This is a genomic window from Serinicoccus hydrothermalis, assembly GCF_001685415.1.
Classification (GTDB): Bacteria; Actinomycetota; Actinomycetes; order Actinomycetales; family Dermatophilaceae; genus Ornithinicoccus; species Ornithinicoccus hydrothermalis.
Genome location: NZ_CP014989.1, coordinates 1021055 through 1136397 on the forward strand (window position 1 = coordinate 1021055; position 115343 = coordinate 1136397).

Consider the following 115343-nt stretch of genomic DNA (forward strand, 5'->3'; position numbering starts at 1 on the left):
CGACCCTTGCCGAGCAGGGCCGGCAGGTCGGCATCGACACCGCGCTTGCCCGCTTCCAGGTCATCGGTGAGTTCACCGCGGAGCAGGCCGGCGAGCACCGGATCGACTGCGAGGGGCTGGGCGTCGTGGTGGCTCCCGAGGTCGGCCCTGCGAACGCGCTGCTGCGCCTCGGGGCGCTGGGACTGGGAAGCCTGGGCACCTTCGTCGGGCTCTCCATGCTCCTCATCGGCGGGGTGCTGCTGCTCCTCGTCCGGCCGGGCGAGGACGGTGGCGAGGAGGTCGTCGACGACGCCCCGCCGGAGGAGGGCGCCGACGAGTGGTGGGAGGACGAGGCCGACACGCGCGGGGACGCCGGCGAGGACGGTGCCGTCGACGAGGGTGCGTCGGGCAGCGAGGGTGCCGGGGGCGCCGACGAGGACGCGGCCTCGCCCGAGCAGGACGACGACTACGTCGACCTCACCGACGAGGAGCTCGCCGCGCTCTCCGAGGAGGAGATCGCCGAGCTGGTCGCCTCCGGCCAGCTGGTCTTCGTCGAGGACGAGGACGGCGGCGAGGACCAGCCTGGCCGGTAGCTCGGCCACCGACAGCGGCACCCCGGCTAGGGTGCTCCCATGACGTATGCGAGTGCGCCGGCACGGCGCAGCGGCCTGACCAAGGCCGGCAAGTGGATGTTCATCATCGGCCTGGTGCTGTCGCTCATCGCGGGGGCAGTCGTGGCGTGGGGGGCGATCGTGGGCGCCCGCACCTTCGGGGAGATGAGCCAGGAGGACGGCCTGTCGATGGAGGGCGGCCAGGCGACGGTGGCCATGGAGGAAGGGGACTTCCGGCTGGTGCTCACCGAGACCTCGGGCGGCTCCGCGTCATGCACCGTCACCCTCCCTGACGGCTCCGAGCAGCCGCTGTCCTCGGGGCAGGACCTCGGCGCGCAGGACCCGGAGATGCAGGCCGAGGTCGTGGGGAGCTATACCGCCACCACCTCCGGGGACCACACCTTCACCTGCGACGGTGACTCGACACTGCTCACCCCCAACATCGACACCGGCGCCTTCGTCGCCATCGCGCTCGCCGCGCTGGCCGTGCTGGCCCTCATCCCCCTGGTCCTGCTCACCGTCGTCGGGCTCATCATGTGGCTCGTCGGCCGCAGCCGGGACAAGCGCCCGCCGCAGCAGCCGCAGGACGGGTATGGCTACGGCTACCAGCAGGGCTACGGCCAGCAGGGTTATGGCCAGCAGCCCCAGAATTACGGGCAGCAGCCGAAGCAGGGCTACGGCCAGCCGTCACAGGGCCAGGGGCAGTCCGGCAGCTACCCGCCCCCGCCGCCTCCCCCGGCCAACGAGGACCCGCGAGACCCGTACCGACGCGACTGAGGGTCCGCCGGGACTGACGGCATACCTGTGCAGAAGCGGTGCGTCACATCCGTCGCCGGAGCAACGGATGTGACGCACCGTTCTTGCACCAGGGTGCGTGGCCTCGCGGTCAGCCCTTGAGGTCGTCCTCGCCCTCGCCGGGCTGGACGGTCCACTCCGGCGGGGTGTCCTTGCCGGAGTCCTCGTCCGCCTCGGCCGCGTCGGCCGTGTCCTGGACGATGCCCTGGGCGTGGTGCGAGGGGGCATACACGGCATAGAGCCGCATCGGCTCCTCGCCGGTGTTGATGACGTCGTGCCACGTGCCCGCCGGCACCTGGATCGCCCACCCGTCGCTGACGTCCTGGGTGAAGCTGAGGTCGTCCTCGGCCGGGCCCATGACGCAGCGGCCCTGGCCGGAGTCGAGCCGCAGGAACTGGTCGGTCTCCGGGTGCGCCTCGAGGCCGATGGACTGCCCCGGCGGGATCGACATGAGGGTGACCTGGAGGTACTTCCCGGTCCAGGCGACGGTGCGGTAGGTGTCGTTGGCGCGGGTCTCGGTCTCGATGTCGAGGGCGTTGGGCTGAGGGCCGTTGTCGGTCACCATGGGGCACTCCTTCGGTCGGGGTTGCGGTCGATGGTCACACCGTACGGGGCGCTGCCCCGTTTTCGACCACTCGTTGCGTCGCCATGGCGAACATTCGAGAGGTCGAATTCCGGCTAGCGGGCGTCGGCGGACACCCGCCCATCAGGATCAGCGGCCGCGTCGGGGTCACCGGCCGCGGCAGGGTCAGCGGAGGTGGCGGGGTCCTGCTCCGGCGGGCGGCCGGCATACCCCACGAGCGCGCCGCTTCGGGCGTCGACCGCGTGCAGCACGAGATAGGTGACCACGCTCACCGGGAACCCCAGGAACACCGGGTGTATGCCCGTGGACCCGCCGAGGACCGCCCACGCGACCGCGACCCCCAGCCCGGCCCACATCGAGACCACGCCGGCGCGACCGGAGACGCGCGGCAGGTAGAGCGCCATGAGCGTCGGGAAGAGCAGCCCGGAGACGAGCATCGCGGTCCCGGTCACCCAGAGCTCGACGAGCCGCGGCACGGCGAGCGCCAGCACCAGGGCGATGATCGAGGTGATGATCACCGCCGCCCTGCTCCACCACAGCAGCGAGCGCTGGGAGACGTCCCGCGCCAGCCGCGGCCGGATGATGTCGTTGACGATCGAGGACGCGCCGCACATGAAGAACGAGTCGGCGCAGGAGATCACCGTCGCCATGAGCGCCACGATGAGCACGACGACCAGCGGGAAGGGCAGCAGCTCGCCGATCACCTCGTAGTAGATGAGCGCCGGGTCCGCCGACTCGATCTGCAGCCCGAAGCGCGCCCACACCCCGATCCACACGACCATGACGATGGTGACGGTCATGAGCACGACCGAGATCCAGTAGCCGGTCATGACGGTCTTGAGGTCGCGCCCGGCCCAGGCCCGCTGCCACAGGTCCTGCCGCACGATCTGGTATGCCCCGACCGTCAGGGCATACACCGCCACCTCGGCCGCGCCGATGCCGAACAGGCTCACCATCTGCCCCTCGCCGGCGGCCCGCGCGTTGTCGGTCACCGTCGAGACGTCGCCGACGACGACCAGCACGAGCACGAACAGCCCGAAGATCGCCACCGTCTGCAGCGTCCCGTGCACGGCGTCCTGCCAGATGACCGCCTTGAGCCCGCCGAAGACCGTCTTGAGGGTGAGCATGAGCCAGGAGATGACGATGCCCTGGGTGAGGGGTATGCCCGCGACCAGGTCGAGCACGAGCGCGATCGAGACGAACTGCATACCGGTCACGGCGCAGTAGGCGGTGAGCACCGACAACGTGGTCGGCAGCCGCGCGGCGGTCCCGAAGCGGTGCGCCGAGAAGTCACCGATCGTGACGTAGTGGTGCCGCTCCCCCATCTGCCGGACCCGCTTCATGACGAAGACCGCCATGAGCACGCTCACCACGAGGATCGCGATGTTGAACCACTGCTGCCCCATCCCGGAGACGTAGCCGTTCGTCATGATCCCGAGCAGCAGCGAGCCGCCGATGGCGGTGCCGACGTAGGTGAGGATCAGCGGGAAGAGCGAGACGTTGCGGGAGGCGACGTTGTAGTCGTCGTACGTCCGGATCTGCCGGGTGCCGATCCACACCGACACCCCCAGCAGGAGGAGGAAGTAGACCACCGTGGTGACGGCGAGGACGCTCTGCTGGCCTTCGGTGAACATGCGCCCACCCTTGCGCACCGGGCGCCGGACGTTACGTCAAGCACCGTGGCGGCGTGGCGTGGCGTATGCCCGGCGCCGCCGGGTCGACATGTCGTAGGTTCGGCCCATGGCCGAGGACAGCAGCACAGGATTCGTCCGGCAGCTCGGGCGCTGGGACGCCCTGGCGATCGGGGTCGGCGCGATGATCGGCTTCGGCTGGGTCGTGCTCACCGGGGAGTGGCTCGTCGGCGCCGGCACCCTGGGTGCGGTCCTGGCCTTCGTCGTCGGCGGCGTCATCATGGCCCTCATCGGGCTGACGTATGCCGAGCTCGTCGCCGCGATGCCGCACGCCGGGGGCGAGCACAACTACGTCATGCGGGCGATGGGGTCGCGCTGGGCGTTCGTCGCGTCCTGGGCCCTCGTCGGCGGCTACGTCACCATCGCCGCCTTCGAGGCGGTCGCGCTGCCGCGCACCGCGGCATACCTCTTCCCGTCGCTGGAGTCGGTGCAGCTGTGGTCGGTGGCGGGCTCCCCGGTCTACCTCGGGTGGGGCCTGGTCGGGACGCTGGCGGCCGTGGTGCTCACCGCGATCAACATCATCGGCATCCGGCCGGCGTCGATGATCCAGACCTTCATCGTGCTCTTCCTCGTCATCATCGCCGGGCTCATGGTCGTCGGCGCCGGGGTGGGCGGCTCATTGGAGTTCGCGCAGCCGCTGTTCACCGGGGGTTTCGGCGGCTTCGCGACGGTGCTGGTCGTCGTGCCCTTCCTCTTCGTCGGCTTCGACGTCATCCCGCAGTCCGCGGAGGAGATCGACCTGCCCTTCCCCATGATCGGCAAGATGATCGTGCTGTCGGTCTCGCTGGCCGCGCTGTTCTACATCATCATCGTCGGGGCCTCCGGGCTGGCGATGGACCGCGAGACGCTCGTCGACTCCGACCTCGCGACGGCCGACGCGATGGCGGCGCTGTGGGGCTCGGACGCGTTCGGGACGGTGCTCGTCGCCGGGGGCATCGCCGGCATCCTCACCTCGTGGAACGCCTTCCTCATCGGCGGCTCGCGGCTCCTGTACGCCCTCGGCCGCTCGGGGATGCTGCCGGCGGTCTTCGGCAAGCTCCACCCGCGGTTCCGTACCCCCACCGCGGCGCTGCTCTTCATCGGGGTGCTGTCGGCGGCGGCGCCCTGGCTGGGGGCGGACGCGCTCGGCTGGCTGGTCGACTCCGGCTCGCCCTCGATCGTGCTCGGCTACCTCCTGGTCACCGTGGCCTTCCTCGTGCTGCGCCGCCGCGAGCCGGACATGGACCGGCCGCTGCGCATCGGTGGCGCGGGGGGCGCCGGGGTCGGCATCGGGGTCGTCGCGCTCGTGCTCACCGCCGGGCTGGCGACGCTCTACCTGCCCGGTATGCCCTCCTCCCTGCCGATCGAGCCGTGGGTGCTCTTCGGGCTGTGGTGGCTGCTGGGGGTCGTCCTGCTCCTTCGGGTACCGTCGGTGGCCGGTGGACCGGACGCCGAGGAGCGGGTGCTCTCGCGGCTCCCCGGCTCCTGACCGCGACGCGAGGAGGGGAACATTGCGCAACGCCTATCGTGCGCTCGTCGGTGGTGCCGCCCTGCTGGGGGTGATCGGGGTCGGCGTGGGGTCGTATGCCGCCACGGCACCGGAGCAGGAGGCGACCGGCGTCGTCGTCGACGACGAGGCGCAGGTCCTCGACGTCGAGCAGGTGGACGACGCCGTGGCTGACCTGTCGTTCTACGCCCCCACGCAGGTCGCCGTGCTCACCCACCCGGGTGACCCGGGCGACACGAACGACCAGGCCCTCAACGACGCGGTCCTCGCGCACGCGCGGGAGTCGCGGCCCGAGTGGCTGAGCGAGGACGGGCAGACCTGGGCCGACGGGCTCTACATCGTGGCGGTCGACCCAGAGGGACGGCTCGTCGGCACCTACTTCGGCGACGACCGCGCGGTGGGCGAGGACGCGCAGGCGGACATCCAGGAGGCGACCAAGGACGACTTCCGGGCCGGCCGCTGGACCGAGGGGGTGATCGTCGGCATCGAGGAGGGCGCCGAGCGGATCGACGCCCCGCTCGCGCGCAACGGCGCGGGCCTCGCGCTCGGCATCGCCGGCAGCGCGGGCATCCTCGCCGCGGGCGGGACCTGGCTCGGGGTGGGCCTGTCCCGGTCCTCCTCCAGCCGGCGGCTCAAGGAGGACGCGGACCGACGACTCGCGGACGTGCGCGAGGACGCCGCCGCGACCGAGCGGCACGCCAAGCGGATCCCCGAGGAGTCGCGCTACGGCTTCGAGGTGCTGCGCCGCTTCGACGACTACCGGCGCGGGGTCCGCGAGCTGGAGCTGCTGGCCGAGGAGGCGGCCCAGGTGCCGGCCGCGGCCTACAACCAGAAGTCGACGGTGAGCCGGCTGACGGCATACCAGGAGAAGGCGGTCGAGCTGGACCACCTCGACGACGCCATCGCCGACACCGCGATCTTCCTCAACCAGGACCCGGACTGGCGCCAGGCGTGGGGGCGGCAGGTTGAGCCGTTGCGCGGCGACCTGACGCGGGTCGCGCCGCTGCTGAGCGAGGAGCTGCCGGAGGAGGCCCGCGAGCTGCCCGAGGGCGCGGCGCTGCGGGACTTCGCCCTGCTGGCGCTCGGCAGGCTGGACGAGGTCCAGACCGGTCTCGTGCGTGGCGAGGTCTCCCCCGACGACGCGCTCGACGTCGTGCGCGAGGTCCGGGACGAGCTCACCAGGCACCTCGAGGGGCTCTCCGACGAGGTCGTGCAGGTGGTCGGCAAGGACGACTCGCAGCGCAAGACGCTGCGCTCGGCGCTCGCCGAGCAGCGCTCCGGCGCCCGCCCCGACCCCTCGATCATCGGGACCGCCTATCCCGGGTGGACCTTCTTCCCGGTCGCGGCGATGAGCACCGGCGTGTCCGACGGCACCCAGCAGATCGCCTCCGCCTCGGGCGGCGGCGCGACCTCGGGCTACTCCGCGGGCGGCTTCAGCGGCGCCGGCAGCTCCTCCAGCTTCTGAGCGGGCGGTCCCGGTTGACGCCGCGGCCTGCGGGGGCGAGGGTGAACGGGTCGCCGAGCGAAGGAGCCCCACCGTGCACCGCAGAGGTATGCGTCGGATCGTCCCGTCCGCCATGGTCCTGGGGGCGCTGGTCGCCACCCCGTTGGCCGCCGACGCGGCACCCGGCCGCCCGGGTGAGCCTCGGTACACCGAGGGTGCGGCGGGAGCCGGCGACCCCTACCTGCCGCTGGCCGGCAACGGTGGGATCGACGTCGAGCACTACGACCTGGACCTCACCTACACCAACCCTGCGGCGGACGGGCCGCTGGAGGGCGAGCTCGAGGGTGTCGCCACCCTGACGCTCACCGCGACGAAGGACCTCGACTCCTTTAACCTCGACCTGCGCGGTCTCGAGGCCTCGTCGGTCACCGTGGCGGGCAAGCGGGCCCGCTTCCAGACCGAGGGCGACAACGAGCTGGTCATCTCCCCGCGGCCCAAGCTCAAGAAGGGCAGGACGGTCGACGTCGTCGTGACCTACGGCGGCACGACCGGGCGCCCGACCGACCTAGAGGGGGCGCTCTACGGCTGGGTCACCACCCGCGACGGTGCCATGGTCGTGAGCCAGCCGGACGGGTCGGCGACGTGGTTCCCGGTGAGCGACCACCCCACCGACAAGGCGAGCTACAGCTTCGAGATCACCGTGCCGGAGGGCCTGGTGGCGGTGGCGAACGGGACCCTGGAGGGGTCCGAGACGCGCCGGGGACGGACCACCTGGACGTGGGACGCGCCCGACCCGATGGCGGCATACCTGGCGACGGCGTCGGTGGGCGACTTCGAGCTGAGCACCTCCACGACGCCCAGCGGCGTCCCGATCATCGACGCCGTCGACGCCGACCTCCCGCCGTCGGCGTCGGCGGACCTGGCCCTCACCGGCGAGATGATGACGTTCTACGAGGGTCTCTTCGGCGACTACCCCTTCGTGGCCTACGGCGCCATCGTCGACGACGACTCGGTGGGGTATGCCCTGGAGACGCAGACCCGCTCGTTCTTCTCCCGCGCGGCGCGGGAGAGCACGGTCGCCCATGAGCTCGTGCACCAGTGGATCGGCGACGACGTCTCCGTCTACCGGTGGGCCGACATCTGGCACAACGAGGGCTGGGCGACCTACGGCAGCTGGCTGTGGACCGAGGAGCAGGGCGGACGCACGGCGCAGGAGCGTTTCGAGTCGGTCATGGCGATCCCCGCCGACGACAGCTTCTGGGCGCTGGAGATCGGTGACCCGGGGCCGCTCAACCTCTTCCACCCGGCGATCTACAGCCGCTCCGCCGCCATGCTCCACGCGCTGCGCGCCGAGATCGGGGAGGACGCCTTCTGGGCGCTGACCCGCACGGTCGTCGACGACTACGCCGGGAGCAGCATCTCGACGGCGGAGTACGAGGCGTTGGCCGCGCAGGTGTCGGGCCAGGACCTGGACACCTTCTTCGAGGTGTGGCTGCACACCCCGGAGAAGCCGACCGACTGGTAGGCCCCTCGGTCGCTGCCGGAGGTCAGGGGCTGTCGGCACCGCCGTTGACGTTGAGCGTCTCACCCACGACGTAGCTGCTCTCCGGCGAGGCCAGGAAGACGTAGGCGGGAGCCAGCTCGACCGGCTGGCCCGCGCGACCCAGGGGCTGTCCGAGGCCGAACTCGGGGATCGCCTCCTTGGGCTGGCCCTGCACCACCTGCAGCGGGGTCCAGACCGGGCCCGGGGCCACGACGTTGACCCGCACACCCCTCGGGGCGAGCTGCTTGGCCAGCCCCTTGCCGAAGGTGTTCATCGCGCTCTTGGTCATGGCGTAGTCGAGCAGGTGCTCGCTGGGGCTGTAGGCCTGGACCGAGCTGGACAGGACGATCGTCGAGCCCGCCCCCAGGTGCTTGACCGCGGCCCGGCAGATCCAGAACATCGCGTAGACGTTGGTCTTCACGGTGAGGTCGAACTGCTCGTCGCTGATCTCCTCGATCGACGGGCTGGTCACCTGCTTGCCGGCGTTGACGACGAGGGCGTCGAGCCCGCCGAGCCGCTCGACGGCCTGCTCCACGAGGCGCTCGCAGGTCTCCTTGTTGGTCACGTCACCGGGCAGCTGCACGCAGGTGCGTCCCTCCGCCTCGACGAGCTCGCGGATCCGATCGGCGTCCTCCTGCTCGTCCGGCAGGTAGTTGATGGCGACGTCGGCTCCCTCGCGGGCGTAGGCGATCGCCACGGCGCCGCCGATGCCGGAGTCGCCGCCGGTGATGAGCGCGCGGCGCCCCTGCAGCCGGCCGGTGCCGCGGTAGGACGTCTCGCCCCGGTCGGCCGGGGGGTCCAGCTCGGCGTCGAGCCCGGGCATGGGCTGGTCCTGCTCGGGTGGGGAGACGCGCGGGTGGCGGGTCGTCGGGTCGTCGAAGGTGAGGTGGTCGGTCTTCTGGGCCATGCCTGAATTCTGCCCCGCCCCTCCGACAGACGCAGCGAGCGCCCGCACCGTTCGGTGCGGGCGCCCGGGGTATGCCGTGGGCCGGGTCAGCCGGTCAGCGTCTCGGTGTCGATGACGGCGCGGTAGCGCACGTCACCGGAGACGACCTTGTCGTAGTAGTCGTCGACCTGGCCGGCGTCGATGACCTCGACCGTCGCGGTGATGCCGTGCTCGCCGCAGAAGTCGAGCATCTCCTGAGTCTCCGGGAGGCCGCCGATCATGTTGCCCTTGATCGACCGGCGGTTGGTGAGCATCGAGAAGGCGCTGACCTCCAGCGAGTCCTCCGGGGCGCCGACGTTGGCCAGGACCCCGCCGCGGTCGAGCAGACCCATGTAGGAGTCCAGCGGGATGCCCGAGCCCACGGTGTTGACCAGCAGGTCGAAGCTGCCGGCGAGCTCCTCGAAGGCGGTGCCGTCCTCGGTGGGACGGAAGTCCTTGGCGCCGAACGACATACCGTCCTGCTTCTTGCTGTCCGTGCGGCTCAGGACGGTCACGTCGGCGCCCATGGCGGAGGCGATCTTCACCGCGACGTGGCCGAGGCCGCCCATGCCGATGACGCCGACGCGGGAGCCCGGGCCCACACCGTTCTCCTTGAGCGGGTGGTAGGTCGTGATGCCGGCGCACAGCAGCGGCGTCACCCCGGCGTAGTCGGACTCGTCGTAGGAGTCGGGGACCTTGACGACGAAGTCGTCGCGGACGACGACCTCACCGCTGTAGCCGCCCTTGGTGGTCTCGCCGTGGTAGTCCTCCGCGCCGTAGGTCTGGACGGCGCCCTTGGCGCAGTACTGCTCCTCGCCGTCCTTGCAGGCGGCGCACTCGCCGCACGAGTCGACGAGGCAGCCGACGCCGACGACGTCTCCGACCTTGTGGTCGATCACGTCGGAGCCGACCTCGAGGACGGTGCCGAGGATCTCGTGACCGGGGGTGAGCGGGTAGAGCGCCTCGCCCCACTCGCCACGCTTCATGTGGATGTCGCTGTGGCAGATGCCCGCCCAGCGGATGTCGATGCGCACGTCGTCAGCGCGCAGGTCGCGGCGGTCGATCTGGACACGCTCGAAGCCGGCGTCGGCCGATGCGGCGGCGAGTGCTGGAGTGGTGGTCGTCACTGATGCTCCTCGGTGGGGTTCGGTGAACAGCGAAGCCGCGACGGACGTCGCGGCTCTCAGTCTGTCCAACCGCCCGCCGGGCGCACAGATTCCCGCCTCACCGCCGGAATTCGACTACTGGTCTGCTCGCCATGGCAGACAAACCAGTAGTCGAATTCGTGCAGGAGGGCGGGCGGGAGCGGGTCAGCCCTGGCTGAAGGCGGCGTCGAAGGACGCCGTGGAGGGCGGGTAGTCCAAGGCCCGGAGGAAGTCCAGCGCCTCCTTCGCACCGTGCAGCCGGTCCATGCCGGCGTCCTCCCACTCCACCGAGATGGGACCGGTATACCCGGCGCCGGCGAGCGCGCGGAAGCAGTCCTCCCAGGGGACGTCGCCGCGGCCGGTGGAGACGAAGTCCCAGCCGCGCCGCTGGTCGCCCCAGGGCAGGTGGCTGCCCAGCCGCCCGTTGCGCCCGTTGCCGATCCGCATCCGGGTGTCCTTGCAGTCCACGTGGTAGATCCGGTCCGCGAAGTCGGTGATGAAGCCCACCGGGTCGATGTCCTGCCACATCATGTGGCTGGGGTCCCAGTTGAGCCCGAAGGCCTCGCGGTGCCCGATCGCCTCGAGGGTGCGCACGGTGGTCCAGTAGTCGTAGGCGATCTCGCTGGGGTGCACCTCGTGGGCGAAGCGCACGCCGCACTCGTCGAAGACGTCGAGGATCGGGTTCCACCGGTCCGCGAAGTCCTGGTAGCCGGCCTCGATCCGCTCGGCCGGGACCGGCGGGAACATCGCGACGTACTGCCAGACCGAGGAGCCGGTGAAGCCGACGACGGTGTCCACGCCCATCCGCTGCGCCAGCCGCGCGGTGAGCTTCAGCTCCTCGGCGGCCCGCTGCCGGACCCCCTCGGGGTCCCCGTCGCCCCACACCTTCTGCCCGACGATCGCCTGGTGCCGCTCGTCGATGGGGTCGTCGCAGACCGCCTGCCCCTTGAGGTGGTTGGAGATCGCCCAGCACTCCAGGCCGTGGCGGCGCAGGATCTCCAGCCGACCCTCGACATACTCCTCGTCGTCCCAGCGCCAGGCGTCCAGGTGCTCGCCGGAGACCGCGATCTCGAGCCCGTCGTAGCCCCACCCGGCGGCGAGCTCGGCCACCTCCTCCAGGGTGAGGTCGGCCCACTGCCCGGTGAAGAGGGTGAACGTGCGTGCCATGTCGTGCTCCTTGTCGCTCTCGTCGGTCACGGTGCCACGTCGAGCGGTATACCGCCGCGCGCGCTGCTCGTCTCGATCGCCTCGAGGACCCGCTGCACGGCGAGCCCGTCGGCGAAGCTGGGGTGGATCTGCTCGCCGGTGCCGATGGCGCGCAGGAGGTCGGCGGCCTGGGAGGTGAAGGTCGAGTCCCAGCCGAGGACGTGGCCGGGCGGCCACCAGGCGCCGGCGTAGGGCTGGTCCGCCTCGGTGACCAGGACGCGCGTGGGTCCCTGCACCGGGCCCTCGCCGACCTCGCAGACCTCGAGCTCGTTGAGCCGCTCCAGGTCGAAGCGGATCGAGCCGGTGGTGCCGTAGACCTCGATCATCAGCGAGTTCTTGCGGCCGGTGGCCATCCGGCTCACCTCGAGGCTGGCGACCACGCCGGAGGGGGTGTGCAGGGTGGCCCAGGCCGCGTCGTCGACGGTCACCTGCTCGAGCTCGCCGCTCGCGTCACCGTCCTCCCCCGGGCGCTCGGTGACGAAGGTGCGCAGCTCGCCGCGCACCGCGCTCACCGGCTCGCCAAGCAGGAAGTGCAGCTGGTCGACGGCGTGCGAGCCGAGGTCGCCGAGCACCCCGGAGCCGGCGGTCTCCTTGCGCAGCCGCCAGGTCATCGGCGCGTCCGCGTCGGCGAGCCAGTCCTGCAGGTAGGCGAGGCGGACCTGCCGCACGTCGCCGATCCGTCCCCGCGCGATGAGGTCGCGGGCGAGCGCCAGCGCGGGGACCCTGCGGTAGTTGTGCCCGAGCATCGAGCGCCCGGCGCCGGGCGCGGACGCGGCGGCCACGAGCCGTTCGCAGTCGGCGACCGTGTTGGCCAGCGGCTTCTCCACGAGCACGTGCTTGCCCGCGGCGAGCGCGGCGAGCGCCACCTCGGCGTGCAGGTGGCCGGGGGTGCAGACGTCGACGACGTCGATGTCGTTGCGCTCCACCACCTCGCGCCAGTCGGTCGCGGTCCGGGCCCAGCCGAGCTCGGCGGCGGCCGCCTCGAGGGCCGCCTCGTCCCGGCCCACGAGCGTGTCCATCCGCACCGCGGGCACGTCGGGGTAGAACGCCCCGACGTTGCGCCAGGCGTTGGAGTGCGCGCGGCCCATGAAGGAGTAGCCGATGACGGCCACCCCGAGGGCCTGTCCGGTGGCCGGACGCAAAGCCTGTCCGGTCGCGGCGTGGGGGCTACCCCAGGACTGCTCGGTCATAGATCGTCCCCTCCGGTCAGGGACCGCAAGAAGGCCAGGCCGTCGGCGGCCAGGGCGTCCTGGGTCGGGGCCAGCGGCCGCCAGATGGAGGCGGCGGTGGCGATGGTGTCGTTGTCGGCGGTGAAGCTCTCGATGTCGAGCGGGCCGGCATACCCGACCTCGTCCAGCGCCCGGAGCAGCGCGACCCAGTCGGTCTGGTCGCCACCGGGGGCGCCGCGGTCGTTGCCGCAGACCTGCACGTGCACGAGGTGCTCGCCCGCCCGGCGGATCGCGTCGGCGGAGTCCCGCTCCTCGATGCCCAGGTGGTAGGTGTCCAGCGCCAGCCCGAGGTGCGTGCCCAGGAGGCCGCTCAGTCCCTCGAGCGCCTGGTCGACCGTGTTGACCAGCGAGGTCTCGTAGCGGTTGAGCGGCTCAATGCCGATCCGCACGTCCGCCGCAGCGGCGTGCTCGACCACGGGCGCGAGGTTGTCGCGCCACTGGGCGTAGGCGCTCTCCCGCTGGGCCGGCGACATCCGCCACACCCGGCCGGTGGCGGCGTAGAACGGGCCGCAGACCGCGGGCGCCCCGATGCCGTGCGCGAGGTCGATGCAGGCGCGCAGGTAGTCCTGGGTGGCGGCGACGGTCGAGGCGTCGGCCTCGACCAGGTCGCGACCCGGAGCCATCGCGCCCACGACGTATGCCCGGAGCCCGGTCTCCTCCAGCGCCGCCCGGGTGGCGGCGACGGTGAGGTCGCCGGGCTGCTCCAGCGGGAGCTCGACCGCGTCGAAGCCGAGGGCCGCGACGCGGTCGAGCACCTCCCGGGCCTGGGCGTCGCGCAGCGGCGACGTCCAGACCCAGGTGTTGACGCCGATCGGCCTCACGGGATGACGCGGTCCTGCCAGACCTGCGGGTAGCCGGGCAGGTCCTCGCCGCCGAACTTGGCGTAGTGCCCGTCGGGCATGCCCTCGTTGGCGGCCAGGAAGTCGCCGCGCTCCTCCTCGGTGATCGGCACCTGCGGGAGCACCCACTCGGTGGGCACCTCCTCGCCGGCGAAGATCATCTCCGTGGCCAGCAGCGGGGTGCGCCACTGGAAGTTGGAGTAGACCGGGGCAAGGCCGGTGAGGCCGGTGTCCTCCCACTTGCGCAGGAAGCTCATCTCGTCCTCGCCGGTCATGACCGGGTAGTCCTGGCCGGCGTCCTCGAAGGCCTCGATCGCGGCGACGGCGCCGTCCCCGGCGTCCATCCACACGCCCTGGACCTCGCCGGTGGCGAGCTCGTCGGAGAGGATGCTCTTGATCTCGGCCGGGTCGGCGCCGGTGAAGAAGTCGACCGCCTCGATGCCGTTCTCCTCGAAGATCCGCTCGGCGGCGGCCCAGCGGTTCTCCAGCACGTCGACGCCGGGCAGGATGCGCAGCGCGACGACCTTGTCGCCCTCGGAGAGGTTCTCCGAGAGGAACTCGGCGGTGTCGATGCCCCAGGCATACCCGCCGATGGGGTGGATGAAGGTGGTCGGGCAGTCGGTCTCGACGCCGCGGTCGAAGACGACGACCGGCTTGCCGGTGTCGCAGGCCCGCTCGACCGCCGGGGTGATGGCGGCCGTCGAGTTCGGCGAGATGACGAAGGCGTCGCAGTTGCCCTCGGCGATGAAGTAGTCGATGTCCGCGATCTGGGTGTTGTCGTCGTCCTGGGCGTCGCGGGTCTCCATCTCGGAGATGACGCCGGACTCCTGGAGCACGCCGAGCTGCTCGTTCATGGTGATCCAGCCGGTCTGGCGCCAGGGGTTGGAGATCGAGGCGTTGGCGAAGCAGACCTTCTTGGCTCCCTCGGAGGCGAACTCGGAGGTGTCGGTCATCTCGCCGTCGATGTACTGCAGGTAGGGCTGCTCGGGGTCGCCCTCGAAGGTCGCGGAGCGCTGCTCGTCCTGGGTGTCGTAGTCGGCCTGGACGAACCACTCGTCGCTGCTCTCCTCCTCTCCCCCGGCGTCGCCCTCGTCGCCGCCCTCCTCGGCGGCGGCGTCGTCCTCGGCGGACTCGGTCACGGCCGGGTCGTCGAGGGAGGAGTCGGTGGAGCACGCCGCCAGCAGGGCCAGCGCGCTGAGGGCGGCGACGGTGCCGCCCGCTCGGGTGGTGCGCATCATGCATCTCCTTGGGTGGGGTTGTCGGCTTTCGGGGTCTGCGGGGTGGGGCGGGTGCGCTGCCGCTGGCCGGCGGCCCAGGCGCGGGCCCCGGCGGCGACGGCGACGATGATGATCACGCCCTGGACGGTGTCCCTCCAGGTGGAGGCGACGCCGACGAAGTTGAGGAGGGTGAAGAGCAGCTCGAGGGCGAAGGCCCCGGCGGCGGCCGAGAGCACCCAGCCGCGCCCGCCGCCGAGGACCACGCCGCCGACGACGACGGCGGTGATGGCGGTGAACTCGTAGCCCTGCCCTACGGAGGGGTGGACGCCGGCATACCCGACGAGGATGATCCCCGAGATGGTCGCGGCGAGCGAGGACAGGATGAAGGCGCGGGTCTTGAGCCACCACGTGGCCGAGCCGGACAGGCGCACCGCCTCGGGGTTGTCGCCGACGGCGACGAGGGTGCGGCCGAAGGGGCGGCGCATGAGCCACAGCGCGGCGAGCGCCAGGACGAGCAGGATGATCGCGGGATAGGGGATGACCTCGAGCACCGGGACGCCCTCGATGCCGCCGCGGCCGATCTGCCGGAAGGTGTCGACCGGGTTGCCGGTGGCGGCGCCGCCGGTGAGGTAGAAGACCAGCCCGGACAGGGCGAGCATCGTGCCGAGGGTGACGATGAAGCTGGGGACCCGCAGGATCGTCGTGGCCAGCCCGTTGACGACGCCGACGAGAGCGCCGAGCGCGAGCATGAGCAGCAGGCCGGGCAGGATCCGCGCCTCGTCCTGCCCGATGAAGTTGCCAGCGATGACGACCTGCATGGAGACGACGGCGGCCATCGAGAGGTCGAACTCACCGGAGACGATGACGAAGTACTGCCCCATCGCGGCGATCGCGACCGGTGCGGTGCGGCCGATGAAGCGGATGAGCGAGCCGGGCTCGCCGAAGCTGGGGTTGGCGGCGATGACCGCGATGAGCAGGACCGCGACGAGGACGAAGACGGCGCCGCCGGGGGTGCGCAGGGAGCGCAGCGCACGCCCGGCGGTGCCGCCCTGGTGCCACGGGAGCTCGGGGCGGGCGGTGCCGCGGGTGGTGGAGGTGGCGGCGGTCATCGGGTCGCTCCCGCGGTCGTGGGGGCGAGGGTATGCCGTCCGCCGCCGTCGTCGGGCGGGTGCGCGAAGCGGGGTGGCCGGGTGTCGGTGGAGCGGCGGGCATACACGGCGACGGCGACGACGATGACCAGGCCGCGGACGATGTCGCGCAGGAAGGCGTTGAGCTCCATGACGCCCATGACGTTGTCGAGGACGGCGAAGATCGCGACGCCGCCGAGGGTGCCGAGGATGTTGCCCTTGCCGCCGGCGAGGACGGTGCCGCCGAGGACGACCGCCGCGATGGACATGAGGTCGTAGCCGCCCTGGGAGCCGATGGTGGGGCTGCCGACGGAGAGACGGGCGAGCAGCAGCAGCCCGGCCATGCCGGCGAGCACCGAGCAGAGCACGTGCGCGAGGATGAGCGGCGGCTGGGTGCGGACGCCGGAGAGGCGCGCGACCTCGCGCTGCCCGCCGACGGCATACAGGTGGTGGCCGATGCGGGTGCGGCGCAGGAGCAGGATCACGAGGACGGCGCAGCCGAGCATGATGAGCGTGGAGAGCGGGACCGGGCCGATGTTGAGGGCGCCGATGAGGCGGAAGTCGCGCGGCGCGGAGCCGGCCGAGCCGCGGTAGTTGGTGCCGAGGTAGCCCGCGAGGATGAGGCCCATGCCGAGCGTGGCGATGAAGCCATGGACGTGCAGGTAGGTCACGACCAGGCCGTTGACCAGGCCGATGAGCGCGGAGACGCCGAGGGCGGCGGCGACGGCGAGCGGGACGTTGGAGGTCTGGCCGGCCATGATGACGCCGCCGACGAGGCTGGCGAGGCTGGTGACGTAGGGCACCGAGAGGTCGAGGCTGCCGCCGAGGATGACCAGGGTCTGGCCGATGGCGATGAAGCCGAGGATCGAGGTGCCGGTGAGGATGGCCGAGATGTTGCCGCCGGAGAAGAAGTTGCGGCCCTCGACGCCGGTGATGACCGCGCCGAGGACGACGACGAGCACGAGGACGAGGTAGACGATCCCGGTGCTGGTGAGGCGGGTGGGAAGGAACCTCATGCGGCGCCCTCCTCGGCCTCGTGGGCGCCGGTGGCCAGGGCCAGGACGTCCTCCTCGGAGGCGCCGGCGGGCAGCTTGCCCGCCAGTCGGCCGTCGCGCATGACGAGGATGCGGTCGGACATGCCGATGACCTCGGGCAGCTCGCTGGAGACCATGAGGATGCCGACGCCGTCGGCGGCCAGGCCGCGCATGAGCTCGTAGATGCCGTGCTTGGCGCCGACGTCGATGCCGCGGGTGGGCTCGTCCATGAGCATGACCTGCGGGTCGGTCGACAGCCAGCGCGCGAGGACGACCTTCTGCTGGTTGCCGCCGGAGAGGAACTGCACCTCCTGGTCCATCGCGCGGGCCGAGACCTCGAGGGAGGAGAAGACGCCGGGCATACCGGCGCGGGCCTGGGGGGTGCGGCCGGGGAAGACCGAGCGGACGACGCCGAGGGCGTTGTCGAGGATCGACTGGCCGAGGGCCAGACCCTTTGCCTTGCGGTCCTCGGTGATGAGCGCGAGGCCGCGGCGGATCGCCTGGCGGGGCGAGGTGGTGCGCGTCGTCGTGCCGGCGAGCGTCATGGTGCCGCGGGTGAGCGGGGTGACGCCGAAGACGGACTCGACGAGCTCGGTACGGCCCGAGCCCTGGAGCCCGGCGAGACCGACGATCTCCCCGGCGCGCAGCTCGAGGTCGATGCCGTCGACATACCCGTTGCCGGAGCCGGAGAGGGTGAGCACCGGTTCGCCCACCTCGGCGCCCTCCGATCTCGCGGGGAAGTAGCCGGACATCTCGCGGCCGACCATGAGGCGGACGAGGGCGGACTCGTCGAGCTCGGACGCGGGCTGGGTGGTGACCTGCTGGCCGTCCTTGAGGACGGTGATGGTGTCGCAGAGGTCGAAGATCTCCTTGAGCCGGTGCGAGACGTAGAGGATCGCGACGTCGCGCTCGAGGAGGCGGCGGATGATGGCGTAGAGCAGCTCGACCTCGTGGTCGGCGAGGGCGGCGGTCGGCTCGTCCATGGAGATGATGCGTGCGTCGTAGCTCACCGCCTTGGCGATCTCGACGATCTGCTGCTCGGCGACCGAGAGGGAGCGGACGGTGCGGGCGGGGTCGAGGCCGGTGACGCCGAGCCCGTCGAGCAGCTCGGCGGTATGCCGGGTCATGGCCGCGGTGTCGACCAACGGGCCTCGGCGCGGCTCACGACCGAGGTAGATGTTCTCCGCCACGGTGCGGTCGGGCAGGAGGTTGAACTCCTGGAAGACCGTCGAGAGGCCTGCCTGCTGTGCCTGGACCGGGTGGGTGAAGTGCTGGGCCTGGCCGTCGATCTCGACGGTGCCCTCGTCGGGCTGGTGCACGCCGGCGAGGACCTTCATGAGGGTGGACTTGCCGGCGCCGTTCTCCCCCACGAGGCCGTGGACCTGGCCGGGGTGCAGCTCGAGGGTCACGTCCTCGAGGACGGCGTTGCCGAAGAAGCGCTTGGTCAGCCCGCTGGCGCGCAGCACGGGTTGGCGCGGCGGTGTGCTGTCCGTCGGTGCGACGGCGTCGTTGGACGTCACGGGAGCGACTATGGCACGGGTTCGACGCTTTTGTCGAGAGTTCGGCAAAAGTTGTCTCTTGCTCATGCAGAAGGGCCCGTGGTCTACTTCCAGTCGTGCGGACCAGCGACGTCTTCGAGCTCCTGCGGGACGGCCGACCCCGGACCCGGGCGCAGCTCGCGGAGGAGACCGGGATGGCCCGGTCGACCGTCGCGGCGCGCGTCGACACGCTGCTGCGCATGGGGCTCGTGGCACCGGTCGGAGGTGCGCGGTCGACCGGCGGTCGGCCGCCATCGCTCATCGCGCTCAACCCCGCGGCGCGCGTCGTCGCCGGGGTCGACGTGGGTGCGACGCACGCCGTGGCGGCCCTGACGGACCTCGGCGGGACGGTGCTCGGCGAGCGCCGGGCGGAGCTGGACGTGGCCGACGGGCCGGAGGTCGTGCTCGGCTGGGTGACCGCCGTGGTCGGCGAGCTGCTGGTCGAGGCGCGGCGGCCCGTCGCTGACCTGGCGGCGATCGGGCTCGGGCTGCCCGGGCCGGTCGAGCACTCGACCGGGCGGCCGATCAACCCGCCGATCATGCCGGGGTGGGACCGGTATGACGTGCCTGCCCACCTGCAGCGCACGTATGCCGTGCCCGTCCTCGTCGACAACGACGTCAACATCATGGCGCTCGGCGAGCGGGGCGCCTTCCTGCCCGACGTGGACGACCTGATCTTCGTCAAGGTGGCGACCGGCATCGGCGCTGGCATCATCTCGGGGTCACGGCTGCAGCGGGGGGCCCAGGGGACGGCGGGTGACCTGGGGCACGTGCGGGTCAGCAGCGGCAAGAGCGTCATGTGCCGGTGTGGCAACGAGGGGTGCCTCGAGGCGATCGCGGCCGGGCCCGCGCTGGCGGGGGCGCTGGCTGGCGGCGGCGTGGCGGTCGACTCGACTGCGGGGGTGGTGAAGCTGGTGCGCGCCGGAAACGGCTCAGCCGTGCAGGAGGTGCGCCGCGCGGGCCGCGACATCGGCGAGGTGCTGGCGACGATGGTCAACCTCATGAACCCGTCGGTGGTGGTGATCGGCGGCCGCCTCGCCGATGCCGGCGAGCACCTGCTGGCGGGAATCCGGGAAGTGGTCTACCAGCGATCGCTGCCGCTGGCCACCGAGCATCTGCGGATCGTGGCCTCGAAAGCTGGGGCTCAGGCTGGCGTGCTCGGGGCGGCCACGATGGCCGCAGAGCATGTTCTGTCGCCGGAAGCGATCGAGGCGGCCAGCCTCAACCTTGCCTAGGCCGCGCATGGGGAGACCGCCCGGTTCTGGTCATTCGTCCAGCGCTTCCCTAGTGGCACTGACCTCCGAGAATGCCCGGTCTACCTTTCGAGCCCAGAGTTTCCTCTCGCAAACTTGCCACACCAACACCGCGAATGCCAATGGCGCAGCCATTAATACCAACAACGCATGTGGAAGAGGCATCAGATTAACCAAGTCGGAACCCAGCAAAAACATACTGCCGATGATTGCACCAAGAGAACCGGCCACGACACCCCAATGAAAGCGCGTGGAAACAACCATTCCTCGATTCACAACCAACGCCAAACGACGTCTAAAGAGCCATTTCTCGATACACATGTGTAGGCACACCCCAACGCCACACACCAACGCCAGCACCAAGAGCAACGTGGTTCGCATTTGACCCGAAGGAGGCAGGATCGGGCTAGGCGCAAGAACTACTACCATCGCGAGCAGCAACCACGCCGCACCAACGACCATGAGCCCAGCGTCGTTGCGCTCCTTGAGCGAGCGCCGCCCGTCGAAAACCGTTCGAATCTGCACAAACAAGCCCACCGAGAGAAAGGCAGCAAACACAATAAATCCAACTGCCGCCGAGCCCCAGGAGGGCCAAGCCACTTGCCCAAGAATCCTCTGAACCCCCGACTGCATGGGAGGCGCCCAGAAATGCATGGAGTAGATCGCGACGAGAATTGAAGCAAGGGAGATGCAATAGACAACAACCATCCCACGCGAAGGAAACTTGAAACCCACCAATGGCAACAACCCTCGGATTTCCTTGACGACTGCGCTCACGAACGACGCGAATGTGCCTAGCGCCGCCCAAAAGCCTATCCACCAGGGCAGCCCAGCATCGGGAATAAATGCGGTTCCGACCGTTGCGTTCGAGAAGAACGCCATCAAGGCGGCAGGCATCGCAACTATCTTGCCAAAGCGGGCGAACTCGAGCGCCAGGCGACGCCAGAATGGGGCAGTAATTCTCCTCCACCCGGTCAGAGCCAGCGCGCAGCGCTCACCGAGGACCTTGAGCCACCACCCCAGCAGGAGAATTTCCACGCCACGCTGGGGTATGGAGACCCAAGCTTCCAGGCGGTCAACTGAACGCCGTGTGATCGCCTGGCTCCGCACTAGCTCGCGTTGCGTTACCTCCCCCAGCCCCCAGGCCATGAGCGCCAGTCTCTCGCCGTCGCTCAGAGGACTGGTTCCGGAGTTGGGCTTCGGGTACAGGTCTGCAACCTCGTCTGCCCAGAACGGAAGGCTACGCTCACGCCACTTGCGCTGCTCCAGCGCTTTCCACAACAGGTCAGGTACGCGCTCCCACTCCGTCGCTACGTACGCGCGAGACGTCGCCCAAAGCAACAGGAGGAAGAGAGCTAGCAGGAGAATAGAAGCCAACTTTCCGGCGTGAATCCAGAGTTCGACCAGCATCAACATGCCCTTCCTTGTCCACGGCGTCCAGTGACAAGGCGATGACATCATCGAGCACTGACACACCTGGCAGAACTCGAGACGAGGCAAGGTGATGGCAGCCTTTCCGGGCGCGCTCCTACCCCGCTGCTACTGTCGCGGACGCGAATAGGTCCGCAGGCATGGGCTGGGCTAGTTTCCACGTGACCGCGATGGGGCGCTCGCCTCGGTGGGATATGTAGGTCGCTGGGCCGAGGTACAGGTAGGGGCTCGTTCCGAACTCGTCCTTCTGCTCCTCCCGCACGAAGAGCAACACAGTGCTCGTGCCGTTGATGTAACGCTGCCCAGTCTTGGACCGCTCGGTCGTCGTCGACTGACTCTCCCAGTGAAAGAGCTCTCGGCTGATGGGGTAGTCCTGATACATGGTCGTCGGCGAGAACCGCTCTTCCGTCTTACGCAGGGTGATGAAGAACGCGTCGACGTTGAGCTCCGGCACATGAAGGACGCCCTCGCGAAACGAGTTGGGCTTGCGGTTGAACGACGCGTAGCCCAGCGCCGCCAGGACCTCCTCGCGCTGGTAACGCGCGTGCACCTGAAGTGGCAAGTCGGCAAGGGGCCAAGGGGTAGGTCCCACAGGGCGCTCCGCCTCATCGAAGGCGAGCTCGATGACGGCCCTCATCTCGTCCACCATGTCGGGTGTCTGCTGCAGCTCTGACAGCCCAGCCTCGACAGACTCGTGCCCTCCCCCATCGGGCCAGAGCGTGAAGAAGAGCATCTGCGCAAGCTTCTCCTCGGCCACCGACAGTCCCGCGCGTCCAGGCTCAGCCAGCAGTGCGGCATACCCCTCGCGACGCACAGGATCGTCAACGTGGGCGAGCGCACGCACCCGCTTCGCCAAGACACGCTCGATCTCGCTCGGCTCATCATCCAGGTGACCCGCATCGCGGCGCAGCTCGGTCCACGACTTCGTGCCCTTGCGCAGGATGTCACAGAGGTTGTAGCCCGACTCGTCGACGAAGGCGCCCAGCGTCGTGTCCTTGCCACTCGCTCGCAGCTGGTTAACCAGATGCGCCCATCTCGCGCTGAGCTGTGTCTTGAGGCTGCGGAGCACAGTCTCCTGCGCGCGGCGGTCCAGCACGATCTGGCAGCCCGAAGGCAGGTAGGGGAAGCCGTCCTCCAGGTCGCGGGTTAGTCGGCGACGAGGTCGACCGGTCAGGGCGGCGAGCTTCGCGTCGAACCGGAACTCTGTGCGCTGGTTGCCGACGAAGTCGAGCACGGTGAGAACCGGCTTGTCGGGACGCTGCCGCAGGCCTCGACCCAACTGCTGCAGAAAGACTGTGGCGCTGTCCGTTGGCCGCAGGAAGAGGAGCGTGTCGACGTCAGGGATGTCCACACCCTCGTTGAAGAGGTCGGCGGTGAAGAGAATGCTGAGTCGGCCAGCTCGCAGGTCACTGAGGGCGGCCTCACGCTCTGCTCCTGGCGTCGTGCCACTCACTGACCGAGCTGGGATTCCTGCCTCGGTGAAGACCTTGGCCATGTAGGCGGCGTGCTGAACACCCACGCAGAAGCCGAGCGCCCGCATACCGTGCACATCGAGGACCTTGTCGCCCAGCTCTCGCAAGATGATGCGGGCCCGCGCCTCATTACCGGTGTAGAGCTGACCGAGCTGTTCTTCGTCGTAGCGGCCCCTCACCCAGCTGACGTCACTGAGGTCGGTGCCATCCGACGCCATGAAGTAGTGGAACGGGCAGAGGATGCCGGCCTGAAGCGCCTCCCAGAGGCGCAGCTCGGCGGCAGTGCGGCCGTCGAAGTAGGCACGGACGTCGAAGCCGTCGGTCCGCTCGGGAGTGGCGGTCAGCGCCAGGAGCTCACGTGGCTGCAGCTGGCTGAGGATGTCCTGGTAGCTCTTCGCTGCGGCGTGGTGGAACTCATCGATGACGACGACCTCGAAGTGGCGCGGATCGAGGTTTCCCACGCCGTAGGAGTTGAGCGACTGCACGCTCGCGAAGACGTGCTGCCAGCGCTCAGGACGCGCGCCGTCGACATAGAGCTCACCGAAGGAAGCATCCGCGAGCACCTCTTGGTAGGCGCGTCGCGACTGCTCCAGGATCTCCTTGCGGTGAGCCACGAAGAGAAGCGCGGGGTAGCGCTTGATGGATGGGTCGGCGAGTCGGCGGTAGTCCAACGCCGCGATGATCGTCTTCCCTGTACCTGTCGCCGCAACAACGAGGTTGCGGTGTCTCCCGTGCAGTTGTCGCTCGGCCTCGAGCGCATCAAGGATGTGTTGTTGATAGGCGTAGGGCCGCACGTCGAGGCCGGACAGCGTCCACCCTGTGTCGGGGCGGACCTTGCCACCGGCAACTGCCAGCGCATCATCGAGGCGGTCTCGGTCTGCGACGTCGTTCGGGTCGTAGGGCACGAAGCTCGGGTCATTCCAGTAGGTCTCGAACGTGCCCGAGAACTTCTCGAGGAGGTGAGGTGTCGCGACCCGGGACAGTCGCACGTTCCACTCCAGCCCATCCAGGAGAGCACTACGCGAGAGGTTCGACGAGCCGACGTATGCCGTGTCGTAGCCGGTCTTGCGGTGGAACATCCATGCCTTGGCGTGCAGCCGTGTCTTGGCTTCGTCGAAGTGGATGCGAACTTCTGCACCGAAGTCCTGGACGAGGCGGTCCACGGCACGACGTTCGGTCGCCCCCATGTATGTCGTGGTGATGACTCGCAGCTGAGCGCCGCGATCTCTGAGCGCTCGTAGGTCGTCCTCAATCACCCGGAGTCCGTGCCACTTCACGAAGGCGCACAACAGATCCACCTGGTCGGCAGATGCAAGCTCGGCCCGGATTTCGGCACCGAGGCTTGGCTCCCCCTTGACATTGGTCAGGAGGGCGGCGTTGCTGAGAGGTGTTGCGGGGCGGGGAAGCTCCGGCCCGTCGCTAGTAGCCTGCACGCTCACGAGGTTGCGAACCGGTGGATGCACCGTCCGCTCGCTCGCTAGCTGATCGACAACACGATTGACCAGATCGACCCGCGCGTCCTCACGTACACCACGCAGCACATCGCGTATGACGTCGGCCACGTGGCGAGCAAGAACGTCCGCCTGCTCCGCGTCCTCAACTGGCTGCATCCGGGCCGCAACCAAAGCCTCGTCATGAAGCTCGCCTGCAAGGAGACGCGTCACCAGACGCTCATAGATCCCCTCATGCATGGCTTTAGCTTGTCAGACCGCGCTGCGGGGCGAGCCCATGAAAACGTCGAGTGTGTCGACAGAATGCACGGCGCCCAGATCGCCCTGAGGCGCGAGTCGTCTACCTGCGATTTTCGGAGTGAGCCCATGCAACAACCGCCTACGACCCCCCGTGCCGCTGGCGGCGCTGTCTCGCCTGAGAGCGCGAGACAGCGCCAACCATTACTCGTCGCGCACTCCCTTGTGAGGCTTATCGCTCACGTTGAGGATCCGCCCCGTGTTGCTGTCTCTCTTCACCCAAGTTCCGTTGGGGTGGCGGAACTCGCTTCGGGAGCGCACGGGGCCGCGACGGTAACCGCGTCCAGTGTTCTTGGCCATGATCATCACCTCCTTGGCCGCTCGATCACTTGGCGATCGAGCAGGGGTGCGCCATGATGGAGGCTCCTGTTCGACAGGGAGCCAGTGGACACCCACTGCTCGTCGGGCCCGGCGGTGCAACGCCGGGCCCGACTCTCTTGAGTTCTCAGCTGCAGCCGCTGGTGCTGCCGCAACCCTCGCAGACGTAGCAGGAGCCAGCCGGACGCATCTTCGTCCCGCAGGTCATGCAGATCGGCGCGTCGGCGACCTTGCCCTGGAACTGCTCGAGCAGCTCGGCAGAGGAGTGGATCTCCGCGTCAGCCTTGCGGGCGTCAGCGGCGCCGGCACCGGACTGGTCGGCGATCTCCTCCTTCTTCTCCGCCTTCTTGGCCGGAGTGGTGGCCGCGCTCTGGCTGTAGTTCTCCAACTCGTCCTCGTAGTCCTCGTCGTCGCTGGAGGACTCGAGCGGGGCATACGACCCGGTCTCCAGCTGGCGGGCCCGCTCCTCGGCGGTGTGAATGCCCATGAACGAGCGGGTCTCGAAGTCCAGGTAGTCCAGCGCCAGGCGGCGGAAGACGTAATCCATGATCGACTGCGCCATGCGCACGTCCGGGTCGTCAGTCATACCGGCCGGCTCGAAGCGCAGGTTGGTGAACTTCTCGACGAAGGTCTCCAGCGGCACGCCGTACTGCAGGCCGATCGACACGGCGATCGAGAAGGCGTCCATGACGCCGGCCAGGGTCGAGCCCTGCTTGCCGAACTTGAGGAACAGCTCGCCCAGGTCACCGCTCTCGTAGGTGCCGGCGGTGAGGTAGCCCTCCGCGCCGCCCACTGCGAAGCTCGTGGTCTGGCTGGCCCGGCGCTTCGGGAGCCGCTTGCGGACGGGGCGGTACTCCACGACCTTCTCGACCGGAGCCTCTACCTCGTCGGCCTTCTTCTCCTTGTCCGCCTTGCCGTCGGACAGCGGCTGGCCGACCTTGCAGTTGTCGCGGTAGACCGCGAGCGCCTTGAGGCCGAGCTTCCAGCCCTGCAGGTAGACCTCGGCGATGTCCTCCACCGTGGCCGACTCCGGCAGGTTGACGGTCTTGGAGATCGCGCCGGAGAGGAACGGCTGCACCGCGGCCATCATCCGCACGTGGCCCATCGGGCGGATCGCCCGCGCACCCATGGCGCAGTCGAAGACCTCGTAGTGCTCCGGCTTGAGGCCCGGGGCGTCGATGACGTGGCCGTTCTCGGCGATGAACTCGACGATCGCCTCGATGGTCTCGTCGGCATACCCCAGGCGGTTGAGCGCCCGCGGGATGGTCTGGTTGACGATCTGCATCGAGCCGCCACCGACGAGCTTCTTGAACTTCACCAGCGAGAAGTCAGGCTCGATGCCGGTGGTGTCGCAGTCCATCATGAAGCCGATGGTGCCGGTGGGGGCCAGCACCGACGCCTGCGCGTTGCGGTAGCCGTTCTTCTCCCCCGTCTTGACGACGGCGTCCCAGGCCTTGGTCGCGGCCTTGTGGACAGAGGAGTCCATGGTGTGCAGCGTGCGGATCTCGTCGTTCGCCGCCTGGTGCTTGCGCATGACGCGCTTGTGCGCGTCGGCGTTGCGGGCATACCCGTTGTAGGGACCGACGACCCCGGCGAGCTCGGCGGAGCGCTTGTAGGCGGCGCCGGTGAGCAGCGAGGTGAGCGACGCGGCGAGCGCGCGGCCGCCCTCGGAGTCGTAGCCGTGCCCGGTCGCCATGAGCAGCGCGCCGAGGTTGGCGTAGCCGATGCCGAGCTGGCGGTAGTTGCGGGTGGTCTCGCCGATCGGGTCGGTCGGGAAGTCCGCGAAGCAGATCGAGATGTCCATCGCGGTGATGACCAGCTCGGCGACCTTCTGGTAGGTCTCCACGTCGAAGGTGTCGTCCTCGCGCAGGAACTTGAGCAGGTTGAGCGAGGCGAGGTTGCAGCTGGAGTTGTCCAGCGACATGTACTCCGAGCAGGGGTTGGACGCGGTGATCCGGCCGGTCTCGGGGTTGGTGTGCCAGTCGTTGATGGTGCCGTCGTACTGGATGCCGGGGTCAGCGCACTCCCACGCAGCCTGCGCCATCTTGGTGAAGAGGTGCTTGGCGTCGACGGTGGTGACGACCGAGCCGTCCTTGCGGGAGGTAAGGCCGAACTCGGCCTCCTCCTCCACCGCGCGCATGAACTCGTCGGAGACGCGGACGGAGTTGTTGGCGTTCTGGTACTGCACCGAGACGATGTCGTTGCCGCCGAGGTCCATGTCGAAGCCGGCGTCGCGCAGGGCGCGGATCTTGTCCTCCTCGCGCGCCTTGGTGTCGATGAACTCCTCGATGTCGGGGTGGTCGACGTCGAGGACGACCATCTTGGCCGCGCGGCGGGTGGCGCCACCGGACTTGATGGTGCCCGCGGAGGCGTCGGCGCCGCGCATGAAGGAGACCGGGCCGGAGGCGGTGCCGCCGGAGGAGAGCAGCTCCTTGGAGGAGCGGATGCGGGAGAGGTTGAGGCCGGCGCCCGAGCCGCCCTTGAAGATGAAGCCCTCCTCCTTGTACCAGTTGAGGATCGAGTCCATCGAGTCGTCCACCGAGAGGATGAAGCACGCGCTGACCTGCTGCGGGCTCTGGGTGCCGACGTTGAACCACACCGGGGAGTTGAAGGAGAAGATCTGGTGCACGAGGGCATACGTCAGCTCGTGCTCGAAGATCTCCGCGTCCTCGTCGGTCGCGAAGTAGCCGTGCTCCTTGCCCGCCTTCACGTAGGTGAGGACGACGCGGTCGACCAGCTGCTTGAGGCCGGTCTCGCGGGCGTCGGTGCCGACGGCGCCACGGAAGTACTTCGTCGTGACGATGGTGGAGGCGTTGGCCGACCAGAAGTCCGGGAACTCCACGCCGCGCTGCTCGAAGATCGTGTCGCCGGTCTTCCAGTTGGTCTGGACGACGTCCCGGCTCTCCCAGGTGACCTGGTCGTAGGGGTGCACGCCCGGCGTGGTGAAGATGCGCTCGATGGTCAGGCCCTTGCCGTTGCGGCGCGTGCGCGTCTTCGACCCGGTCGTCTCGGTCATGACTAGCTCTCCTTGGTTGGGACTTGCGTGCGTTTCGTCCGTGTATGCCAGTGCACCAGAGGGCACCGACATACCCGGGTCGTTCAGGTGGTGGGGGTGGGTTCGGTGGTCTCGGAGGTGGCGTCGCGCTCGGTGCGCAGCAGCACGATCGCCGACTCGAAGTCGTCGAGGTTGTCGAAGGCCTGGTAGACCGACGCGAAGCGGAGGTAGGCCACCTCGTCCAGCGCCTTGAGCGGCTCGAGGATGGCCAGGCCGACCTCGTGCGCGTCGACCTCGGCCTGCCCGAGCGAGCGGATCGACTCCTCGACCTGCTGCGCGAGCAGCTGGAGCTGTGCGTCCGTGACGGGGCGACCCTGGCAGGCCTTGCGGGCGCCGGTGATCACCTTGTCCCGGCTGAACGGCTCGGTCGCGCCGCTGCGCTTGATGACCGAGAGCGTGGCGGACTCCACCGTGCCGAAGCGGCGCCCGCACTCGGGGCACTGGCGGCGGCGGCGGATGACCGTCCCATCCTCCTGGACGCGGCTGTCGACGACCTTGGAGTCGGTGTGACGGCAGAACGGGCAGTGCATGTCACTCTCCTTCGTCGGTCGTGGCAGCGCGGCGCGAGCACCTGCCGGGCAGATGCTCTGTGGGTGGATCTGGGGACGGTCTGTGGACGGGTTGTGGGTAACAGCCGGTCCGGTTGTGAACAAGATGTGGACGAACCACACCCCTGTAACTACTAGATATGGGGATCTTAGGCGACCCCGCTACTAGATGCAAGGGGTCCGTCGCGTGTTGCGTGTCGGGGGCTCGAGAGGCCCGGAACGACGCGGATCTGGGCCTGTCGGGGTGTGTCGTCCACATCGTGGGGGTGGTCAGATCGGGGCGGAATCAATACTGTGGACGAGCGTTCAGCAGCCCCGCGCTGGGGCAGACTGGGGGTGGACGGAACGGCCGCGGGTGGATCCGCGGCCGGGAGATCGAGGAGGGGTATGCCGTGAGCCGCACCACCGTCGTCGCCGCCGTGGCCGGGCTCGTGCTGCTGGCCGGCTGCGACAGCTCGACCGAGCCCTCCGCTCCCCCGACCTCGCAGGACGCGCTCACCACGCCGACCGAGGAGCCGTCGGAGGACACCGCGGCCACCTCGGAGCCGGCCGAGACGTCCGAGGAGGCGACCACCGAGGAGCCGGACGCCGACGGGGCACCCGAGATGCCGGACGAGGCGACCGAGCAGACGGAGGCGGGGGCAGAGGCATTCGCGGAGCACTACATATCTACGCTCAATTGGGCGTACATGACGGGCGAAACTGAGGCCGCACAGGAGTTGAGCGACCCAGAATGCCAGTCTTGTGCCGGACTCATTGCGGAGGCCGAGGAGTACCAGACCGAAGGCGATTACGTCGAAACCGAGCAAACGGCAGCAACGCTATCGAGTGATGGGGCTCGGGTCGAGGTCACTATCAACCAGTTGACTGGGCCGGGCGCGGGGGAAGCGGACATTGTCGTGCGACTGACGCCCAGCCAGGACGCTTGGATCGTCGACGAGATAACCATTGTGGAGTGACAAATGAGTCTCCACAGGAAAGTCGCCTCTGGGTGGGTGCTGGGGCTGGCAGCCACCCTCTGTGTCTCGGGGGCCAGCTTTAGTCAAGACTCGCCTGGCACCGATCCCCCTCCCGGTGGCTTCAAGAAGAAGATCAGAGAGGGCGGAGGAGCTGAGGTGGGGCTCACTGTTAATGAGACGAGGGCCAAGGCGAATGCTTGGCCACCAGGAAGCAGCCCGAGTTCGCCAACGTCCTGGTACGAGTACCGCGCTGTCATTGACTGCATGCCGCCCAACACTGTGGACGAGCCACGGCTAGACATCTGCCAGAGCGCATTGGACGCCTGCGCGGGACAACCAGAGCCATCGTTTGCACTTACCGTGATTTTCCGTCGCGTTGTATCTGCGGATGGTTCGGAAGGCGCGTGGGAACGCGACGGAACAACCTGCTTCAGCAACTCTGTTCCCAGCCGGTCCGGCGAGGCCGCGGAGGAGCTCACAGAAGCCATGATTGTCGAGCAGTTCCACCAGACCGACTTTGCGCTCCCAGGGGCCGTCATCCAGCCCCCCAGACGGGCGGACGCTGGTCAACCTGCCGGTGTACTTCCAGCTCGCCTGGCCCGAAGCGGGCTTCGAGCCGCAGGAGATCGACACCACGACGATCATCGGGTACGAGGTGCGGATCCGGCCGACCTTGGTCGGCATCACCTATCTCACCGGCGACGGCGGCAGCATCGGACCGACCGAGAGCACGGGCGGCCCCTACCCCGACGGCGACATCACCCACGAATACACCGACGCGGCCGAGGTCGCGCCCTACATCTCGGTCGAGTACGGCGGCGAGGTCAGCGTGGACGGCGGCGACTGGAGCGAGATCCCGAGCACCGTGGTCATCGACGGCCCGACGAACCCGCTCGAGGTCCTGACGTCCAAGAACCGCCTCTACTCGAACTGAAAGACTCTCAGCCCTTGACGGAACCGGCCATCAACCCGCCGACGAAGTAGCGGCCGAGCAGGATATACACGAGCAGCGTCGGCAGGCTGGCGATGAGCGCACCGGCCATCGACACCCCGTAGTTCGACAGCATGGCGCCGTTGGCCAGGTTGTTGAGCGCCATCGTCACCGGCCCGTTGTTGGCCGTGGAGAAGAAGACCGCGAAGAGGAAGTCGTTCCACGCCGATGTGAACTGCCACAGCAGCACGACCACGAAGCTCGGGATCGAGATCGGCAGCACGACCGAGAAGTACGTCCGCAGCATCCCCGCACCGTCCACGCGAGCCGACTCGATGAGCTCCATCGGCACGGTCTCGTAGTAGTTGCGGAAGATCAGCGTGCAGATCGGGATGCCGTAGACGACGTGCAGCAGGATCAGCGACGGGATGCCGTTGGGCACGTTGATGTCGATCATCAGCTGCACCAGCGGGATCATCACCGCCTGGTAGGGGATGAACATCCCGAAGAGGATCAGCGTGAAGACAAGGTTGGCGTGCGGGAACCTCCAGCGCGAGAGCACGAAACCGTTCATCGAGCCCAGCAGCGAGGACAGCACCGCGGCCGGGATGACCATGGCGAAGGTCCGCATGAGCGCCGGCGACAGCGCCTCCCAGGCATCAGCCCAGTTCTGCCCCGTCCACGTCTGCGGGAAGAACCACGTGCGCGACGGGCTCGCGTCGCCGATGCCCTTGAAGCTCGTGACGAAGAGCACGTAGACCGGGATGAGCACGAGCAACAGGGAGGCGAGGAGGACGGCATACCGGAAGATCCGCCAGCCCGGGCTCCCGGTGCGCCGCGACGGTTTGCCCGAGCTCGGCCTCGTGCCCGTGACCTGTTGCGTCTCCGGTGCGGGGGTGGTAACAGTGGCCATGGCTCAGCCCCGCTTCCTGGCCCGCGCGTCGTACCAGAGGTACGGCACGACGGCGAGCGCCACGATGACCAGCAGGATGACCCCGACCGCCGCCGAGTTGGCGTAGTCGTAGACGGTCGCGAAGTTGTACATGTCGATCGCCGGGACCTTGGTCGAGTACGCCGACTGGTTCGCGATCGACATGATGAGGTCGAACGACTTCAGCGACATGTGGCCGATGATGATGAGCGCCGACAGCGCCACCGGCGACAGCTGCGGGAAGACGACGTGCCGGTAGAGCTGCATCTCGCTCGCCCCGTCGACCCGCGCCGCCTCCCGCAGCTCGTCCGGTATGCCGCGGAAGCCGGCCAGGAAGAGCGCCATGACGTAGCCCGACAGCTGCCAGATTGCCGGCAGCGCGATCGCGAGGATGCCGTAGCGCGGGTTGGTCCACCACTCGTTCTGCAGGAAGCCGAGCCCGGTCATCTGGAAGAGCCGGTTGAGCCCGGAGGCCTGCTCGCCCACGTTGGAGTTGAGCAGCCACTTCCAGACGACACCCGAGGCGACGAAGCTCACCGCCATCGGGAAGAGGTAGACCGAGCGGAAGATCCCCTCGCCCTTGATCGGCCGCTCGAGCACCCAGGCCCAGCAGAAGCCGATGACCAGGGTGCCGAGCAGGAAGACCACCGTGAAGATCACCAGGTTGCGCAGCGAGTGCTGGAAGGCGGGGCTCGCGAGCAGCTCGGTGTAGTTGCTGAACCCCACGAAGCCGACCGGGTCCCGGCCCGTCGCCTGCGCCGCCGTGTGCTTGTCCGTCAGCGACTCCCGGAAGCTCAGCCCGATGAAGCCGTAGACGAAGACACCCAGCAGCAGCAGGGACGGGCTGATGAGGAGCAGCCCCGGCAGCCAGGACCTGACCCTGGTCACTGCGACAGTGACTCCGTGGCGGCGACCAGCTCCTGCTGCAGCGTGTCGACGTCGGACGCACCCTGGCTGAACTTCACGACGGCCTGGTTGACCGCGGTCGAGACCGCGACCGGGGCGGCCGCGCCGTGCGCCAGCGAGCTGACGATCGTGTCGTTCTCGAAGTCCTCCATCGCCGACTGCTGGTACTCCGGGAACTCGGCCGCGTCGATGTCGGTGCGCGCCGGGATCGAGCCCTTGACGGTGTTGAAGGCCAGCTGGCCCTCGCTCGAGGAGATCGTCTCCAGCCACGCCTTGGTGCCGCCGGCGTGCGCGGCGCCCACGGGCATCGTGAACGAGTCGGCGAGGTAGTTGAAGACCCCGTCGGTCCCGGGCACCGGCCAGTAGGTGTAGTCCTCGGGGGCGGTCATGTCCTGGGCGTCGTAGGCCGCGACGGCCCAGTCACCCATGACGTTGTAGGCCGCGTCGCCCGCCATGACCGGCTGCAGCGCCGGCTCCCAGTCGAGCCCGTCGCGGTCGGTGTTGGACCACTCGACGATCTGCGCCCACTTCGTCAGCGCGGTGTTGACGTCGTCGCCGGCCCAGTCGGTGCTGCCGTCCCACAGCCCGTTGTATGCCTCGGGCCCGAGCTCGGAGAGCAGGACGTTCTCCAGGAGCTGGGTCTGGGTCCAGTCCATGCCGAGGGTGACCGGGGTCTTGCCGATGGCCTCGACCTTCTCCATGTCGGCCATCCACGCGTCCAGGTCCTCCGGGGGCGTCTCCGGGTCGATGCCGGCCTCCTCCAGGACGGCCGGGTTGACCCAGACCATGTTGGAGCGGTGCACGTTGGAGGGGATGGAGTAGATCTGGTCATCGACCGTGAGCTGCTCGATGAGGCTCTCCGGGAAGACGTCGGTGAGGCCGAACTCGTCGTACAGACCCGAGACGTCCTCGATCTGGCCGGCGTCGATGTAGTCCTGCAGCTCGGCACCGGTGTGCGCCTGGAAGGTGTCCGGCGGGTTGCCTGCCTGCAGGTCGGCCTGCAGCTTCTGCTTGGCCTGCGAGCCCGCACCACCGGCGAGCGCGGCGTTGATGAACTCGGTGTCCGGGTGCTGCTCGCCGAAGACCTCGACCAGCGCGTCCAGGCCGGCCTTCTCCGAGCCCTGCGCCCACCAGGTCATGACCTGGACCTCGCTGGCGTCGCCGCCCTCGGCCGAGCCACCGTCGCCCGAGCCGCCGGAGCCACCGGAGTCTCCCCCACCGCAGGCCGACAGGACCAGCGCCCCGGAGAGCACCACTGCCAGGGCCGAGAGACGGCCCACCTTCTTGTTCTGACTCATCGCTCGTCCCTTCGCACGTCGTCGTCACGGACCGGAGATCGCACCAGTCACGGGTGATCGAGAGGCTAATCACGAGGGTTAAGTCTTGTCAACGATAGTTATCACTGTGTTATTTTCCGGGACATGGATCAAAGGAGGGTGGTCTCGGGCGGTCGCGGTCCACGTCACCGCGGCAACGCGGCGGCCGTGCTCCGGGTGGTCAGCGACCGGGACGAGGTCACGCGCCAGGAGATCGCGCGGCATACCGGTCTGTCGCGCAGCACCGTCGCCGACCTGGTCACGCGCCTCCTCGAGAGCGGTGACCTGACCGAGGCCACGCAGCAGCCGGGTGGCCGGGGGCGCCCGGCTCAGCTGGTACGCCGCGCCGACCCGCAAGGGCTGCTGCTCGGGCTGGACCTCGGGCACAACCACGTCACCGTGGCGCTCGGCGACGCCTCCGCCGCGGTGCTGCAGGAGGTCACCGTCGACGCCGACCTCGACCGGGATCCGGACGCCACCATCGACCTCACCCGCGACCTGGCGCTGGAGGTCCTGGCGCGGGAGGGCTCGAGCCTGTCCGACGTGGCGGCCGCGGTCGCCGGGCTGCCGGGGCCGATGAGCCACGCCGGGGTGCTCTCGGTCCCCTCGATGCTGGGTCAGGGCCAGATGCGCGACCCCGGACGCCGGCTCTCCCGCGTCCTCGGTATGCCCGTGCCCGTCACCACGGACACCGTGCTGGGTGCGGTCGGCGAGCTGCGCAGCGGGGCGGCGATGGGCGTCGACGACGTCATCTTCGTCAAGGCCTCGCACGGGGTCGGGTGCGCGCTCGTGCTCGGCGGGCAGATCTACCGCGGCAGCGGCGGGCTGGCCGGCGAGTTCGGGCATACCCGGGTCGGCGACGGGGCGATCCGCTGCCGGTGCGGCAACCTCGGGTGCCTCGAGACCGTGGCCGGGCTGGAGCGCGTGCTGGCCGAGCTCCCCCACCCCTACACCGAGGCCGCGCTCACCGCGGAGGGGGTCGGCGACCCCGTGGTGTCCCGGGTCGTCACCGATGCGGGGCGGGCCGTCGGGTCCACGCTCGCGCCGATCTGCAACGCTCTCAACCCAGCCCTCGTCGTGACCGGGGGCGGGCTCGGGGCGGTGCACGCCGAGGCCTTCGGCAAGGGGGTGCGGGAGGCGATCGACCGCGACGCCCAGCCGGCCATCGCCAGCGCGCTGCAGGTCGTGCCGGCGCAGCACGGGGTCCGGGCCGAGCGGATCGGGGCGCTGCTGCTGGCCCGGCGGGAGGCCATGAGGTGAGCGGCCGCTAGAGCCAGCCGCGCTCCTCGGCATACCGTGCCGCCTCCACGCGGGTGGCGGTGCCGGTCTTGCCGATCGCGGAGGACAGGTAGTTGCGCACCGTCCCCGGCGAGAGGAAGAGCTGACCGGCGATCGACTGCACCGGCGAGCCGTCCAGCGCCTGGCGCAGAACCTCGCGCTCGCGGTCGGTGAGCGGGTTGGGGCCGCCGATGAGCGATTCCGTGGCGAGCGCCGGATCGACGACCCGCAGCCCGGCATCGACCCGGCGCACCGCCTCGGCGAGCTCGGGGGCCGGGGTGTCCTTGACGACGAAGCCGCACGCTCCGGCGTCCATCGCGCGGCGCAGGTAGCCGGGCCGACCGAAGGTGGTCACCATGAGGCAGCGTGTGCGCGCCCCCTGCTCGCGCAGCTGCTCCAGCACCTCGATGCCGTCGAGGCCGGGCATCTCGATGTCGAGCAGGCATACCTGCGGCTGGGCGCGCTGCACCGCGTCGAGGACCGCGTCGCCCCGCCCGACCTGGGCGACCACCTCGATGTCGCGCTCGAGGTCGAGCAGCGCGGCGAGCGCGCCGCGGACCAGCGCCTGGTCGTCGGCCAGCAGCACCTTGATCACAGCTTCACCTCCACGGTGGTGCCGGCCCCGTCCGGTCCGGGGCCCAGCGTCAGGGAGCCGCCGGCCTGTTCGACGCGCTCGCGCAGGCCGCGTATGCCGTTGCCCTCGCGGGTGCCGTCCACTCCCCTGCCGTCGTCGCTGACCCGCAGCCAGTGGTCGCCCAGCTCGACGACGCAGGTGTCGGCATGGCTGTGGCGGACGACGTTGGTCACCGCCTCGCGCAGCACCCACGCGAGCGTGATGCGGTGGCGGGGGTCGACGAGGAGGACGTCGTCGGGGAGCCGGGCGTCGATGCCCGCGCCGCGCAGCGCCACGTCCGCCGCCTCGACCTCGTCGGCCAGCCGGGCCACGCGCAGGCCACCGACGGTGGCGCGGATCTCGGCGAGCGCCTGGCGGGCGATGTCCTGCACCTCCCCCATCTCCTGCTTCGCGCGCTCGGGGTCGGCGTCCACGAGACGCCGGGCAAGCTCGGTCTTGACGGTGACGACGGTGAGCGAGTGCCCGAGCACGTCGTGGACGTCCCGGGCGACGCGCTCGCGCTCCTCGGTGAGCGCCAGCTGGCTCTCGGTCTCCAGGGCCGACTCCTGCTGCTCCTCGAGGTAGCGGCTGAGCACGCTGATCGTCAGCACCAGGGCCGAGATGCCCCAGAACATGATCGTCGGCCACACCCCCCAGATGAGGGCGCTGGTGAGCATCCCGAGGCCGAGGAGGCCGAGCGAGATCGTCCAGACCCCGCGCCAGGGCAGGAAGAAGACCGGCACGCCCACGATGAACGGCATGGCGGTCAGCGCGTTCGGGCCGATCATCGTGGCCAGGACGATGGCGACGGCGACCATCGCGCCGAGCCCCAGCAGGCCGCCACGGGCGGCCGAGGCATACTGCCCGCCACCGACGCGACGCACGGCGCGGCGCACGGTCAGGACGTAGGCAACCATGAAGGCCGCGACGAGCGCGGTGGCGACCAGCCGGTGAGCGGGGGTGTAAGGCGTGGTCCAGATGTGGATCAGCGGGAAGATGAAGAAGACCAGCCAGATGCCGCCGAAGAGCCAGCCCCACCGCGACCAGGCGTCTGCGGGCCTCTGCGTGGGACTCATGCGGACCACTCTGCCAGCACGGGGGCCGTGGGGGCAGTGACGTCTGTCACCGGATCCTCGCAGTTCACCGGGTCTGTCGGAGGCGGGTGCTTGGGTGAGGTATGGCGTCGGCAGCGGAGGTGCATGCGGACCGGGCGGAGGAGTGGTCCCCGCCCGATCCGGAGAGCCCGCTGGCCGAGATCGACGCCCTGAGCGCAGAGGACTACCGGGCGTTCATGGACGAGCTCTCCGCAGCGCTGGGCGAGGCTGCCGATGCGGAGCTGGCCGCGCGGCCGGCTTCCGAGCGGGTGGCCGACGGGCTGGAGACGGCGCGACGGGGTATGCGCTGCGCCACGGTGAGCGCCGAGGAGGCTGCCACGGTGCTCGACGCCGACCTGGCGGGCGCGCTGGAGTCGGTGGGTGAGCTGCAGACCCAGCTGGGCGCGGTCGGCTTCACCTTGGCGCGCGAGGCGGCGGTGCGCGGGCTGCACCAGGACGTGGCGATGTCGCTGGTCGACTGGCTGCGGGTGCGCTGCCCCTGGCTCAGCATCCAGGACGCCGCCCAGATCAGCGCGGTCGTGACCGTCTCGCAGACACCCACGACGGCGATGATCGGTGAGGCGGTCGCCGACGGCAGCGTCCCCGTGCACCGGGCGGCCACGGTCGCGCGCACGATGACCCGGCTGAAGTCCTCGCTGACCCCGGAGCAGCAGGAGGACTACGCGCGGATCGCCACCGCGGCGGCCGCGCGGACCGACCTGTCCGACCGCGACCTGGGGCGCGTGTGTCACCGGCTGCTCGAGGACCTGCTGGAGGAGACCGAGCCGGAGGGGCGGGAGCGGACGGCCATCGAGCTGCGCACCGTCACGCGGCGCAGGGTGGCGTCGGGGCTGACCCGGTTCACCATCGACGCGCCGGACGGGGACGCCGCGATCATCTCCGGGGTGCTCACCTCGGCCCTGGCGGCGCCTGCCCCGGAGAGCAAGGCCCAGGGCGACGAGGGCGAGGGCGACGGTGAGGGGTCGGGTGGGGCGGGCGGGTCGGGTGGCGGCAGCATCGAGCCGGACACGCGGCTGCCGGGACAGCGGCGCTACGACGCGCTCATGACCGTCATCCGGCGCGGCGTCGGCAACCCGGGCGCCCCGCCGTCCACCGCCAGGGCCACGGTCCTGCTGACCATCCCCTTCGACCCCGAGCGCGGCACGCCCGCCGGGGCCGCGAGCACGATGGAGGGCGACTACGTGCCGCCCCGGCAGGCCGCGGAGCTGGCGTGCAGCGGCGACGTCACCCCGGTGTGGCTCACGGCCGACGGCGAGCCGCTCGCGCTGGGCCAGGACGCGCGCTTCGCCTCTCCTGCGCAGTGGAAGGCCCTGGCCGTGCGTGACGGCGGCTGCTCCTTCCCCGGCTGCTCGGCGCTGCCGCAGTGGTGCGACAGCCACCACCTCGACCACTGGGCCCGTGGCGGCAGCACCGACGTCGACCGGATGGCCCTGCTCTGCGGCCGCCACCACACCCACGTCCACCAGCGCGACCTGACCGCCACGGTGAGCGGCGGCACCGTCACCTGGCACGTCTGAGGACCGCGCCCCGCGGTCGGCCCCGAGGGGACCGGCCGCTGAGGCATGCCCGACGCCGGCTCCCAGGTGCGGAGACCGCCCCGTGACGAGGCATGTCCGGCGGCAGGCATACACGATGGTGCGGCGGCGTTGGCCCTGGCATGGCATCCACGCGCGTCCCGCTGTCCGTCCTCGACCTGGTCCCCCGCTCGCAGGGGATGACGCCGGCCACGGCGATCGAGGAGTCCGTGGCCCTCGCCCGCGAGGTCGACGAGCTCGGCTACCACCGCTTCTGGATGGCCGAGCACCACGGCTCGGAGGCGTTCATGTCCTCCGCGACCTCGCTGCTGCTCGGTCACGTGGCGCACGCGACGGACCGGATCCGGCTCGGGTCGGGCGGAGTCATGCTGCCCAACCACTCCCCGCTCATGGTGGCGGAGTACTACGGGACCCTCGCGACGATCCACGGCGACCGCTTCGACCTCGGCCTCGGGCGTGCGCCGGGGACCGACCCCATGACCGCGGCGGCGCTGTCCCGCTCCAGCGGTCACCTCCCCGACTTCGCCGCCGAGGTCGCCGACCTCCAGCGCTACCTGGGCGAGCCGCAGGCCGGCCGCCGGGTGCGGGCGCTGCCCGGCGAGGGCACGAAGGTGCCGCTGTGGATGCTCGGCTCGTCCACCGGCGGCGCCCAGGTCGCCGCGGCGCTGGGGCTGCCCTTCTCCTTCGCCTCCCACTTCGCCCCGGACCAGCTGGACGAGGCGCTGAGTCTCTACCGCGACCGTTTTCGGGCCGACGCCGAGACCGCCCAGGTGGACCGGCCGACGACGATGGCCGGGGTCAACGTGCTCGTGGCCCCCACCCAGGAGGAGGCCGACCACCTCTTCACGACGGCACAGCTCATGGCGATCCGGATCCGCTCCGGACAGCCGGCACCGCTGGACCCGCCGGTCGAGAGCCTCGCCGCCGTCGTGCCGACCGAGCTGCTGCCGCTGGCCGACGCGCACCAGTCGGTGAAGATGGTCGGCACCCCCGACACCGTCGTCGACAAGCTCGAGGCGTTCGTCGACGCCCACGACCTGGACGAGCTCATCGTCACCACCTACACCTTCGACCCCGAGATGCGCCGACGCAGCTACCGCATGCTCGCCGAGGCCTGGGGCACGGGTATGCCTGCCGACGAGCGGGTCGCGGTCAGCGCCTGACCTCGATCCCACCAGACCGGGCCGCCAGACCGGGCGCCCGCAGGTCCTGCGCTGCCAGGATGCCGGGCATGGACGCACGAGCAGGCCGGCTGACCACACAGGAGTTCCAGGCCGCGGAGGGGACCGAGGACTGGCGCGGGTTGGGTCGTGGCGCGCACGCCTGGTTCGCCACCGGGTCCCACGCCGACGGGGCAGCGCTCGTGCGCAGCGTCGTGTCGACGTGCGGCGACCTCGGCACCGGGCTTCCCGACCTCGACCTGCGCGCGACCGGGCTCCGGATGCGCCTGGCCGCGTCGGGCGAGGGGTTCACGACGCAGACGGTCGAGCTCGCCCGCGCGATCTCCGCCTCGGCCCGCGATCTCGGTCTCACCGCGCAGCCGGAGGTCGTGCAGGAGGTCCAGCTGGCGGTGGACACCCAGGACCCCGGGGCGGTCATGGACTTCTGGGAGACCGCCCTGGGCTACGAGCGCCAGGGCGAGGAGGACGTCGTCGACGCCGGCCGCCGCCACCCGCCGCTGTGGTTCCAGGACATGGACGCGGCCCGTCCGCTGCGCAGCCGCCTCCACCTCGACTCGGTCACCTCCCAGCCCGTCGCCGCAGCCACCGTGGACCGGCTCGAGGCCGCGGGGGCAGGGGTCGCCCGCCACGGCTACTACGCCACCGTGGCCGACCCGGAGGGCAACGAGGTCGACGTCCTGCCGCTGCCCGAGGGCGCCTGCCTCTGGGAGGAGGGCACCGAGGACTGGCGCCTGGTCTTCGCGGCCGTCGCCGCCTACCCGGTGCGCTCCGTCGACGACCTGCTCGCGCTGGTGACCGGGGCCGCCGACCTCGCGGACGGGGCCGGGCTCCCGCTCGGCATCGACGTGCGGCCCCTGCCCGCGCCCGGCACGACAGCCCCGGACGCAGACGCAGGGACACACCGCCTCGCGCTGGTGACCGTGCATACCGCGAAGGACCGTTGGGAGATGGACGAGGGCTACCTCGACCTGGCCCGCCAGGTGCAGCAGCTCGCCCGGTCGCTGGACCTCACCGCCGACCCCGGTCGTGCCCGCTTCGTGCAGATCGGCCTGGACGCGGCCGACATCCCGGCGGTCAGCACCTTCTGGCAGGCCGCTCTCGGCTACGAGCCCGACCCGCGCGACAACGTCACCGACATCGTCGACCCGCGAGGTCTGGGCCCAGTCCTCTTCTTCCAGCCGATCGATGAGCAGGACGAGCAGCGACGGGCGCAGCGCAACCGCCTGCACGTCGACGTCTACCTGCCCCACGACGTGGCCGCGACCCGGGTCGAGACCGCCGTCGCCGCGGGCGGCACCGTGGTGCGCGACGCCGCGCCGTTCTGGTGGACGGTCGCCGACCCCGAGGGCAACGAGGTGGACCTCGCCGTGACGGTCGGCCGCGAGGAGGAGTGGGGCTGAGCGGGCGACCCCGCACAATGGTGTCGTGCCCTCCCCCGACACCGAGCCGACGACGAGCCTGCGCACACTGCTCCCCGCCGCGGGGGTGTCGGTCTCGGCGCTGCTGCTCTTCGGGGTGCACCTGCCGTGGGCCGGGTATGCCCTCCTCCTCGCCAGCCTCGTGGCCGCCTTCGTCCTGCACCGCGAGCTCTTCCTCGACCTGCTGCTCATCGCCCTGGGCATCGGCATCGTGTCGACCACCTCGGTCGAGGCCGACATCAGCTGGGACATGTTCTTCCTGCTCGGCGCTGTCCTCACCGCCGCCGTGCTGGCCCCGGTGCTCGTCGACCGCTTCGTCTACCGGCGCGGCGCGATCACCTTCCCGTGGATCACCGGACGCCGCTGGACCAGGCTCCAGTGGGCCTACGTCGTGGCCGTGCCCGTGCTGGGCTACCTCATCCTCCCCGCCTACTTCATCCACTCCGGCAGCTACCAGAACTGGCCACCCATCCAGACCGCCAGCGAGTTCGGGCGCTTCTTCGTCGGCGTCAACGCCGTGGGTCTGTGGGACGAGCTGTTCTTCATCTGCATCTGCTTCGCCCTGCTGCGCCGCCACTTCCCGCTGTGGACCGCCAACGTGCTGCAGGCGACGATCTTCGTCTCGTTCCTGTGGGAGCTCGGCTACCGGTCCTGGGGGCCGCTGCTGACCATCCCGTTCGCGCTGCTGCAGGGCTACATCTTCACCCGCACCAAGTCGCTCACCTACGTCGTGATCATCCACCTGCTCTTCGACGCGGTCGTCTTCCTCGCGATCGTCCACGCGCACGACCGCAGCATCTTCCCGTTCTTCCTCTACTGAGCTCGCCCGTCCCGACCCCCGCGCGGCCCGGCGCGGGGCTCAGCCCTCGATCGCCAGCGCGAGCGGAAGCACCGCCTCCACCCCGGCCCGCCGCAGCGCCCGGGCCGCGACCGTCATCGTCCAGCGGGAGTCCACGACGTCGTCGACGAGCAGCACCGGCCCGCGCACCCCGGACAACGCCTCCCGCAGCTCCGGACCGACGACGACGCGGTCCCAGACGTTGGCCAGCCGGAAGGCGCTGTTGCCGCCGGGCTCGCCCACTGGTCCACCGTGCGCCAGGTCGAGCGTGCCGAGCAGCGGCAGCCGGCCGATCTGGCTGATCTGCTCGGCGAGCGACCCCACCACCGCCGGCCGGCGCCGCGACGGCATCGCGACCACCCCCTCGGGGCGCTGCGCCCAGCCCCAGCCGGACAGCACCTGCACCACCGCGCGGGTGACCTCCTCCGGCACCGGCGATCCCACCGTCGTCTCCCCGTCCGGGTCGTCCGAGACTCGCGACGTCCCTGCCTCGAGCACCGCGCGCAACCGTTGCCCCCACCCGAGGTCGGAGAGCCGCGTGAGCGCCCGCCCCTCGGCCGCCTGCTCCTCGGTTGGGATCTTGCCCTTCACCTCGACCCCGAGGCGGGGCATACCGGTCGGCCACTGCGCACGCGGGTCGATCGGCACCCCGACCGCGCCGAGCCGCTCGCGCGCCGACCCGACCGCCTCCTGCGGGATCTCCTCGGGGAACCACGCGCCCGCGCACCGGTCGCAGCGGCCGCACGGCTGCGCCGTCGCGTCGTCCAGGCACTCCTGCAGGAACGCCATGCGGCAGCCCTCGGTCTGCTGGTAGGCCACCATGAGCTCGGCCTCGCGCACGCGCGCCTCCGCGACCCGGGTGTAGCGCTCCTTGTCGTAGACCCACGGACGTCCCGTCGCCGTCCAGCCGCCGGGGACCTTCCCCACGGCCCCGTCGACGTCGAGCACCTTGAGCAGCAGCTCCAGCCGGGTGCGTCGCACGTCGACGATCGTCTCCAGCGCTGGCGTGGACAGCGGCCGGTCGCTCTCGGCGAGCGCGGTCAGCACCGCGTCCGCCTGGTCCTGCCGCGGCATCGACACCGTGGCGAAGTAGTTCCAGATGTCCCGGTCCTCCGAGCCGGGCAGCAGCAGCACGTCGGCCCGCTCGGTCGCGCGGCCCGCGCGTCCCACCTGCTGGTAGTAGGCCACCGGCGAGCTCGGCGCACCCAGGTGGACGACGAACCCGAGGTCGGGCTTGTCGAAGCCCATCCCGAGCGCGCTGGTCGCCACGAGCGCCTTGACCTGGTTGTCCCGCAGCGCCGCCTCGAGCCTCTCGCGGTCCTCGGTGTCGGTCCGCCCCGTGTATGCCGCGACCTCGTGCCCGGCGGCGCGCAGCGCCTCCGCGACGTCCTGCGCCGCCGACACCGTGAGGCAGTAGATGATGCCGCTGCCCGGGAGCGTTCCCAGGTGGGCCAGCAGCCAGCCCAGCCGCTGGTCGGGGGCCAGCCGCGGCAGCACGCCGAGCCGCAGCGAGGCGCGCGCCAACGGCCCCCGGATGGTCCGGACCGTGGCACCGCCGACCCCCAGCTGCTCGACGACGTCGTCGACCACCCGCTCGTTGGCGGTCGCCGTGGTCGCCAGCACGGGCGTGCCCTCGGGCAGCGCGTCGAGCAGGTTGCGGATGCGCCGGTAGTCCGGCCGGAAGTCGTGACCCCAGTCGCTGATGCAGTGCGCCTCGTCCACGACGAGCAGCCCGCAGCGTGCGGCCAGGTCGGGCAGCTGCTCCTCCCGGAAGCGCGGGTTGTTGAGCCGCTCCGGGCTCACGAGCAGCACGTCCACCTCGTCGGCGGCGAGCGCGGACCGAACGTCGTCCCACTCGGTGGCGTTGGCCGAGTTCATCGTCACGGCGCGCACGCCGGCTCGCCCGGCCGCCGCGATCTGGTCGCGCATCAGAGCCAGCAGCGGCGACACGATGACCGTCGGCCCGGCGCCCTGCTGCCGCCGCAGCGCGGTGGCCACGAAGTAGACCGCCGACTTGCCCCACCCGGTCCGCTGCACCACCAGCACCCGGGCGCGGTCCTCGACGAGGGCGCGCACCGCCTCGAGCTGCCCGTCCCGGAAGTCCGCGTCCTCCCGCCCCACGAGCCGCCGCAGCGCGGCGCGGGCACCCTCGGCCAGCGAGGTCGTCTCCTGCATCACATCCGGCATACCTCGACCGTAGTGCTCACCTCCGACACCCCACGCCACTAGGGTGTCTGCCGTGAACTGGGATCCCGTGACCGCAGTCCTCTTCGACCTGGACGGCGTGCTGACGCCGACCGCCGAGGTGCACATGCGCGCGTGGGAGGTGATGTTCACCCGGGTCCTGGAGCAGCAGCCCACCACCCAGGAGCCCTACACCGACCAGGACTACTTCGCCTACATCGACGGCAAGCCGCGCTACGAGGGGGTCCAGGACTTCCTCGACGCGCGCGGCATCGACCTGCCGACGGGCGAGCCGACCGACCCGCCGGAGCTCATGACCGTGTGCGGGCTGGGCAACCGCAAGAACGAGATCTTCAACGAGGTGCTCGCCGAGGAGGGCATCGCCCCCTACCCGGGCTCGCTCCGGCTGCTCGACGCGCTGGAGCAGCGGGGCATCGCGATGGCCGTCGTCTCCTCCTCCAAGAACGCCCCGTCGGTCCTCGCCACGGCGGGGATCGCCGACCGCTTCCCGGTCGTCGTCGACGGGTCGGTCGCCGCCCGCGAGCAGCTGCCGGGCAAGCCGGCCCCCGACACCTTCCTGTATGCCGCCCGCCGGCTGGACCGGGACCCGTCCGGCTGCGTGGTGGTCGAGGACGCCGTCTCGGGCGTGCGGGCCGGCGCGGCCGGGGGCTTCGCCCGGGTCGTGGGCGTGGACCGGGGCGCCGGGCACGGCACCCTGCTCGAGGCCGGCGCCGACGAGGTCGTCTCCGACCTCGCCGACCTCATCTGACCCTCCGTCCCCTGCCGAGAGGAACGTCACCGATGGCTGCCATGTCGCACCACCGCCCGCCCGCACCGGTCGACCCGTTGGACCGGACCCGCTTCCCCGCCCGCCCCTGGGAGCTGGCGGAGACCGCCTACGAGGACTCCGACCTCGGCGTGACCGAGACCCTCTTCGCCGTGTCCAACGGCTACCTCGGGCTGCGCGGCAACGTCGAGGAGGGCCGGGACACCTTCGCCCACGGCACCTTCGTCAACGGCTTCCACGAGACCTGGCCGATCCGGCACGCCGAGGAGGCCTTCGGGCTGGCCCGCGTGGGCCAGACCATCGTCAACGTCCCCGACCCCAAGACGATCAAGCTCTACGTCGACGACGAGCCGCTGCTGCTGTCGACCGCTGACCTGGAGCACTACGAGCGGACGCTGGACTTCCGCGCCGGGCTGCTGCGCCGCTCGGTGGTCTGGCGCACCAGCTCGGGCAAGCGGGTCAAGATCACCTCCTCGCGGATGGCCAGCGTCGTCGAGCGCCACCTGGCGGTCATGACCTTCGAGGTCGAGATGCTCGACGGGCACGCGGCGCTCGACATCTCCAGCCAGATCCTCAACCGGCAGGACGGCTCGGACGAGTACCACGTGACCAGCGCCGCGATGGGCGAGGGCGTCGACCCGCGCAAGGCCGAGTCCTTCGAGCACCGCGTGCTCGACCCGGTGCTCGCCGAGCCGCGCGACGGGCGCCTGCTCCTGGGCTACCGCTGCCACAACTCCGGTATGACGCTGGCCACGATGGTCCACCACGCCGTCGAGACGGACAACCCGTGGACCGCGCAGACGTCGGTGAGCGACGACCTCGCCAAGCACGTCATCCGGGTCGAGGCGCAGGAGGGCCGCCCGGTGCGGCTGGAGAAGCTCGTCGCCGTGCACACCTCCCGGGGCGTGCCGCCGCGCGAGCTCGCCGACCGCTGCTCGCGGACCCTGGACCGGGCTCTGCATCGCGGCGTGAGCGCCCTGCAGGAGGAGCAGGCGGTCATCTGGGCGCGCTTCTGGGAGGAGTCCGACGTCGAGCTGCCGGGCCAGCCCGAGCTGCGGCAGGCCGTGCGGTGGAACCTCTTCCAGCTCGGTCAGGCCTCGCTGCGGTCCGGCTCGCACGGGATCGCGGCCAAGGGCCTGACCGGCTCCGGCTACGGCGGGCACTACTTCTGGGACACCGAGTGCTACGTCCTGCCCTTCCTCGTCTACACCCACCCGCAGGCCGCCCGCAACGCGCTCCGCTTCCGGCACGGGATGCTCGAGGCGGCCCGGCGACGCGCGGCCGAGATGGCGCAGTACGGCGCGCTCTTCCCCTGGCGCACGATCAACGGCGAGGAGGCCTCGGCATACTTCGCGGCGGGGACGGCGCAGTACCACATCAACGCCGACGTGGCCTACGCGCTGATGAAGTATGCCCGGGCCACCGGCGACGACCAGTTCCTCCTCGACCAGGGCGTCGACATCCTTGTCGAGACCGCGCGCCTGTGGGCAGACCTCGGCTTCTGGCAGACCAACGGCAACCGCGAGTTCCACATCCACGCCGTCACCGGACCGGACGAGTACACGACGATCGTCAACGACAACCTCTTCACCAACGTCATGGCGCAGATCAACCTGCGGGCGGCGGTCGAGGCGGTCCGCGAGCTGCGGGCCTCGGACCCCACCCAGTTCGCCCGCGCCGTGACGCGCCTCGACCTCGCCGACCACGAGGTGGAGGCCTGGTCCCGGGCGGCCGACGGGATGCACATCCCGTTCGACGATGAGGTGGGGGTCCACCCGCAGGACAGCCACTTCCTGGAGCGCGAGGTGTGGGACCTGGACGCCACGCCCCCGGACAAGCGGCCGCTGCTGCTCAACTACCACCCGCTGGTCATCTACCGCTACCAGGTGCTCAAGCAGGCCGACGTCGTCCTGGCCCTCTATCTCGCGGGCAACGCCTTCTCCGCCGAGGAGAAGCTCGCGGACTTCGCCTACTACGACCCCATCACCACCGGGGACTCGACGCTGTCGGCCGTGGTGCAGTCGATCGTGGCGGCGGAGGTCGGCTACCACGAGCTCGCCCTGCGCTACTTCTACGCCGGTCTGTTCGTCGACCTCGCCGACCGTCACGGCAACGCCAGCGACGGGGTGCACGTCGCCTCGACCGGTGGCGTGTGGAGCGCACTGGTGGCCGGTTTCGGGGGGATGCGGGACCACGGCGGCATCCTCACCCTGGACCCTCGGCTGCCCCAGGGCTGGCCGGGGCTCACCTGGAGGATGCGCTGGCACGGCTCCCGGGTGCGGATCACGGTGGAGCCGGAACAGGTGCGGCTGGCGGTCGAGGTCGGGGAGCCGGTCAGCCTCCAGGTCCGCGGCGAGCAGGTCCACGTCGACGGGGACGAGGTCACCGTCCCGCTCGCGGACCAGGGCCCACGACTGGCAGGCTCGCCGAGCGCGCACGCCGGCACCGCCAGCATCCCCACCGACCGGTCCCCGGACGGTCCCGCACGCCCCGCGGCGGTGGTCCCGCACAGCTGGCCGGAGGAGGAGTGGGAGTCCACCGCCTCCCCTCCCCGCGAGGCGTTGTGATTGGCCCTGCGTGGCGTGCTGTGGTCGACTGTCGGGATGACTGACCCGACCGACATGCCCTTCCAGGGCGAGGATCGACCCTCGGAGTCGATCTACCAGGGTGAACGACCGGCCGCCGCCGTGGACGGGGCCCCGGTGACGACCCGGCTCGGTCAGCTGGCCGAGCCGGAGGAGACCGAGACCGACGTGCTGGCCGCCCGCGTCGCCGGGCCGGAGGACCACGAGGGCATGGCCGACCTGTGGCGGGCCACCATGGACCTGCCCTACTGGTGGTTCATCGCGGTGGGCGACCCGGGGATGGAGTCACCCGCCGCGGCCAAGATCGACGGGCAGCTCATGCTCCTCACCTACACCAGCGCCGAGCGTGCCCGGCACTTCGCGGTGCAGAACGAGATGGTCGCCCCCGAGGAGGACCTCCGGGCGATCGCCCTGTCCCCCCAGGAGCTCGTGGACACTGCCGAGGCCTACCAGGAGGCCGAGATCGCGGGCCTGATGTTCGACCCGCACCTGTCCGGCTACTTCATCCCCACCGACCAGCTCGGCGTCGTCTGGGACGCCGTCCACCAGGCCTGACGCTCAGCGTCCGGGGATGACGAGCTCCTGACCGGCCGCCACCGAGGTGGTGCTGAGGCTGTTGGCCCGCTGGATGCTCGTGACGGCCTGACTCAGCGGGACGTCGGGCAGCTCCTGCGCCGCGATCTGCGACAGCGTGGTGCCCCGCTCCACCACGACGGAGGACGTGGCGTCCGCCGGACCGAGCAGGCCGAGCATGGACCACGCCACCAGTGCGACGACGATGCTCGTCGTGGTGGTCAGCGCCAGCCGCCCACGACGCGTCAGCCGCAGGGCCCGCGCCGGGGTGGCCCGGGCGACAGGCATACCCGGCGTCGGCGTCGGCACCAGCCGCAGGTGCCGGCGGGTGACCTCGCGGGGGGCGGTGACCGGGAGGGGACTCAGGATGTCGTGCGCGATGGCGGTGCTCATGCTCTTCACCTTCCTCGTGGCGGTGCGGGACGGACATACGTCCGATCGCACGTCTGTCCTATTGATAGCACACACGTCGGACTCTGTCGACACGCGGACCGAACAGGTGTTTGCCTTCGTCCTGGGCCCGGCGTAGTCTGTGTTCATGTCAGAAACTCAAGCACCCACCACTGACATACCCTCTGACCAGGCATGATGCCCACAAGTCCGCAGCGCGGAGGCCGCGGACGGGACGAGGGTTGGGACCCGCACGAGGGGATGGAGACCATGGCCACGATTCACGAGATGCCGGATCGCGACGGCGGCGCCGGGCTGACCAACCGGCAGCGGCGCGTCCTCGACGTCATCCGCGACTCGGTCGACCACCGCGGCTACCCGCCGAGCCTGCGCGAGATCGGCGACGCGGTCGGTCTCACCTCACCGAGCTCGGTCGCCCACCAGCTCAAGATGCTCGAGCGCAAGGGCTACCTGCGCCGCGACCCGCACCGCCCGCGGGCGATCGAGGTCGTGCACCCCGGCAGCGAGGGCTCCGGCTACCGGCGCGGCGACGCCGAGGCCGGCGGCGCCCCCGACCAGGTGCACGACGAGACGGGCATCGGCGACTCCCGGCCGCAGCCCTCCTACGTCCCCATGGTGGGCCGGATCGCGGCCGGTGGCCCGATCCTGGCCGAGGAGGCCGTGGAGGACGTCTTCCCCCTCCCCCGCCAGATCGTCGGTGACGGCGAGCTGTTCCTGCTCAAGGTCGTCGGCGACTCGATGATCGACGCCGCCATCTGCGACGGCGACTGGGTCGTCGTCCGGCGCCAGCCCACGGCCGTCAACGGCGAGATCGTCGCCGCCATGCTCGACAACGAGGCCACGGTCAAGACCTACCGCCACCGCGACGGCAAGACCTGGCTCATCCCCCACAACCCCGCCTACGAGCCGATCGACGGCGACCACGCGGTCATCCTGGGCAAGGTCACGGCGGTCCTGCGCCGGGTCTGACCCCGGTCCGTCCCCATGCCGGGCGCGGCACGCGCCCCCACCGACCGCGGCGTCGGTCCCCGGCCCCTCCATCCTCTCCGGGGGCCGGCGCCGCGACTCCCGCTCAGGCCGAGGGCGCAGGCCCCTGGTCCACGGAGTAGTAGTCGTAGAGCTGCTCCTCCTCGTCCTCGGTCAGGTGACCGTCGCACGGGATGTCCGGTGCGTCCTTGATCATGGCGAGGGGGTAGGGCACCTGGATCCGGCCCCCCTGGATCGTGGCGTTCGACACCGGGCACAGGATCTTCCGGCCCCCGAACCAGCCGGCCCGGATCGACACCCACGCGGGGTTGCCCGTCCCGTTGTCGAGATAGACCTGGTCCATCCCGCCGACCTTGTGCCCGTCCTGGTCGACGACCTCGGCGTCGTACATCTCACCCAGCTGCTCGTAGGTGACCACAGCGACCTCCTCGCACGCGGCCCGGGCGGGCCGTCCTCCCCCACTTAACCACGCAGGTCCGCGACCAGCGCGGGAAGCACGTCCCCCACGAGCGCGTCGACACCCACGGTCGTCTCGGCGTCCCCGCGTGTGCCACCCCGGGTGACGACGGCGACGGGTATGCCCTCGCGCGCCGCCCGCCGCACGAACCGGTAGCCGCTCATCACCTGCAGCGAGGAGCCGAGCACCAGCAGGACCCGGGCCTGCTCCACGAAGGTGTAGGCCCGCTCGACGACGCCCTTGTCCACCGACCCCCCGAAGAAGACGACGTCCGGCTTGAGCCGGTCGCGTCCGCAGACGAGGCACAGCGGGGGCCGGAAGGCCTGCACCTGGGCCTCGGGCAGCGCGACGTCGCCGTCCGGCCGGACCGGCGAGGTGGCGTCCACCGCGACCAGGAAGCCGGGGTTGGCGTCGGCGAGCCACTCCTGCACCTGGTCCCGCGTCGTCACCTCCCCGCAGTCCAGGCAGACCACGCGGTCCAGCGTGCCGTGCAACTCGAGCACCCGGTGGCTCCCCGCCTGCTGGTGCAGCCCGTCGACGTTCTGCGTGATGACGTGGCGGACCAGGCCCAGCCGCTCCAGGTCGGCGACGGCACGGTGGGCGGGGTTGGGCCGGGCGGAGGCGAAGCGCGTCCAGCCGACGTAGGCCCGCGCCCAGTAGCGCTGCCGGGCGGCGGCGGAGCCGACGAACTCGCCGTGCTGCATCGGCTGGACCCGCCGGGTGCCGTCCGGCCCCCGGTAGTCCGGGATGCCGCTGGCCGTCGACATCCCCGCCCCGGTGAGCGCCACCGCACCCCCACCCGCCACGAGCTCCCGGAGCCGGGCATACGCCCCCGGCTCCACCACCGCCGGGGCGGGCACGGTCAGCGCTGCGTCGAGCGGGCCGACCGCGCTCATGGCGATCCCTTCCGAGGCAGCGTCAGCACGAAACGGGTGCGGCCAGGCCGGGAGTCGACCTCGACCCGGCCGCCGTGGGCCCGTGCCACGGCGGCGACGATGGAGAGGCCGAGCCCGGTGCTGCCCGCGGCGCGCGACCGCGAGGTCTCGCCCCGGGCGAAGCGCTCGAAGACGGTCTCCTGCAGCTGCTCCGGTATGCCCGGCCCGTCGTCCGCGACGACCACCTCCACCTCCTCGCCCACGGTCCGCAGCCCGGTGGTGACGGTCGTCCCGGGCGGGGTGTGGGTCCGGGCGTTGGCGAGCAGGTTGACCAGCACCTGCCGCAGCCGGGCCTCGTCGCCGACCAGCTCCACCGGCTCCTCCGGCAGGTCGAGCACCCAGGTGTGGTCCTGCCCGGCGGCGCGGGCGTCGCTCACCGTGTCCAGGCAGACCAGGGTCAGGTCCACCCGCGCCCGCTCCAGCGGGCGCCCGGCGTCCAGGCGGGCGAGCAGCAGCAGGTCCTCGACGAGCCCCTGCATCCGCAGCGACTCGGCCTCCACCCGGTCCAGGGCGTGCCGGACGCCGGCGGGGACCGGCTCGCTCTCGCGCCGGGAGAGCTCGGCATACCCCCGGATCGAGGCGAGCGGGGTCCGCAGCTCGTGCGAGGCGTCGGCGACGAACTGCCGGACACGCTGCTCGCTGGCGTGGCGCACCGACAGGGCCGACTCCATCGTCTCCAGCAGCTCGTTGAGCGCCTGCCCGACCTGGCCCACCTCGGTCCCGGGATCGGTGTCCGCCGCCGCCACCCGGTCCGCGACCGCCACCTCGCCGCGCTCCAGCCGCTGCTGGGAGACCCGGCGCGCGGTGGCCGCCACCCGGTCCAGGGGCGCGAGGTCGCGCCGCACCAGCCACGCCGACCCCGCGCCCGCCGCGAGCAGGGAGAGCAGCGCCGCCGGCACGAGGATGGCCACGGCCTGCCGGGTCGTGTCCGTGACCCCGGCCAGGGGCAGACCGGTGATCAGGGTCGTGCTGCCGTCCGGGCTCTGGTCCACCACCACCCGATAGTCCCCCACCCCGGCGCCCAGGTCCACGGAGAACGGCTCGGCCCCCGCCGCGGCGGCCTCGGCCTCCTGCGCCGCCTCGGTGAGCACGGTCAGCTGCGCCTCGTCCAGCGACCCGAACTCGTTGTCCGTCGTGACCACGGAGTTGACGACCACCTGGTCGCCCTCCCGGACCACGGTGAGCGAGCGGTCGCCCCCGCCCGGGGGACGGCCGGGGCCGCGCAGGTCCTCGCCCGGTCCGCCCAGGGGCGGCTGCTCGAAGCCGCCCTCGACCTGGCCGCCGACCCGCTCGCTGGACAGGCGCAGGTCCTCGTCGAGCTGGCCGATGAGGGTATGCCGCAGCGCCAGGACCGTGGCGACGCCGGAGAGCAGCAGCACGCAGGCGAAGATCGCCACCACGGAGGTGACGATCTTCGCGCGCAGGGACCTGCTGCGACCCGCCACCGTCAGGAGCCCGCGGCCGGCTTGAGGACGTAGCCGGCGCCCCGCATGGTGTGGATCATCGGCTCGCGGTCGTGGTCGATCTTCTTGCGCAGGTAGGAGATGTAGAGCTCGACGATGTTGGCCTGCCCGCCGAAGTCGTAGTTCCACACCCGGTCCAGGATCTGCGCCTTGGACAGCACCCGGCGCGGGTTGCGCATGAGGAAGCGCAGCAGCTCGAACTCGGTGGCCGTCAGCGAGATCTCGGTCCCGGCCCGGACGACCTCGTGGCTGTCCTCGTCGAGGGTGAGATCCCCGACGGCGAGCACCGAGCTGGGCTCCTGGGCGACGACGGCGGTGCGCCGGATGAGCGCGCGCACCCGCGCGACCACCTCCTCGAGGCTGAACGGCTTCGTGACGTAGTCGTCGCCCCCGGCCGTCAGACCGGCCACCCGGTCCTCCACGGCGTCCTTGGCCGTGAGGAAGAGCACGGGGACGTCGGGCTCGACCGCCCGCATCCGCCGCAGCACCTCCAGGCCGTCGAAGTCGGGCAGCATCATGTCGAGCACCACGGCGTCGGGGGCCAGCTCGCGGGCGACGCGCACCGCGTCCATCCCGGTGCCGGCGGTCCGCACCTCCCAGCCCTCGTAGCGCAGGGCCATCGACAGCAGCTCGGTCAGGTGCTCCTCGTCGTCGACGACGAGGACCCGCACGGGTGTCCCGTCGAGGCGGGCGAGGGTCGGGGCGGGCTTCATGGTGCCATCACACCCTGCCACCCCGTGCGTCGTCTAGGTGCCGGCTGTGCGTCCGCTGTGCGACCTCGTCCTCACCGTCGCCCGAGGGCGGTGATGCGGCCGGAGTCCCGCAGCGCGGTCATGACGTCCGAGGCAGCGGCGACCTGCGGGTGCGGCGGTCGCAGCGGGGCGTCGAGGCGGATCGCCTGGGGGCTGTGCCGACGGATCGAGGCGTCGGCCACGAGGTAGCCGTACCGGCACAGCACCATCTGCTCCTGCGCGCTGAAGGCGTCCAGGTCCGTGCGCACCCGGTGGATCGCCCCGAGCACCTCCGGGGCATACCCGTCGAGCACCGGGCCGGACGGGGCACCGGTGCCGCGACGCAGGTCGGCGGGCGACTCCAGCGACCACGTCGCGCCGGCCACCGTGCCTGCCGCGAAGCTCGCGCGCAGCCAGCGCAGCCGCGCCGTCTGGCCGCCGCTCGAGGCGATGGACAGCAGCCGCCACAGCCGGGCGAGCACCGACCCGGCGGCCTGCCCGCGGAAGACCGCTCCCCCGTCGCTGACCAGCACCGTCGCGTGGTCGGTCCAGACCGGTTCCAGGGCCAGGTTGTCGTAGACCCCGCCGTCCACGAGCTGGATCCGGCGCCGGATCGCGGCGCGGACCTCCTCCGGCTCGTCCGGCTCGGCGGAACCACCGGTGAGACCGAGGTCGGCACCGTCGAGCTCGAGCGGGCCCAAGAAGGGCGGGTATGCGCAGGAGGCGGCCACCGCGTCCACCAGCCGCAGCCCCGGGGGCGGGGCGGCGTGCCCGAGCCGGTGGTCTCCGACCCGTCCCCGCGGCCCGACCGAGTGCGGGTCGGCGAAGAGCCAGGAGACGCCGTAGCCGATCTCGGTGGCCCCGGTGAGCACCACCGGGCCGCCCGTGCGGCGGTGCTCGCGCAGGTCGGTGCCCCACCAGGGGATCGCCCGTTCGAGCTCGTCGGCGAGCACGTGCACGCTCGCGTCGGGGCGGCCCCAGCCGCTCGGCCGGACCTTGGACAGCAGCGCGGGGGTGCGCAGGTTGCGGCGGGTCAGCGCGAGCAGCGGCTGGGCGACGAGCTCCTCCAGCCCACCGACGCGCCCGCCGCCGGCGTCGGCGTCGGGCCACTCCAGCTCGGGGTGGAGCAGCAGGTTGGCGAGCACCGCGCCGCCGGAGACCGCGCTGATGGTGCGCAGCGACCCGAGGACCCCCAGCTCGTCGAGCCGCCGGACGGCGCCGAGGTGGAACAGCGAGGCCCGGAAGCCCCCGCCGGACAGGCACAGGGCAGCGCCCCGCCTCGGGCGCCGCGCCGACGGCCCGTGGTGGGCCGTGGCCCGGGCCGCCTCCAGCTGGGCCAGCGCCGGGTCGCCGGGCGGTGGCCCGGGGTGCGGGTGCAGGTGCGCGGGGAGCACGGGACCAGCAGACCTGCGCCGGGTGACGCGGGCGTGAACGACGCCGCCGGTGTCGGCGTCCGGCAGATGACGAACGGCGAGCCAACTATGATCGGGGCCATGTTCGACGCCGCAGGGCTGCGCGTGATGCGGGCCATCGCCGACGAGGGGTCCTTCACGGCCGCCGCGGCCTCCCTGGGCTACACCCAGCCGGCGGTCTCCCAGATGGTCCGCCGCCTCGAGCAGCGCGCGGGCACGGCGCTGGTGGAGCGCATCGGCCGCACCGTGCGGCTCACCGAGGCCGGCCAGCTGCTCGCGACCCGGGCCGCGGAGATCCTGGACCGCATCGACGAGGCCGAGGCCGAGGTCATCGCCATCGCCGGGCTCAAGGCGGGCCGGGTGCGGCTCATGGCCTTCCCCTCCTCGTCCGCGACCCTCGTGCCGCGCGCCCTGGCCGAGCTGCGGCGCAGCCACCCCGCGGTGACGGTGCAGTTCAGCGAGGCGGAGCCGCCGGAGTCGCTGACCGCCGTGCGGGCCGGTGCCGTGGACCTCGCGGTGGCCTTCGCCTACGAGGGCACCGACGCCGGGCGGGGCGAGGACGACCTTGACGGTCTGGTGGTCATGGACGTGCTCGACGACCCGGTGATGCTCGTCCTGCCGGCTGACCACCCGCTCGCGGGACAGGACGAGGTGCACCTGGCCGACCTGTCGGCCGACCGCTGGATCGCGGGCTGCCCCCGGTGCCGGGGCCACCTGCTGACGCTCGCCGACCACGCCGGCTTCAGCCCGGACGTCACCTTCGAGACCGAGGACTACGTCGCGGTGCTCGGCCTCGTGGCCGCCGGGCTCGGTGTGGCCCTGGTCCCGCAGCTCATCCTCTCGACGGTCTCGCACCCGGAGGTCGTCATCCGGCCGGTGTCCCCGCCCTCCCGGCGCACCGTGCAGGTCGTCACGACACCGGACCTGCAGCGTGTCCCCGCGGTGGCCGCGACCCTCGATGCGCTGTGCCACAGCGCCCGCGAGCTGGGTGGCTCGCCGTGCGCGCACATCGTCGCCCGCGCCTGAGCAGGCCCTCTCCTCAGCCCAGCCTGCTGCCGCCCTGGCTCCCTCCGCCCTGGCGACCGATCTTGGTGACCTCACGCAGGAAGTTCAGCGGCGAGGGCGGCGTGCCGCGGCTGACGACGTCGACCGTGGCCCGGGGGTGCTCGTCGCCCGTGGCCTCGGTCACCAGGGTCCGGGCGAGGTCGGCACGCGAGGTGAATCGCCCCTGCAGCCGCGGAGGCCCGACCTCGAACTCGCCCGGCCCGTCGGCGTCGTAGAGACCCGCGGGACGGACGATCGTCCACCGCACCGGGCTGTCGCGGACGAGTCGCTCCATCCGCTCCATGTCGTCGTAGAGCGTGCGCCCGAGCACCCGCCGCAGCAGGAGCGGCTCGACCACCCTGCGCCAGGCCCACGTCTCGCCGGGCACCGGGCGGTCCGCGACGGTGGTGCTGCTGACGCACACAAGTCGGTCGACGCCGTGCCGGGACATCGCGGCGAGGATGTGGCGTGCCCCGGTGGAGTAGACCGTGACCCGCCGGCGCGAGTACGGCACCCCGTAGGTCGAGATCACCGCATCACCACCCTCGACCGCGTCAGTCACTGCTTCGGCGTCGGCCACGTCGGCGCCGACCACCCGCACGGCCTCGCCGTCGTGGTCACCGACCGGGAAGTGCTCCGGTCGCCGCGTGACAGCGGTGACCTGGTGGCCGGCGTCGAGGGCCTGCTGGTCCACGTGGCGGCCCGTGGGGCCGCTGCTGCCGAAGACCACCAGGCGCATGCTGGCCAGCCTCTCATCCATCCCTCCACCATGCGCAGGTCGTCCTCACTCCCGGGCGTGCGGCACCAGCCGGCTGCGGGTGTCGCGGACCACCGCGACGTCGCCGTGCAGGTCGGTGCGCAGCACCACCGCCCCGGCCTGCGACAGGAGGCTGAGCGCGCTCGGGCTCGGGTGCCCGAAGTCGTTGTCCGCCCCGACACCGATGAGGGCGACCTCGGGATCCGCACCCAGGACCAGCCGCTCGTCCTGGGCCGCCGACCCGTGGTGCGCGACCTTGAGCACGTCGTAGTCCCGCCCCTGCGTGGACTCGCGCACCTGCCGGGCGCTCTCCGGCTCCAGGTCGCCGGTGAGCAGCAGCGCGGTGCCCCCGACGTCGACGTCCAGGACGATGCTGGCGTTGTTGGCGGCCGACCCGGCGACCGGTGGCGTCGCCGAGGGCCAGAGCACCGTCGCCCGGGCGGCGCCGACGTCCCACCGGTCCCCCACCCGGGCCTGGTGCACGGGTATGCCCTCCGCCGCCAGCAGCCCCAGGGTCGCCGCGGCCACCTCGGGTGGGTCCCGCACCGGCGTGACCAGGACCTGCTCGACCTGGGTCCCGCCGAGCACCCCGGGGAGCCCCGCGACGTGGTCGGTGTGGAAGTGGGTGAGGACCAGCAGGTCGACCGTCCCGACCTCGAGGTCGTGCAGGCAGGTCCTCACCGCCGTGGGGTCCGGACCGGTGTCCACCAGCAGGGCGTGCCCGGGTGCGGTGCGGACGACGAAGGCGTCCCCCTGGCCGACGTCGCACCCGGCCACCACCCATCCCGGTGGGGGCCAGCCGCGCAGACCGGGCACGGGAAGCGCCGAGGCGAGTACGACGGCAGCCAGGGCCACCGCTGCCCACGGGCGGCGCCTGCCGAGACGGAGCCAGCGCCGGCCGGTGACCAGGAGCAGGACGGTGAGGACGGCGAGGGCCCACGCCCCCAGCGCGCCGTCCCACCACTCGAGGCTGCCCAGGGGCGCACGGGCGCAGACCCGGGCGATCCGGCCGATGGCCCAGGCGGGCACCGCCGCTGCCCAGGCGACGGCGCTGCCCAGCACGGTCGAGACGGGCGCCAGCACCGCCGCGAGCAGCCCGAGGATGGTCGTGGGCGGGACCAGCGGGGCCGCCAGCAGGTTGGCGAGGACGGCGACGGTCGTGATGTCTCCCTGCAGCAGCACGATGACCGGGGCGCAGATCACCTGCGCCGCCAGCGGCACCGCCGCGGCCCGCGCCGCCAGCCCCGCCCACCCCGGGAGGACGGCCGCCATGGCCAGGCCCCAGGGACGCGCCCAGAGCACCAGCCCGAGCGTGGCCAGGGTCGAGAGTGCGAAGCCGTAGGACCGGGCCAGCCAGGGGTCGAGGCACAGCAGCACGAGCACGGCTCCCCCGAGCAGCGGCAGGCTCGTCCGGCGGCGTCCACCGGCGAGCGCCACCAGGGCGATCGCTCCCATCACCCCGGCCCGCAGGACCGACGGCTCGGGCCGGCACAGCAGGACGAAGCAGACGAGCCCGGCCAGGACGACCGGAAGCCGCCACCGGCGCGGCAACCCGGCGCGCACGACGAGCAGGGCCACGCCGCCCACGACGATCGCCACATTGCTGCCGCTCACGGCGGAGAGGTGCGTCATGCCGGTGTCGCGCATGGCCTGGGTCAGGTCGGGTGGCGTGAGCGAGCTGTCGCCGATGACGAGCCCGGGCACGAGGCCCCGGGCATCGGTCGGCAGCGGGTCGACGGCCTCGCGGAAGCTCGCCCGCACGTGGTCCACCCCTCGCAGCAGCGCCGGGGGCGGGCTGACGACGGTGGGCGGACCGCGCTGCACGAGCACGGCGACCGCGCGCTCGCCCGGTCGTCCGGGCCCCCACCGGCCCGAGACCTCCACCACGCTGCGCCAGGCCACCGCCCCGTCGGTCCACCCCTGCCCGGCGGTGGCCATGACGACCACCGGCGTGGCCGGTCGGGTGGTCTCGCCGCGGGCGGAGGCCTGCACCACGCGTCCCTCCAGCACGACGAGGGGATCGCGCTCGTCGGCCCGCGCGATCAGCCGGGGCTCGGTGGTGACCAGCACCCGGGCGGTGGTGACCGCTCTGTCCTGCGCCCAGCCGGCGACCGGGCCCGCCCGCGCCACCGCCGTGTGCAGGCTTGTCGCACCGACGACCAGCGCGATCGCGGCGGCCGACAGGGCGAGCTGTTGGCGCCACCCGGACGGTCGCCGGCCCGTCCGGCCGGACGGGCGGCCCGCGAGGAGACCGAGGAGCAGCGCGGCGACCAGCGACACCACGGCGACGAGCGGCGGCACCCACCGTGGGCCGACGAGGACGGCCACCAGCACGGCCCAGGCGGCCAGCGCGGGCAGCAACAGCCGCAGGTCGTGCGGCGGCTCGGGGTCCAGCTCCGAGTCCGGCTCCGGCTCGGTCTCCGGCTCCGGCCCCGACTCCGGCCCCGGCTCCGAGTCAGGCTCGGGCTCGGTCTCCGGCCCCGAGGCGGGCTCCGTCTCCGCCGCCCTCTCTGGGGCACCGTCCGTACGGCCACCCCTCATCCGACGGTGACGTGCGGCTCGAGGTCCTCCAGCGTGCGGTCGCCGATGCCGCTCACCTCCAGCAGCTCGGCGACCGCGGTGAAACGACCGTGCTCCTCGCGCCACTCCAGGATGCGCCCGGCGGTGACCGGGCCGATCCCGGGCAGTTCTTCGAGCTCGGCCTGGGTCGCGGCGTTGAGGTCGACGACCGGTGTCGACGACTGCTCCTGGCCCGTCCCCGACCCCGGTGCGCCGCCCGTCCCGCTCGACCCGAGGGCGCCGGTCCCGGTGACGGGAACGCCCGCCACCCAGCCCGGCGGAGGTTCCTCCCCCGGCGCCCCGATCCACACCTGCTCCCCGTCGACGACGGCGCGAGCCAGGTTGACCGAGCCCGGGTCGGCCTCGCTCGTGAGCCCGCCGGCGGCGTCCACCGCGTCCACCACCCGCGAGCCGGCCTCCACCTCCACCACCCCGGGGGCGGCGACCTCGCCGATGACGTGCACGAGCAGCGGCCCCTCCGTCGCGGGTGCGCCGGTCTCACCGACCTGCGCGGCCTTCGCCTCGCCGGGCTGCCCCTCGCCCGGCTGCCCGTCGCCCGGCTGCGGCACCTCTCCCGTCGCGCCGAGCGATGCCGCACCTGCCGTCGGCGCGACGGTCGCGGACGCCACCTCCGCGGCCCCCGTGGCCATGGGCACGGCCGTCGCGCGCTGCTCGACCCACCACCAGCGCCCGCCGAGCACGGCCAGCACCAGCGCCGCGACGAGCACCATGCCGCCGACCGCCCGGGCCCCGACACCGATCTGGGCCATCCGGCCCGCCCCGGGAACGGCGACGAGCCGGCCCAGCAGGAGGTCAGCCTGCTCCGCCTGCCCGGCGGGCTCCTCGGCCGTCGGCAGACGGCCCGTCCGGTGGCGCCCTGCGTGCGCGTCCTCGTCCCCCATGACCCGCACGCTAGGCAGGTCCGCCCCATCGCGGGAGGGCCTGTCTCAGATCTGTGGACGACCCGGCCGTCCGGCGCGGGATGTGGACGACAGCTCAGCCGCCGGCGGCCACCACGACGCCCAGCGTGCCCGGACCGGTGTGCACGCCGATCCCCGGGTCGAGCGGCGCCACCTGCACCTCGACCCCGACCCGCTCGCCCAGCCCGGCCGCGAGCTCCGCGGCGGCCTCCTCTGCGCCCAGCTCATGCACCCCGACCCGGGGCCCACCGCCGGCCGCACGCACCTGCTCGGCCGCCTCCACCGCGAGGTCGGCCAACCGGGCCAGCGCACGGCCGCGGGTGCGCACCCGCTCGGCGAGCACCACCTCGCCGTCGTCCACACCCAGCAGCGGCTTGATCGCGAGCGCGGAGCCGAGGACGGCCTGCGCCCGGCCCAGCCGACCGCCCCGCCGCAGGTGCTCCAGGCTGTCGACGTAGAACCACGCGCGCGCCCCACCCGCCCGTTCCCGGACAAGACGCTCCACCTCCTCCACGGTCGCCCCGGCCCGCGCCAGCGCGGCGGCGTCGAGCGCCGCCCACCCGAGCGGCAGCCCGACGGTGCGGGAGTCGACCACCCGCACCTCGACCTCGTCGGCCACCTCCTGGGCGGCGAGCCCGGCCGCCTCCACGGTCCCGCTGAGCCGGCCCGACAGGTGCACCGAGACGATCCGGCGGCACCCCGTCTCCGCGACCAGCTCGCGGTAGCCCGCGACGAACTCGCCCGGGGAGACCCGGCTCGTCGAGATGCGCTCGCGCCCGGCGCGGAGCACGTCGACCACCTCGGCCTGCGTCACCTCGCGGGAGTCGCCGCGACGCCCCTCCACCATGACGTGCAGCGGCAGCACCCGCAGCGGCGCACCGGCCTGCTGCCCGGGCGGCAGGCAGCTCGCGCTGTCGGTGAGGAGGGCGACGTCCATGAGGGCCGGGTATGCCTGGGCGGGCTCAGACGACGATGTTGACCAGGCTCGGGGCCCGGACGATCACCTTGCGCACGGGCGCCCCGTCGAGGAAGCGCTGCACCTTCTCGCTGCCCAGCGCCAGCGCCTCCAGGTCGGCCTCGCTGATGTCGGCCGCGACCTCGAGCCGGTCCCGGACCTTGCCCTTGACCTGGACCACCGCGGTCACCGCGTCGTCCACGAGCAGGGCCGGGTCCGCCTCCGGGAAGGGGGCGTACGTGAGGTCCTCGTGCCCGAGCCGTTCCCACAGCTCGGCGCCCAGGTGCGGCGCGACCGGCGCGACCATCTGCACCAGCGGCTCCACCGCCGCCCGCGGCACCCGGTCCAGCTTGGTGAGCAGGTTGTTGAGCTCGATCATCCGGGCGATGGCGGTGTTGGTCCGCAGCGCGGCGTAGTCCGAGCCCACGGCGTCGATGGTCCGGTGCAGCGCGGTCGCCAGCTCCGGGCTGAGCTCCTCCTCCACGACGGTGACCTCACCGGTGTCCTCGTCGACGACGTTGCGCCACAGCCGCTGCAGGAAGCGCTGGCTGCCGACGACGGCCCGGGTCTCCCAGGGGCGGTACTGCTCGAGCGGGCCCATGCTCATCTCGTAGACCCGGAAGGTGTCGGCGCCGAACTGCTCGACCATCTCGTCCGGGGTCACGACGTTCTTCAGCGACTTGCCCATCTTGCCGTACTCCTGGGTGACCGGCTGTCCGTTCCAGGTGTAGGTCGAGGGCCCGCCGTCGGAGGAGGTGTGCTCCTCCACCTCGGCCGCGGGCACGGGGAAGCCGCGCGCGTCGCGGTAGACGTAGGCCTCGATCATGCCCTGGTTGATGAGCCGCCGGAACGGCTCCTCGCTGCTCACGTGGCCCAGGTCGAACAGCACCTTGTGCCAGAATCGGGCATACAGCAGGTGCAGCACGGCGTGCTCGACCCCGCCGACGTACAGGTCCACCCCGCCAGGGTCGACGGCGCCCTGCCTCGCGCCGGGGACGGTCTGCTCCCGCGGCCCGATCCAGTACTCCTCGACCTGCGGGTCGACCGGGGCGTCCTCGTTGGCCGGGTCCAGGTAGCGCAGGTAGTACCAGCACGACCCGGCCCAGTTGGGCATCGTGTTGGTCTCCCGCCGGACCGGCACCGGGCCGCGCCCGTCGCCCAGGTCCATCGTCGTCTCGACCCACTCCTGCGCGCGCGCCAGCGGCGCCTCGGGCTCGGAGTCCGCGTCGTCGGCCTCGAAGGTCCGGGGCGCGTAGTCGGGCACGTCCGGCAGGGTCACCGGCAGCTCGTCGTCGGGCACCGCGTGGGCGACACCGTCCTCGTCCCAGACGATCGGGAAGGGCTCGCCCCAGTAGCGCTGCCGGCTGAACAGCCAGTCGCGCAGCCGGTAGGTCACCGTCGCGCGCCCGCGACCGGTCTGCTCCAGCCAGGCGATGATGCGCTCCTTGGCCTCGGCGACCCCGAGCCCGTCCAGGCTGATCTCGTCGTTGGCGGAGTTGATCGCCGGCCCCTCGCCGGTGAAGGCCTCGTCCTGCGGGTGGTCCGGGGTCGGCTCCACCGTCCGGACGATGGGCAGGTCGAAGGCGGTGGCGAAGGCCCAGTCGCGCTCGTCCTGGCCCGGCACCGCCATGATCGCGCCGGTGCCGTAGCCCATGAGCACGTAGTCGGCGACGAAGACGGGGACCTGTGCCCCGGTCACCGGGTTGGTGGCGAAGGCACCGGTGAAGACACCGGTCTTGTCCTTGCCCTCGGTCTGGCGCTCCACGTCGCTCTTGGTCGAGGCCGCCCGCTGGTATGCCGTCACCGCCTCGCGCGGGGTCGTGGCACTCCCGGTCCACGCGTCCTTCGTCCCCTCCGGCCAGGCGTCGGGGACGATCTGCTCGACCAGCGGGTGCTCGGGCGCGACGACCATGAAGGTCGCACCGAAGAGGGTGTCGGGCCGGGTCGTGAAGACCTCCAGCTGTCCCTCCTCGCCGGCGGCGGTGGCCACCGGGAAGGCGACCTGCGCACCGGTGGAGCGCCCGATCCAGTTGCGCTGCATCAGCCGGACACGTTCGGGCCAGTCCAGGCGGTCCAGGTCGTCGGTGAGGCGGTCGGCATACGCCGTGATCCGCATCATCCACTGCGACAGGTTGCGCTTGAAGACCGGGAAGTCACCCCGCTCGGACCGGCCGTCGGCGGTGACCTCCTCGTTGGCCAGGACGGTGCCCAGGCCCGGGCACCAGTTGACCGGTGCGGCGGAGACGTAGGCCAGGCGGTAGCCGTCCAGGACCTCGGCCTGCTCGGCCGCCGACAACTCTGCCCAGTCCCGGCCGTCCGGGGTGGCCCGCTCACCGTTCGCGAGCTGCTCGACCAGCTCGGCGATCGGCCGGGCCCGGCCGGTGCCGGCCTGGCCCGAGCCCTCGCGCGGCGCGGCGTCCGGGTCGTACCAGGAGTCGTGGATGCGCTGGAAGATCCACTGCGTCCAGCGCACGTAGTCGGGGTCGATGGTGGCGAAGGTGCGGCGCGGCTCGTGCGACAGACCGATCATCCGCATCTGCCGCCGGTAGGTCGCCATGGCCTCCTCTGTGGTCACCCGAGGGTGCTGGCCGGTCTGCACGGCGTAGTGCTCGGCGGGCAGGCCGAAGGCGTCGAAGCCCATGGCATACATGACGTTGGCGCCGGTCGTGCGCAGGTAGCGGGTGTGGACGTCGGTGGCGACGTAGCCCAGCGGGTGCCCGACGTGCATCCCCGCGCCGGAGGGGTAGGGGAACATGTCCATGATCACCCGGTGCCCGCGCCCCTCACCGAGGCGGGGGTCGTCCGGCGCGGCCCAGGGTCCGGCCGGGTTGGCCGAGGCGAAGGTGTCCTCGCTCTCCCACCGGTCCTGCCAGCGGCGCTCGATCCGGCCGGCCAGCTCGGCGGTGTAGCGGTGCTGCGGGATGCGCTCGCTCATGCCTGTCTCTCGTCTCGTTCTCGCTGCGGGTGTGCTCGTGCTCCGTGCATACGAAAGCCCCTCACGCAGGAGGGGCCGGCCGCGCTCGCAGGTTATGCGTCCTGCCTAGCGCGGCCCGACAAGGAGGAGCTCGCAGCGGGTCGCCATGGTGCCGCCCATGGTAGCGCAGCGGGCGCCCACCCCGCCCGGGGGTGGACGCCCGCTGCGTCAGGCTCGCCGGTCGCTCAGGCGCCGAGCGAGTTGAAGCGCTTGGCCATGGCCGACTTCTTGTTGGCGGCCTGGTTCTTGTGGATGACGCCCTTGGAGACGGCCTTGTCCAGCTTGCGCGACGCGGCGTGCAGGGCCTGCTCGGCCTTGCCCGTGTCCCCGCTGTCCACGGCCTCGCGGAAGCGGCGGATGAAGGTGCGCAGCTCCGACTTGTGGGCGCGGTTGCGCTCGGTGCGCGCGGCGTTGGTCTTGACGCGCTTGATCTGGCTCTTGATGTTTGCCACTGAGAACTTCCTGGTCAGTCGTTGGTCTGGTGTCGTGAGGGCGACGCCCGCGCTCCGGCGAACTGGCGTGGGGATGCCTGGCGATGTCCGGTGCACGGGGGTGGTGCGAATGATCTCCGCTGGAGATCCACGAGCGCGCACGACCGAGCGCGCACGCAAAGGTCCACGTTAGCAGCGCCTGCGCGCCTCGCCCAAGTCGCGGCCGGGAACGCAGGCGTGACCGGCCCCCGGTCATACCTGGACGCGACGCAGCCCCATCCCGGAGCGTCCGCCCGCGTCGGTGCGGACGGCGAGCACCTGGTGCAGCTCCATCCCCCGCCGCTCGAAGTTCATCCGCGACCCGGCCAGGTAGAGGCCCCAGACCCGCGCGCGGCCCAGACCCGCCTCGGCGACGCACTCCTCCCAGTGCTCGGTGAGGTTGGCGCACCAGGCACCGCAGGTCCGGGCGTAGTGCTCGCGCAAGTTCTCGTGGTGGCGGACCTCGAGCCCGGCGTCCTCGATCCGGGAGACGATCGTGCCCGACCCGGCGAGCTCGCCGTCGGGGAAGACGTAGCGCTCGACGAAGGCCTGCTTCGCCATCGGCGCCCGCTGGTTGTCGGCCCAGGTGATGCAGTGGTTGAGCAGCCGGCCCTCGTCGCGCAGCCGGTCGCGCAGGAAGGCAAAGTAGGCCGGGTAGCGGCGCACCCCGATGTGCTCGGTCAGCCCGATCGAGGAGACGGCGTCGAAGCCCCGCTCGGTGACGTCGCGGTAGTCGCCGTAGCGGATCTCGGCGCGGTCGGCGAGCCCCTGCCGCTCCAGCATCTGCTGGCCCCAGGATGCCTGCTGGCGCGAGAGCGTCACGCCGAGGGCGGTCACGCCGTAGTGCTCCACCGCGTGCCGGACCATCTGGCCCCAGCCGCAGCCCACGTCGAGCAGGCGCATCCCCGGCTCCAGCCCCAGCTTGCGGCAGACCAGGTCGTGCTTGTGCGCCTGCGCCTCCTCCAGGGTCGCGTCGTCCTGCGGGTATGCCGCGCACGTGTAGGTCATCGACGGGCCGAGCACGAGCTCGTAGAACCGGTTGGAGACGTCGTAGTGGTGGGCGATGGCGGCGGCGTCGCGGCGGCGGCCGTGCCGGAGCCCGTCGGCGAGGCGGCGGACGCGGGTGGGCGTCTCCTCCGGCGGGAGCGCTGGCGGCCGGGGACGCAGCTGGGCGAGAGCGGAGGCCAGGTGCGGCAGCTCGGCCGGCGAGCGCCGCTTGGTCGTGACCAGGTCCCGCAGCAGCACCATCTCGGGGTAGGGGTCGCCCTCGACCATCCCCTCGATGCGCAGGTCGCCGGAGAGGTAGGCCCGGGCCAGGCCGAGCTCGCTGCTGGGCGAGGTGACCAGGTGCTCCAGCGCCCGCCGGGAGTCGAGGTGGAGCACCCTGCCCTGCGGGTCGCCGCCGTGGGAGCCGTCCCAGGCGGCCACCGCCAGGCCGGGCACCGGCCCGACGAGGGCCTCGAACATCTGGGCACCGGAGAGAGGGCTCATCGTGATCCCACCGCCTTGTCGTAGAGAGAGGGGAGTCGGCCGTCCGGGTCGTAGCGCGCCTTGACCCGCGCGTAGGTGTCCCCGCCGTAGAGCTCGTCGAAGGTCTGCCGGTCGTAGGTCGCGGTGGAGTAGAGGCCCTTGTGACCGCCGAGCTCGGTGACCTTGTCCTCGATGGCCCGGTTGACGTCGCCGTCCCGGCCGCCGGGGGCGATGTCGACGGCCGACCAGAAGCCGACGTTGACGTAGTCACGACCGGCCTCCATGGGGTAGAGCGGCCACGGGCGGGGCTCGGAGGTGTCGCGCAGCCGGACCGGGCAGAGCCAGAGCGGCTCGACGGGCACGGTGCGCAGGAACCAGCGCAGGAACTCGGCGGTCCGCTCCAGCGGGATCTCGACGTCCTGCACGACCCGCTCCTGGTCGGGCAGGCCGCGCAGCCGTCGCAGCCGGGCCTGCGGGGCGTACCTCTCCTCGAGGCCGATGATGCGCCGGTAGACGTCGCTGCGCCGCCAGCGGGCCGGCCACACCCGCCGGACGGCGGGGTGCTGCACGCCGAGGGCCCGGGAGCACCAGAACCAGTCGGTGTCCCAGCGCCACAGGTAGTCCTCGGCGCGCAGCAGGTCGCGGCGCCGGTGCTGCACGGAGCGGTAGTAGATCTGCTGGCCGGTGTAGTCGCTCGGTCCCCCGGGGACGCTGCCGAGGGCCTCCTCGGCGCTCACCCAGCGGCCGAGGGTGAGGTAGCTCTCCGTGCCGGAGAAGACGACCCCGTCGAGGAAGTCGACCCCCTCCCCGGCATACGCGCCGGCGGCCATGACCTCGCCGACCGCGTCCAGGGCGGCGTCGAGGTCGGTGAACCGCTCGTGGCGCAGGGCGACGAAGGGCTGCGCGGCCTCCAGCTCGACCACGAGGCCGAGGCAGTAGCCGAGGGTGCCGTAGGAGTTGGCCAGCGCGTGGAAGAGGTCGGCGTGCTCGCCCTCGGGGCGGGCGGTGACGACCTCGCCGGACCCGGTGAGGACGTCGGCCTCGAGCACCGACTCGTGCGGCAGGCCGGAGCGGAAGGAGGAGGACTCGATGCCGAGCCCGACGACGGCCCCGCCCAGGGTGATGGTGCGCAGCTGCGGCACGACCAGCGGGATCGCCGGGCCCTCCCCGGGACCGCCGTGGAGCAGCTCCCCGGTCAGCTGCTCGTAGGTGGTGAGGCCACCCACCAGCGCCGTGCCGGGCTCCTGCGACGACGCGGGCCGACGGGCGAGGACCCCGGTGAAGGGGCTGAGGTCGAGGTGGGCGACCTCCCCGGTCCGGGGGCGGAAGAGGTTGCTGGTGCGCTTGGCCAGGCGCACCGGCCGGTCGGCGGGCAGCGCGGCATACCGTGACCGCGCCTGCTCGACCGCGGCGAGGTAGCCCGGTGGCCGCTCCATGCCACCATCCTGCCCCCAGACCTCAGCCGCGGGCCAGGCGACAGACCTCGAGCACCGCCCGCTCGACGGCGTGCTCCGGGCTGCGGACGGCCGCCTCGGTGCGGATGCCGCCCTTGACGTCGACGTCGGCCTGGGCGACCGCCTGGATCGCCGCCCCCAGCCGCGCGCCGTCCCAGGACTGGCTGGAGCGACGGGCGGCGTCGACCTGCCACGGCGCCATGCCGAGGTCGCGGGCCAGCTGCGCGGACGACCCGCGTCCGGCGGTCGCCACCTTGCCCACCTGGCGCAGCTGCATGGCCAGCACCGCGACGATCGGCACCGGGTCCAGGCCGCCCAGCATGGCGTGCCGCAGCAGCGCCATCGCGGTCGCCTCGTCGCCGGAGAGCGCCGCGTCGGCAACGCGGAACCCGGTCGTCTCGACCTTCTCGCCGTAGTAGGTCGTGACGTCCTCGGTCTCGACCATCCCCTCCACGTCGCGGATGAGCTGCTCGCAGGCGGAGGCGAGCTCGCGCAGGTCCTTGCCCACCGCCAGCACGAGGGCACCGGCCGCGTCGGCGGTGATCTTGCGCCGGGCCTGCTTGAACTCGCCCATGACGAACTCGTGCTTGTCGCGCTCGGTCTTGACCGCCTTGGCCTCGACCACCCGCGCGCCGCCCTTGCGGAGCGCGTCGAGGACCCGCTTGCCGCGGTTGCCGGACTTGTGCAGCACCACGAGGGTGACCCCGTCGGCCGGCTGCTCGAGGTAGGTCCCCAGGTCCTGCACGAGGGCGTCGTCCGCCTCGTCCAGGTCGTGCACGACGATCACCGTCCACCCGCCGAAGAGGCTGGGGCTCGCGTGCACCATGAGCTCGCCGGCCTGGTAGGTCGCGGGGTGGACCCGCACGACCTCCGCGTCGGCCTCGCTCGCGCGCACCGCCTCGACCACGGAGTCGACCGCGCGCTCGGCGCGCAGCTCCTCCGGGCCGGTGACCAGCGCCAGTGTCGGGGGTGCCGTGCTCACGAGGTCGGCCCCGTCGCGACCGGCTCCCAGGGGCCGAGCTCCAGCCAGCCCCGGTCCACGCGGGCCGGGCGCACGCGGGCGACGGCTGCCACCGGGACGGCGCCGTAGAGGTGCGGGAAGTGCTCGGAGCCGGGGTCGGAGGGATCGCCCGGCTCGACCTTCACCTCGACGCCGTGCTCGGCGAGGACCGCCGGGTCGATCTCGAGCACGACGAGCTCCTCGTCCACCCCGGAGTAGAGGGCGCGGGCCACGCCGGGCAGCTGCTCGGGCCGGCTGGCGTGGACGAAGCCGACGTCGGCCAGGGAGGCGCCCCGGGTGGACCGGTCGTAGCGGCCGGCGGCCAGCGCCGCCTCCCAGTGCTCCCGCTCGGCGAGGTGCCACAGGGCGGGACTGTCGGCGGCCTCGGTCTCGCGCTCGGCTGCCTGCTCGCTGCTCATGCCCCCCAGCCTGCCACGCGGCACCGACACCGCCGGTGCCTCACGCGGGCAGCTCCAGCCCGAGCTGGTTGACCCGGGCGGTGACGAGGTCGAGCGCCAGGTCGAGGTGCTCGGCCAGCTCGGGGAGCTCGACCCCGGCCTCGATCCCGTCGCGCAGCTCCTCGTCCTGCTCCTCGGACCAGGCATGGCCGCCGGTCACGGCCGTGCGCGGGGAGCGTGCCACCGGCACGGCCCCGGCGGTGACCAGCGGCGCGCCGCCGAGCCCGCGGGCGCCGGGCTCGGCGACCGGGACCGGGTCGGGAGCCGTCTCGTCGAGCCGCTGCAGGGCGCCCAGCACGAGCTCGGTGTCGGTGGTCGGCCAGAAGGGCGGGAGGGATCGCTGGAGGAATCCGGCATACCGCGCCGTCATCATCCGCGAGTCGAGGAAGGCGACGACGCCGCGGTCGTCGCCGCGGCGGATGAGCCGCCCGGCGCCCTGGGCCAGGCGGAGCGCCGCGTGCGTGGCGGAGACCGCCATGAAGCCGTTGCCGCCCATGCGGCCGATGGCCTCGGTGCGCGCCGAGGTGAGCGGGTCGTCGGGGCGGGGGAAGGGGATCCGGTCGACGATGACGAGCTGGCAGGCGGAGCCGGGCACGTCCACGCCCTGCCACAGCGACAGCGTGCCGAAGAGGCAGGTGCGGGCCTCCCCCGCGAACTCGCGCACCAGCGTGGGCAGCTGGTCCTCGCCCTGGCAGCGGACGGTGATGTCGGTGTCGGACAGGCGGGCGCGCAGCTCCTCGGTGGCCGCCTCCGCGGCGCGCCGCGAGCTGAAGAGCCCCAGCGTGCGCCCGCCGGCCGCCCGCACCAGCGCCTCGATCTCGTCGAAGACGACCGAGCCCGCGCCGTCGCGACCGGGCGGCGGCAGGTGCTGCGCGACATACGCGATCGCCTGCTGCGGGTAGTCGAACGGGGAGCCGACGTCGAGGCCCTCCCACGCCGGAGACCCGGCACCGCGCAGGCCGATCGTGCCGGCGACGGCGTCGAAGGTCCCGCCCAGCTCGAGGGTGGCGGAGGTGAGGACGACGGTGCGCTCGTCGAAGATCTTGTCGCGCACCATCATCGCCACGCTCATCGGCGCCACCCGCAGCACGCTCCCCCGGCGCTGGTCGTGGCTGATCCACACGACGTCGAGCTCGGCCTCCCCGAGCACCCGCTCGCTGGTGTCGAAGACGTCCTGGACCGCCGCGAGCGCGACCTGGGTGCCGCCGTCCGGCTCGGCGCCCTTCTCCGGCTTGAGCTCGGACAGCGTCGCGCGGGCGGCGTCGCGGACCAGCTGCAGCGCGGTGACCAGCCGCTCGGGCAGCCGGCCCAGCTTGCCCTCGGGCAGGTCGGCGAGCGCGTCGTCCAGCAGCTCGGTGGTCTCGGCCAGCCGCTCGGCGGCGTCGCCCTTGCCGGCCCGGCGCGCGGCCGCCGACACGGTGGAGGAGGTGAGCTCGTCGGTGATCGTCGAGGTGACCCGGTCGGTGAGCTCGTGCGCCTCGTCGATGACGAGCAGGTCGTGCTCGGGCAGCATGAAGCGGCCCTCGACGGCGTCGATCGCCATGAAGCTGTGGTTGGTGACGATGATGTCGACCTCGGCCGCGGCCGCCCGCGAGCGCTCCACGAAGCAGTCGGCGAAGACCGGGCAGCGGCTCCCGAGGCACTCGTGCGCCGTCACCGACACCTGCCGCCACGCCCGGTTGGTCACGCCGGGCACCAGCTCGTCCCGGTCGCCCGACTCGGTGACCTCGGCCCACTCGCGCAGCCGGGTCACCTCGTCCCCGAGCCGCGAGCGTTCCCGGTCGACCTGGCCCATCGCGAGCAGCGCGTCCTCGTCGTCGTCGGGGAAGCCGCCGACGAGCTTGTGCTGGCACAGGTAGTTGGAGCGGCCTTTGACCAGCCCGAACGTCGGGCGACGGCCGAGCAGCGGCTCCAGGGCCTCGGCGATCCGGGGCAGGTCGCGGTCGACGATCTGCGCCTGGAGCGCGAGGGTGGCGGTGGCGACGACGGCCGGCTTGCCGGTGCGCACGGCGTGCGCGATCGCGGGCACGAGGTAGGCGAGGGACTTGCCGGTGCCCGTGCCGGCCTGGACCAGCAGGTGCTCCTCGCGCTCGACCGCCCGCTCGACGGCCTTCGCCATCTGCAGCTGGCCCGGCCGGTCGCTCCCGCCGACACCTCCGACGGCCGCCCGGACGAGGTCCTCGAGGTCGGCGGTCGCAGGCATGGGGCCCAGGGTATGCCGTGCCGCCCGGGCCTGCCGCGGCCGTCCACAGCCCGGCGCCTCGGCCCGACTGCGGTCACCAAGCTGCAACCTCCATCGCCCTACAGGGTGATGGAGGTTGCTGGAAGGTGACCGCACTCCCGGGGTGGGGCGGGCGGCGGGACCGTCAGGTGGGGATGCGCTCCGCGCCGGTGTAGACGTTGAGGCTCTCCCCACGGTTGAAGCCGACGAGGGTCATCCCCGTCTCCTCGGCGAGCTCGACCGCCAGCGAGGAGGGGGCGGAGACCGCGGACAGCAGCGGTATGCCCGCGAGCGCCGCCTTCTGCACCAGCTCGAACGAGGCTCGCCCGGACACCTGGAGGACCGAGCCGAGCAGCGGCATACCCCGCTCGCGCAGGGCCCAGCCGACGACCTTGTCCACGGCGTTGTGCCGCCCGACGTCCTCCCGCAGGCAGGCCAGGCGCAGACCGGGACCGTCCTCGTCGGGCACGAACAGACCGGCCGCGTGCACCCCGCCCGTCCGGTCGAAGACGGCCTGCGCCTCCCGCAGCCGGTCCGGCAGGGCGAGCAGCTCGGCGAGCGGGAAGGTCGCGGGATCCGCTCCGAGGTCATGGGTCCCGGTGCGCCGCACCGACTCGATCGACGCCGTGCCGCAGACGCCGCACGAGGAGGAGGTGTAGACGTGCCGCTCCAGCGACGGGTCCGGCGGAGCGACCCCCTCGGCCAGCTGCACGTCGACGACGTTGTAGTCGCGCAGCCCGTCCATGCCGATGCCGGAGCGGTAGTCGATCTGCGCCACGTCGGCCCAGGACGTCACGACGCCCTCGCCGTGCAGGAACCCCACGGCGAGGTCGAAGTCGTCACCCGGGGTCCGCATCGTCACCGAGAACGACCGGCCGTCGACCCGGACCTCGAGCGGCTCCTCCCCCGCCACCACGTCGGCCCGGTCCCGGGCACCGCCGTCCGCCCGGAGCCGCCGCACGCGACGTCGCTGGGTGACCCTCGCCATACCCCCACGGTATCCCGACCCTCGGGCAGCCTCTCCCACCTGCCCACCACCGGATTTCGACCTCTCGAATCGTCGCCATGGCGACGTTTCCAGATGTCGAAATCGTGCAGGGCCCGGTCCAGGAGGCCCCGGACCGCTTCCGGCGACCCCTACCGGTTCGGTATGCCGTCCGGCGCGCAGACGAAGTGCGCCACCAGCGCGGTCCAGCCGGTCTGGTGCGAGGCGCCGAGGCCACGCCCGTCGTCGCCGTGGAAGTACTCGCTGAAGGTCGGGTGCGCGTCCCAGAGCGGTCCGGACGGGTGGTGCCGCGGCGTGCTCGGCCGGCGCCCGTCCGGCCCGGGCCGGAAGAGCGAGACGATCCGCTCCTCGACCTCGTGCGCGACCTGCTCCATCCCCATCGTCCGGCCCGAGCCGGTGGGGTACTCCACCTCCACGCCCGCCCCGGCGCCGCGGCCGTAGATCCGCAGCGCGTCCAGCAGCAGCGCGTTGACCGGCAGCCACACCGGCCCGCGCCAGTTGGAGTTGCCGCCGAACATCCCCGAGTCGGACTCGCCCGGCACGTAGCGCAGCGACAGGTGGGCACCCTCGACCTCGACCCCCACCCCGTCCCGGTGCGCCGCCGACAGCGACCGGATCCCGTGCGGGGACAGGAACTCGCCCTCGTCGAGCAGCGGCGTCAGCAGCGCCCGCCACTGGTCGCGGGAGATGAGCGAGAGGGTGCGCAGGGCATACCCCCGGTGGTTGGTGTGGATGAGCGCGTCCGCGAGCTCGGGGCGACGTTCGGTCCACCCCTGGAAGAAGTCGGTGAGGTCGGGCAGCTCGCTCGCCACCCAGTTCGGCACGATCGAGATGCCGGTGAGCGGCAGCAGGCCGACCATCGAGCGCACCGGCATCCGGTATGCCGTGCCGTCCTCGCCGACGAGCACGTCGTGGAAGAACTCGTCCTCGTCGTCCCACAGCGAGGTGTGGGAGGTGCCGAAGTCGTCCAGCGCCTCCGCGATCGAGAGGAAGTGCACGAGGAACTTCGTCGACACCTCGTCCCAGGCGTGGTCCTCGCGCGCCAGCTCGGCCGACATCCGCAGCATCTTGAGGCAGAACATCCCCATCCACGCCGTCGCGTCGGCCTGCTCCAGCCGCTGCCCGCCGGGCAGTGCCTCGCTGCGGTCGAAGAGCCCGACGTTGTCCATCCCGAGGAAGCCGCCCTCGAAGACGTTGGACCCCTCGGAGTCCTTGCGGTTCACCCACCAGGGGAAGTTGAGCAGCATCTTGAGCACGATCCGCTGCAGGAAGTCGCGGTCCCGCCCGCCGTCGATCGAGTAGACCTGCCAGGCGGCCCACGGGTGGACCGGCGGGTTGACGTCGGAGAAGTTCCACTCGTAGGCGGCGAGCTGACCGTTGGGGTTCATCACCCACTCGCGGCACATGAGCAGCAGCTGCCACTTGGCGAAGAACGGGTCGACGTGCGCGATCGCGACGCAGTGGAAGGCCAGGTCCCAGGTGGCGAACCACGGGTACTCCCACTCGTCCGGCATCGAGATGACCTCGGCCAGGTTGACGTGCCGCCAGCGCGTGTTGCGCCCGCTGGTCCGCGTATGCCGCTGCGGCGGCGGGGGCGGACCGGCCGGGTCGCCCTCGATCCAGCGCGGGATGTCGTAGAGGTAGAGCTGCTTGCCCCACTGCAGCCCGGCGAAGGCGCGGCGCGCGATGAGCGCGTCCTCCTCGGTGGTCCCGGCGGGGATCACCGCGGCGTAGAACTCCTCGCACTCCTGGGCGCGGGCGGCGAGCACCTCGTCGAAGCCCGCCGCGGCGGCCGGGTCGCCGTCGGCGTCGGTGAGCCGCAGGCGCACGGTCACGCTCGCGCCGGGGGCGATCTCGCCGAGGTCCCACCACAGCCCGACCTTGGTGCCGGTCCGCTCCGGGTTGGTGGCGTCCGCCTGCCCGTGCACGACCGCGCGGTCGACCGCGCCCTTGGGGTATGCGCTCGCCCCGTCGCGCACCGCGTCGTCACCGTAGAGCGCGGCGGCGTCGGTCTCGTTGTCGCAGAAGAGCAGGGTCGGCGCGATCCCCTCGGCCGACGATCCTCTGCCGCCCTCCGCGGTGAGCCGCATCCGGCCGAGCACCCGGTGCTGCGCCAGCACCTCGGCATACCCCTGCCCCTGCTCGCCGGCCCACAGCCGCGGGCGCCGGTCGTCCAGCCCCCAGCTCCATGTGTTGCGGAACCACAGCTGCGGCACGAGGTGCAGCGGCGCCGCGTCCGGGCCGTGGTTGGTGGCGGTGATCTCGACGCAGATGTCGCTGGGGCTGGCCTTGGCGTGCGTGACCTGGACGTCGAAGAAGCGGTCGCCGTCGAGCACCCCGGTGTCGGCGAGCTCGTACTCCTCGTCCTCCACACCGCGCTGCCCGTTGACAGCCACCAGCTCCTCGTAGGGAAAAGCGGCCTGCGGGTAGCGGTAGAGCCACGAGGCGTAGCTGTGGGTCGGTGTCCCCTCCAGCGCCCACCAGTACTCCTTGACGTCCTCGCCGTGGTTGCCCTGCGGGTTGGTCAGCCCGAAGAGCCGTTCCTTGAGCCGGTCGTCCCGTCCGTTCCACAGCGCCAGCCCCAGGTTGAGGAAGCCGTCGACGTCGCACAGCCCGGCCAGCCCGTCCTCGCCCCAGCGGTAGGCGCGCAGGTGGGCGTGGTCGAAGGGCAGGTGCGCCCAGGCGTCGCCGTCGGCGGAGTAGTCCTCCCGGACCGTCCCCCACTGCCGCGCCGAGACGTAGGGGCCCCAGTGCCGCCAGGCGGCGCGCGAGTCCTCGGAGTCGGCGAGGCGGTCGTGCTCAGCGGTGCTCACGGCGGCCAGGGTGCCACACGCCGGGCGCCCGCAGGGTGCCCTCCCGACAGGACGGTCCGCGCGACCCCGCCTAGCGTTGAGGTATGCCTGCACGAGACCTCTCCGGCCAGCGCGTGGCCGTCGTCGGCGCCAGCGGCGCCCTCGGCTCGCGCATCGCCCACCAGCTCGCGGACCAGGGTGCCCGGGTGCTGCTCGTCGGGCGGGACGAGCAACGGCTGCGCGACACCGGGCTGGACGCCCCGCTCGTCGTGGCGGACCTCGTGGACGCCGCGGCCGGGGACCGTGTCGTCGAGGCGGCCCAGGAGCACCTGGGCGGGCTGGACGGCGTCGTCAACGCCGCGGGGGTGGCAGCCTTCGGCGCCCTCGCGGACACCCCGGATGAGGTGATCGAGGAGGTCTTCGCCACCAACGTCCTCGGCCCGGCCTTCCTCCTGCGCCGGCTGCTGCCGCTGCTGCAGGAGTCGCAGGGCTTCGTGGTCAACCTCAGCGCGGTCCTCGCCGAGCGGCCGATGGCCGGTATGGGCGCCTACTCCGCCAGCAAGGCCGCGCTCACCGCGCTCGACAAGGCCCTGGCGAGCGAGCTGCGCCGGGCCAAGGTGCGGGTGCTCGACGTGCGCCCGCCGCACACCGAGACCGGCCTGGTCGACCGCGCCATCCACGGCGAGGCGCCGAAGCTGCCGGACGGCCTGGAGCCGGACGAGGTCGCCGAGCGCGTGGTGCAGGCGATCGGCGAGGACGCCTCAGACCTCGGGTCGGACGACTTCGGCGGCTGACGGGCATACCCGGGGGGGCGTGCCACACTGCGTCGATGCGACGCGTGCTGGTGGTCGGGGCCGGGGTCATCGGGCTGACGTGCGCGATCCGCCTGGTGGAGGCGGGGCACCGGGTCGACGTCGTGGCCGCAGAGATGCCGGTTGAGACGACCTCGTCGGTGGCCGCCGCGCTCTGGTACCCCTACCGGGCCCTCCCCCAGGACCGCGTCACCGCCTGGTCCGCCGCCAGCTATGACGTCTTCCGCGAGCTCGCCCAGGACCCGGCGACCGGCGTCGCGATGCGCACCGGCACCGAGCTGCTGCGAGAGTCCCAGCCGGACCCCTGGTGGGCCGGGGCCGTCCCCGACCTGACCCACGCCACCGACCTGCCCGGGTATGCCGGTGGCTGGCGCTTCACCGCCCCGGTCGCCGAGATGCAGGTGCACCTGGCGTGGCTGGCGCGTCGGCTGGAGCAGCTCGGGGGGACCCTCACCCGGACGCGGCTCGACCGGCTGCCCGAGGGCGAGGACCTCGTGGTCAACGCCTCGGGGCTCGGCGCGGAGGGGCTGGCCGAGGACCCGACGATGTCACCGGTGCGGGGCCAGGTGGTCGTCGTCGAGCAGGTCGGCCTGGAGCAGTGGTGGCTGGACCCCGGTGCGACCGGTGGCCCGACCTACGTCGTCCCCCGCAGCCGCGACATCGTGCTCGGCGGCACCGACCAGCCCGGCGAGCGCGACCGCACCCCCGACCCCGCCGTCGCCGAGGACATCCTCGCGCGGGCCAAGGCGCTGGTGCCTGCGCTCGCCGGCGCGCGGGTGCTTCGGCACGCCGTCGGCCTGCGCCCGGTGCGCCCGCAGGTGCGGGTGGAGCGCGTCGGCGACGTCATCCACTGCTACGGCCACGGCGGCGCCGGCATGACCCTCAGCTGGGGCTGCGCCGCCGAGGTCGTGGAGCTGGCCTGATGAGCGACCTGCAGTGCCCGGCCCGGATCCTGCTGCTGCCCGAGGGCCTCGACCACGTGACCCGGCTGGTCCCGGAACGGATCCTGCACGTCTACGGCTCGTCGGGGGCGGCTGCGGGCGGCGCCGCCGATCTCCTGGCCTCCACGCTCGGGGTGGGCAGCACCCGTCTCACCGTGGCCGGCCCATCTCCCGTGCATGGTGACGCCGCAGACCTCCTGGCGGTGCTCGACGACCTGGCCGACCTCCACCGGGGCGAGACCGTGGTGGTGGTCGGTCAGGGCAACGCGATCGCGGCGGCGCTGGCCTCGCTGGGGCGGCCGGACCTCGCCGCCGACCTGTCGCCCACCGCGGGCATCGCCCTGGAGCGGGACGGGGACGGCTGGCGGCATACCGGGACCGTGTGAGCCCCCTGCACGAATTCGACCTCTGAATTCGTCGCCATGGCGACGTTTCCAGAGGTCGAATTCCGGTGGTTCAGACAGCCGGAACCCCGGTGGGTCAGACGGCGTAGGCGCCGAGCTGGCCGTGCAGGTCAGGGTCGACCTTGGCCTCGACCCGGGTGCCCTCGGCGGTGTGCTCCTCGCGCAGGATCTCGCCCTCGTCGTAGAGCCGGGCCACGAGGTCGCCGCGGTCGTAGGGCAGCAGCACGTCCACGAGGATCTCCGGGCGCGGCAGCGCCGCCTCGACCGCCTCCAGCAGCTCGGGGACGCCGGCACCGGTCTTCGCCGAGACGATGACCACGCGAGGGTATGCCCGGCGCAGCCGGTCCAGCGCCTCCGGGTCGGCGAGGTCGGCCTTGTTGACCGCGACGATCTCGGGGATCTTCAGGGCGGCACCCTCGTCGATCTCGGCCAGCACCGAATGCACCGCGTCCACCTGGCCCTCGGGGTCCGGGTGCGAGCCGTCGACGACGTGCAGGAGCACGTCGGCGTCGGCGGCCTCCTCCAGCGTGGACCGGAAGGCCTCGACGAGCTGGTGCGGCAGCCGCTTCACGAAGCCGACGGTGTCGGAGAGCGTGTAGCTGCGCCCCTCCTCGCTCTCGGTGCGCCGGACGGTCGGGTCCAGCGTCGCGAAGAGCTGGTTCTGCACCAGGACGCCCGCGCCGGTGAGCCGGTTGAGCAGCGAGGACTTGCCGGCGTTGGTGTAGCCGACGATCGCCACGCTGGGCACCCGGTTGCTGCGGCGCGAGGAGCGCTTGGTGTCACGCACCGTCTTCATGCCCGTGATCTCACGGCGGAGCCGGGCGATGCGGGTGTTGATCCGGCGCCGGTCAAGCTCGATCTTGGTCTCGCCCGGGCCGCGGGAGCCGATGCCCTCACCGCCGGCGACCCGGCCACCGGCCTGCCGGGACATGGACTCGCCCCAGCCGCGCAGGCGCGGCAGGAGGTACTGCAGCTGCGCCAGCTCGACCTGGGCACGGCCCTCCTTGCTCTTCGCGTGCTGGGCGAAGATGTCGAGGATCAGCGCGGTGCGGTCGATGACCTTGACCTTGACGACGTCCTCCAGGGCACGCCGCTGGGAGGGGCCGAGCTCGCCGTCGCAGACGACGGTGTCAGCGCCCTCGGCGGCGACGATCTCCCGCAGCTCGGCAGCCTTGCCGCTGCCGAGGTAGGTCGCCGGGTCCGGCTTCTGCCGTCGCTGGATCACGCCCTCGAGGACGGTCGACCCCGCGGTCTCGGCGAGCGCCGCGAGCTCGCGCAGCGAGTTCTCCGCGTCGGCGAGCGTCGTCTGCCCGTTGTCCTCCCAGACGGAGGCGAGCACGACCCGCTCCAGCCGGAGCTGGCGGTACTCGACCTCGGTGACGTCCTCGAGCTCGGTCGACAGCCCGGCGACGCGGCGCAGCGCGGCGCGCTCCTCGCGGTCGAGCTGGTCGCCGTCCCGCGCGGTCTCCTCCCCCCAGGACCCCCAGTCCGCCTCGCGCAGGTCGATGTCGCTGTCCTCGCCGAGCGCCTCGGCGCGGCGGTCGAGCAGCTGGCGGCGCTGGGCGGTGGTGTCGTCGTGCGGCTGGGCCATGATCTCCTTCTGGTCCGGTGCTGGACAGGTATGCCCGCGCGCCGGCTCACGTCGTCCCGGCTGGGTGGTCTCACCGCAGCCTCTCACTGGTGCAACGCCAGGAGCCAGAGATTTGTTGCCCGCGACCCCGCGGGCTCACATCGTCAGGTCCGCGAAGCGGTAGCGCGTCGGCGTGAACGTGAAGCGCTCCTCCTCCCCGAGATGGTCCTGGGCGAACTGCAGATAGCCCTCCAGGGCGTCACCGCTGAGGTAGCGCGAGGCGATCGCCCGTGACTCCTGCGCCGTGGCCGGAGACCGGTCCGTGAGCTCCAGGTCGACCGACACGAACCGGGTCCGCGGGCTGACGGTGTGCACGACGAGCGTCGCCGCCCCCGAGCCGGGCAGCAGTCTGGCCTTGCGCGTCGTCGGCGAGGTCACCAGCCACACCGTGCCGTCGTCCTCGGCGACGTACCAGAGCGGTGTCGCCGCAGGAGGCCCGCCGTCGGCGGCCACCGCCAGCACCCCCACGTGCGGCTCCGCCAGGAAGGCCCGGGCCGCACCCTCGTCGAACGTCTTCATGTCCCGCACCCTAGGCCCGGCCACCGACAGTCGTCCGGGACCGCGACGTGGGCCTCCACCCCCACCCTTCGAGGGCGGCCCCGCGCTTCGTCGCGGGTCCCGCCGTCGTAGGCGTGGGGCCGACCGAGGATCCGCGGGGGTGGGAGCGACCCGCGGGGGTGGTGGCGCCCCGCGGGGGTGGGGACGACCCGCGGGGCGAGGTGGAAGACTGCTGCCGATGCCGACCGACCACTACTTCTCCGCCCAGCCGGCCTCCGACGACGGCCTGCGGCACGTGCGGACCCGCCTGGCGGGCCGTGACGTCGAGGTGGTGACGGCCGCCGGCATCTTCTCCCCCGACGGGATCGACAAGGGCACCCGCGTGCTGCTCGACCAGGTTCCCGCCCCGCCACCCGACGGCACCTTCCTCGACCTCGGCTGCGGCTGGGGTCCGCTCGCGCTCACCCTGGCGCTGGAGTCACCCGAGGCCCGGGTGCACGCCGTGGACGTCAACGAACGCGCCCTCGACCTCGCCCGCCGCAACGCCGCCTCGCTCGGCTGCGGCAAGGTCCGGGTCGACCGCCCCGACGACGTGGACCCGGAGGTCCGTTTCGACCTCATCTGGTCCAACCCCCCGATCCGGGTCGGCAAGCAGGCGCTGCACGAGCTGCTGCTCACCTGGCTCCCCCGGCTCGCCGAGCACGACGACGCGGCGGCCTACCTCGTCGTCCAGAAGAACCTCGGCGCCGACTCGCTGCAGACCTGGCTGCGGACCAGCCTCCCTCCGGCGATGGGCCCGGTCCAGGTCACCCGCGAGGCGAGCAGCAAGGGGTTCCGGGTCCTGCGCGTCGCCCGCGCCTGACCCGCCGTCTCACCCAGCGGCGACGACCGCGAGCGCCCGGTCGAGCAGGTCGGGCGCGTCGTGCTCGAGCCACGTCACCCGGGGATCGGGGCCGAACCACGACTGCTGCCGGCGGGCCAGCCGGCGGGTGGCGGCCGCGGTGTCCTCGACCGCCTCGGCCTGTGACAGCTCGCCGTCGAGCTGGCGCAGCGCCTGGGCATACCCCACCGCCCGGGACGCGGTCCGCCCCTCCCGCAGCCCGTCCCGCTCGAGCCGGCGCACCTCCTCGAGCAGCCCGTCCTCCCACATCCGCGCCGCGCGCCGCGCGATCCTCGCGTCCAGGACCTCCCGGTCCGCCCGCAGCCCGAGGATCACCGTCGGCTCGACCAGCTCGCGCGTCGGCAGGGTGGCGCTGAACGGTCGCCCGGTGAGCTCGATCACCTCCAGCGCCCGCACCACCCGCCGGCCGTTGCGCGGCTCGATCCGGGCGGCCGCCTCCGGGTCGCGCCCGGCCAGCAGCGCGTGCAGCGCCTCGGCCCCCCTCGCCCCCAGCTCGGCCTCCCAGGCCGCCCGGACGCGCGGGTCGGTCGGGGGGATCTCGAGCCGGTCCAGCAGGGCCCGCACGTAGAGCCCGGAGCCGCCGACGACCACGGGCACCCGTCCGCGCGCCCGGATGGCGGCGAGGTCGGCGCGGGCCGCCTGCTGGTATGCCGCCACGCTCGCCTCCTCGCGCACGTCGAGCACGTCGAGCTGGTGGTGCGGCACCCCCTGGCGCTCACCCACCGTGAGCTTGGCGGTGCCGACGTCCATCCCGCGGTAGAGCTGCGAGGCATCGGCCGAGACGACCTCGCCGTCCAGCGCGAGCGCCAGCCGCACCCCGAGGTCCGACTTCCCGGTCGCCGTCGCACCCACCACCGCCACCACGGGCGACGCGGCGGGGTCCCGGTCGGCGGTCGGCTGGTGCATACCCGCAAGTCTGGCAGCGTGGAACGCTGACGCGACGGCACCTCCACCGCTAGGCTTGGCCCATGACCTCCCAGCAGCCGGACGGCACGCCGAACCAGCCCCAGCCCCCGAAGACCGCAGCGGGTCTCAGCGCCCTCTTCGACTTCAACTTCGACACCTTCGTCACGCCGGTCATCGTCAAGATCGTCTACATGATCGTGACCGTCCTCGTGGCGATCCTCACGGTCGGCATCGCCATCAGCGGGCTCACCACGATGTTCCAGGGCGGCGCCGGGATCATCCTCGGCCTGCTCCTCATCATCGCCTCGCCGGTGATCGGCCTGGTCTACCTCGCCTTCGCCCGGATGAGCCTGGAGCTCTACTACGCGGTCATCCGGCTCTCCGATGACGTGCACCACCGCGGCACGCTCTGACCGCTCCCCGCGGTTGCCGCCCGCGCGGGGCGGGTGCAGGGTGAGGCCATGAGCCAGCAACCGGACGACCAGCAGGGCACCTTCGTCGGGGCACCTTCGGCCACGAGGACGAGCCGGAGACCGTCCCTGGGCCGGACGACGCGCCGCAGGAGGACGTGGACGAGGGCGACGTGGAGGGCATCTCGGCCGAGCCCGCGCCCGGCGAGCGCAACGACCCCGTCTGAGGCGGGCCAGGGCATACCCTGCGGTCATGGCGCGCCCACCGATCGAGCTGCACATCATCGCCGACTCCACCGGCGACACCGCCGCCCGCGTGGCCCGCGCGGCCTCCGCGCAGTTCCACGAGCACGACATCCGCATCGTGCGCCACCCGCGGCAGACCTCGCTGGACGGGCTGCACGACTCCTTCGCCCGGATGCGGCCGGACCAGGTGCGCACCGTCGTCTTCTCCACCGTCGTCGACGAGTCCCTGCGGCAGCGCGTGACCCAGCTGTGCGAGGAGCAGGGCGTGCCGCACGCGGACCTGCTCGAGACGGCCGTCTCGGCGCTGACCTCGGTGACCGGCCAGGACCCCGAGCGGGTGGTGCGGCCCGTGGGGGTGGGCGAGGACTACTTCAAGCGGGTCGCGGCGATGGAGTTCGCCATCGCCAACGACGACGGCAACCTGTCCAACCACCTGCGCGAGGCCGACATCGTCCTCATCGGGGTGAGCCGCACCGGCAAGACGCCCCTGTCGATGTACCTCGGCTACCTGGGCTACCGCACCGCCAACATCCCGCTCGTCCCGGGGATCGCCCCGCCCGAGCAGCTCTTCGACGTCCAGCGGTGGAAGATCGTCGGGCTCACCATCGACCCCGAGCGGCTGCAGCAGATCCGGGGCCGCCGGGTTCGGGCGATGGGCAGCAGCACCCAGGGCCAGCGCGACGGCTACACCGACCTGGTGAAGATCTTCGACGAGCTGGACGAGGTCGCCCAGCTCCAGCGCAGCCTCGGCTGCCCCGTCATCGAGACGACCGACCTGGCGCTCGAGGAGGCGGCGGGGCGCGTCATCGAGGTGGTGCAGCGTCGCCGTGAGGCTGCCTCCGGCGGAGGGCGCGACGGGCGGTAGGCTCCGAGGCACCAAGCTCCGGGGCAGCGCGGCCCCGCCGAGACCGCGAGGAGACCGATCGACGATGGCCGGGCAGGAACAGACCTACCTCTACGACATGTCCGAGGGCAACGCGCAGATGCGCTCCCTCCTCGGCGGCAAGGGCGCCAACCTGGCGGAGATGAAGCGCCTGGGCATACCCGTCCCGGACGGCTTCACCGTGAGCACCGCCGCCTGCATCGCCACGATGGAGTCCGGCGGTGAGTGGCCGGAGAACCTCTGGGAGGACGTGCTGTCCTCGCTGGAGCGGCTCGAGGAGCGCACCGGCCGCTCGCTCGGCGGCGACGCCGAGGGCCGCAACCCGCTGCTCCTGTCGGTCCGCTCCGGCGCCGTCGTCTCGATGCCCGGGATGATGGACACCATCCTCAACCTCGGGATCGGCGACGACACGGTCGAGGCGCTCGGCGCCGAGGCCGACAACCCCCGCTTCGCGTGGGACTCCTACCGCCGCTTCCTGCAGATGTACGGCGAGGTGGTCGAGGGGGTCGCCCCGCACGCCTACGAGGACGAGCTCACCGCGCTGAAGTCCCGCCGCGGCGTGGAGCAGGACACCGAGCTGTCCACCGAGGACCTGAAGGAGCTCGTCGAGACCTTCAAGGACGTCTCCCGCCGCGAGCTCGGCCGGGACCTGCCGACCGACCCCCGCGACCAGCTCCGGGGCGCGATCTCCGCCGTCTTCGACTCGTGGGACACCCCCCGCGCCCGCGTCTACCGGCGCGCCAACGACATCCCCGACGACCTCGGCACGGCGGTCAACGTCATGCAGATGGTCTTCGGCAACCGCGGCGACACCTCCGCCACCGGCGTGTGCTTCACCCGCAACCCCTCCACCGGCGGCAAGGAGCTCTACGGCGAGTTCCTGCTCAACGCCCAGGGCGAGGACGTCGTCGCCGGCATCCGGACGCCCAAGTCGCTGGCCGAGATGGAGCAGGTGCTGCCCGAGGCCTACGAGCAGCTGCTGCAGACCATGCGCGACCTCGAGGCGCACTACAAGGACATGCAGGACATCGAGTTCACCGTCGAGGACGGCACGCTCTACCTGCTCCAGACCCGCAACGGCAAGCGCACCGCCGCGGCGGCGCTGCGCGTCGCGCGCGACATGGTCTCCGAGGGCGTGCTGACCCAGGAGGAGGCGCTGGAGCGGGTCGAGCCGAGCCAGCTGGACCAGCTGCTCCACCCGGCGATCGACCCCGAGCACGGCAAGGAACCGCTGGTCAAGGGCCTGCCCGCCTCCCCCGGCGCGGCCGTCGGCGAGATCGTCTTCGACGCCGACACCGCGGCCCAGCGCGGCGGTGCGGGCGACCCGGTCGTCCTCGTGCGCTACGAGACGACGCCGGACGACATCCACGGCGTCATCGTCGCCCAGGGTGTGCTCACCGCCCACGGCGGTATGACCTCGCACGCCGCCGTCGTCGCCCGCGGCATGGGCAAGCCGTGCGTCGCCGGCGCGAGCGGCATCCGCATCAACACCGCCGAGAAGACGCTGACCGTCGGCGACCGGACCTTCTCCGAGGGCGACCAGATCACGCTGGACGGCTCCACCGGCGAGGTCTACGGCGAGGCGCTCGAGCTCGTGCCCCCGCAGATCAACGAGGACTTCGAGGCGATCGTCACCTGGGCCGACGAGGTGCGCAGGCTCGGGGTACGCGCGAACGCCGACACCGGCGAGGACGCGGCGAAGGCCCGCGAGCTCGGCGCCGAGGGCATCGGGCTGTGCCGCACCGAGCACATGTTCATGGCCAGCGACCGGCTGCCGGCCGTCCGGCGGATGATCCTCGCCGACACCGAGGAGGAGCGGGCCGCGGCGCTGGAGGAGATCCTGCCGATGCAGCAGGAGGACTTCGAGGCGATCTTCACCGCGATGAAGGGCCTGCCCGTCACCGTGCGGCTCCTCGACCCGCCGCTGCACGAGTTCCTCCCCGACCTCGTCGAGCAGTCGCTGCTCGTGCAGCGCCTGGAGCTCACCGACGGCGACGCCGACGAGCTGGCCCGCGCCAGGACGCTCCTGGCCCAGGTCAAGCGCCTCCACGAGCAGAACCCCATGCTCGGCACCCGTGGGTGCCGGCTGGCCATGCTCTACCCCGAGATCCCGGAGATGCAGACCCGCGCGATCGTGCGCGCCGCCCTGGCGGTCCGCGAGCGCGAGGGCGAGACCGCGGGCGTGGAGATCATGATCCCGCTCGTGGCCTACTCCGCCGAGCTCGAGGCGCAGCGCGCGGTGGTCGAGCGCGCGGTCGCCGAGGAGCTCGAGAGCGCCGGGACCGACCTCGACGTCACCGTCGGCACGATGATCGAGCTGCCGCGGGCCGCCGTGGTCGCCGACCAGATCGCCGAGCACGCCGACTTCTTCTCCTTCGGCACCAACGACCTCACCCAGACCGGCATCGGCATCTCCCGGGACGACGCGGAGGGCGGCTTCCTCGGCGCCTACGTGCGCGACGAGGTCATCCCCTACAACCCGTTCGAGTCGATCGACCGCGACGGCGTCGGCGGGCTGGTCCGGCTCGGTGCCGAGCGCGGCCGCAGCACGAAGCCCGAGCTCAAGCTCGGCGTCTGCGGCGAGCACGGCGGCGACCCGGCCTCGATCGGTCTCTTCGAGGAGCTCGGCCTCAGCTACGTCTCCTGCTCGCCCTACCGCGTGCCCATCGCGCGCTTCTCGGCCGCCCGCGCCGTGCTGAGCCAGCGGGAGGGCGCCGAGGTGCGCACCGACGGCTGAGGGGCGACCGCGATGAGCGAGCGCGCGCCGGAGGGTCTGCTGCCCGCGCTGGCCGGGCTCGGCGGCTTCTTCGAGCTCACCCGACCCGCGGAGGGCAGCGACGCGGTGCCCTGGTCCGAGGTGCTCGCGCACGACGCGCTCCTCGCCCGGACCGCGACGGTGCGTGCGGCGCTGGCCCGGTCCAGCGGCATACCGCTGGAGGACGTCGACACCAAGGTGGCGGTCTCCGCGCTGCAGGTCGGGCTCGCCTCACGCCTGTGGTCGGTGGCGATGGCCGGCGCGGTGCTGCACCGCTGGGTCCCCGACCTCGGGTCGGACAACCTCGTGGCGAGCCCCGGGCACGGCGGACCCGTGCCGCTGGCGCTGGCGGACCCCTCGCGCGGGTATGCCGTCCGCGGCACGCCCGAGAGCGCCCGGGTCCTGGGCGGCGTCGTCGTCGAGGACAGCCTGGCCGCCCTCGACGCGGCGTGCGCCCGGGTCGGGCCGACGTCCTCCCAGGTGCTGCGCTCCAACTCGGCCTCCAGCCTGGTCGGGGCCGCCCGGGTGCTGGGCACGCAGCGCCCGGAGGACCGCCCCTCCGCCTGGGCCCTGGCCCGCGCCGTGCTCGAGCACCCCGGGCTGGCGCGGGGCGGCCGGGTGCGCGAGCGTGCAGGCCTGCCCGAGGGCGTCGGCGGGGCGATGGAGCGCCCGCGGGAGGCCTTCCTCCGGCACGGGTGCTGCCTCTTCGACCGACTGCCCCAGCACGGGCTGTGCCCGGACTGCGTGCGCGCCGAGCACCGCCCCGACCTCGTGACGCCGGGTCACTGAGGCGGGACGGCGCGGGTCGCCCGGTGGGTCAGCGGGGCCGGACGGTGCCCGTGCCCGTGCCGGCGTCGTAGGAGTAGACCTCGGCGCCGTCGATCCAGGTCCGCAGCACGCGGGACTGGTTGTCGAGCGGGTCGCCCGACCACCACGCGAGGTCGGCGTCCTTGCCGACGGCGAGCGAGCCGACGCGGTCCTCGACCCCGAGCACCCGGGCCGGGTTGATGGTCACCGAGCGCAGCGCCGCGTCGCGGTCCATGCCCTCGCGCACCGCGAGGGCGACCTGGGTGACGAGGTGGTCGATCGGCACGACCGGGTGGTCGGTGATGATCGAGACCTGCACCCCGGCCCGGTCCAGGATCCCGGGGGCCTTGGGCGACCGGTTGCGGACCTCGACCTTGGACCGGCTGACGATCATCGGGCCGTAGAGGACGGGGATCTCGTGCTCCGCCACGAGGTCCGCCAGCAAGTAGGCCTCGGTGCCGTGGTCCAGCACCAGGCGGTAGCCGAACTCCTCGGACAGCCGGATCGCGGTGGCGATGTCGTCGGCGCGGTGGCAGTGCTGGCGCCACGGGATCTCCCGCTCCAGCACCTTGACCAGGGTCTCGCTCACGAGGTCGGTGTCGACCGGGGAGTCGGACGCGGCCTGCTTGGCCTGGTAGCTGCGCGCCGCCGCGAAGGCCTTGCGCATCACCAGGGCGACCCCCATCCGGGTCGAGGGGGTCTTCTGCTGGTCGCCGTAGACCCTCTTGGGGTTCTCCCCCAGCGCCGCCTTCACCCCCGAGGGGTTGCGCAGCACCATCTCGTCGACGGAGCGGCCGTAGGTCTTGAGCGCGACCGCCTGACCACCGATCGGGTTGGCCGACCCCGGGTTGACGTTGACCGTCGTGACCCCGGCGCCGAGCGCGTCGTCGAAGCCTTGCTCCCGCGGGTTGATCCCGTCGATGGCGCGGGCCGCAGCCATGACCGGGTCGGTCGCCTCGTTGCCGTCGACACCGGCCCAGCCCTCGCCCTCCTCCCACACGCCGAGGTGGACGTGGGCGTCGATGAGGCCGGGCAGGAGCCACCCGCCGGCCGCGTCCACGACCTCGGCCTCGGCAGGGACGTCCACCTCCGCACGGGGACCTACCGCCGCGATCCGACCCTCCCGGACGAGCACCGTGCCGTCCTCGATCACCTCACCCTCGACGGGGACGACGCGGGCGCCGACGACGGCCAGGACCGGGCTGCTGTTCACGACAAGAACTCCTTCGCTGGGGTGGGATGACGTGCCCTCCACCCTACGCAGGGGCTCACCGAGTGTGATTGACGCCTCACCGTCATCCGCCGGATGACGCGGGTCGACCCTTGTGCTACGGCGTGTCGCAATGGGAGGATGGGAACACTGCCCCGGGTTCTGGCGTTGACCCGAGCAGTGATAGCGGTGTCGAACCCCGACCCTGGCACCGCCCATGAAGACGGACAACGAGGTGTCGTCGCTGCCCGGTGCACCCCTGATCCGGCTGCGGGCGACGACCAGAACCCCGCCCCGACAGGGGCACCGACCAAGGAGCAGACACTGATGGACTGGCGCAACCGCGCGGCGTGCCTCGAGGAAGACCCCGAACTCTTCTTCCCGATCGGCAACACCGGCCCGGCGCTGCAGCAGATCGAGGAGGCCAAGGCCGTCTGCCGCACCTGCCCGGTGATCGACACCTGCCTGAAGTGGGCGCTCGAGACCGGCCAGGACGCGGGCGTGTGGGGCGGTCTCTCCGAGGACGAGCGCCGCGCGCTCAAGCGGCGCAAGGCCCGGGCGCGCCGCGCCAGCTGAGCGAGAAGCAGCCGCACGCTCCGTCCCCGGCCGAGACCGTGACCCTCAGCCGGAGACGGACCCCCGAAGCCGCACGGTGAACCGCACGACGGTCCCGTGCGGCTTCGCCGTCTCCCAGCTGATGCGACCCCTCAGGTCGCTGATGAGCGCCTCGACGATCTGGGTACCCAGACCCTGCCGGGCGGCGCTCGCGGGGGCATACCCGCTGCCGTTGTCCGCCACCTCGACCTCGAGCAGGTCCTCGTCGGCCTCCGCGTCCCGGGTGCGGTGCGCCCGCACGACCACGCGCGGGGCGTCCCCGCGCTGATCCCCCTCCTCGAAGCCGTGCTCCACCGCGTTGTGCACCAGCTCGGCCAGGATCATCGCCAGGTGGGTGGCGTCGTCCGGCGGGAGCCAGCCGAAGGAGCCCTCCAGCTCGGCCTCCACCACCGACCGGGTCGAGGCCACCTCGACCGTCGCCCGCAGGGTCCGCGTGGCCACGTCGTCGAAGTCGACGCGCTCGGAGAAGCCCTGGCTCAGCGTGTCGTGGACGAGCGCGACCGTCGACAGGCGTCGCCCGGCCTCGGCCAGCGCCTCCTGCGCCTTGGGGTCGTCCAGCCGTCGTGACTGCAGCCGCAGCAGCGCCGCCACCGTCTGCAGGTTGTTCTTGACCCGGTGGTGGATCTCCCGGATCGTGGCCTCCTTGCTCAGCAGCTCGCGCTCGCGCCGCCGGATCTCGCTGACGTCGCGCATGAGCAGCAGGGCGCCCACCCGCTCCCCGCCGCGGGTCAGCGGCACCGAGCGCAGCGTGAGGTTCATGGCACCGGTCTCGATCTCGGTCCCCCACGGTGCCCGCCCGGTGAGGACCAGCGGCACCGTCTCATCGACGGTGGACCCACGGGCGAGCCGGGCGGTGACGATCTGCGCCAGGTCGGCACCGTTGACCTGGTCGGTGTGCCCGAGCCGGCGCAGCGCCGAGACCGCGTTGGGGCTGGCGTAGTCGATGACGCCGTCGGCCGTGAGGCGGAGCACCCCGTCCCCGACCCGCGGGGTCCCGCGGCCCACCCCGGTCGCGGCGTTATCCATGGGGAAGGCGCCCTCGGCGATCATCGAGAACAGCTGCTGGCTGATCTGGAGGTAGTTGACCTCCAGGCCGCCCTGCTGCCTCATGCTCTGCAGGTCGGTGTGCCGGACCAGCACCGCGATGGGGCGGCCCGTGCGCACCACCGGGACGTACTGCTCCCGCACGAAGCCGACCTCGTCCGGGGTCACCGGGCGCCCGCTCTCCATGACCTGCGCGAGCAGCCGCTGCCGGCTCTCGCCGGGCGTCTCCCCGATGACGTCGTCGTGGTAGAAGTTGGGCCCCGTGGAGGGCCGCGCGTGCGCCGCGAGGAACCACGGCGACACGTGCGGGTCCGCCGCGTCGTCCCGCTGGACCGGCAGCCACAGCGTCAGGTCGGCGAAGGCGAGGTCGGCCAGCATCTGCCAGTCGCCCACCAACCGGTGCACCCAGTCGATGTCCGCACCGGACATCGAGGAACGCGACAGGGTCTCCCGCAGAACAGCCACGGGGAGATTGTCGCAAAGGTCAGTCGGCGGATCCCTGCCGGACCAGGCCGCGCAGCGTGCGCAGCGCGACCGAGAGCGGTGCGAGGTCGGGCTCCTCCATCGTGCTCACCGTGCGCAGCACCTGGCTGGTGCGCACCAGCGCCTCCCGGTTCTCGGCCATCCACTCCCGCACCCGCTCCAGCGCCTCGTCCGAGCCGTCACCGTCGGTGCGCTCGACGACAGTGCGGGTGAGGCCCCGCATGACGCCGTAGAGGTCGTCCCGCAGCGCACCGCGGGCGAGCGAGGACCAGCGGTCCTCCCGCGGCAGGTGCGAGACGTGCGTGAGCAGGTCGTCGATCCGGAAGGCCTCGGACACCCCGAAGTAGACCTGCGCGACCTCGTCGACGTCCCGGTCCATCTCCCGCGCGAGCTCGACCACGTCCAGCAGCGAGTAGCTGTCCAGCAGGGAGGCGAAGACGTCGGCCAGCTCCTCGGGTATGCCGTTGGACCGGGCCCACTCGGCACGCTCCTGCCAGCGCTCGCGCTCGTGGCCCTGGAGCAGCTCGGGCAGGGCCGGGACGAGGCGGCGCACCTCCTCGAACCGGGCGATCTCCTCGTCCATCCCCGCGGACAGCGAGCGGTTGTTGAGGAACCACCGGGTGGCGCGGTCCAGGAGCCGGCGGAACTCGAGGTAGAGCTCGGTCTGGACCTCGGTCGTGACCTGGTTGTCCAGCTCCTCGACGGCCGCCGTGAAGTCGGCCAGCCCGAAGACGGAGCGGACGACGTGGAAGGCGCGGGTGATCTGGGCGATCGTGGCACCGGTCTCCTCCTCCGCCCGGAAGGCGAAGGAGACCCCGCCGCGGTTGACCATGGCGTTGGCGATCTCGTTGACCACTATCTGCCGGCGCAGCGGGTGCTCGTGGATCTCCTCCCCGGCGACCTCGCGCAGCGGCTCGGGGAAGTAGGTCAGCAGCGAGTCGGCCAGCGCCGGGTCGTCCGGCAGCTCGGTCTCGATGAGCGCGGCCTTGAGCCCGAGCTTGGCGTAGGCGACGACGACCGAGAACTCCGGGCTGGTCAGGCCGTGGCCCTCGCTCTCGCGCCGCTCCCACTTCAGCTCGTCGGGCAGGAACTCCAGCTCGGGGTCGAGCCCGGCGTGCTCCCCGAGGTAGCGGATGAGCCGCTGGTGGACGGTCGCCATGACCTCGCGCTGGTGCCGGCCGTTGCCGATGAGGACGTTCTGGTCGTAGTTGTGCCGCAGCACCTTGCGCGCCACCTCTTCGGTCATCGAGGCGAGCAGCTCGTCGCGCTCCTCCATCGTCATCTCCCCTCCCTGCACGAGGGGGGCCAGGGCGATCTTGATGTTGACCTCGTGGTCGGAGGTGTCGACACCGGCGGAGTTGTCGATGGCGTCGGTGTTGACGTGGACCCCGTGCTCGGCCGCCTCGATGCGGCCCCGCTGGGACAGCCCGAGGTTGCCGCCCTCGCCCACGACCCGCACCCGCAGGTCCTTGCCGTCGACCCGGATCGGGTCGTTGGCACGGTCCCCGATCTGGGCGTCCGTCTCGGCCTGCGCCTTGACGTAGGTGCCGATCCCTCCGTTCCAGAGGAGGTCGACCGGGGCGCCGAGGATGGCCCGCAGCATCTCGTGCGGCGTCATCGAGGTCACCTCGTCGGCGATCCCGAGCCGGGCCCGCACCTGGTCGCTGACCGGGATGGACTTCTGGCTCCGCGGGTAGATCCCGCCCCCCTCGCTGAGCAGCGAGGTGTCGTAGTCCGCCCAGCTGGACCGCGGCAGCTCGAAGAGCCGCTGCCGCTCGGCGAAGGAGGTCTCGGCGTCCGGGTCCGGGTCCAGGAAGATGTGCCGGTGGTCGAAGGCGGCGACGAGCAGGATGTGCTCGGAGAGCAGCATGCCGTTGCCGAAGACGTCACCGCTCATGTCGCCGACACCGACGACGGTGAACTCCTCGGACTGGGTGTCCAGCCCGAGCTCGCGGAAGTGCCGCTTCACCGACTCCCAGGCGCCGCGTGCGGTGATGCCCATGCCCTTGTGGTCGTAGCCCGCCGACCCGCCGGAGGCGAAGGCGTCGTCGAGCCAGAAGCCGTAGTCCCGGGCCACGCCGTTGGCGATGTCGGAGAAGGTCGCCGTCCCCTTGTCGGCGGCCACGACGAGGTAGGGGTCGTCGCCGTCGTGGCGCACCACCTGCTCCGGCGGCTGGACCTCGCCGCCCAGCCGGTTGTCGGTGATGTCCAGCATCCCGCTGATGAAGGTGCGGTATGCCGACCGCCCCTCCTCCATCCAGGCCTCGCGGTCCACCGCCGGGTCCGGCAGCAGCTTGGGGAAGAAGGCGCCCTTGGACCCGGTCGGGACGATGACGGCGTTCTTGACCATCTGCGCCTTGACCAGGCCGAGCACCTCGGTGCGGAAGTCCTCGCGGCGGTCGCTCCAGCGCAGCCCGCCGCGGGCCACCGGCCCGAAGCGCAGGTGGCTGCCCTCGACGCGCGGGGCATACACCCAGATCTCGAAGGCGGGACGCGGCTCGGGGAGCAGGTCGCCCAGCTCGCGCGGCAGCAGCTTGAGGCTCACCCAGGCCTTGGGCCGGCCGTCCTCGTCGTGCTGGTAGAAGTTGGTGCGCAGGGTCGCGCGGACGACGTCCGCGAGGCTGCGCAGGATGCGGTCCTGGTCCAGGCTGGCGACCTCGTCCAGGGACCGGTAGAGCTCCTCGGAGACGTCGGCGACGCGCTGCTCGCGCGCCTCCTCGCCGCCCTCGGCGCCCGGGTCGAAGCGCGCGGCGAAGAGGTCGATGAGCAGCCGCGCGATCTCCGGGTTGGCGACGAGCGCCTCCTCGAGGTAGTCGAGGCTGAAGGTGCCGACCTGCCGCAGGTAGCGCACCAGGGTGCGGAGGATGACGACGCGGCGCCAGTCCAGCCCGGCCGTCAGCACCAGCGAGTTGAGGGTGTCGGACTCGCTCGCCCCGCCCCAGATCGCGGTGAAAGCGTCCTCGAAGGCGTGCGCCGCCTCCTCCTCGGTCCGGTGCTCCCCCCCGGTCCACACCGACTCCTCGCGGGCCCGCAGACCGAAGTCGTAGATGAAGTCGGACGAGCCGTCCTCGTTGCTGCCGTCCAGCTCGTAGGGGCGCTGGACGGTGACCTCGAGCCCGAGGTCGGCGAAGACCGGCAGGACGTGCGTGAGCGTCATGGGGTCGGAGCGGTAGACCTTGAGCCGCCGCTCGGTCGGCGCGTCGCCCTCGCCCCGGTAGACGTGCGGGCGGGCCGAGGCGTCGCTGCTGTGCAGCTCACCCATCCGCTGCAGGTCCAGGTAGGCGGCCTCGCCGTCGAAGTCCTCCTTGTACGCCTCGGGGAAGGCGTCGGCGAAGCGCGCCACGAGGTCACCCGTCGCGCCCTCGTCCTCGACGTGGGCCGCGACGGCGTCGGACAGCCCCTCCACCCAGGTCCGGGTCGCGGCGGCCAGCCGCTGCTGCAGCTCGGCCTGGTCGACGTCCGGCAGGTCGCTGTCCTTGGGCACGGAGATGACGAAGTGCAGCTGGGCCAGCGGGCCGTCCCCCACCCGCGTCGCGTAGTCCGCGAGCTCACCGCCGTAGACCTCCTCCAGCAGGCGCTGCACCCGGAGCCGGTTGGCGGTGTTGTAGCGGTCCCGCGGCAGGTAGACCAGGGCGCTGACGAAGCGACCGAACTCGTCCGGGCGGGTGAAGACCCGGGCGGCGGGCCGCTCGAGCAGCCGGACCACGGCACCCGCCGTGCCGGCCAGCTGCTCCACCGAGGCCTGGAAGAGCTCGTCCCGGGGGTAGGCCTCCAGGATGCTGAGCAGGTCCTTGCCGCTGTGGCTGTCCGGGGCGAAGCCGGACTGGGCCAGCACCTGCTTGACCTTGGCCCCGACGATCGGCAGCCGCTGGGTGGACTCGGCATAGGCGCTCTGGGTGAACAGGCCCAGGAACCGGTGCTCGCCGACGACCTCCCCCTTGTCGTCGAAGCGGCGGATCCCCAGGTAGTCCAGCGGGACGGTCCGGTGGACCGTGGCGCGGGTGTTGGCCTTGGTGACGGTGAGCAGCTGCGGGTCACGTGCGGTCCGCGCCGCCTCGGTGCGCAGGACGGTGGGGTCGGCGGAGGTGTCGTCGGTCTCCCGCAGGATGCCCAGTCCGCTGCCGGCGACCGCCTGCAGCGCGAGGCCGTCGTCGGTGTCCACGAGGTCGTAGCTGCGGTAGCCCAGGTAGGTGAAGTGGTGGTCGTCGATCCACTTGAGGAAGTCCACGACCGGGTCGATCTCGTCGGCCGGCACGGTCTTCGGCGGACCGATCTCGAGCTCGGCGACGATGGCCCGGGCCTGCTGCCGCATCGCCCCCCAGTCGCGGCAGGCGCGGCGCACGTCGGCGAGCACCCGCTCGAGGTCCTGCTGCAGCGCCTCGCGCCGGTCCGTATCCGGGACGCGGTCCACCTCGACGTAGATCCACGACTCGACCCGCTGCCCGTCGCCGGCGTCCTTGGGGTCGGCGTCGAGCACCTCGCCGGAGTCGTCGACCACCAGCTGCGGGTGCACGAGCTGGTGCACGCCCAGACCGTGCCTGCCGACCTCCCCCAGCACCGAGTCCACGAGGAAGGGCATGTCGTCGGTGACGACCTGGACCACCGTCTGCCGGCTGGTCCACCCGCCGTCGTCCATCGTGGGGTTGAGGACGCGCACCGCGGCGCGGTCCTCCCCCCGCTCCTCCGACAGCCGCGCCATCGCCGCCGCGACCGCGGACCGTTGCTCCTCGTCCCCTCCCACCTGCCCGGACGGGGCCAGGTGCTGGAAGAACCTCTCGGTGAGCGTGTCGGTGGACGTCATCGGGTACGTGCACTCCTGTCGGTCGCGTGGTCATGCCACAGGCGCACGACGGTGTGCGCCCCCGGTCAGGGTACTCGCCTGGGGACGACGGGCGCACGGGACCCGGCCGGTGCCTAGAGTGGTCCCATGTCCGTGCCCAGGGTCCCCTCCGGCGCCGCGGACCCCGATGTCCAGCACACCCGTGCCGACGGCCCGTCGGCGCTCCTGCGCGCCGCCGAGGAGATCAGCGGGCTGGCCCCGGACCTCGGCTGGGCGGAGGCCAGCGGCATGGCCGAGGGGCTGCTCGACTCCGTGTCGCACCTGCTCGCCGATGCCGCGTCCGGGCGGGACGCGCCCAGGCCGCAGCCGCTCGTCGTCGGGGCCATCGGCGGCGCCGACCGGACCCCGGACCACGCGGGGTGCCGGGCGGCCGCGGCGCGGCTGCGCGCGCACGCCCCGACCCTGGCCGACCACCCCCGCCCCTGGGTCGCCACCGCCGCCGGCGTGCTGGACGACCTCGCGGACCTGCTGGACCAGGTGGCCGACCGGACCCGCCGGGGCGCGCTGGGGCGCAGCGACAAGGGTGTGGTGCTCCGCCGGCTGCACCGCAGCCAGCAGCGCCTGCGCGACACGCTGCCCCCGGAGGACCCGCAGGCCGTACCGTGAGCGCATGAGGATCACCGAGACGATCTCGCACGCCGCCGACCCGCAGCGCACCTTCGAGATGCTGACCGACCACGGCTACCAGGTGCTGCGCTGCGAGCGCTCGGGCGCGCTTGACCAGACCGTCCAGATCGAGCCGGAGGCGGACGGGAGCACCACGGTGACCACGCGCCGGCACCTGCCGAACGACGGCATACCCGACATCGCCAAGACCCTCGTCGGCCCGCAGCTGCTCGTCGTGGAGACGGTGCGGTGGGGCTCACCCGACGCGGACGGGGAGCGGGAGGGCGCGATGAGCCTGGAGCTGCCCGGTCTGCCCGTGTCCTTCACCGGGGGCATCCACCTGCGCCGCGCCGCCGGGGACGAGGCGAGGACCGACCACGTCGTCGACGGCGACCTCGAGGCCCGCATCCCCTTCCTCGGCAACCGCATCGAGCGCGAGGTGGCCGCGCGGGTCAAGGAGTTCGTGCACCTCGAGGAGGGCGTGGCCCGCGAGTGGCTGGACCGCGACCGGGGCGAGGCCTAGTCACCCGCCCCGCTCGCCTCAGCCCATGTGCGGGTAGCGGTAGTCCGTCGGCGGCACGAAGGTCTCCTTGATGACCCGGGTGTTGATCCACCGCTGCAGGTTGGCCGCCGAGCCCGCCTTGTCGTTGGTGCCCGAGGCCCTCGCCCCGCCGAAGGGCTGCTGCCCCACGACCGCGCCGGTCGGCTTGTCGTTGATGTAGAAGTTGCCGGCGGCGAAGCGGAGCCGCTGCACCGCGTCGCCGACCGCGGCGCGGTCCTGGGCGATGACGGCACCGGTGAGGGCGTAGGGGGTCGCCGACTCCATCTGGTCCAGCATGGCGTCCCAGCCGTCGTCGGGGTAGACGTGCACCGCGAGGATCGGGCCGAAGTACTCGGTCGTCATCATCTCGTGGTCGGGGTCCTCCACGACCGCGATGGTCGGCCGCACGAACCAGCCCACCGAGTCGTCGTAGGTCCCGCCCGCGACGATCTCGACGCCGTCGTCGGCGTGGGCCCGGTCGATGACGTCCTTGTGCTTGGCGAAGGCCTTGGCGTCGATGACCGCGCCCATGAAGTTGGACAGGTCCCGCACGTCGCCCATGGGTATGCCCTCGGTCGTCTGCACGAGGTCGTCCCGCAGCCGCGCCCACACCGAGGCGGGCACGTAGGCCCGGGAGGCGGCCGAGCACTTCTGGCCCTGGAACTCGAAGGCCCCGCGGATCATCGCGGTCCGGAGCACGTCGAGGTCGGCGCTGGGGTGCGCGACGATGAAGTCCTTGCCGCCGGTCTCCCCCACGATCCGGGGGTAGGAGCGGTAGGTCGACAGGTTGCTGCCGATCTGGTGCCAGAACGAGTTGAAGACCGCGGTCGAGCCGGTGAAGTGGATCCCGGCGAGGTCGGGGTGGGCCAGGGTCACCTCGGAGATGTCCGGGCCGGTCCCGGTCACCATGTTGACCACGCCGTCGGGCAGCCCGGCCGCCTGCAGGATCTCCATGATCACGCTGGAGGCGCGCTGCTGGGTGATGGCCGGCTTCCACACCACGGTGTTGCCCATGAGCGCCGGTGCGGTGGGCAGGTTGCCCGCGATCGCGGTGAAGTTGAAGGGCGTGACCGCGTAGACGAAGCCTTCCAGCGGGCGCTGGTCGATGCGGTTCCACGAGCCTCGGGGGTTGCGCAGCGGCTGCTCGGTCAGCAGCTGCCGCGCGTAGTGCACGTTGAAGCGCCAGAAGTCGGCGAGCTCGCAGGCGGCCTCGATCTCGGCCTGCAGCGGGGTCTTGCTCTGCCCGAGCATGGTGGCGGCGTTGATCCGCGCCCGGAACGGGCCGGTCAGCAGGTCCGCGGCCTTGAGGAAGATCGAGGCCCGCTCCTCGAAGGACATGGCGCGCCAGGCGGGCCCTGCCTCGAGCGCCGCGTCGACCGCGGCGGTGGCGTCCTTCTTGGTGCCGTCGCGCAGCGTGCCCAACACCTCGGCGTGGGCGTGCGGCTGCACGACGTCGATGGCCTTGCCCCCGCCGGTCACCTCCTTGCCCCCGATGACGTGGGGCAGGTCGACCGGGCTCGCCGCGATCTCGGCGAGCGCGACCTCCAGGGCCGCGCGCTCGGCGCTGCCCGGCGCGTAGTCGAGCACCGGCTCGTTCAGCGGGGTGGGGACGTCGACGATGCCATCCATCGGCAGGCTCTCCTCAGGTGTCGTACCGGCGCTCAGCCGGTGGTCTCGGTGCGCGCGAGGCGCTCGGTCAGGTCCAGCACGTGGTCGAGCTCGGTGGTGTCGAACCAGGACAGCTCGAGGTCGGCGCCGCCGGCTGCGGCCAGGGCGCCAGGGTCCCCGGAGACGACGTCGTCCCCGAGGTGCAGGGAGGCCACCCGGGCCAGCTCGACCCCGTCGACCTGCACCCACCATCCCTGGTCGGCGCGCACGTCACGGTCCTGCGCGTCCGCGGCCGCGACCACCACCGGGGCCCCGTCGTCGGCGAGGGAGGACGCCGCGACCTGGGCGGCGGCATACTCCAGCTCGTCCTGGTCCGCCGCAGTGTCGGTCGCCCGGGCGTCGTCGGTCACCGCCGTGGCGCGCAGCGGGCCCGGCAGGCGTCGCTCGTCGCGCAGGAGCGCGAGGCTCTGCGCGCTCAGCGGCAGGTAGCAGCGCACCGTCGCCATGTGTCCTCCTCGTCACCGCTCCTCCTCACGCCCCGCAGCGGGACGTGCCGACGCCGCCATGGTGTCAGATCCTCAGCGGCCGCGGGCGCGTGCCCTCCTCCAGCGACGGCGGGGCGTGGCCGCCTGCGAGCCGTCCAGCTCGCGCGCCAGCTGCTGGAGCGAGATGCGCGCGGCGCTGCCCGGTCGGGTCTCGGCGAGGGTATGCCCGTGCAGCAGGGCCGCGTCGAGGGTCTCCCGGTCCTCGGGCACGAGGCGCACCTGGTCGGTCCGCGCGAAGCGGCGCAGCGTCTCGGTGATCCGTCGTCCGGGCTCGGGCCCGACCGGCCCCGGCCGCACGCGGGTGACGACGACCTGCGACCGGGCCGCGGTCAGCCCGGGCAGCTGGTCCAGCGCGCGGACCAGCCGCTGCAGCCCCACGGGGTCGCCCGTGCCCACCACGAGCACCCGGTCGGCCTCCTGCAGCGCGCAGAGGGCGGCGCCGTTGCGCCGCGGCGCCCCGGTGTCGAAGGACAGCTCCTCGTCCTGCTCGACCGTCGGCGCGACGTCCACGACGACCCAGCGCGCGACCTGCCGGGCCTGCTGGATCACCTCCGAGAGCGCGGCCTCGCGCAGCTCGGTCCAGCGGTCGGCCCGCGGCAGGCCGGTGAGCAGCCGCAGCCCGGGGCGGACCTGGGGCGCCAGCCGCAGCAGGGCCTGGTCGTCCAAGGTGCCCTGGTCCGCGGCGCGGGCCGCGGCGGCGACGCCCGGGGACTCGTCGAGCACCGCGAGCGCCTGCGCGACGGTGGCGCCGTAGGTGTCGGCGTCGATGAGCACCACCGGCCGGGTCGGGTCCGCGAGCTCGGCGGCGAGGTTGACCGCGACCGTGGTCCGGCCGGTGCTGCCGTGCGGGCCCCAGACGACCACCACCTCGCCCTCGCTGCGCTCCTCCTGCGGGGCGGGCGGCGGGGGTTCGCCCGCGTCCCCCACGGAGGGCTCCCCGGTCCCTTCCGCCTCGGCCGTCTCCGGCCGCGTCGCGCGCACCCGCGTCGCCGTGGACCCGGTCCCGCCCGTCGGGAGGTCGCCGGCGTCATCGCCCACCGGGAGGTCGCCCGCGGCGTCGCCCGTCCCCCGCTCCAGGTCGGCGAGCACCTCGTCGAGGGCGGAGGTCGAGCTGTCCAGACCCAGCGCGGCGTGCGCCCCCCAGCGTCGCAGCAGCCGGGCGGCCTCCTCGTCGTCCTGCGGGTGCAGCCCGAGGACCTGCGCACCGGCGTCGAGGAGCCCGCGCACCATCTCCCGGTCCAGCCCGCGCACGTCCCAGGTGACGAGGGCGACCTGCGCCAGGCCCGCCCGGCAGACGCCGAGCAGCTCGGCGAGATCGGCGCAGCGGCGCACGAGGTGCGCCTCCCGCGACCCGTCCAGGAGGGTCGCGACCTGGCTCTCCCAGCGGGGTGCGACCGCCGTGACGAGCGAGCGGCTCACCCGTCCGACCCCACCTGGGTCCGCGGGGCCGGCACGAGCGTCAGCCGGGAGTCCTGGTCGACGGCACCGATGACGTCACCGACCCGGTCCGCCGGCACCACGAGCGCCACCGAGGAGCTCCCGAGCTGGGCACCCAGCCCGCCGGACTCCTCCGCGACCCGGTCGACCACGGCCCCGGCCAGCAGCAGCTCCGGGTCGAGGTAGGCCTCGCCGACCGCCTCGGTGTCCCGGCGGCTCACCCACACGTCGACCGGCGTGCCCGGCGTGAGGCCGGAGACGGCGGTGGCGTCCACCGGCACGTTCACCGTCTTGTCGAGGGCCTCGCGCTCGGTGCCGAGCGCGGTGACCGGGACGAGCTCGCCCTCCTGCACGCCGCGCAGCAGGTAGGTCCCGTCCGCGACCGGGGTGGCCCCGTCCAGGTAGTGCGCCGCGCCCTCCCCGAGCCGGACCTGGACCGCGACGAGGTCGCCCTCCTCGACCGGCTGGCCGGGCACGAGGTCGCGGGTGGCGGCATACACCGGCCGGGTGTCGTCGAGCCCGGCGACGAGCCGTGCCCCGCCGGCCACCGCGAGCACCACGAGCAGCAGCCCCACGACCAGCCGCAGGTCGCGCCACCCAGGCGCCCGCAACCGGCGCACCGTGCGCGGCTCGCTCGCCTGCCCTGTCGGTCCCATCCCGACCCCCTTCGTCGTCCTGCCCGCCCGCACGATATCCCGGGTGGGCCCCCCTCCGGCAGGGGTTGTCCACAAGCTGCGGGCCGCAGCCGTCGGCGCGACCGTAGGATCGGGGCGGACGACCGAGGAGAGGAGCCGGTGTGCCCGGGCCGCGATTTCTGACCCTGCCCGACGTGGCGGACACCCTGAACGTGTCGTTGTCGCAGGTCAAGGCCTTGGTGCGCTCGGGGGAGCTGCCCGGCATCAAGCTCGGCGGGCGCGGCGTCTGGCGGGTGGAGGCCACCGAGCTCGAGGCCTACATCCAGCGCATGTATGCCCGGACCCGGGAGTCCCTGCACCAGGGCGAGGAGCCGCGCTGAGGCTCCCGGCTCACAGCCGGCGCAGCATCGCCATCGCGGTGTAGGGCACCGAGACGGTCCCCCGCACCGCTCCGGGCCGCCGCGGCTCGTCGTCCGCGTGCCGGGCGAGGTCGAGATGGTCGGCCAGCACCCGGTCGATGGTCCCGCTGACGTGGTCCCCCTCGAGGTCGTGAACCCTCACCCGCGCCCGGTCCCGGCTCACCGCCCGCAGGACCTGTCGCAGCGACCGGCGCCGCGGCCGCTCGTCCACCCCGCCCCCCAGCCCCTCCACGGAGCGCAGGGCACCGATGAGCACGAGGCTCTCCTGGTGCTCCCGGCGCTGCGGGTCGTGCAGCAGGACCCAGTCCGGGCCGACGTCCACCAGCGTGCCCGCGACCGGCCCCACCCCGCCGACGCGCACCCGCACCGGTCGGCCTACGTGCGCCGCCAGCCGGTCGGCGAGCTGGACCCGGGCGCGCTCGGCCCGGGTGTGCTCGGCCGCCTCGGCCTCCACCTCGCGCCGCACCCACTCCTGCTGCTGCGCCTCGAGGTCCTCGAAGAGCTGGTCCCACCGCATGCGGCCCATGGTGCCACCGGTGCGGCGACGCGGGCATGCGTCGTCCACACCCCCTTGACGCGGACCGGCTGTCGTCCTAGCGTGCCGTTGTCAGACACAAACGGACGCAAACGGACGCATCAGGCCACTGTCGTCCGAGAACCGGGGAGGGACGATGGGTCCGAGGAGGAGCAGGACGCGGGCGCGGCGATGGGGCCCCTGCTTGTGCGGGGTGGTCGGCACGACCGGGGCGGGCGGGACCGGCGCGGGTCTGCTCGCGCACGCGCTCGCGACCTGGCCCGGGCAGGCGCCGGTGCCGCCCGGTCCGGCCTTGCTCAGCGCGATGCTGGTCCTGGCCTCGGCGCTGCTGGTGGGGATCGGCGTCGTCCTGGCGGCCGCGGCCTGGCAGGTGCGGCCGGGCGCCCTCGAGGAGGACCGTCCCACTCCGGCGTGGCTGCCGACCCCGGTCCGGCTCGCCAGCGCGCTGCTCCTCTCGGTCTCGGCCTCCGTCACCGTGGTCGCAGGGGCGGGCGCCGCTCCCCCGGCGGCCCAGCACGCGGCGGTGCTCGTGACGCCGGCGCCGGACCGGGACACCCTGGACGCACCCTCACCCCTCCCGGTCCCCGGGTGGACCCCGACGCCCGGCGCCGTCCACGGGGCCTGCGCCGACGTGACCCTGGTGAGCGGGCGGGTCGCCGAGCTCCTGCCGGAGCGCCACGTCGTCCGCCGCGGCGACACGTTGTGGGACCTCGCCGAGCGGCACCTGGGCCCGGACGCCACCCCCGCGCAGGTCGCGCAGGAGTGGCCCCGGTGGTATGCCGCCAACCTCGAGATCATCGGACCGGACCCGGACCTGCTGCTGCCCGGGCAGGAGCTCGTGGTGCCCGGCACGGCAGGAGCGGACCGATGAGCCGCGCGGGCGACGTGCCCGGGGTGCTCCACCTCACCCCGGTCGTCGCGCCCGAGCCCGAGGCCGAGGGCAGCGACTGGCGCCGGGGGCGGGCGGACGGGGTCGTCCCCGAGGACTACGTGCAGGGCTCCCTGGCGGTCGACTTCCGGCAGGACGCCTACGACAGCTTCTTCGGGCCCCAGGCCACGAGCACCGCCGAGCTGCCCGAGGCCGGGCCGTGGGCGGACCGCATGCTGCGGGCGGTGCTGGAGGTCTGCGCGGGCAGCCGCCCGGTCGAGCAGCTGTCCCGCTGGATGTCCGGCGACGTGCGGGACCGGGTCGCTCGGCGCGCGCAGCTGGCGCGGCGCCGCACCGTGCGGCACCGTCCGCCCCGGGTCCGTGCCCTGCTCACCTGCCACCCCGCCGACGGCGTGTGCGAGCTGTCGGCGGTGGTCGTGCTGGACGGCCGGGTGCGCGCCCTGGCGGTGCGCATGAGCGGGGTGGACGGCCGGTGGGTCATCACCGCGCTCGAGCTCGGGTGAGGCGGGGCTGCCTCAGCGGCGTCGTGCCTGCTCGGCGCGGCGCCGCTGGGCACGGTTGCCCTGCGCGTCGCCTGCCCTCGCCCCGGCACCGTTCGGCTGCTCCCGGTGGCTGCCGTCGGCGCGCACGTTGCTCGTCTGCGCCTCGCCGCCCTCGGTCGGCGCCTGGAAGGTCAGCGACTGGGGCTTCTGGGACTGCTGCTCTCCGCTCCCCGAGACCTCGGCGAAGAAGAGGTAGCGGACCGAGTCCTCCTTGATCGCCTCCATGACCGCCTGAAACAGCTGGTATCCCTCGCGCTGGTACTCCACGAGGGGCTCACGCTGCGCCATGGCGCGCAGGCCGATGCCCTCCTTGAGGTAGTCCATCTCGTAGAGGTGCTCGCGCCACTTGCGGTCCAGCACCTGCAGCACGACCCGACGCTCCAGGTCGCGCATCACGTCCTCGCCGAGCTCGGCCTCCCGGGCGTCGTAGGCGTGCTGCGCGTCGCTGGTGAACTCCTCGACCAGCAGGTCGGCGGTGACCGCGGCGCGGCCACCGGCACGCTCCACGACGTCCTCGATGACCAGGCCCACCGGGTAGACCTGGCCCAGGTCGGACCACAGGCCCTCCAGGTCCAGGCCGTCGGCCAGGCCGCTCCCGCCCGCGCTGGTGACGTAGTCGGAGACGACGTCGTTGACGAAGTGGCGCACCTGCTCGTGCAGGTCCTCCCCCTCGAGCACCCGGCGCCGCTCGGCGTAGATGACCTCGCGCTGCCGGTTGAGGACGTCGTCGTACTTGAGGACGTTCTTGCGGGTCTCGAAGTGCTGGGCCTCGACCTGGCTCTGGGCACTGGCGATGGAGCGGGAGACGATCCTGGACTCGATGGGCACGTCGTCCTGCATCCCCGACGTCGACATCACCCGGTCCACCATGCCGGCGTTGAACATCCGCATGAGGTCGTCCTGGAGCGAGAGGTAGAAGCGGGACTCGCCGGGGTCGCCCTGGCGTCCGGCACGACCGCGCAGCTGATTGTCGATGCGGCGGGACTCGTGCCGCTCGGTGCCCAGGACGTAGAGCCCGCCGAGCTCGACGACCTCCTCGTGCTCGGCCTGCACCGAGGACTCGGCCTGCTGCAGCGTGGTGTCCCAGGCCGCCTCGTACTCCTCCGGCGTCTCGTGCGGGTCCAGCCCTCGGGACTGCAGGGCCGCGACGGCGCGGAACTCGGAGTTGCCGCCCAGCATGATGTCGGTGCCGCGCCCCGCCATGTTGGTGGATACGGTGACCGCACCCTTGCGCCCCGCCTCGGCGACGATCGAGGCCTCCCGCTCGTGGTGCTTGGCGTTGAGCACCTCGTGCTTGACCCCGCGCCGGCGCAGCTGGTCGGAGAGGTACTCCGACTTCGCGACCGAGGTGGTGCCGACGAGGACCGGCTGCCCGGCCCGGTGCCGCTCGACGATGTCGTCGACGACGGCGGCGAACTTCGCCTCCTCGGTGCGGTAGACGAGGTCGGAGCGGTCCGCGCGGATCATCGGCATGTTGGTGGGGATCGAGAGCACGCCCACCTTGTAGATCTGGTGCAGCTCGGCGGCCTCGGTCTGCGCGGTGCCCGTCATCCCGGCCAGCTTGTCGTACATGCGGAAGTAGTTCTGGAGGGTCACCGTGGCCAGGGTCTGGTTCTCGTTCTTGATCTCCACCCCCTCCTTGGCCTCGATCGCCTGGTGCATGCCCTCGTTGTAGCGGCGGCCGGGCAGGATGCGGCCGGTGTGCTCGTCGACGATCATCACCGAGCCGTCCATGACGACGTAGTCCTTGTCACGGGTGAAGAGCTCGCGCGCCTTGATGGCGTTGTTGAGGTAGCCGATGAGCGGGGTGTTGGCCGACTCGTAGAGGTTGTCGATCCCCAGGTAGTCCTCGACCTTCTCGATCCCCCGCTCGAGCACGCCGACGGTCTTCTTCTTCTCGTCCACCTCGTAGTCGCCGGTGGACTCGATCCCCCGCAGCGGGTCCGCGGCCTCGCCGCGCTCCAGGCGCCGCACGACCTTGGAGAACTCGGTGTACCACTTGGTGGCCTGGTCGGCCGGGCCGGAGATGATGAGCGGGGTGCGGGCCTCGTCGATGAGGATCGAGTCGACCTCGTCCACGATCGCGAAGTGGTGCTCGCGCTGCACCAGGTCCTTGAGCGAGGTGGCCATGTTGTCGCGCAGGTAGTCGAAGCCGAACTCGTTGTTCGTGCCGTAGGTGATGTCCATGGCGTACTGCTCGCGCCGCTGTGCGGGCGTCATGGACGACAGGATGCAGCCGGTCTCGAGGCCGAGGGCGCGGTGGACGCGCCCCATGAGCTCGGACTGGTACTGCGCGAGGTAGTCGTTGGTCGTGATGACGTGGACGCCCTTGCCGGTGAGCGCGTTGAGGTAGGAGGGCAGCGTCGCGACGAGGGTCTTGCCCTCACCGGTGCGCATCTCCGCGACGTTGCCCTGGTGCATGGCCGCGCCACCCATGAGCTGCACGTCGAAGTGGCGCTTGCCGATCGTCCGCTTGCTCGCCTCGCGGACGGCGGCGAAGGCCTCCGGCAGGAGCTGGTCGAGGGTCTGGCCGTCGGCGAGACGGGCCTTGAACCGCTCGGTCTCCTCCCGCAGCTCGGCGTCGGTCAGCCCCTCGAAGTCGTCCTCGAGCGCGTTGACCTGCTTGGCGACGGTCTCCAGGCGGCGCAGCGCGGACTTCTCCCCGGCGCGCAGGATCTTCTCGAACAGGTTCGGCACCCGTCTAGGCTAACCGGCATGGCTGAGGATGCCGCATCGACGGTGGGGCCGGTGCGCGGGGGGGACGGCGTCAGGCTCGTGCCACCGTCCCCGGACCACGTCCCGCTGCTCCTCTCGCTCGGGCAGGACGAGGAGGTGCGCCGCTGGGGCGACGCCGTCCCCGTGCGCGACGGGACGGGGGCCCGCGCGTTCGTCGACGTGGCCCGGCAGGGCTGGTCCGACCGGCACCCGTGGACGCCGCGCCGCTGGGTCGTCGAGACCCGCGGCGCGGACAGGGTATGGCGTGGCGCCGGCACCGTAGAGTACCGCCCGGACGGGCACGGGGCCGCCGAGGTGGGCTACGCCGTGCACCCCGACCACCGGGGCCGCGGGGTGGCCCGGGCCGGGCTCGACCTCGCCCTCGGGTATGCCTTCGAGGAGGACGACCTGGCGCTCGCCCGGTGGCGGGCCGAGGTCGGCAACTGGGCCTCGCGCCGGGTGGCCTGGCGGCTCGGCTTCTCCTCCCCGCAGCGGGTGCGCGGCCTCCTTCCCGGGTGGGGGCAGGACACCGCCCCGCGGGACGGCTGGGTCGCGACGCTGGCCCGCGACGAGCCGCGCGAACCGGCATACCCCTGGCTCGGGACGCCGGTCCTCACCGGCGAGCGGATCGTCCTGCGGCCCTGGCGGGACGACGCCGACGACGCGGCGGCGCTGAGGTCGGTGGACGACCTCGCGCGCGGCTTCGTCGGCCCCATGCTGCCTGCAGCGGGCCAGGAGGGCCTCGCGGGGTGGCTGGCCGACCGGGACGAGGGAGCCGCCGCCGGGACCGGGCTGCGGTGGTGCATCGCCGACGCGCAGGACGACGCCGCACTGGGCCACCTGGGGGTCTTCGGCCTGGGCCGCCCGTTCGAGCGCGGGTGCGGGACGGTGGGTTACTGGCTGCTCCCCTCCGGCCGGGGCCGCGGCGCGGTCACCGAGGCGCTGTCGCTCGCGAGCCGGTATGCCTTCGCCGAGCTCGGCGTGCACCGCCTCATGGCGGACACCGACGCGCGCAACGGCGCCTCGCACCGGGCGCTGCTGCGCGCCGGCTTCCGCTGGGTCGCCACCGAGGCGGAGGCCTGCGTCTACACCCAGGACGGGCCGCGGCAGGACAACGTCCGCTTCGAGCTGCTCGCCGACCGGGAGGTGCAGCGGGCTCCGCTGCCCGGTCCCCCGGCCGCGGTGGGCGAGCACGCCGACCAGGACGGCCAGGACGGCCAGTGCGACGGCGTCGGCGGCATCCCCACGCTGCGCACCGAGGGTCTGGTGCTCCGTCCGTGGCGCCCGGAGCCGGCCGAGGCGGAGCGGATCGTCGAGGCGGTGACCGACCCGGTGTCGCACCAATACCTGCCCGAGCTGCCCCATCCCTACACGACCGCCGACGCGCTCTCCTTCGTCGAGCGGGCCCTGCTGCAGGCGCGTCGCCGTGAGGCGCTCGTGTGGTGCGTGGCGCAGGAGGGCACCGACGTGCCGCTGGCCACGGTCACCCTGGGCAGTCTGGACTCCCGCGCGCGCACCGGGGAGATCGGCTACTGGGCACACCCGCACGCCCGCGGCCAGGGGGTCGTGTCGCGCGCGGTCCGCGCGGTGGTGCAGCACGCCCTGACACCCGAGGGGGACCAGGGCGTCGGACTGCGAAGGGTCTTCCTGCGGGCGGGCGCGAGCAACGTCGCGAGCCAGCGTGTCGCGCGCGCGGCAGGCCTGCGCGAGGTGGGCAGGGACCGCCTCGGCGAGACCCTGCGGGACGGCACCGTCGAGGACATGGTGCGCTTCGACCGGCTGGCCGAGGACGACGACGAGCGCACGGACGACGACGCCTCCCTGACCGGCCCCGGCTGAGGGGACCGCCGGGACCGCCCGACGGACACCGCTCAGGCCACCGGCAGGTCCACCCGGCCCAGCCCCAACCACCGGGCCATCTCCTCCAGCTCGGCCAGCAGCCGGGGCGCGGCGCGCGCGACGTCCGTGCCCGGCTCCCAGTGCACGGCCCGGGCGAGCAGAACCCCCGCCTCCCGGTCCGCCTTGAGGTCGACCCGGCCGACGAGCTGCTCGTCCAGGAGGAAGGGCAGCACGTAGTAGCCGTGCACCCGTCTCGGTGCGGGGACGTAGATCTCCAGCCGGTAGCGGAAGCCCCACAGCTGCTCCACCCGCTCGCGCTGCCACACGAGGGAGTCGAACGGGCTGAGCAGCGCCGCCCCCTCGACCCGGCGCGGCCGGCGGGCCTGGGGGTCCAGCCACACCGGCCGGTCCCAGCCGCGGACCTGGACGCGCTCGGCCTCCCCCGCCCGCTCCAGCTGCTCCAGCGCGGTCGCGACGAGCGGGCCCCGGACCCGGAAGTAGTCGGCCAGGCACCGCTGGCTCCCCAGCCCGTGCGCCCGCAGGGACAGCCGCAGCAGCTCGGTCACCGAGTCCAGCTCCCCGGGGGCGTCGGGCTCGCCGGGTGCCCGGCGCAGGACCTCCGGCGGCAGGACCCGGTCCGGCTCGGCATACCACCGCTCGAACTGGCTGGTGCGGCCGGCGCTGGTGACCGCGCCGGAGTCGAAGAGGCACTCCAGCGCGGTCTTGACCGCCGACCAGTTCCATCCCCAGTGGTCGTTGCGCCGGGCGGCGCCGTGCGGCAGGTGGACCTCGACCCCGCGGGCGGTGACCGGCCCGTGCGCCGCGACCACCTCCTGCACCGCGTCGAGCAGCCCGGGGTGCTGCCGCTCCAGGTCGGCCCGCCAGGCGAGGGTACGCGGGCGCCGCATGCGGAACCCGAGGTGGGGCCACGTCTCCAGCGGGAGCAGGGAGGCCTCGTGCGCCCAGTACTCGACCATCCGCCGACCGGCCTTGGCCCGCCCGCGCACCCCCGAGCCGTCCCGCAGCCGGTCGAGCAGGCCCGGGTCGTAGGGCCCGAGCCGGGAGAAGAAGGGCAGGTAGTGGCTGCGGGTGAGGACGTTGACGCTGTCGATCTGGACGACGGCCAGACGGTCCAGCACCGCACCGAGCTGCCGGGTCCCGGGCTCGGCCGGGCGGGGGCGCCCGAAGCCCTGCGCGGCGAGCGCGATGCGCCGGGCCTGGGCCGGGGAGAGGGTCAGCACGCCACCCACCCTGCCACGGGGCACCGACACCACCGGCCCGGGTCGTCGGGCGACCCGGGCCGGTGGAGGCTGCCGCGCACGCGCGGCGACCGGTCGGTCAGGAGGCGAAGGCCTCGGCGGAGGCCCGCTCGGCGGTGTCGGTCGGCTCCGCGTCCGCGTGGTCCAGCCGCAGCACGCCGTAGGACCAGCCGCGGCGGCGGTAGACCACGCTCGGGCGGTCGGCGTCGGCGTCGTGGAAGAGGAAGAACTCGTGGCCGACGAGCTCCATCTGGGACAGCGCCTCCCCCACGGTCATCGGTGGCGAGGAGTGCACCTTCTCCCGGATCTCGATCGGGGAGTTGCCCCGGGTCTGCAGCGCCTCGTCCACGGCCTCCTCGGTGTCGCGGGGAGCCTCGGGTGCGCTCGAGCCGTCGGCCCGGTCGCTCAGCGGCTCCGTCGGGAGCCCGAAGGTCGCCTCGGCCACGGACGGCAGCCGGTGCTTGCCGGTGTGCGAGACCCGCCGCTTGTCGCCGATCCGGCGCAGGCGCTCGGTGAGCTTGCCCATGGCCAGGTCCAGGGCGGCATACTCCTCGTCGGCCGCCGCCTCGGCGCGGACCACGGTCCGGTGCACGTAGCAGGTGATCTCGCAGCGCTCGGCCTCCTTGGCCTGGCGCGGGTTCGACTCGTGCGTGAGCACCACCTCGGTGCGCCGGACCCGGGGGGCCAGCTGCGGGATCTTGTCGAGCTTGTCCTCGATGTGGCGGCGGAAGCGCTCCGGGACGTCTCTCTTGCGACCGGTCACGGTGAGTTCCATCAAAGTCCTCCATGCAAGACGGTGTGATGTGGGGTATGGCGTCGGCTGCGGCGCCTGCTCTCGTCCGGCCTCACCCCCTCACGTCGACTCGCGAGGTGCTTCATGCACCCACACTAGTCCGCCGCACGCGCTCACGGTAGGGGGCGTGGCGCGGCCTCCCCGTCGGCCCGATGACGACTCGTCGCGGCCACCGTGGCGGCGACGACCGGGCCGGCGCCGGCGGCGCGGAGCACCCGCGCGCACTCGGTCAGCGTGGCGCCGGTCGTGACGATGTCGTCGACCACGACGCAGGGCACGCCGGCCAGCCGTGCCGCGGCCCGTGGGCCCAGGGCGAGCGCACCGGCGAGGTTGCCGGCCCGGTCGGCCGCCGACAGGCCTGCCTGGTCGCGCACCGGCCGACCCAGCACGAGTCCGGGCACGACCGCCCCCGGCCCCACGGCGGCGCGGGCCAGGTCGAGCACGGGCGAGCGACCGCGGACCCGGGTGCTGCGCCGCGCCGAGGGCGCCGGCAGGACGGCCACCGGCCGCCCGGCCTCCACCGCGCTCCGGTGCTCGTCGGAGGCGCTCACCGCCGCGCTGAGCGCTCGGCCCACGACCGCGGCCAGCGCGGCGGTCAGCCCGACCCGGTCGTGCTCCTTCCAGGCCACCAGGCCCGCGCGCACGACGCCGGAGTAGTCCGGGCCGGTCCACGTCGGGGGGAAGCCCGGTGGGCACGGCGTGGGCCGCCAGGGCCGCGGGCCGGCCCCGAGCTGCGCGGCGCACACGGCGCACCACGACGAGGCCGGGGCGCCGCACCCCGCGCAGGCGCTGGGGGCGAGCAGGTCGAGCAGGGCGCTCAGGTCGGCCCCCGGGCGCCACGGCATACCCGCAGCGTGGCACGGGCCGAGAGCCTTGAACGGCCGTCCACAGGGTCAGCCGCCGGGCACCACGACCTGGTCGGCGTTGCGCACCGGCTGCCACCCGCTCTGCCCCTCGGGCACGTAGACCCCACCGTCCTGGGTGCGCGCGACGACGTCGACGCCGAGGGTGGTCGGCACCGGCACGGCGTCGACCAGGTCAGGGAGCTCACCCAGGGGCTCCAGCCACCCGCCCAGGAGCAGGCGGAAGGGTTGCGGCGCCGCGTCGCCCGCCCGCTGCCCGACGATGAGGACCTCGCCGACGCCGCTCCAGCGGGCCGAGGTGACGTCCTGCAGGTGCGGGGCCACGGGCGCGGGGTCGGCGAGCCCGGTCGGGCGGCCCTGACCGTCGCGCACGATGCCGCTGAGGACCACCCGGTGCGTCTGCGGCTCGTCCTCGGCGGCGACCTGGCCGACGACGACGAGGGCGCGGCTGCCGTCGGGCGAGATCGACAGGCCGTCGACCCGCTCGTCCTCGGCGAGCCAGTCGGCCTCCACGGGGCGGGCCACGGCGTCGAGGTCGTCGGTCTCCACGGCCCAGATCCGGGGCGTCCCGCTGCTGCGGGTGATCCCGCCCAGCCAGAAGGCGTCGTCCCCGTCGACGGCCGGTGCCGTCAGCTCGTCGCCGATGCCGGTGTTGGTCGACACCTCCTCCCCGCGCCAGCGGCGGAAGGACGTCCCGTCGGTCGAGACCCCGGCGAGGTCCTCCAGGTCCGCCGACGCGGCGATCCCGCTCCAGTCCAGCCCGATCGTCGGGAGCCGCTCGCCCTCGTCGGTGGGCAGGTCCCGCAGGGCGTACTGCGTCGGGTCGACGGCGGTGAGCTCCTCCCCGACCCGGAGCAGCACCTCGTCGACCTGCTGCTCGAGATCGGTGTAGGGCAGCTGCGTCGCCCCGGTGATCGGGCCCTCGACCCCGTCGAGGGGCAGCGGCTGCCCGGCCACCTGGACCTCGACCCCCGCCACGGTGGTGAGCCCCAGCAGGCTGTGCGCCAGCTGGCTGCTGAGGTCGCTGGCCAGGGCGTCGTCCTGCGCCAGCGTGGCGCCCTGGAGGTTGACGGTGGCGACGAGCGAGGACGGGTCGACGGGCACGGCCGGCGTGGCGAGCCGGAGCCCCTCGGAGGCCCCCGTGCGGACGGCTCCCTCGAGGTAGGCGGGCAGCGGCGCGAGCTGGGCCCGGGTGACGGCGGTCGGCAAGCCCTCGCTGTCCGGCAGCCAGCGCAGCTCGGGGACGAAGACGTCCTGCTCGGTGTTGAGGTAGGAGATCGTCGTGGGGCGGAAGGCGCGCGCGAACTCGGTGTCGGACAGCCACAGCCCGGCGTCGTCCGGGAACTGGCTGATCCGGGGCTCGCCGTCGACCCTCGCCAGGCCGAAGGTCACCGTCGTCGTGCGGGGGGTCTGCTCGGTCAGGCGACCGTCCGCGTCCACCCGACCCACGGCCACCATCTCCACGCTCACCTCGTCGTCCGCGCTGCGGGTGAGGGTCAGACCCTCCCCGCCGTCGTAGACGGTGACGTTCGCCGTGGGCACCCAGTCGCTGGCGAGCGCGCTCGTGAGGTAGGTGCGGGCGACGTCGTTGTCGCCCGCGAAGCCCTCGCCGGCACGCAGGAAGCCCTGGACGATCTCCAGCTCGGTGTCGCCGGGCCGCGCCGGGGGCAAGATCCGCTCCACCTCCCGCTCGGACTGCTGGGACACCGCGAGGCCGGGGCGCGGGTCCGGGGTGATCGGCAGCTGGCCGGAGCATCCGGCCAGGACGAGCACCAGGGCTGCCGGCAGGAGCCGGGTTCGCCAGGTCATGAGTCGTCCTCCCTCGTGTCCAGGGCCAGCACCACGGTCGGGACCTCTGCGTCGGCCCCGGACGTGGGCGGGACCGGCGGCGGTTCCTCGGCGATGACGTGGGTATGCGTGCGGGGCAGGAGCAGCCGGAAGCACGCACCGCCACCGGGCTCGCTGCCGACCTGCAGCCAGCCGCCGTGCATCCGCGCGTCCTCCATGGCGATGGCCAGCCCGAGGCCGGTCCCGCCGGTGGTGCGGGTCCGGGCCGGGTCGGCACGCCAGAACCGGTCGAAGACCTGGTGCTGCTGGTCCTCGTCGAGCCCGATGCCGTGGTCGCGCACGCTGACAGCGGCGACCTGCGAGGTCGCGGCCACGGTGACGTCGACGGGGCGGCCCTCGCCGTGCTCCACGGCGTTGGTGAGCAGGTTGCGCAGCACCCGGGAGATCCGGCGGCCGTCCATGCATACCTCGACCCGGCCCTCCGGGAGGTGGAGCCGCAGCACCGAGCCGACGTTGGCCGCCAGCGCCTCCACCCCGTCCACGGCCGCGCGGACGCTGGGCACGATGTCCTCCTCGTGCCGCTCGATGGTGGCGGCCCCGGAGTCGAACCTGCTGATCTCGAGCAGCTCGGCGAGCAGCCCCTCGAACCGGTCCATCTCCTGGTCCAGGAGCTCGGCCGACCGGGCGACCGGGGCGGTGAAGTCCTCGCGCGAGGCGTGCAGCACGTCGCCGGCCATCCGCATGGTCGTCAGCGGCGTCCGCAGCTCGTGCGAGACGTCGGAGACGAAGCGCTGCTGCAGCTGGGACAGCGAGCGGAGCTCACGGATCTGGTGCTGGATGGAGTCGGCCATCGTGTTGAAGGAGGTCGCGAGCTGGGCGATCTCGTCGTTGCCGACCACCGGCAGGCGCTCGTCGAGGTGCCCGAGCGCCACCTCGTGCGAGGCCTTGGCCACCTCCTCGACCGGCCGGGTGACCATCCGGGTCGCGAGCAGCGCGAGGCCCACGACCAGGGCGACCAGACCGAACCCGCCGAGCAGGAAGAGCTGCCGCACGAGGTCGAGCGTCTCCTGCTCGCGCAGCAGCGGGTAGACGAGCACCAGGTCGTAGGGCCCCGCGCGCAGCAACGACACCCGCGAGCCGACGACGACCGCGGGCACGCGTTCCTCCCCGTCCCCCAGGGAGACCGGCACCACGACGACCTGCTGGTTGGCCGGGTCCGAGTCGATCGCCTCCTGCAGCGAGACCGAGATGTCCTCGGTGGCCACCCCCGTCGTCATCCGCTCGACGACCCCCTGGTCGTTGCCGAGGGCCGGGAGCAGCTGCACCCGGCGGCCGTCCTCGGCCGACGGCCCGCTCATCGACTGGATCTGCTCCTCGGCCAGCCCCCGCAGCCCGCTGTCGTCGCGCCGGTCGGTCGAGTCGAAGGCGCTCTGCGCGGTCGACACCTGCTGGGAGGCGTCCCGCTGGGCGCTGGCGATCGCCTGGTCCACGAGCCCTTGGGCCACCGACTGGTAGAGCACGCTCCCCAGCAGCATCGCGAGCAGCGAGCCGAGCAGGACGGTCGAGGTGACGACCCGCGCACGCAAGGAACCGCGCCACCACCGCAGCAGTCGCTGCGCCGGCGGCGGGGCGTCAGGGGTGTCCGGCCTTGTATCCGACGCCACGCACCGTCACCACGATCTGCGGGTTCTCCGGGTCCTTCTCGATCTTGCTGCGCAGCCGCTGGACGTGCACGTTGACCAACCGGGTGTCCCCCGCGTGGCGGTAGCCCCACACCTGCTCCAGCAGGGACTCGCGGTCGAAGACCTGGCTGGGCTTGGTGGCCAGCGCCACGAGCAGGTCGAACTCCAGCGGGGTGAGCGGGATCTGCTCACCCCCGCGGGTCACCTCGTGGCCCGCGACGTCGATGAGCACGTCGCCCACCTGCAGCCGGGTGTCGTCCCCGGTCTCGGACCGGCGCAGCCGGGCCCGGATGCGGGCGAGCAGCTCCTGCGGCTTGAACGGCTTGACGACGTAGTCGTCCGCACCGGCCTCCAGCCCGAGCACGACGTCCTTGGTGTCGGTGCGCGCGGTGAGCATCACCACCGGCACCATGGACTCGCCGCGCAGCTCCTGGCATACCTCGATGCCGTCCTTGGACGGGAGCATGACGTCCAGCAGCACGAGGTCGGGGCGGAACTCGCGGAACATCGGCATCGCCCGGCCCCCGTCCCCGCAGGTCGCCACCTCGTAGCCCTCCTTGCGCAGCACGATGCCGAGCATCTCGGCCAGCGCCTGGTCGTCGTCGACCACGAGTACTCGAGCGCTCACGGGTTCCTCCTGCCTCCCTGCCCTGCGCGGGGATCAGTAGCGGTAGTGCTCCGGCTTGAAGGGGCCGGCCACGTCGACGCCGAGGTAGGCGGCCTGCTCCTTGGTCAGCTCGGTCAGGTCGGCGGCGACCGACTCCAGGTGCAGCCGCGCCACCTCCTCGTCCAGCTCCTTGCGCAGCGTGTGCACGCCGAGCGGGTAGTCCTCGATCCGGGTGTGCAGCTCGATCTGCGCGAGCACCTGGTTGGCGAAGCTCGTGGACATGACGAAGCTGGGGTGCCCGGTCGCGTTGCCGAGGTTGAGCAGCCGCCCCTCGGACAGGACGATGATCGAGCGGTCCTCGCCCGTGGTCCACTCGTGCACCTGCGGCTTGATCTCGACCCGTCGGACGTCGGGCACCCGGGCCAGGCCAGCCATGTCGATCTCGTTGTCGAAGTGCCCGATGTTGCCGAGGACGGCCTTATCCTTCATCGCCAGCATGTGCTCGACGGTGACGACGCCCTTGCAGCCGGTGGCGGTGATGACGAAGTCGGCGCCGCCGACGACGTCGTCCAGCCGCGCCACCTGGAAGCCGTCCATCGCCGCCTGCAGCGCGCAGATCGGGTCGATCTCGGTGACGATGACCCGCGCGCCCTGGCCGCGCAGCGCCTCGGCACAGCCCTTGCCGACGTCGCCGTAGCCGCAGACGACCGCGACCTTGCCGCCGATGAGCACGTCGGTGGCCCGGTTGAGGCCGTCGACGAGGCTGTGCCGGCAACCGTAGGTGTTGTCGAACTTGCTCTTGGTGACCGAGTCGTTGACGTTGATCGCCGGGAAGAGCAGCTCACCGGCCTCGTGCAGCTGGTAGAGCCGGTGCACGCCGGTGGTCGTCTCCTCCGACACGCCGCCGATGCCCTCGGCGACGCGGGTCCACCGCGTGGGGTCCTGAGCCATCGAGGAGCGCGCGGTCTCCAGGATGACCTTCCACTCCTCCGGGTCCTCGTCCTGCGCGCTCGGCACCGCTCCCTGGCGCTCCCACTCGCGGCCCTTGAGCACGAGCAGCGTCGCGTCGCCACCGTCGTCGAGGATGAGGCTGGGGCCGGCGCCGTCGGGCCAGTCCATGATCTGCGTGGTGCACCACCAGTACTCCTCCAGCGTCTCGCCCTTCCAGGCGAAGACCGGGACGCCCTGGGGGTCCTCGGGCGTGCCCTCCGGCCCCACGACGACCGCGGCGGCCGCCTCGTCCTGGGTCGAGAAGATGTTGCAGGAGGCCCACCGCACCTCGGCGCCCAGCGCGACGAGGGTCTCGATGAGGACCGCGGTCTGCACCGTCATGTGCAGCGAGCCCGCGATCCGGGCCCCGGCCAGAGGCTGCTCCCCGGCGAAGCGCTCGCGCAGCGCCATCAGCCCCGGCATCTCGTGCTCGGCCAGGCGGATCTGGTGGCGTCCCTGCTCGGCGAGCGACAGGTCGCGGACCTGGTGCTGCAGCTGCGTCGCCTCGGTGGTCATGGTGTCGGGCATGCCCGCCATGCTACGTGGCGTCCCCGACGTCGCCGGGGACGGTGAGGCCGAGCAGCGCGTTCTCGAGGACCTCGGAGAGCGCGGGGTGGATCCAGTACTGCCCCCGCGCCAGCTCGTGCGCGGTGACGTCGGGGCCCAGGCTGAGGGCCTGGATGGCGGGCTGGACGAGGGTGCTCGCGTGGGCCCCGAGGCAGTGGACGCCGAGCAGCCGGCCGGTGGCGGCGTCGCCGACCGCCTTGAGGACGCCGGTCGTGTCCTCCATCGCCCAGCCGTAGGCGGTGTCGCCGTAGCGCTGGAGCTTGGTGCTCACGTCGTAGCCCTGGTCCCGCGCCTCGTCCTCGGTCAGCCCCACCGTCGCGATCTGCGGGTGGGTGAAGATGGCCGCGGGCACGAAGCGGTGGTCGAAGGGCCGCAGGTCGTCCGGGTGGGCCAGGTTGTGCGCGACCGTCCGCGCCTCCTGGTTGGCGACGTGCTTGAGCTGCCACGGCGAGGAGGCGTCGCCGAGCGACCACACACCCGGCACGTCGGTGCGGCCGAAACGGTCGACGACGACCCTCCCGTCCTCGTGGGTCTGCACGCCGGTGTGCTCCAGGCCCAGGGCGCTGGTGTTCGGCGCGCGGCCGGTGGCGACCAGGAGGGTCTCGCCGCTCACGACCGAGCCGTCGGAGAGGGAGAGCTCGACCTCCCCGTCGCGCGTCCTCGCCCCGACCGCGTCGACGCCGGTGCGCACGTCCCACTGGGCGCGGGCGAGGTCGGTGAAGGCCGCGGCCACCTCCCGGTCCAGCATCCGCAGCAGCCCGTCGCTGCGGTTGACGATGGTCACCGCGACGCCGAGCGCGGAGAAGATGTGCGCGAACTCTGCGGCGATGACGCCTCCACCGAGGATGACGAGGCGGGAGGGCAGCTCCTCCATGCGCATGATGGTGTCGGAGGTGTGGAAGGGCACGGCGGAGGAGCGGATCACGTCCGGCACCACGGGGCTGGCCCCGGTGGCGATGACGATCTCCTCGCCGGTGATCCGGTGCTGGGTCCCGACGGTGTGCTCGCCGCCCTCACGGGTGATGAGCACCTCGAGCTCGTGGTCGTCGACGAAGCGGGCGTGTCCGAGATAGGCGTCGGTGTGCTCGCCCTCGACGCGGTAGTCGCGACCGCCGTCGCTGATCGGGTCGATGCGCCCGAAGATCCGGTCCCTGATGTCGGCCCAGCGCACCTGGTCCAGCGACGCGTCGACGCCGAAGCGCGCGGCGTCGCGGATCGTCCCGGCGACCTCGGCGGCATACACGAACATCTTGGT

At 72.4% G+C, this 115343-nt stretch carries 93 protein-coding genes (2 of these 93 running past the window's edge); 33 read left to right on the forward strand and 60 right to left on the reverse strand.

The features are described 5' to 3' along the window. On the forward strand, nt 1-572 hold the 3' portion of the coding sequence (locus SGUI_RS17330) for a hypothetical protein (RefSeq protein WP_066636946.1). The gene continues 325 nt to the left of window position 1, outside the view; 572 of the gene's 897 nt are visible here — the last part of the coding sequence; the start codon falls outside the window, past its left edge; the stop codon is at nt 570-572. 39 nt (nt 573-611) lie between these two features. Further along, a complete protein-coding gene (locus SGUI_RS17615) occupies nt 612-1367 on the forward strand; it encodes a hypothetical protein (protein ID WP_066636949.1) in 756 nt (251 codons plus the stop codon). A 109-nt stretch (nt 1368-1476) separates the two neighbouring features. On the opposite strand, the gene SGUI_RS04755 is transcribed toward SGUI_RS17615, so the two are convergent. Together SGUI_RS04755 and SGUI_RS04760 are read right to left on the reverse strand one after the other, a co-directional pair. After that, complete coding sequence (locus tag SGUI_RS04755; RefSeq protein ID WP_066636951.1) at nt 1477-1950, reverse strand: cupin domain-containing protein; 474 nt, start codon at nt 1948-1950, stop codon at nt 1477-1479. Nucleotides 1951-2063: 113 nt separating this feature from the next. Then, nucleotides 2064-3602, reverse strand: a complete 1539-nt coding sequence (locus tag SGUI_RS04760; RefSeq protein WP_066636952.1) for a sodium:solute symporter family protein — start codon at nt 3600-3602, stop codon at nt 2064-2066. Nucleotides 3603-3708: 106 nt separating this feature from the next. Here SGUI_RS04760 and SGUI_RS04765 point away from each other — a divergent pair, with 106 nt between their 5' ends. From SGUI_RS04765 to SGUI_RS04775, 3 genes are all read left to right on the forward strand, one after another. Then, nucleotides 3709-5127 (forward strand): APC family permease, encoded by a 1419-nt coding sequence (locus tag SGUI_RS04765; RefSeq protein WP_066636954.1) that lies wholly within the window; start codon nt 3709-3711, stop codon nt 5125-5127. A gap of 22 nt (nt 5128-5149) precedes the next feature. Continuing rightward, nucleotides 5150-6610: a DUF5129 domain-containing protein gene (locus SGUI_RS04770; RefSeq protein WP_066636956.1), complete on the forward strand. Its 1461-nt coding sequence runs from the start codon at nt 5150-5152 to the stop codon at nt 6608-6610. Between the two features lie 88 nt (nt 6611-6698). After that, a complete protein-coding gene (locus SGUI_RS04775; RefSeq protein ID WP_066636958.1) occupies nt 6699-8114 on the forward strand; it encodes a M1 family metallopeptidase in 1416 nt (471 codons plus the stop codon). 22 nt (nt 8115-8136) lie between these two features. On the opposite strand, the gene SGUI_RS04780 is transcribed toward SGUI_RS04775, so the two are convergent. The 9 genes from SGUI_RS04780 to SGUI_RS04820 form a co-directional block, all read right to left on the reverse strand. Beyond that, the gene (locus tag SGUI_RS04780; protein ID WP_066636961.1) at nt 8137-9039 is read right to left on the reverse strand and encodes an SDR family oxidoreductase; all 903 of its coding nucleotides are present in this window, start codon (nt 9037-9039) and stop codon (nt 8137-8139) included. A gap of 86 nt (nt 9040-9125) precedes the next feature. Next, a complete protein-coding gene (locus SGUI_RS04785; protein ID WP_066636963.1) occupies nt 9126-10184 on the reverse strand; it encodes an NAD(P)-dependent alcohol dehydrogenase in 1059 nt (352 codons plus the stop codon). A gap of 183 nt (nt 10185-10367) precedes the next feature. Beyond that, nucleotides 10368-11369 (reverse strand): sugar phosphate isomerase/epimerase family protein, encoded by a 1002-nt coding sequence (locus SGUI_RS04790; protein ID WP_066642775.1) that lies wholly within the window; start codon nt 11367-11369, stop codon nt 10368-10370. 26 nt (nt 11370-11395) lie between these two features. Continuing rightward, complete coding sequence (locus tag SGUI_RS04795; RefSeq protein ID WP_083190502.1) at nt 11396-12598, reverse strand: Gfo/Idh/MocA family protein; 1203 nt, start codon at nt 12596-12598, stop codon at nt 11396-11398. Then, nucleotides 12595-13458 (reverse strand): sugar phosphate isomerase/epimerase family protein, encoded by an 864-nt coding sequence (locus SGUI_RS04800; RefSeq protein ID WP_066636965.1) that lies wholly within the window; start codon nt 13456-13458, stop codon nt 12595-12597. The genes SGUI_RS04795 and SGUI_RS04800 overlap by 4 nt, the downstream gene beginning before the upstream one ends. Next, a complete protein-coding gene (locus SGUI_RS04805; protein ID WP_418314010.1) occupies nt 13455-14714 on the reverse strand; it encodes a substrate-binding domain-containing protein in 1260 nt (419 codons plus the stop codon). The genes SGUI_RS04800 and SGUI_RS04805 overlap by 4 nt, the downstream gene beginning before the upstream one ends. Beyond that, nucleotides 14711-15802: an ABC transporter permease gene (locus SGUI_RS04810; protein ID WP_066636972.1), complete on the reverse strand. Its 1092-nt coding sequence runs from the start codon at nt 15800-15802 to the stop codon at nt 14711-14713. Before SGUI_RS04810 ends, SGUI_RS04805 begins: the two co-directional genes overlap by 4 nt. Then, entirely contained in the window at nt 15799-16836 is a 1038-nt protein-coding gene (locus tag SGUI_RS04815) for an ABC transporter permease (RefSeq protein ID WP_066636975.1), read from the reverse strand. Before SGUI_RS04815 ends, SGUI_RS04810 begins: the two co-directional genes overlap by 4 nt. Then, nucleotides 16833-18374 carry a sugar ABC transporter ATP-binding protein gene (locus tag SGUI_RS04820; protein ID WP_066636978.1) on the reverse strand — a complete coding sequence of 514 codons (1542 nt, stop codon included), beginning with the start codon at nt 18372-18374 and terminating at the stop codon, nt 16833-16835. The genes SGUI_RS04815 and SGUI_RS04820 overlap by 4 nt, the downstream gene beginning before the upstream one ends. Nucleotides 18375-18469: 95 nt before the next feature. Between SGUI_RS04820 and SGUI_RS04825 the strand changes: the two genes are divergently transcribed. Then, entirely contained in the window at nt 18470-19627 is a 1158-nt protein-coding gene (locus tag SGUI_RS04825) for an ROK family transcriptional regulator (protein WP_066636980.1), read from the forward strand. Between the two features lie 30 nt (nt 19628-19657). On the opposite strand, the gene SGUI_RS04830 is transcribed toward SGUI_RS04825, so the two are convergent. From SGUI_RS04830 to nrdR, 4 genes are all read right to left on the reverse strand, one after another. Beyond that, entirely contained in the window at nt 19658-21061 is a 1404-nt protein-coding gene (locus tag SGUI_RS04830) for a hypothetical protein (RefSeq protein WP_066636981.1), read from the reverse strand. Between the two features lie 112 nt (nt 21062-21173). After that, entirely contained in the window at nt 21174-24239 is a 3066-nt protein-coding gene (locus SGUI_RS04835) for a DEAD/DEAH box helicase (RefSeq protein WP_066636988.1), read from the reverse strand. A 502-nt stretch (nt 24240-24741) separates the two neighbouring features. Continuing rightward, on the reverse strand, nt 24742-27630 hold the full coding sequence (locus SGUI_RS04840) for a vitamin B12-dependent ribonucleotide reductase (protein ID WP_066636990.1): 2889 nt from the start codon (nt 27628-27630) through the stop codon (nt 24742-24744). A gap of 83 nt (nt 27631-27713) precedes the next feature. Continuing rightward, nucleotides 27714-28199, reverse strand: a complete 486-nt coding sequence (gene nrdR, locus SGUI_RS04845; RefSeq protein ID WP_066636992.1) for a transcriptional regulator NrdR — start codon at nt 28197-28199, stop codon at nt 27714-27716. A 410-nt stretch (nt 28200-28609) separates the two neighbouring features. Here nrdR and SGUI_RS04850 point away from each other — a divergent pair, with 410 nt between their 5' ends. Together SGUI_RS04850 and SGUI_RS04855 are read left to right on the forward strand one after the other, a co-directional pair. After that, complete coding sequence (locus SGUI_RS04850; RefSeq protein ID WP_066636995.1) at nt 28610-29176, forward strand: DUF6318 family protein; 567 nt, start codon at nt 28610-28612, stop codon at nt 29174-29176. Between the two features lie 577 nt (nt 29177-29753). Then, on the forward strand, nt 29754-30110 hold the full coding sequence (locus SGUI_RS04855) for a hypothetical protein (RefSeq protein WP_066636998.1): 357 nt from the start codon (nt 29754-29756) through the stop codon (nt 30108-30110). A 7-nt stretch (nt 30111-30117) separates the two neighbouring features. On the opposite strand, the gene SGUI_RS04860 is transcribed toward SGUI_RS04855, so the two are convergent. The 3 genes from SGUI_RS04860 to SGUI_RS04870 are packed head-to-tail and all read right to left on the reverse strand — an operon-like array spanning nt 30118 to nt 33242. After that, a complete protein-coding gene (locus SGUI_RS04860) occupies nt 30118-31020 on the reverse strand; it encodes a carbohydrate ABC transporter permease (protein ID WP_066637001.1) in 903 nt (300 codons plus the stop codon). Nucleotides 31021-31023: 3 nt separating this feature from the next. Continuing rightward, nucleotides 31024-31926, reverse strand: coding sequence for a carbohydrate ABC transporter permease (locus tag SGUI_RS04865; RefSeq protein WP_066637003.1), 903 nt, complete (start codon nt 31924-31926; stop codon nt 31024-31026). Beyond that, nucleotides 31923-33242, reverse strand: coding sequence for an ABC transporter substrate-binding protein (locus SGUI_RS04870; RefSeq protein ID WP_066637006.1), 1320 nt, complete (start codon nt 33240-33242; stop codon nt 31923-31925). The genes SGUI_RS04865 and SGUI_RS04870 overlap by 4 nt, the downstream gene beginning before the upstream one ends. A 123-nt stretch (nt 33243-33365) precedes the next feature. Between SGUI_RS04870 and SGUI_RS04875 the strand changes: the two genes are divergently transcribed. After that, nucleotides 33366-34520, forward strand: coding sequence for an ROK family transcriptional regulator (locus tag SGUI_RS04875; protein WP_066637009.1), 1155 nt, complete (start codon nt 33366-33368; stop codon nt 34518-34520). Between the two features lie 7 nt (nt 34521-34527). On the opposite strand, the gene SGUI_RS04880 is transcribed toward SGUI_RS04875, so the two are convergent. Further along, the gene (locus SGUI_RS04880; protein ID WP_066637017.1) at nt 34528-35133 is read right to left on the reverse strand and encodes a response regulator transcription factor; all 606 of its coding nucleotides are present in this window, start codon (nt 35131-35133) and stop codon (nt 34528-34530) included. Then, nucleotides 35130-36227 (reverse strand): sensor histidine kinase, encoded by a 1098-nt coding sequence (locus tag SGUI_RS04885; protein ID WP_066642779.1) that lies wholly within the window; start codon nt 36225-36227, stop codon nt 35130-35132. The genes SGUI_RS04880 and SGUI_RS04885 overlap by 4 nt, the downstream gene beginning before the upstream one ends. A gap of 101 nt (nt 36228-36328) precedes the next feature. Here SGUI_RS04885 and SGUI_RS04890 point away from each other — a divergent pair, with 101 nt between their 5' ends. From SGUI_RS04890 to SGUI_RS04905, 4 genes are all read left to right on the forward strand, one after another. Further along, a complete protein-coding gene (locus SGUI_RS04890) occupies nt 36329-37783 on the forward strand; it encodes an HNH endonuclease signature motif containing protein (protein ID WP_066637019.1) in 1455 nt (484 codons plus the stop codon). 140 nt (nt 37784-37923) lie between these two features. After that, entirely contained in the window at nt 37924-38964 is a 1041-nt protein-coding gene (locus tag SGUI_RS04895) for an LLM class flavin-dependent oxidoreductase (RefSeq protein ID WP_066637021.1), read from the forward strand. Nucleotides 38965-39032: 68 nt separating this feature from the next. After that, nucleotides 39033-40382: a VOC family protein gene (locus tag SGUI_RS04900; RefSeq protein WP_066637023.1), complete on the forward strand. Its 1350-nt coding sequence runs from the start codon at nt 39033-39035 to the stop codon at nt 40380-40382. 25 nt (nt 40383-40407) lie between these two features. Further along, on the forward strand, nt 40408-41220 hold the full coding sequence (locus SGUI_RS04905; RefSeq protein WP_066637025.1) for a CPBP family intramembrane glutamic endopeptidase: 813 nt from the start codon (nt 40408-40410) through the stop codon (nt 41218-41220). A 39-nt stretch (nt 41221-41259) separates the two neighbouring features. On the opposite strand, the gene SGUI_RS04910 is transcribed toward SGUI_RS04905, so the two are convergent. Then, entirely contained in the window at nt 41260-43425 is a 2166-nt protein-coding gene (locus SGUI_RS04910) for a RecQ family ATP-dependent DNA helicase (RefSeq protein WP_237141456.1), read from the reverse strand. Between the two features lie 52 nt (nt 43426-43477). Between SGUI_RS04910 and SGUI_RS04915 the strand changes: the two genes are divergently transcribed. Genes SGUI_RS04915 through SGUI_RS04925 form a run of 3 tightly spaced genes read left to right on the forward strand, consistent with a single transcriptional unit; the run spans nt 43478 to nt 47349 of the window. After that, on the forward strand, nt 43478-44191 hold the full coding sequence (locus SGUI_RS04915) for an HAD family hydrolase (protein ID WP_083190504.1): 714 nt from the start codon (nt 43478-43480) through the stop codon (nt 44189-44191). A 32-nt stretch (nt 44192-44223) separates the two neighbouring features. Further along, a complete protein-coding gene (locus tag SGUI_RS04920; protein ID WP_066637035.1) occupies nt 44224-46776 on the forward strand; it encodes a glycoside hydrolase family 65 protein in 2553 nt (850 codons plus the stop codon). A 36-nt stretch (nt 46777-46812) separates the two neighbouring features. After that, complete coding sequence (locus tag SGUI_RS04925; protein ID WP_066637037.1) at nt 46813-47349, forward strand: hypothetical protein; 537 nt, start codon at nt 46813-46815, stop codon at nt 47347-47349. Between the two features lie 3 nt (nt 47350-47352). Here the strand turns inward: SGUI_RS04925 and SGUI_RS04930 are convergent, their stop codons facing one another. Then, entirely contained in the window at nt 47353-47760 is a 408-nt protein-coding gene (locus tag SGUI_RS04930) for a LysM peptidoglycan-binding domain-containing protein (protein ID WP_066637039.1), read from the reverse strand. 267 nt (nt 47761-48027) lie between these two features. Between SGUI_RS04930 and lexA the strand changes: the two genes are divergently transcribed. Further along, entirely contained in the window at nt 48028-48747 is a 720-nt protein-coding gene (gene lexA, locus SGUI_RS04935) for a transcriptional repressor LexA (protein WP_066642781.1), read from the forward strand. Between the two features lie 103 nt (nt 48748-48850). On the opposite strand, the gene SGUI_RS04940 is transcribed toward lexA, so the two are convergent. The 5 genes from SGUI_RS04940 to SGUI_RS04960 all read right to left on the reverse strand — a co-directional run bounded on the left by SGUI_RS04940 (nt 48851) and on the right by SGUI_RS04960 (nt 53745). Continuing rightward, entirely contained in the window at nt 48851-49183 is a 333-nt protein-coding gene (locus tag SGUI_RS04940; RefSeq protein WP_066637041.1) for a PRC-barrel domain-containing protein, read from the reverse strand. A gap of 44 nt (nt 49184-49227) precedes the next feature. Next, nucleotides 49228-50118 carry a Sir2 family NAD-dependent protein deacetylase gene (locus SGUI_RS04945; RefSeq protein WP_066637043.1) on the reverse strand — a complete coding sequence of 297 codons (891 nt, stop codon included), beginning with the start codon at nt 50116-50118 and terminating at the stop codon, nt 49228-49230. Next, nucleotides 50115-51602: a sensor histidine kinase gene (locus tag SGUI_RS04950; RefSeq protein ID WP_066637045.1), complete on the reverse strand. Its 1488-nt coding sequence runs from the start codon at nt 51600-51602 to the stop codon at nt 50115-50117. Before SGUI_RS04950 ends, SGUI_RS04945 begins: the two co-directional genes overlap by 4 nt. Nucleotides 51603-51604: 2 nt before the next feature. Then, nucleotides 51605-52333 (reverse strand): response regulator transcription factor, encoded by a 729-nt coding sequence (locus tag SGUI_RS04955; RefSeq protein WP_066637047.1) that lies wholly within the window; start codon nt 52331-52333, stop codon nt 51605-51607. Between the two features lie 71 nt (nt 52334-52404). Next, a complete protein-coding gene (locus tag SGUI_RS04960) occupies nt 52405-53745 on the reverse strand; it encodes a patatin-like phospholipase family protein (RefSeq protein ID WP_237141457.1) in 1341 nt (446 codons plus the stop codon). A 99-nt stretch (nt 53746-53844) separates the two neighbouring features. Between SGUI_RS04960 and SGUI_RS04965 the strand changes: the two genes are divergently transcribed. Next, nucleotides 53845-54789 carry a LysR family transcriptional regulator gene (locus SGUI_RS04965; RefSeq protein ID WP_066642786.1) on the forward strand — a complete coding sequence of 315 codons (945 nt, stop codon included), beginning with the start codon at nt 53845-53847 and terminating at the stop codon, nt 54787-54789. Nucleotides 54790-54802: 13 nt separating this feature from the next. Here SGUI_RS04965 and SGUI_RS04970 read toward each other — a convergent pair whose 3' ends face one another. From SGUI_RS04970 to SGUI_RS05030, 13 genes are all read right to left on the reverse strand, one after another. Continuing rightward, nucleotides 54803-55567: an NAD(P)-dependent oxidoreductase gene (locus SGUI_RS04970; protein WP_202816610.1), complete on the reverse strand. Its 765-nt coding sequence runs from the start codon at nt 55565-55567 to the stop codon at nt 54803-54805. Nucleotides 55568-55591: 24 nt separating this feature from the next. After that, complete coding sequence (locus SGUI_RS04975) at nt 55592-58105, reverse strand: ComEC/Rec2 family competence protein (RefSeq protein WP_083190505.1); 2514 nt, start codon at nt 58103-58105, stop codon at nt 55592-55594. Continuing rightward, on the reverse strand, nt 58102-59025 hold the full coding sequence (locus SGUI_RS04980; RefSeq protein WP_157621744.1) for a ComEA family DNA-binding protein: 924 nt from the start codon (nt 59023-59025) through the stop codon (nt 58102-58104). The genes SGUI_RS04975 and SGUI_RS04980 overlap by 4 nt, the downstream gene beginning before the upstream one ends. A 94-nt stretch (nt 59026-59119) precedes the next feature. Continuing rightward, entirely contained in the window at nt 59120-59980 is an 861-nt protein-coding gene (locus SGUI_RS04985; protein WP_066637049.1) for a DegV family protein, read from the reverse strand. A 25-nt stretch (nt 59981-60005) separates the two neighbouring features. Beyond that, on the reverse strand, nt 60006-62933 hold the full coding sequence (leuS, locus tag SGUI_RS04990; RefSeq protein WP_066637051.1) for a leucine--tRNA ligase: 2928 nt from the start codon (nt 62931-62933) through the stop codon (nt 60006-60008). Nucleotides 62934-63157: 224 nt separating this feature from the next. After that, nucleotides 63158-63424: a 30S ribosomal protein S20 gene (gene rpsT / locus SGUI_RS04995; RefSeq protein ID WP_066637053.1), complete on the reverse strand. Its 267-nt coding sequence runs from the start codon at nt 63422-63424 to the stop codon at nt 63158-63160. Nucleotides 63425-63655: 231 nt separating this feature from the next. After that, nucleotides 63656-64933 carry a class I SAM-dependent methyltransferase gene (locus SGUI_RS05000; protein WP_066637061.1) on the reverse strand — a complete coding sequence of 426 codons (1278 nt, stop codon included), beginning with the start codon at nt 64931-64933 and terminating at the stop codon, nt 63656-63658. Beyond that, nucleotides 64930-66348, reverse strand: coding sequence for an FAD-binding oxidoreductase (locus SGUI_RS05005; protein WP_066637063.1), 1419 nt, complete (start codon nt 66346-66348; stop codon nt 64930-64932). The genes SGUI_RS05000 and SGUI_RS05005 overlap by 4 nt, the downstream gene beginning before the upstream one ends. A 22-nt stretch (nt 66349-66370) precedes the next feature. Further along, nucleotides 66371-67348 carry a DNA polymerase III subunit delta gene (gene holA / locus SGUI_RS05010; protein WP_066637065.1) on the reverse strand — a complete coding sequence of 326 codons (978 nt, stop codon included), beginning with the start codon at nt 67346-67348 and terminating at the stop codon, nt 66371-66373. Next, nucleotides 67345-67785, reverse strand: coding sequence for a DUF952 domain-containing protein (locus SGUI_RS05015; protein ID WP_066637067.1), 441 nt, complete (start codon nt 67783-67785; stop codon nt 67345-67347). Before SGUI_RS05015 ends, holA begins: the two co-directional genes overlap by 4 nt. 40 nt (nt 67786-67825) lie before the next feature. After that, nucleotides 67826-70027: an ATP-dependent DNA helicase gene (locus tag SGUI_RS05020; protein ID WP_066637069.1), complete on the reverse strand. Its 2202-nt coding sequence runs from the start codon at nt 70025-70027 to the stop codon at nt 67826-67828. A gap of 163 nt (nt 70028-70190) precedes the next feature. Beyond that, nucleotides 70191-71033: a formate dehydrogenase accessory sulfurtransferase FdhD gene (gene fdhD / locus SGUI_RS05025; protein WP_066637071.1), complete on the reverse strand. Its 843-nt coding sequence runs from the start codon at nt 71031-71033 to the stop codon at nt 70191-70193. Nucleotides 71034-71182: 149 nt separating this feature from the next. Continuing rightward, a complete protein-coding gene (locus tag SGUI_RS05030) occupies nt 71183-73864 on the reverse strand; it encodes an MGH1-like glycoside hydrolase domain-containing protein (RefSeq protein WP_083190507.1) in 2682 nt (893 codons plus the stop codon). A gap of 83 nt (nt 73865-73947) precedes the next feature. Between SGUI_RS05030 and SGUI_RS05035 the strand changes: the two genes are divergently transcribed. The 3 genes from SGUI_RS05035 to SGUI_RS05045 are packed head-to-tail and all read left to right on the forward strand — an operon-like array spanning nt 73948 to nt 75982. Continuing rightward, nucleotides 73948-74637, forward strand: a complete 690-nt coding sequence (locus SGUI_RS05035; RefSeq protein WP_066642806.1) for an SDR family NAD(P)-dependent oxidoreductase — start codon at nt 73948-73950, stop codon at nt 74635-74637. A 35-nt stretch (nt 74638-74672) separates the two neighbouring features. Further along, entirely contained in the window at nt 74673-75578 is a 906-nt protein-coding gene (locus SGUI_RS05040) for an FAD-dependent oxidoreductase (protein ID WP_066637073.1), read from the forward strand. Next, nucleotides 75578-75982: a histidine phosphatase family protein gene (locus SGUI_RS05045; RefSeq protein ID WP_066637076.1), complete on the forward strand. Its 405-nt coding sequence runs from the start codon at nt 75578-75580 to the stop codon at nt 75980-75982. Before SGUI_RS05040 ends, SGUI_RS05045 begins: the two co-directional genes overlap by 1 nt. A gap of 94 nt (nt 75983-76076) precedes the next feature. On the opposite strand, the gene hflX is transcribed toward SGUI_RS05045, so the two are convergent. Further along, nucleotides 76077-77591 carry a GTPase HflX gene (gene hflX, locus SGUI_RS05050; protein ID WP_066637078.1) on the reverse strand — a complete coding sequence of 505 codons (1515 nt, stop codon included), beginning with the start codon at nt 77589-77591 and terminating at the stop codon, nt 76077-76079. Nucleotides 77592-77726: 135 nt separating this feature from the next. Further along, nucleotides 77727-78149: a pyridoxamine 5'-phosphate oxidase family protein gene (locus SGUI_RS05055; protein ID WP_066637082.1), complete on the reverse strand. Its 423-nt coding sequence runs from the start codon at nt 78147-78149 to the stop codon at nt 77727-77729. A gap of 217 nt (nt 78150-78366) precedes the next feature. Here SGUI_RS05055 and SGUI_RS05060 point away from each other — a divergent pair, with 217 nt between their 5' ends. After that, entirely contained in the window at nt 78367-78990 is a 624-nt protein-coding gene (locus tag SGUI_RS05060) for a class I SAM-dependent methyltransferase (protein WP_066637085.1), read from the forward strand. 9 nt (nt 78991-78999) lie between these two features. Here the strand turns inward: SGUI_RS05060 and miaA are convergent, their stop codons facing one another. After that, on the reverse strand, nt 79000-79935 hold the full coding sequence (miaA, locus tag SGUI_RS05065; protein ID WP_066637088.1) for a tRNA (adenosine(37)-N6)-dimethylallyltransferase MiaA: 936 nt from the start codon (nt 79933-79935) through the stop codon (nt 79000-79002). A 62-nt stretch (nt 79936-79997) separates the two neighbouring features. Between miaA and SGUI_RS05070 the strand changes: the two genes are divergently transcribed. The 4 genes from SGUI_RS05070 to SGUI_RS05085 all read left to right on the forward strand — a co-directional run bounded on the left by SGUI_RS05070 (nt 79998) and on the right by SGUI_RS05085 (nt 85018). Further along, nucleotides 79998-80348 carry a DUF4282 domain-containing protein gene (locus SGUI_RS05070; protein ID WP_066637096.1) on the forward strand — a complete coding sequence of 117 codons (351 nt, stop codon included), beginning with the start codon at nt 79998-80000 and terminating at the stop codon, nt 80346-80348. 250 nt (nt 80349-80598) lie between these two features. Continuing rightward, on the forward strand, nt 80599-81456 hold the full coding sequence (locus SGUI_RS05075) for a pyruvate, water dikinase regulatory protein (protein ID WP_066637098.1): 858 nt from the start codon (nt 80599-80601) through the stop codon (nt 81454-81456). Between the two features lie 64 nt (nt 81457-81520). Next, nucleotides 81521-84211: a pyruvate, phosphate dikinase gene (gene ppdK, locus SGUI_RS05080; protein WP_066637102.1), complete on the forward strand. Its 2691-nt coding sequence runs from the start codon at nt 81521-81523 to the stop codon at nt 84209-84211. Nucleotides 84212-84223: 12 nt separating this feature from the next. Further along, nucleotides 84224-85018 (forward strand): (2Fe-2S)-binding protein, encoded by a 795-nt coding sequence (locus tag SGUI_RS05085; protein WP_066637105.1) that lies wholly within the window; start codon nt 84224-84226, stop codon nt 85016-85018. 28 nt (nt 85019-85046) lie between these two features. Here SGUI_RS05085 and SGUI_RS05090 read toward each other — a convergent pair whose 3' ends face one another. Then, nucleotides 85047-86249, reverse strand: coding sequence for an amidohydrolase (locus tag SGUI_RS05090; RefSeq protein WP_191090950.1), 1203 nt, complete (start codon nt 86247-86249; stop codon nt 85047-85049). A gap of 324 nt (nt 86250-86573) precedes the next feature. On the opposite strand from SGUI_RS05090, the gene SGUI_RS05095 reads away from it, so the two are divergent. Next, entirely contained in the window at nt 86574-86822 is a 249-nt protein-coding gene (locus SGUI_RS05095; RefSeq protein WP_010148753.1) for a WhiB family transcriptional regulator, read from the forward strand. Between the two features lie 45 nt (nt 86823-86867). Here SGUI_RS05095 and SGUI_RS05100 read toward each other — a convergent pair whose 3' ends face one another. Both SGUI_RS05100 and SGUI_RS05105 read right to left on the reverse strand, forming a co-directional pair. Beyond that, nucleotides 86868-88370, reverse strand: a complete 1503-nt coding sequence (locus SGUI_RS05100) for a sensor histidine kinase (protein WP_066637107.1) — start codon at nt 88368-88370, stop codon at nt 86868-86870. A gap of 19 nt (nt 88371-88389) precedes the next feature. Beyond that, the gene (locus SGUI_RS05105; RefSeq protein WP_066637109.1) at nt 88390-93189 is read right to left on the reverse strand and encodes an NAD-glutamate dehydrogenase; all 4800 of its coding nucleotides are present in this window, start codon (nt 93187-93189) and stop codon (nt 88390-88392) included. 126 nt (nt 93190-93315) lie between these two features. Here SGUI_RS05105 and SGUI_RS17620 point away from each other — a divergent pair, with 126 nt between their 5' ends. Then, the gene (locus SGUI_RS17620; protein ID WP_066637112.1) at nt 93316-93834 is read left to right on the forward strand and encodes a hypothetical protein; all 519 of its coding nucleotides are present in this window, start codon (nt 93316-93318) and stop codon (nt 93832-93834) included. Nucleotides 93835-93838: 4 nt separating this feature from the next. Then, a complete protein-coding gene (locus tag SGUI_RS17625; RefSeq protein ID WP_066637115.1) occupies nt 93839-94357 on the forward strand; it encodes a DUF2505 domain-containing protein in 519 nt (172 codons plus the stop codon). An 18-nt stretch (nt 94358-94375) separates the two neighbouring features. On the opposite strand, the gene pruA is transcribed toward SGUI_RS17625, so the two are convergent. The 4 genes from pruA to SGUI_RS05135 form a co-directional block, all read right to left on the reverse strand. Next, on the reverse strand, nt 94376-96004 hold the full coding sequence (gene pruA / locus SGUI_RS05120) for an L-glutamate gamma-semialdehyde dehydrogenase (RefSeq protein WP_066637118.1): 1629 nt from the start codon (nt 96002-96004) through the stop codon (nt 94376-94378). A 32-nt stretch (nt 96005-96036) separates the two neighbouring features. After that, nucleotides 96037-96489 carry a DUF6912 family protein gene (locus SGUI_RS05125; RefSeq protein ID WP_066637122.1) on the reverse strand — a complete coding sequence of 151 codons (453 nt, stop codon included), beginning with the start codon at nt 96487-96489 and terminating at the stop codon, nt 96037-96039. Nucleotides 96490-96561: 72 nt separating this feature from the next. Continuing rightward, a complete protein-coding gene (locus tag SGUI_RS05130) occupies nt 96562-97947 on the reverse strand; it encodes a CpaE/TadZ family protein (RefSeq protein ID WP_066637129.1) in 1386 nt (461 codons plus the stop codon). Next, nucleotides 97944-98621: an RcpC/CpaB family pilus assembly protein gene (locus SGUI_RS05135; protein WP_066637131.1), complete on the reverse strand. Its 678-nt coding sequence runs from the start codon at nt 98619-98621 to the stop codon at nt 97944-97946. The genes SGUI_RS05130 and SGUI_RS05135 overlap by 4 nt, the downstream gene beginning before the upstream one ends. 173 nt (nt 98622-98794) lie before the next feature. Between SGUI_RS05135 and SGUI_RS05140 the strand changes: the two genes are divergently transcribed. Further along, nucleotides 98795-98980 carry a helix-turn-helix domain-containing protein gene (locus SGUI_RS05140; RefSeq protein WP_418314011.1) on the forward strand — a complete coding sequence of 62 codons (186 nt, stop codon included), beginning with the start codon at nt 98795-98797 and terminating at the stop codon, nt 98978-98980. A 10-nt stretch (nt 98981-98990) separates the two neighbouring features. On the opposite strand, the gene SGUI_RS05145 is transcribed toward SGUI_RS05140, so the two are convergent. Then, nucleotides 98991-99536 carry a hypothetical protein gene (locus SGUI_RS05145; RefSeq protein WP_066642812.1) on the reverse strand — a complete coding sequence of 182 codons (546 nt, stop codon included), beginning with the start codon at nt 99534-99536 and terminating at the stop codon, nt 98991-98993. A 211-nt stretch (nt 99537-99747) separates the two neighbouring features. Here SGUI_RS05145 and SGUI_RS05150 point away from each other — a divergent pair, with 211 nt between their 5' ends. Beyond that, nucleotides 99748-100425 (forward strand): LysM peptidoglycan-binding domain-containing protein, encoded by a 678-nt coding sequence (locus SGUI_RS05150; protein ID WP_066637135.1) that lies wholly within the window; start codon nt 99748-99750, stop codon nt 100423-100425. After that, on the forward strand, nt 100422-100946 hold the full coding sequence (locus SGUI_RS05155; protein WP_083190513.1) for an Rv3235 family protein: 525 nt from the start codon (nt 100422-100424) through the stop codon (nt 100944-100946). Before SGUI_RS05150 ends, SGUI_RS05155 begins: the two co-directional genes overlap by 4 nt. Before the next feature lie 12 nt (nt 100947-100958). Here the strand turns inward: SGUI_RS05155 and secA are convergent, their stop codons facing one another. After that, nucleotides 100959-103682, reverse strand: coding sequence for a preprotein translocase subunit SecA (gene secA / locus SGUI_RS05160; protein WP_066637136.1), 2724 nt, complete (start codon nt 103680-103682; stop codon nt 100959-100961). Nucleotides 103683-103700: 18 nt separating this feature from the next. On the opposite strand from secA, the gene SGUI_RS05165 reads away from it, so the two are divergent. Next, nucleotides 103701-105539, forward strand: coding sequence for a GNAT family N-acetyltransferase (locus tag SGUI_RS05165; protein WP_083190514.1), 1839 nt, complete (start codon nt 103701-103703; stop codon nt 105537-105539). Nucleotides 105540-105571: 32 nt separating this feature from the next. Here the strand turns inward: SGUI_RS05165 and SGUI_RS05170 are convergent, their stop codons facing one another. The 8 genes from SGUI_RS05170 to SGUI_RS05205 all read right to left on the reverse strand — a co-directional run. After that, nucleotides 105572-106780: a winged helix-turn-helix domain-containing protein gene (locus SGUI_RS05170; RefSeq protein ID WP_066642824.1), complete on the reverse strand. Its 1209-nt coding sequence runs from the start codon at nt 106778-106780 to the stop codon at nt 105572-105574. 97 nt (nt 106781-106877) lie between these two features. After that, nucleotides 106878-107573, reverse strand: a complete 696-nt coding sequence (hpf, locus tag SGUI_RS05175; RefSeq protein WP_066637143.1) for a ribosome hibernation-promoting factor, HPF/YfiA family — start codon at nt 107571-107573, stop codon at nt 106878-106880. Nucleotides 107574-107704: 131 nt separating this feature from the next. Continuing rightward, nucleotides 107705-108436, reverse strand: a complete 732-nt coding sequence (locus SGUI_RS05180) for a ComF family protein (protein WP_066637145.1) — start codon at nt 108434-108436, stop codon at nt 107705-107707. A 48-nt stretch (nt 108437-108484) separates the two neighbouring features. Continuing rightward, nucleotides 108485-110263, reverse strand: a complete 1779-nt coding sequence (locus SGUI_RS05185) for an LpqB family beta-propeller domain-containing protein (RefSeq protein ID WP_066637146.1) — start codon at nt 110261-110263, stop codon at nt 108485-108487. Next, nucleotides 110260-111828, reverse strand: a complete 1569-nt coding sequence (gene mtrB / locus SGUI_RS05190; protein WP_066637149.1) for an MtrAB system histidine kinase MtrB — start codon at nt 111826-111828, stop codon at nt 110260-110262. Before mtrB ends, SGUI_RS05185 begins: the two co-directional genes overlap by 4 nt. 46 nt (nt 111829-111874) lie before the next feature. Then, complete coding sequence (mtrA, locus tag SGUI_RS05195; protein WP_083190515.1) at nt 111875-112552, reverse strand: MtrAB system response regulator MtrA; 678 nt, start codon at nt 112550-112552, stop codon at nt 111875-111877. A 33-nt stretch (nt 112553-112585) separates the two neighbouring features. After that, nucleotides 112586-114049 (reverse strand): adenosylhomocysteinase, encoded by a 1464-nt coding sequence (ahcY, locus tag SGUI_RS05200; protein WP_237141458.1) that lies wholly within the window; start codon nt 114047-114049, stop codon nt 112586-112588. 10 nt (nt 114050-114059) lie between these two features. Next, nucleotides 114060-115343, reverse strand: partial view of a mycothione reductase gene (locus SGUI_RS05205; RefSeq protein ID WP_066642832.1) — the 3' portion only. Its footprint extends 147 nt past the window's final position; 1284 of the gene's 1431 nt are visible here — the last part of the coding sequence; its start codon lies off the right edge, out of view — the gene reads right to left on this strand; the stop codon is at nt 114060-114062.

What these genes read in the sequence shown, in the direction of transcription:
- SGUI_RS17615 (WP_066636949.1), top strand. Translation starts at nt 612, where the DNA reads ATGACGTATGCGAGTGCGCCGGCACGGCGCAGCGGCCTGACCAAGGCC.
- SGUI_RS04755 (WP_066636951.1), bottom strand. Translation starts at nt 1,950, where the DNA reads ATGGTGACCGACAACGGCCCTCAGCCCAACGCCCTCGACATCGAGACC.
- SGUI_RS04760 (WP_066636952.1), bottom strand. Translation starts at nt 3,602, where the DNA reads ATGTTCACCGAAGGCCAGCAGAGCGTCCTCGCCGTCACCACGGTGGTC.
- SGUI_RS04765 (WP_066636954.1), top strand. Translation starts at nt 3,709, where the DNA reads ATGGCCGAGGACAGCAGCACAGGATTCGTCCGGCAGCTCGGGCGCTGG.
- SGUI_RS04775 (WP_066636958.1), top strand. Translation starts at nt 6,699, where the DNA reads ATGCGTCGGATCGTCCCGTCCGCCATGGTCCTGGGGGCGCTGGTCGCC.
- SGUI_RS04780 (WP_066636961.1), bottom strand. Translation starts at nt 9,039, where the DNA reads ATGGCCCAGAAGACCGACCACCTCACCTTCGACGACCCGACGACCCGC.
- SGUI_RS04790 (WP_066642775.1), bottom strand. Translation starts at nt 11,369, where the DNA reads ATGGCACGCACGTTCACCCTCTTCACCGGGCAGTGGGCCGACCTCACC.
- SGUI_RS04795 (WP_083190502.1), bottom strand. Translation starts at nt 12,598, where the DNA reads ATGACCGAGCAGTCCTGGGGTAGCCCCCACGCCGCGACCGGACAGGCT.
- SGUI_RS04805 (WP_418314010.1), bottom strand. Translation starts at nt 14,714, where the DNA reads ATGATGCGCACCACCCGAGCGGGCGGCACCGTCGCCGCCCTCAGCGCG.
- SGUI_RS04810 (WP_066636972.1), bottom strand. Translation starts at nt 15,802, where the DNA reads ATGACCGCCGCCACCTCCACCACCCGCGGCACCGCCCGCCCCGAGCTC.
- SGUI_RS04815 (WP_066636975.1), bottom strand. Translation starts at nt 16,836, where the DNA reads ATGAGGTTCCTTCCCACCCGCCTCACCAGCACCGGGATCGTCTACCTC.
- SGUI_RS04830 (WP_066636981.1), bottom strand. Translation starts at nt 21,061, where the DNA reads ATGTTGATGCTGGTCGAACTCTGGATTCACGCCGGAAAGTTGGCTTCT.
- SGUI_RS04835 (WP_066636988.1), bottom strand. Translation starts at nt 24,239, where the DNA reads ATGCATGAGGGGATCTATGAGCGTCTGGTGACGCGTCTCCTTGCAGGC.
- SGUI_RS04840 (WP_066636990.1), bottom strand. Translation starts at nt 27,630, where the DNA reads ATGACCGAGACGACCGGGTCGAAGACGCGCACGCGCCGCAACGGCAAG.
- nrdR (WP_066636992.1), bottom strand. Translation starts at nt 28,199, where the DNA reads ATGCACTGCCCGTTCTGCCGTCACACCGACTCCAAGGTCGTCGACAGC.
- SGUI_RS04860 (WP_066637001.1), bottom strand. Translation starts at nt 31,020, where the DNA reads ATGGCCACTGTTACCACCCCCGCACCGGAGACGCAACAGGTCACGGGC.
- SGUI_RS04870 (WP_066637006.1), bottom strand. Translation starts at nt 33,242, where the DNA reads ATGAGTCAGAACAAGAAGGTGGGCCGTCTCTCGGCCCTGGCAGTGGTG.
- SGUI_RS04875 (WP_066637009.1), top strand. Translation starts at nt 33,366, where the DNA reads ATGGATCAAAGGAGGGTGGTCTCGGGCGGTCGCGGTCCACGTCACCGC.
- SGUI_RS04885 (WP_066642779.1), bottom strand. Translation starts at nt 36,227, where the DNA reads ATGAGTCCCACGCAGAGGCCCGCAGACGCCTGGTCGCGGTGGGGCTGG.
- SGUI_RS04890 (WP_066637019.1), top strand. Translation starts at nt 36,329, where the DNA reads ATGGCGTCGGCAGCGGAGGTGCATGCGGACCGGGCGGAGGAGTGGTCC.
- SGUI_RS04895 (WP_066637021.1), top strand. Translation starts at nt 37,924, where the DNA reads ATGGCATCCACGCGCGTCCCGCTGTCCGTCCTCGACCTGGTCCCCCGC.
- SGUI_RS04900 (WP_066637023.1), top strand. Translation starts at nt 39,033, where the DNA reads ATGGACGCACGAGCAGGCCGGCTGACCACACAGGAGTTCCAGGCCGCG.
- SGUI_RS04910 (WP_237141456.1), bottom strand. Translation starts at nt 43,425, where the DNA reads ATGCCGGATGTGATGCAGGAGACGACCTCGCTGGCCGAGGGTGCCCGC.
- SGUI_RS04920 (WP_066637035.1), top strand. Translation starts at nt 44,224, where the DNA reads ATGGCTGCCATGTCGCACCACCGCCCGCCCGCACCGGTCGACCCGTTG.
- SGUI_RS04925 (WP_066637037.1), top strand. Translation starts at nt 46,813, where the DNA reads ATGACTGACCCGACCGACATGCCCTTCCAGGGCGAGGATCGACCCTCG.
- SGUI_RS04930 (WP_066637039.1), bottom strand. Translation starts at nt 47,760, where the DNA reads ATGAGCACCGCCATCGCGCACGACATCCTGAGTCCCCTCCCGGTCACC.
- lexA (WP_066642781.1), top strand. Translation starts at nt 48,028, where the DNA reads ATGGCCACGATTCACGAGATGCCGGATCGCGACGGCGGCGCCGGGCTG.
- SGUI_RS04945 (WP_066637043.1), bottom strand. Translation starts at nt 50,118, where the DNA reads ATGAGCGCGGTCGGCCCGCTCGACGCAGCGCTGACCGTGCCCGCCCCG.
- SGUI_RS04955 (WP_066637047.1), bottom strand. Translation starts at nt 52,333, where the DNA reads ATGAAGCCCGCCCCGACCCTCGCCCGCCTCGACGGGACACCCGTGCGG.
- SGUI_RS04965 (WP_066642786.1), top strand. Translation starts at nt 53,845, where the DNA reads ATGTTCGACGCCGCAGGGCTGCGCGTGATGCGGGCCATCGCCGACGAG.
- SGUI_RS04970 (WP_202816610.1), bottom strand. Translation starts at nt 55,567, where the DNA reads ATGGATGAGAGGCTGGCCAGCATGCGCCTGGTGGTCTTCGGCAGCAGC.
- SGUI_RS04975 (WP_083190505.1), bottom strand. Translation starts at nt 58,105, where the DNA reads ATGAGGGGTGGCCGTACGGACGGTGCCCCAGAGAGGGCGGCGGAGACG.
- SGUI_RS04980 (WP_157621744.1), bottom strand. Translation starts at nt 59,025, where the DNA reads ATGGGGGACGAGGACGCGCACGCAGGGCGCCACCGGACGGGCCGTCTG.
- SGUI_RS04985 (WP_066637049.1), bottom strand. Translation starts at nt 59,980, where the DNA reads ATGGACGTCGCCCTCCTCACCGACAGCGCGAGCTGCCTGCCGCCCGGG.
- leuS (WP_066637051.1), bottom strand. Translation starts at nt 62,933, where the DNA reads ATGAGCGAGCGCATCCCGCAGCACCGCTACACCGCCGAGCTGGCCGGC.
- SGUI_RS05000 (WP_066637061.1), bottom strand. Translation starts at nt 64,933, where the DNA reads ATGAGCCCTCTCTCCGGTGCCCAGATGTTCGAGGCCCTCGTCGGGCCG.
- SGUI_RS05005 (WP_066637063.1), bottom strand. Translation starts at nt 66,348, where the DNA reads ATGGAGCGGCCACCGGGCTACCTCGCCGCGGTCGAGCAGGCGCGGTCA.
- SGUI_RS05015 (WP_066637067.1), bottom strand. Translation starts at nt 67,785, where the DNA reads ATGAGCAGCGAGCAGGCAGCCGAGCGCGAGACCGAGGCCGCCGACAGT.
- SGUI_RS05020 (WP_066637069.1), bottom strand. Translation starts at nt 70,027, where the DNA reads ATGCCTGCGACCGCCGACCTCGAGGACCTCGTCCGGGCGGCCGTCGGA.
- fdhD (WP_066637071.1), bottom strand. Translation starts at nt 71,033, where the DNA reads ATGGCGAGGGTCACCCAGCGACGTCGCGTGCGGCGGCTCCGGGCGGAC.
- SGUI_RS05035 (WP_066642806.1), top strand. Translation starts at nt 73,948, where the DNA reads ATGCCTGCACGAGACCTCTCCGGCCAGCGCGTGGCCGTCGTCGGCGCC.
- SGUI_RS05040 (WP_066637073.1), top strand. Translation starts at nt 74,673, where the DNA reads ATGCGACGCGTGCTGGTGGTCGGGGCCGGGGTCATCGGGCTGACGTGC.
- SGUI_RS05045 (WP_066637076.1), top strand. Translation starts at nt 75,578, where the DNA reads ATGAGCGACCTGCAGTGCCCGGCCCGGATCCTGCTGCTGCCCGAGGGC.
- hflX (WP_066637078.1), bottom strand. Translation starts at nt 77,591, where the DNA reads ATGGCCCAGCCGCACGACGACACCACCGCCCAGCGCCGCCAGCTGCTC.
- SGUI_RS05055 (WP_066637082.1), bottom strand. Translation starts at nt 78,149, where the DNA reads ATGAAGACGTTCGACGAGGGTGCGGCCCGGGCCTTCCTGGCGGAGCCG.
- SGUI_RS05060 (WP_066637085.1), top strand. Translation starts at nt 78,367, where the DNA reads ATGCCGACCGACCACTACTTCTCCGCCCAGCCGGCCTCCGACGACGGC.
- miaA (WP_066637088.1), bottom strand. Translation starts at nt 79,935, where the DNA reads ATGCACCAGCCGACCGCCGACCGGGACCCCGCCGCGTCGCCCGTGGTG.
- SGUI_RS05070 (WP_066637096.1), top strand. Translation starts at nt 79,998, where the DNA reads ATGACCTCCCAGCAGCCGGACGGCACGCCGAACCAGCCCCAGCCCCCG.
- SGUI_RS05075 (WP_066637098.1), top strand. Translation starts at nt 80,599, where the DNA reads ATGGCGCGCCCACCGATCGAGCTGCACATCATCGCCGACTCCACCGGC.
- ppdK (WP_066637102.1), top strand. Translation starts at nt 81,521, where the DNA reads ATGGCCGGGCAGGAACAGACCTACCTCTACGACATGTCCGAGGGCAAC.
- SGUI_RS05085 (WP_066637105.1), top strand. Translation starts at nt 84,224, where the DNA reads ATGAGCGAGCGCGCGCCGGAGGGTCTGCTGCCCGCGCTGGCCGGGCTC.
- SGUI_RS05095 (WP_010148753.1), top strand. Translation starts at nt 86,574, where the DNA reads ATGGACTGGCGCAACCGCGCGGCGTGCCTCGAGGAAGACCCCGAACTC.
- SGUI_RS05105 (WP_066637109.1), bottom strand. Translation starts at nt 93,189, where the DNA reads ATGACGTCCACCGACACGCTCACCGAGAGGTTCTTCCAGCACCTGGCC.
- SGUI_RS17620 (WP_066637112.1), top strand. Translation starts at nt 93,316, where the DNA reads ATGTCCGTGCCCAGGGTCCCCTCCGGCGCCGCGGACCCCGATGTCCAG.
- SGUI_RS17625 (WP_066637115.1), top strand. Translation starts at nt 93,839, where the DNA reads ATGAGGATCACCGAGACGATCTCGCACGCCGCCGACCCGCAGCGCACC.
- pruA (WP_066637118.1), bottom strand. Translation starts at nt 96,004, where the DNA reads ATGGATGGCATCGTCGACGTCCCCACCCCGCTGAACGAGCCGGTGCTC.
- SGUI_RS05125 (WP_066637122.1), bottom strand. Translation starts at nt 96,489, where the DNA reads ATGGCGACGGTGCGCTGCTACCTGCCGCTGAGCGCGCAGAGCCTCGCG.
- SGUI_RS05135 (WP_066637131.1), bottom strand. Translation starts at nt 98,621, where the DNA reads ATGGGACCGACAGGGCAGGCGAGCGAGCCGCGCACGGTGCGCCGGTTG.
- SGUI_RS05145 (WP_066642812.1), bottom strand. Translation starts at nt 99,536, where the DNA reads ATGCGGTGGGACCAGCTCTTCGAGGACCTCGAGGCGCAGCAGCAGGAG.
- SGUI_RS05155 (WP_083190513.1), top strand. Translation starts at nt 100,422, where the DNA reads ATGAGCCGCGCGGGCGACGTGCCCGGGGTGCTCCACCTCACCCCGGTC.
- SGUI_RS05165 (WP_083190514.1), top strand. Translation starts at nt 103,701, where the DNA reads ATGGCTGAGGATGCCGCATCGACGGTGGGGCCGGTGCGCGGGGGGGAC.
- hpf (WP_066637143.1), bottom strand. Translation starts at nt 107,573, where the DNA reads ATGGAACTCACCGTGACCGGTCGCAAGAGAGACGTCCCGGAGCGCTTC.
- SGUI_RS05180 (WP_066637145.1), bottom strand. Translation starts at nt 108,436, where the DNA reads ATGCCGTGGCGCCCGGGGGCCGACCTGAGCGCCCTGCTCGACCTGCTC.
- SGUI_RS05185 (WP_066637146.1), bottom strand. Translation starts at nt 110,263, where the DNA reads ATGACCTGGCGAACCCGGCTCCTGCCGGCAGCCCTGGTGCTCGTCCTG.
- ahcY (WP_237141458.1), bottom strand. Translation starts at nt 114,049, where the DNA reads ATGCCCGACACCATGACCACCGAGGCGACGCAGCTGCAGCACCAGGTC.